At 63.3% G+C, this 109,425-nt stretch carries 114 protein-coding genes and 1 riboswitch (2 of these 115 only partly in view); of the genes, 62 read left to right on the forward strand and 52 right to left on the reverse strand.

Annotated elements, in window-relative coordinates:
* On the forward strand, positions 1–440 hold the 3' portion of the coding sequence (locus AC0NIL_RS06480) for a sulfite exporter TauE/SafE family protein (protein ID WP_013529133.1). 331 nt of this gene lie to the left of the window's left edge; the window shows 440 of its 771 coding nt (coding positions 332–771); its start codon lies beyond the left edge, outside the window; it ends in the stop codon at positions 438–440.
* 34 nt (positions 441–474) lie between these two features.
* Here the strand turns inward: AC0NIL_RS06480 and AC0NIL_RS06485 are convergent, their stop codons facing one another.
* Positions 475–1,026, reverse strand: coding sequence for a DUF2269 family protein (locus AC0NIL_RS06485; RefSeq protein ID WP_063173250.1), 552 nt, complete (start codon positions 1,024–1,026; stop codon positions 475–477).
* 332 nt (positions 1,027–1,358) lie between these two features.
* On the opposite strand from AC0NIL_RS06485, the gene AC0NIL_RS06490 reads away from it, so the two are divergent.
* The 8 genes from AC0NIL_RS06490 to AC0NIL_RS06525 all read left to right on the forward strand — a co-directional run bounded on the left by AC0NIL_RS06490 (position 1,359) and on the right by AC0NIL_RS06525 (position 6,810).
* Entirely contained in the window at positions 1,359–1,739 is a 381-nt protein-coding gene (locus AC0NIL_RS06490; RefSeq protein ID WP_013529135.1) for a hypothetical protein, read from the forward strand.
* 450 nt (positions 1,740–2,189) lie between these two features.
* Positions 2,190–2,723, forward strand: coding sequence for a protease adaptor protein RcdA (rcdA, locus tag AC0NIL_RS06495; protein WP_013529136.1), 534 nt, complete (start codon positions 2,190–2,192; stop codon positions 2,721–2,723).
* 75 nt (positions 2,724–2,798) lie between these two features.
* The gene (ruvC, locus tag AC0NIL_RS06500; protein ID WP_275954392.1) at positions 2,799–3,308 is read left to right on the forward strand and encodes a crossover junction endodeoxyribonuclease RuvC; all 510 of its coding nucleotides are present in this window, start codon (positions 2,799–2,801) and stop codon (positions 3,306–3,308) included.
* 61 nt (positions 3,309–3,369) lie between these two features.
* A complete protein-coding gene (locus AC0NIL_RS06505) occupies positions 3,370–3,621 on the forward strand; it encodes an AbrB/MazE/SpoVT family DNA-binding domain-containing protein (protein WP_013529138.1) in 252 nt (83 codons plus the stop codon).
* Positions 3,622–3,623: 2 nt separating this feature from the next.
* Positions 3,624–4,037 (forward strand): type II toxin-antitoxin system VapC family toxin, encoded by a 414-nt coding sequence (locus tag AC0NIL_RS06510; RefSeq protein WP_275954391.1) that lies wholly within the window; start codon positions 3,624–3,626, stop codon positions 4,035–4,037.
* A 15-nt stretch (positions 4,038–4,052) separates the two neighbouring features.
* Positions 4,053–4,673 (forward strand): Holliday junction branch migration protein RuvA, encoded by a 621-nt coding sequence (gene ruvA / locus AC0NIL_RS06515; RefSeq protein ID WP_013529140.1) that lies wholly within the window; start codon positions 4,053–4,055, stop codon positions 4,671–4,673.
* A 43-nt stretch (positions 4,674–4,716) separates the two neighbouring features.
* Complete coding sequence (gene ruvB, locus AC0NIL_RS06520; RefSeq protein WP_063170357.1) at positions 4,717–5,754, forward strand: Holliday junction branch migration DNA helicase RuvB; 1,038 nt, start codon at positions 4,717–4,719, stop codon at positions 5,752–5,754.
* A gap of 159 nt (positions 5,755–5,913) precedes the next feature.
* A complete protein-coding gene (locus AC0NIL_RS06525) occupies positions 5,914–6,810 on the forward strand; it encodes a metallophosphoesterase (protein WP_275954390.1) in 897 nt (298 codons plus the stop codon).
* 12 nt (positions 6,811–6,822) lie between these two features.
* On the opposite strand, the gene AC0NIL_RS06530 is transcribed toward AC0NIL_RS06525, so the two are convergent.
* A complete protein-coding gene (locus AC0NIL_RS06530) occupies positions 6,823–8,073 on the reverse strand; it encodes a glycoside hydrolase family 5 protein (RefSeq protein WP_275954389.1) in 1,251 nt (416 codons plus the stop codon).
* 57 nt (positions 8,074–8,130) lie between these two features.
* On the opposite strand from AC0NIL_RS06530, the gene ybgC reads away from it, so the two are divergent.
* The 10 genes from ybgC to ftsH all read left to right on the forward strand — a co-directional run bounded on the left by ybgC (position 8,131) and on the right by ftsH (position 18,664).
* Entirely contained in the window at positions 8,131–8,601 is a 471-nt protein-coding gene (gene ybgC, locus AC0NIL_RS06535) for a tol-pal system-associated acyl-CoA thioesterase (RefSeq protein ID WP_013529144.1), read from the forward strand.
* 399 nt (positions 8,602–9,000) lie between these two features.
* Entirely contained in the window at positions 9,001–9,711 is a 711-nt protein-coding gene (gene tolQ, locus AC0NIL_RS06540; protein WP_013529145.1) for a protein TolQ, read from the forward strand.
* Between the two features lie 10 nt (positions 9,712–9,721).
* Positions 9,722–10,174: a protein TolR gene (gene tolR / locus AC0NIL_RS06545; RefSeq protein WP_023811855.1), complete on the forward strand. Its 453-nt coding sequence runs from the start codon at positions 9,722–9,724 to the stop codon at positions 10,172–10,174.
* 7 nt (positions 10,175–10,181) lie between these two features.
* The gene (locus AC0NIL_RS06550) at positions 10,182–11,339 is read left to right on the forward strand and encodes a TonB family protein (protein ID WP_013529147.1); all 1,158 of its coding nucleotides are present in this window, start codon (positions 10,182–10,184) and stop codon (positions 11,337–11,339) included.
* A gap of 40 nt (positions 11,340–11,379) precedes the next feature.
* The gene (tolB, locus tag AC0NIL_RS06555; RefSeq protein ID WP_013529148.1) at positions 11,380–12,690 is read left to right on the forward strand and encodes a Tol-Pal system beta propeller repeat protein TolB; all 1,311 of its coding nucleotides are present in this window, start codon (positions 11,380–11,382) and stop codon (positions 12,688–12,690) included.
* A gap of 31 nt (positions 12,691–12,721) precedes the next feature.
* Positions 12,722–13,072 (forward strand): four helix bundle protein, encoded by a 351-nt coding sequence (locus tag AC0NIL_RS06560; RefSeq protein ID WP_473572955.1) that lies wholly within the window; start codon positions 12,722–12,724, stop codon positions 13,070–13,072.
* Positions 13,073–13,342: 270 nt separating this feature from the next.
* Positions 13,343–13,849 (forward strand): peptidoglycan-associated lipoprotein Pal, encoded by a 507-nt coding sequence (gene pal, locus AC0NIL_RS06565; RefSeq protein WP_013529149.1) that lies wholly within the window; start codon positions 13,343–13,345, stop codon positions 13,847–13,849.
* 220 nt (positions 13,850–14,069) lie between these two features.
* A complete protein-coding gene (gene ybgF, locus AC0NIL_RS06570; protein WP_473572956.1) occupies positions 14,070–15,179 on the forward strand; it encodes a tol-pal system protein YbgF in 1,110 nt (369 codons plus the stop codon).
* 57 nt (positions 15,180–15,236) lie between these two features.
* The gene (gene tilS / locus AC0NIL_RS06575; RefSeq protein ID WP_473572957.1) at positions 15,237–16,610 is read left to right on the forward strand and encodes a tRNA lysidine(34) synthetase TilS; all 1,374 of its coding nucleotides are present in this window, start codon (positions 15,237–15,239) and stop codon (positions 16,608–16,610) included.
* Positions 16,611–16,735: 125 nt separating this feature from the next.
* The gene (gene ftsH, locus AC0NIL_RS06580) at positions 16,736–18,664 is read left to right on the forward strand and encodes an ATP-dependent zinc metalloprotease FtsH (protein WP_013529152.1); all 1,929 of its coding nucleotides are present in this window, start codon (positions 16,736–16,738) and stop codon (positions 18,662–18,664) included.
* Between the two features lie 246 nt (positions 18,665–18,910).
* Here ftsH and AC0NIL_RS06585 read toward each other — a convergent pair whose 3' ends face one another.
* On the reverse strand, positions 18,911–19,363 hold the full coding sequence (locus AC0NIL_RS06585) for a hypothetical protein (RefSeq protein ID WP_127369729.1): 453 nt from the start codon (positions 19,361–19,363) through the stop codon (positions 18,911–18,913).
* A gap of 242 nt (positions 19,364–19,605) precedes the next feature.
* A complete protein-coding gene (locus AC0NIL_RS06590) occupies positions 19,606–20,439 on the reverse strand; it encodes a hypothetical protein (RefSeq protein WP_473542318.1) in 834 nt (277 codons plus the stop codon).
* 368 nt (positions 20,440–20,807) lie between these two features.
* On the opposite strand from AC0NIL_RS06590, the gene glmM reads away from it, so the two are divergent.
* From glmM to serA, 5 genes are all read left to right on the forward strand, one after another.
* On the forward strand, positions 20,808–22,160 hold the full coding sequence (glmM, locus tag AC0NIL_RS06595) for a phosphoglucosamine mutase (RefSeq protein WP_473542320.1): 1,353 nt from the start codon (positions 20,808–20,810) through the stop codon (positions 22,158–22,160).
* A gap of 249 nt (positions 22,161–22,409) precedes the next feature.
* On the forward strand, positions 22,410–23,246 hold the full coding sequence (locus AC0NIL_RS06600) for an outer membrane protein (protein ID WP_013529156.1): 837 nt from the start codon (positions 22,410–22,412) through the stop codon (positions 23,244–23,246).
* Positions 23,247–23,453: 207 nt separating this feature from the next.
* The gene (locus AC0NIL_RS06605) at positions 23,454–24,311 is read left to right on the forward strand and encodes an outer membrane protein (protein ID WP_013529157.1); all 858 of its coding nucleotides are present in this window, start codon (positions 23,454–23,456) and stop codon (positions 24,309–24,311) included.
* Positions 24,312–24,511: 200 nt separating this feature from the next.
* Positions 24,512–25,687, forward strand: coding sequence for a phosphoserine transaminase (locus AC0NIL_RS06610; RefSeq protein WP_473572958.1), 1,176 nt, complete (start codon positions 24,512–24,514; stop codon positions 25,685–25,687).
* A 67-nt stretch (positions 25,688–25,754) separates the two neighbouring features.
* Positions 25,755–27,356 (forward strand): phosphoglycerate dehydrogenase, encoded by a 1,602-nt coding sequence (gene serA / locus AC0NIL_RS06615; protein ID WP_024502929.1) that lies wholly within the window; start codon positions 25,755–25,757, stop codon positions 27,354–27,356.
* A gap of 57 nt (positions 27,357–27,413) precedes the next feature.
* Here serA and AC0NIL_RS06620 read toward each other — a convergent pair whose 3' ends face one another.
* Positions 27,414–27,878, reverse strand: a complete 465-nt coding sequence (locus tag AC0NIL_RS06620) for a DUF2231 domain-containing protein (RefSeq protein WP_473542360.1) — start codon at positions 27,876–27,878, stop codon at positions 27,414–27,416.
* A 152-nt stretch (positions 27,879–28,030) separates the two neighbouring features.
* Entirely contained in the window at positions 28,031–28,936 is a 906-nt protein-coding gene (locus AC0NIL_RS06625; RefSeq protein ID WP_473572959.1) for a DMT family transporter, read from the reverse strand.
* Positions 28,937–29,144: 208 nt separating this feature from the next.
* Between AC0NIL_RS06625 and AC0NIL_RS06630 the strand changes: the two genes are divergently transcribed.
* Together AC0NIL_RS06630 and AC0NIL_RS06635 are read left to right on the forward strand one after the other, a co-directional pair.
* Positions 29,145–30,443 (forward strand): adenylosuccinate synthase, encoded by a 1,299-nt coding sequence (locus tag AC0NIL_RS06630; protein ID WP_473572960.1) that lies wholly within the window; start codon positions 29,145–29,147, stop codon positions 30,441–30,443.
* A 74-nt stretch (positions 30,444–30,517) separates the two neighbouring features.
* Positions 30,518–32,176: a hypothetical protein gene (locus AC0NIL_RS06635; RefSeq protein WP_013529163.1), complete on the forward strand. Its 1,659-nt coding sequence runs from the start codon at positions 30,518–30,520 to the stop codon at positions 32,174–32,176.
* Between the two features lie 17 nt (positions 32,177–32,193).
* Here the strand turns inward: AC0NIL_RS06635 and AC0NIL_RS06640 are convergent, their stop codons facing one another.
* The 4 genes from AC0NIL_RS06640 to AC0NIL_RS06655 form a co-directional block, all read right to left on the reverse strand.
* The gene (locus AC0NIL_RS06640; protein ID WP_063169193.1) at positions 32,194–32,493 is read right to left on the reverse strand and encodes a CcdB family protein; all 300 of its coding nucleotides are present in this window, start codon (positions 32,491–32,493) and stop codon (positions 32,194–32,196) included.
* Positions 32,493–32,735: a type II toxin-antitoxin system CcdA family antitoxin gene (locus AC0NIL_RS06645; RefSeq protein ID WP_063170355.1), complete on the reverse strand. Its 243-nt coding sequence runs from the start codon at positions 32,733–32,735 to the stop codon at positions 32,493–32,495. The genes AC0NIL_RS06640 and AC0NIL_RS06645 overlap by 1 nt, the downstream gene beginning before the upstream one ends.
* 85 nt (positions 32,736–32,820) lie before the next feature.
* The gene (locus tag AC0NIL_RS06650) at positions 32,821–34,641 is read right to left on the reverse strand and encodes an ABC-F family ATP-binding cassette domain-containing protein (RefSeq protein WP_127371643.1); all 1,821 of its coding nucleotides are present in this window, start codon (positions 34,639–34,641) and stop codon (positions 32,821–32,823) included.
* Position 34,642: 1 nt separating this feature from the next.
* On the reverse strand, positions 34,643–35,302 hold the full coding sequence (locus tag AC0NIL_RS06655) for a thiamine diphosphokinase (protein WP_027162509.1): 660 nt from the start codon (positions 35,300–35,302) through the stop codon (positions 34,643–34,645).
* 87 nt (positions 35,303–35,389) lie between these two features.
* A riboswitch (TPP riboswitch) is annotated at positions 35,390–35,504 on the forward strand.
* 43 nt (positions 35,505–35,547) lie between these two features.
* On the opposite strand from AC0NIL_RS06655, the gene thiB reads away from it, so the two are divergent.
* The 4 genes from thiB to AC0NIL_RS06675 all read left to right on the forward strand — a co-directional run bounded on the left by thiB (position 35,548) and on the right by AC0NIL_RS06675 (position 40,701).
* Entirely contained in the window at positions 35,548–36,546 is a 999-nt protein-coding gene (thiB, locus tag AC0NIL_RS06660; protein ID WP_337123488.1) for a thiamine ABC transporter substrate binding subunit, read from the forward strand.
* A gap of 8 nt (positions 36,547–36,554) precedes the next feature.
* A complete protein-coding gene (gene thiP, locus AC0NIL_RS06665) occupies positions 36,555–38,180 on the forward strand; it encodes a thiamine/thiamine pyrophosphate ABC transporter permease (protein WP_473573016.1) in 1,626 nt (541 codons plus the stop codon).
* The gene (thiQ, locus tag AC0NIL_RS06670) at positions 38,173–38,973 is read left to right on the forward strand and encodes a thiamine ABC transporter ATP-binding protein (RefSeq protein ID WP_473572963.1); all 801 of its coding nucleotides are present in this window, start codon (positions 38,173–38,175) and stop codon (positions 38,971–38,973) included. Before thiP ends, thiQ begins: the two co-directional genes overlap by 8 nt.
* A 258-nt stretch (positions 38,974–39,231) precedes the next feature.
* The gene (locus AC0NIL_RS06675; RefSeq protein WP_024502938.1) at positions 39,232–40,701 is read left to right on the forward strand and encodes a M48 family metalloprotease; all 1,470 of its coding nucleotides are present in this window, start codon (positions 39,232–39,234) and stop codon (positions 40,699–40,701) included.
* Between the two features lie 24 nt (positions 40,702–40,725).
* Here AC0NIL_RS06675 and AC0NIL_RS06680 read toward each other — a convergent pair whose 3' ends face one another.
* A complete protein-coding gene (locus AC0NIL_RS06680) occupies positions 40,726–41,589 on the reverse strand; it encodes an RNA polymerase factor sigma-32 (RefSeq protein ID WP_027162506.1) in 864 nt (287 codons plus the stop codon).
* A gap of 322 nt (positions 41,590–41,911) precedes the next feature.
* Between AC0NIL_RS06680 and AC0NIL_RS06685 the strand changes: the two genes are divergently transcribed.
* The 3 genes from AC0NIL_RS06685 to AC0NIL_RS06695 all read left to right on the forward strand — a co-directional run bounded on the left by AC0NIL_RS06685 (position 41,912) and on the right by AC0NIL_RS06695 (position 44,259).
* Positions 41,912–42,685, forward strand: coding sequence for an amino acid ABC transporter substrate-binding protein (locus AC0NIL_RS06685; RefSeq protein ID WP_013529173.1), 774 nt, complete (start codon positions 41,912–41,914; stop codon positions 42,683–42,685).
* 126 nt (positions 42,686–42,811) lie between these two features.
* Positions 42,812–43,492 carry an amino acid ABC transporter permease gene (locus AC0NIL_RS06690; RefSeq protein WP_013529174.1) on the forward strand — a complete coding sequence of 227 codons (681 nt, stop codon included), beginning with the start codon at positions 42,812–42,814 and terminating at the stop codon, positions 43,490–43,492.
* On the forward strand, positions 43,489–44,259 hold the full coding sequence (locus tag AC0NIL_RS06695) for an amino acid ABC transporter ATP-binding protein (protein ID WP_013529175.1): 771 nt from the start codon (positions 43,489–43,491) through the stop codon (positions 44,257–44,259). Before AC0NIL_RS06690 ends, AC0NIL_RS06695 begins: the two co-directional genes overlap by 4 nt.
* A 181-nt stretch (positions 44,260–44,440) precedes the next feature.
* On the opposite strand, the gene AC0NIL_RS06700 is transcribed toward AC0NIL_RS06695, so the two are convergent.
* The 3 genes from AC0NIL_RS06700 to AC0NIL_RS06710 form a co-directional block, all read right to left on the reverse strand.
* A complete protein-coding gene (locus AC0NIL_RS06700; RefSeq protein ID WP_024502939.1) occupies positions 44,441–45,052 on the reverse strand; it encodes a LysE family translocator in 612 nt (203 codons plus the stop codon).
* Between the two features lie 155 nt (positions 45,053–45,207).
* Complete coding sequence (locus tag AC0NIL_RS06705; protein WP_024502940.1) at positions 45,208–45,867, reverse strand: response regulator; 660 nt, start codon at positions 45,865–45,867, stop codon at positions 45,208–45,210.
* A gap of 73 nt (positions 45,868–45,940) precedes the next feature.
* Positions 45,941–46,339 carry a hypothetical protein gene (locus AC0NIL_RS06710; protein ID WP_473572965.1) on the reverse strand — a complete coding sequence of 133 codons (399 nt, stop codon included), beginning with the start codon at positions 46,337–46,339 and terminating at the stop codon, positions 45,941–45,943.
* A gap of 28 nt (positions 46,340–46,367) precedes the next feature.
* Here AC0NIL_RS06710 and AC0NIL_RS06715 point away from each other — a divergent pair, with 28 nt between their 5' ends.
* Positions 46,368–47,765 carry a hybrid sensor histidine kinase/response regulator gene (locus AC0NIL_RS06715; RefSeq protein ID WP_473572967.1) on the forward strand — a complete coding sequence of 466 codons (1,398 nt, stop codon included), beginning with the start codon at positions 46,368–46,370 and terminating at the stop codon, positions 47,763–47,765.
* Between the two features lie 166 nt (positions 47,766–47,931).
* Here the strand turns inward: AC0NIL_RS06715 and AC0NIL_RS06720 are convergent, their stop codons facing one another.
* The 6 genes from AC0NIL_RS06720 to AC0NIL_RS06745 form a co-directional block, all read right to left on the reverse strand.
* Positions 47,932–48,513, reverse strand: a complete 582-nt coding sequence (locus AC0NIL_RS06720) for a CarD family transcriptional regulator (protein WP_013529179.1) — start codon at positions 48,511–48,513, stop codon at positions 47,932–47,934.
* A 367-nt stretch (positions 48,514–48,880) separates the two neighbouring features.
* Positions 48,881–49,219, reverse strand: a complete 339-nt coding sequence (fdxA, locus tag AC0NIL_RS06725; protein ID WP_013529180.1) for a ferredoxin FdxA — start codon at positions 49,217–49,219, stop codon at positions 48,881–48,883.
* 234 nt (positions 49,220–49,453) lie between these two features.
* Positions 49,454–49,840, reverse strand: a complete 387-nt coding sequence (locus tag AC0NIL_RS06730) for an RNA-binding S4 domain-containing protein (RefSeq protein ID WP_013529181.1) — start codon at positions 49,838–49,840, stop codon at positions 49,454–49,456.
* Positions 49,841–49,856: 16 nt separating this feature from the next.
* Complete coding sequence (locus AC0NIL_RS06735; RefSeq protein WP_275954375.1) at positions 49,857–53,249, reverse strand: helicase-related protein; 3,393 nt, start codon at positions 53,247–53,249, stop codon at positions 49,857–49,859.
* Between the two features lie 726 nt (positions 53,250–53,975).
* The gene (phbB, locus tag AC0NIL_RS06740) at positions 53,976–54,701 is read right to left on the reverse strand and encodes an acetoacetyl-CoA reductase (RefSeq protein ID WP_013529183.1); all 726 of its coding nucleotides are present in this window, start codon (positions 54,699–54,701) and stop codon (positions 53,976–53,978) included.
* A gap of 196 nt (positions 54,702–54,897) precedes the next feature.
* A complete protein-coding gene (locus AC0NIL_RS06745) occupies positions 54,898–56,076 on the reverse strand; it encodes an acetyl-CoA C-acetyltransferase (RefSeq protein ID WP_024502944.1) in 1,179 nt (392 codons plus the stop codon).
* Between the two features lie 86 nt (positions 56,077–56,162).
* On the opposite strand from AC0NIL_RS06745, the gene AC0NIL_RS06750 reads away from it, so the two are divergent.
* Together AC0NIL_RS06750 and phaR are read left to right on the forward strand one after the other, a co-directional pair.
* Complete coding sequence (locus tag AC0NIL_RS06750; RefSeq protein ID WP_255337222.1) at positions 56,163–56,291, forward strand: hypothetical protein; 129 nt, start codon at positions 56,163–56,165, stop codon at positions 56,289–56,291.
* Positions 56,292–56,375: 84 nt separating this feature from the next.
* Positions 56,376–56,987 (forward strand): polyhydroxyalkanoate synthesis repressor PhaR, encoded by a 612-nt coding sequence (phaR, locus tag AC0NIL_RS06755; RefSeq protein WP_013529185.1) that lies wholly within the window; start codon positions 56,376–56,378, stop codon positions 56,985–56,987.
* Positions 56,988–57,008: 21 nt separating this feature from the next.
* Here phaR and AC0NIL_RS06760 read toward each other — a convergent pair whose 3' ends face one another.
* Positions 57,009–58,148 (reverse strand): citrate synthase, encoded by a 1,140-nt coding sequence (locus AC0NIL_RS06760; protein WP_027162501.1) that lies wholly within the window; start codon positions 58,146–58,148, stop codon positions 57,009–57,011.
* Between the two features lie 92 nt (positions 58,149–58,240).
* On the opposite strand from AC0NIL_RS06760, the gene AC0NIL_RS06765 reads away from it, so the two are divergent.
* From AC0NIL_RS06765 to AC0NIL_RS06775, 3 genes are all read left to right on the forward strand, one after another.
* Entirely contained in the window at positions 58,241–59,329 is a 1,089-nt protein-coding gene (locus AC0NIL_RS06765) for a citrate synthase/methylcitrate synthase (protein ID WP_275954374.1), read from the forward strand.
* A gap of 187 nt (positions 59,330–59,516) precedes the next feature.
* Positions 59,517–60,299 carry a 3-hydroxybutyrate dehydrogenase gene (locus AC0NIL_RS06770; RefSeq protein WP_082827500.1) on the forward strand — a complete coding sequence of 261 codons (783 nt, stop codon included), beginning with the start codon at positions 59,517–59,519 and terminating at the stop codon, positions 60,297–60,299.
* A 49-nt stretch (positions 60,300–60,348) separates the two neighbouring features.
* Positions 60,349–61,479 carry a patatin-like phospholipase family protein gene (locus tag AC0NIL_RS06775; RefSeq protein ID WP_275954373.1) on the forward strand — a complete coding sequence of 377 codons (1,131 nt, stop codon included), beginning with the start codon at positions 60,349–60,351 and terminating at the stop codon, positions 61,477–61,479.
* Between the two features lie 33 nt (positions 61,480–61,512).
* Here the strand turns inward: AC0NIL_RS06775 and AC0NIL_RS06780 are convergent, their stop codons facing one another.
* A complete protein-coding gene (locus AC0NIL_RS06780) occupies positions 61,513–62,109 on the reverse strand; it encodes a TetR/AcrR family transcriptional regulator (RefSeq protein WP_063173230.1) in 597 nt (198 codons plus the stop codon).
* Positions 62,110–62,231: 122 nt separating this feature from the next.
* On the opposite strand from AC0NIL_RS06780, the gene AC0NIL_RS06785 reads away from it, so the two are divergent.
* From AC0NIL_RS06785 to AC0NIL_RS06810, 6 genes are all read left to right on the forward strand, one after another.
* Complete coding sequence (locus tag AC0NIL_RS06785; protein WP_013529191.1) at positions 62,232–62,693, forward strand: (2Fe-2S)-binding protein; 462 nt, start codon at positions 62,232–62,234, stop codon at positions 62,691–62,693.
* 2 nt (positions 62,694–62,695) lie between these two features.
* The gene (locus tag AC0NIL_RS06790; RefSeq protein WP_275954372.1) at positions 62,696–64,969 is read left to right on the forward strand and encodes a xanthine dehydrogenase family protein molybdopterin-binding subunit; all 2,274 of its coding nucleotides are present in this window, start codon (positions 62,696–62,698) and stop codon (positions 64,967–64,969) included.
* A complete protein-coding gene (locus AC0NIL_RS06795; protein ID WP_275954371.1) occupies positions 64,966–65,574 on the forward strand; it encodes a hypothetical protein in 609 nt (202 codons plus the stop codon). The genes AC0NIL_RS06790 and AC0NIL_RS06795 overlap by 4 nt, the downstream gene beginning before the upstream one ends.
* Before the next feature lie 155 nt (positions 65,575–65,729).
* Positions 65,730–66,905 carry an efflux RND transporter periplasmic adaptor subunit gene (locus AC0NIL_RS06800; protein WP_082827499.1) on the forward strand — a complete coding sequence of 392 codons (1,176 nt, stop codon included), beginning with the start codon at positions 65,730–65,732 and terminating at the stop codon, positions 66,903–66,905.
* Positions 66,906–66,985: 80 nt separating this feature from the next.
* Positions 66,986–70,159: an efflux RND transporter permease subunit gene (locus AC0NIL_RS06805; RefSeq protein ID WP_275954369.1), complete on the forward strand. Its 3,174-nt coding sequence runs from the start codon at positions 66,986–66,988 to the stop codon at positions 70,157–70,159.
* A gap of 92 nt (positions 70,160–70,251) precedes the next feature.
* Positions 70,252–70,410 (forward strand): DUF3309 family protein, encoded by a 159-nt coding sequence (locus AC0NIL_RS06810; RefSeq protein WP_013529196.1) that lies wholly within the window; start codon positions 70,252–70,254, stop codon positions 70,408–70,410.
* Between the two features lie 57 nt (positions 70,411–70,467).
* On the opposite strand, the gene AC0NIL_RS06815 is transcribed toward AC0NIL_RS06810, so the two are convergent.
* Together AC0NIL_RS06815 and AC0NIL_RS06820 are read right to left on the reverse strand one after the other, a co-directional pair.
* Positions 70,468–71,427, reverse strand: coding sequence for an SDR family oxidoreductase (locus AC0NIL_RS06815; RefSeq protein WP_473572971.1), 960 nt, complete (start codon positions 71,425–71,427; stop codon positions 70,468–70,470).
* A 70-nt stretch (positions 71,428–71,497) separates the two neighbouring features.
* Positions 71,498–71,707 (reverse strand): DUF680 domain-containing protein, encoded by a 210-nt coding sequence (locus AC0NIL_RS06820; RefSeq protein WP_063169177.1) that lies wholly within the window; start codon positions 71,705–71,707, stop codon positions 71,498–71,500.
* Positions 71,708–71,821: 114 nt separating this feature from the next.
* On the opposite strand from AC0NIL_RS06820, the gene AC0NIL_RS06825 reads away from it, so the two are divergent.
* Entirely contained in the window at positions 71,822–72,730 is a 909-nt protein-coding gene (locus AC0NIL_RS06825; protein WP_275954367.1) for a LysR family transcriptional regulator, read from the forward strand.
* Here AC0NIL_RS06825 and AC0NIL_RS06830 read toward each other — a convergent pair.
* From AC0NIL_RS06830 to AC0NIL_RS06840, 3 genes are all read right to left on the reverse strand, one after another.
* Complete coding sequence (locus AC0NIL_RS06830; protein WP_063170353.1) at positions 72,694–73,869, reverse strand: MFS transporter; 1,176 nt, start codon at positions 73,867–73,869, stop codon at positions 72,694–72,696. The genes AC0NIL_RS06825 and AC0NIL_RS06830 overlap by 37 nt on opposite strands.
* 117 nt (positions 73,870–73,986) lie before the next feature.
* Entirely contained in the window at positions 73,987–74,295 is a 309-nt protein-coding gene (locus AC0NIL_RS06835; RefSeq protein ID WP_013529201.1) for a DUF1244 domain-containing protein, read from the reverse strand.
* Between the two features lie 11 nt (positions 74,296–74,306).
* Positions 74,307–75,104: an N-formylglutamate amidohydrolase gene (locus AC0NIL_RS06840; RefSeq protein WP_024502956.1), complete on the reverse strand. Its 798-nt coding sequence runs from the start codon at positions 75,102–75,104 to the stop codon at positions 74,307–74,309.
* Between the two features lie 269 nt (positions 75,105–75,373).
* Between AC0NIL_RS06840 and AC0NIL_RS06845 the strand changes: the two genes are divergently transcribed.
* Both AC0NIL_RS06845 and pyk read left to right on the forward strand, forming a co-directional pair.
* Entirely contained in the window at positions 75,374–75,838 is a 465-nt protein-coding gene (locus AC0NIL_RS06845) for a DUF1036 domain-containing protein (protein WP_473573017.1), read from the forward strand.
* The gene (gene pyk / locus AC0NIL_RS06850) at positions 75,835–77,271 is read left to right on the forward strand and encodes a pyruvate kinase (RefSeq protein ID WP_013529204.1); all 1,437 of its coding nucleotides are present in this window, start codon (positions 75,835–75,837) and stop codon (positions 77,269–77,271) included. The genes AC0NIL_RS06845 and pyk overlap by 4 nt, the downstream gene beginning before the upstream one ends.
* Positions 77,272–77,314: 43 nt before the next feature.
* On the opposite strand, the gene AC0NIL_RS06855 is transcribed toward pyk, so the two are convergent.
* The 3 genes from AC0NIL_RS06855 to ykgO form a co-directional block, all read right to left on the reverse strand.
* Complete coding sequence (locus tag AC0NIL_RS06855) at positions 77,315–78,379, reverse strand: alpha/beta fold hydrolase (protein WP_275954366.1); 1,065 nt, start codon at positions 78,377–78,379, stop codon at positions 77,315–77,317.
* 121 nt (positions 78,380–78,500) lie between these two features.
* On the reverse strand, positions 78,501–79,106 hold the full coding sequence (locus AC0NIL_RS06860; RefSeq protein WP_473572972.1) for a tetratricopeptide repeat protein: 606 nt from the start codon (positions 79,104–79,106) through the stop codon (positions 78,501–78,503).
* A gap of 112 nt (positions 79,107–79,218) precedes the next feature.
* The gene (gene ykgO, locus AC0NIL_RS06865) at positions 79,219–79,344 is read right to left on the reverse strand and encodes a type B 50S ribosomal protein L36 (RefSeq protein WP_006203764.1); all 126 of its coding nucleotides are present in this window, start codon (positions 79,342–79,344) and stop codon (positions 79,219–79,221) included.
* 240 nt (positions 79,345–79,584) lie between these two features.
* Between ykgO and AC0NIL_RS06870 the strand changes: the two genes are divergently transcribed.
* The gene (locus AC0NIL_RS06870) at positions 79,585–80,007 is read left to right on the forward strand and encodes a lysozyme inhibitor LprI family protein (protein ID WP_024502960.1); all 423 of its coding nucleotides are present in this window, start codon (positions 79,585–79,587) and stop codon (positions 80,005–80,007) included.
* Positions 80,008–80,013: 6 nt separating this feature from the next.
* Here the strand turns inward: AC0NIL_RS06870 and AC0NIL_RS06875 are convergent, their stop codons facing one another.
* The 9 genes from AC0NIL_RS06875 to AC0NIL_RS06915 form a co-directional block, all read right to left on the reverse strand.
* Entirely contained in the window at positions 80,014–81,093 is a 1,080-nt protein-coding gene (locus AC0NIL_RS06875; RefSeq protein ID WP_024502961.1) for a 5-(carboxyamino)imidazole ribonucleotide synthase, read from the reverse strand.
* Positions 81,090–81,587, reverse strand: coding sequence for a 5-(carboxyamino)imidazole ribonucleotide mutase (gene purE, locus AC0NIL_RS06880; RefSeq protein ID WP_024502962.1), 498 nt, complete (start codon positions 81,585–81,587; stop codon positions 81,090–81,092). The genes AC0NIL_RS06875 and purE overlap by 4 nt, the downstream gene beginning before the upstream one ends.
* 102 nt (positions 81,588–81,689) lie before the next feature.
* Positions 81,690–82,583 carry a ribokinase gene (locus AC0NIL_RS06885; RefSeq protein WP_275954363.1) on the reverse strand — a complete coding sequence of 298 codons (894 nt, stop codon included), beginning with the start codon at positions 82,581–82,583 and terminating at the stop codon, positions 81,690–81,692.
* Positions 82,580–83,455: a MurR/RpiR family transcriptional regulator gene (locus tag AC0NIL_RS06890; protein WP_473572975.1), complete on the reverse strand. Its 876-nt coding sequence runs from the start codon at positions 83,453–83,455 to the stop codon at positions 82,580–82,582. The genes AC0NIL_RS06885 and AC0NIL_RS06890 overlap by 4 nt, the downstream gene beginning before the upstream one ends.
* A complete protein-coding gene (locus tag AC0NIL_RS06895; protein ID WP_032899090.1) occupies positions 83,452–84,420 on the reverse strand; it encodes an ABC transporter permease in 969 nt (322 codons plus the stop codon). The genes AC0NIL_RS06890 and AC0NIL_RS06895 overlap by 4 nt, the downstream gene beginning before the upstream one ends.
* Before the next feature lie 9 nt (positions 84,421–84,429).
* Positions 84,430–85,944 (reverse strand): sugar ABC transporter ATP-binding protein, encoded by a 1,515-nt coding sequence (locus AC0NIL_RS06900; protein WP_275954362.1) that lies wholly within the window; start codon positions 85,942–85,944, stop codon positions 84,430–84,432.
* 68 nt (positions 85,945–86,012) lie between these two features.
* Complete coding sequence (locus AC0NIL_RS06905; RefSeq protein WP_024502965.1) at positions 86,013–87,065, reverse strand: sugar ABC transporter substrate-binding protein; 1,053 nt, start codon at positions 87,063–87,065, stop codon at positions 86,013–86,015.
* Between the two features lie 41 nt (positions 87,066–87,106).
* The gene (locus AC0NIL_RS06910; protein WP_473572978.1) at positions 87,107–88,096 is read right to left on the reverse strand and encodes a TIM barrel protein; all 990 of its coding nucleotides are present in this window, start codon (positions 88,094–88,096) and stop codon (positions 87,107–87,109) included.
* A 364-nt stretch (positions 88,097–88,460) separates the two neighbouring features.
* Positions 88,461–88,664, reverse strand: coding sequence for a YdcH family protein (locus tag AC0NIL_RS06915; protein ID WP_013529216.1), 204 nt, complete (start codon positions 88,662–88,664; stop codon positions 88,461–88,463).
* 239 nt (positions 88,665–88,903) lie between these two features.
* Between AC0NIL_RS06915 and AC0NIL_RS06920 the strand changes: the two genes are divergently transcribed.
* The 5 genes from AC0NIL_RS06920 to AC0NIL_RS06940 all read left to right on the forward strand — a co-directional run bounded on the left by AC0NIL_RS06920 (position 88,904) and on the right by AC0NIL_RS06940 (position 93,221).
* Positions 88,904–89,083 carry a YdcH family protein gene (locus AC0NIL_RS06920; RefSeq protein ID WP_013529217.1) on the forward strand — a complete coding sequence of 60 codons (180 nt, stop codon included), beginning with the start codon at positions 88,904–88,906 and terminating at the stop codon, positions 89,081–89,083.
* 334 nt (positions 89,084–89,417) lie between these two features.
* Positions 89,418–90,671, forward strand: coding sequence for a flavodoxin-dependent (E)-4-hydroxy-3-methylbut-2-enyl-diphosphate synthase (gene ispG / locus AC0NIL_RS06925; RefSeq protein ID WP_024502967.1), 1,254 nt, complete (start codon positions 89,418–89,420; stop codon positions 90,669–90,671).
* A 5-nt stretch (positions 90,672–90,676) separates the two neighbouring features.
* Positions 90,677–91,531, forward strand: a complete 855-nt coding sequence (locus AC0NIL_RS06930) for a lytic transglycosylase domain-containing protein (protein WP_013529219.1) — start codon at positions 90,677–90,679, stop codon at positions 91,529–91,531.
* An 87-nt stretch (positions 91,532–91,618) separates the two neighbouring features.
* Positions 91,619–92,434: a Stf0 family sulfotransferase gene (locus AC0NIL_RS06935; protein WP_127368893.1), complete on the forward strand. Its 816-nt coding sequence runs from the start codon at positions 91,619–91,621 to the stop codon at positions 92,432–92,434.
* A 46-nt stretch (positions 92,435–92,480) separates the two neighbouring features.
* Complete coding sequence (locus tag AC0NIL_RS06940; RefSeq protein WP_063173214.1) at positions 92,481–93,221, forward strand: class I SAM-dependent methyltransferase; 741 nt, start codon at positions 92,481–92,483, stop codon at positions 93,219–93,221.
* A gap of 26 nt (positions 93,222–93,247) precedes the next feature.
* Here AC0NIL_RS06940 and AC0NIL_RS06945 read toward each other — a convergent pair whose 3' ends face one another.
* The 3 genes from AC0NIL_RS06945 to AC0NIL_RS06955 form a co-directional block, all read right to left on the reverse strand.
* Positions 93,248–95,587: a response regulator gene (locus AC0NIL_RS06945; RefSeq protein WP_275954361.1), complete on the reverse strand. Its 2,340-nt coding sequence runs from the start codon at positions 95,585–95,587 to the stop codon at positions 93,248–93,250.
* A 114-nt stretch (positions 95,588–95,701) separates the two neighbouring features.
* On the reverse strand, positions 95,702–96,508 hold the full coding sequence (locus tag AC0NIL_RS06950; protein WP_024502972.1) for a class I SAM-dependent methyltransferase: 807 nt from the start codon (positions 96,506–96,508) through the stop codon (positions 95,702–95,704).
* Between the two features lie 145 nt (positions 96,509–96,653).
* Complete coding sequence (locus AC0NIL_RS06955; protein WP_024502973.1) at positions 96,654–97,571, reverse strand: polyprenyl synthetase family protein; 918 nt, start codon at positions 97,569–97,571, stop codon at positions 96,654–96,656.
* A gap of 222 nt (positions 97,572–97,793) precedes the next feature.
* On the opposite strand from AC0NIL_RS06955, the gene AC0NIL_RS06960 reads away from it, so the two are divergent.
* The 3 genes from AC0NIL_RS06960 to AC0NIL_RS06970 all read left to right on the forward strand — a co-directional run bounded on the left by AC0NIL_RS06960 (position 97,794) and on the right by AC0NIL_RS06970 (position 99,513).
* On the forward strand, positions 97,794–98,555 hold the full coding sequence (locus AC0NIL_RS06960) for a transglycosylase domain-containing protein (RefSeq protein WP_013529225.1): 762 nt from the start codon (positions 97,794–97,796) through the stop codon (positions 98,553–98,555).
* A 140-nt stretch (positions 98,556–98,695) separates the two neighbouring features.
* Complete coding sequence (gene rpmF / locus AC0NIL_RS06965; RefSeq protein WP_008834724.1) at positions 98,696–98,878, forward strand: 50S ribosomal protein L32; 183 nt, start codon at positions 98,696–98,698, stop codon at positions 98,876–98,878.
* A 233-nt stretch (positions 98,879–99,111) separates the two neighbouring features.
* Complete coding sequence (locus tag AC0NIL_RS06970; RefSeq protein WP_013529226.1) at positions 99,112–99,513, forward strand: hypothetical protein; 402 nt, start codon at positions 99,112–99,114, stop codon at positions 99,511–99,513.
* 264 nt (positions 99,514–99,777) lie between these two features.
* Here the strand turns inward: AC0NIL_RS06970 and AC0NIL_RS06975 are convergent, their stop codons facing one another.
* The 3 genes from AC0NIL_RS06975 to AC0NIL_RS06985 all read right to left on the reverse strand — a co-directional run bounded on the left by AC0NIL_RS06975 (position 99,778) and on the right by AC0NIL_RS06985 (position 101,206).
* Positions 99,778–100,209: a GlcG/HbpS family heme-binding protein gene (locus AC0NIL_RS06975; RefSeq protein ID WP_473572980.1), complete on the reverse strand. Its 432-nt coding sequence runs from the start codon at positions 100,207–100,209 to the stop codon at positions 99,778–99,780.
* 164 nt (positions 100,210–100,373) lie between these two features.
* Complete coding sequence (locus AC0NIL_RS06980) at positions 100,374–100,607, reverse strand: hypothetical protein (RefSeq protein ID WP_013529228.1); 234 nt, start codon at positions 100,605–100,607, stop codon at positions 100,374–100,376.
* Positions 100,608–100,684: 77 nt separating this feature from the next.
* A complete protein-coding gene (locus AC0NIL_RS06985; RefSeq protein ID WP_127385308.1) occupies positions 100,685–101,206 on the reverse strand; it encodes a winged helix-turn-helix transcriptional regulator in 522 nt (173 codons plus the stop codon).
* Positions 101,207–101,304: 98 nt separating this feature from the next.
* Here AC0NIL_RS06985 and AC0NIL_RS06990 point away from each other — a divergent pair, with 98 nt between their 5' ends.
* Complete coding sequence (locus AC0NIL_RS06990) at positions 101,305–102,141, forward strand: alpha/beta fold hydrolase (protein ID WP_473572981.1); 837 nt, start codon at positions 101,305–101,307, stop codon at positions 102,139–102,141.
* 95 nt (positions 102,142–102,236) lie between these two features.
* Positions 102,237–102,893: a glutathione S-transferase family protein gene (locus tag AC0NIL_RS06995; RefSeq protein ID WP_127366584.1), complete on the forward strand. Its 657-nt coding sequence runs from the start codon at positions 102,237–102,239 to the stop codon at positions 102,891–102,893.
* A 5-nt stretch (positions 102,894–102,898) separates the two neighbouring features.
* On the opposite strand, the gene AC0NIL_RS07000 is transcribed toward AC0NIL_RS06995, so the two are convergent.
* The 3 genes from AC0NIL_RS07000 to AC0NIL_RS07010 form a co-directional block, all read right to left on the reverse strand.
* The gene (locus AC0NIL_RS07000; protein ID WP_013529232.1) at positions 102,899–103,162 is read right to left on the reverse strand and encodes an ArsR/SmtB family transcription factor; all 264 of its coding nucleotides are present in this window, start codon (positions 103,160–103,162) and stop codon (positions 102,899–102,901) included.
* A gap of 32 nt (positions 103,163–103,194) precedes the next feature.
* Positions 103,195–104,442 (reverse strand): MFS transporter, encoded by a 1,248-nt coding sequence (locus AC0NIL_RS07005; RefSeq protein WP_024502978.1) that lies wholly within the window; start codon positions 104,440–104,442, stop codon positions 103,195–103,197.
* Between the two features lie 89 nt (positions 104,443–104,531).
* Positions 104,532–104,723, reverse strand: a complete 192-nt coding sequence (locus tag AC0NIL_RS07010; RefSeq protein WP_063173211.1) for a DUF1192 domain-containing protein — start codon at positions 104,721–104,723, stop codon at positions 104,532–104,534.
* A gap of 123 nt (positions 104,724–104,846) precedes the next feature.
* Between AC0NIL_RS07010 and AC0NIL_RS07015 the strand changes: the two genes are divergently transcribed.
* From AC0NIL_RS07015 to AC0NIL_RS07025, 3 genes are all read left to right on the forward strand, one after another.
* Positions 104,847–105,857 (forward strand): NAD(P)H-quinone oxidoreductase, encoded by a 1,011-nt coding sequence (locus AC0NIL_RS07015; protein WP_032808842.1) that lies wholly within the window; start codon positions 104,847–104,849, stop codon positions 105,855–105,857.
* Between the two features lie 161 nt (positions 105,858–106,018).
* A complete protein-coding gene (locus AC0NIL_RS07020; protein WP_013529236.1) occupies positions 106,019–106,159 on the forward strand; it encodes a DUF1127 domain-containing protein in 141 nt (46 codons plus the stop codon).
* Between the two features lie 477 nt (positions 106,160–106,636).
* Positions 106,637–107,332 (forward strand): DUF1013 domain-containing protein, encoded by a 696-nt coding sequence (locus tag AC0NIL_RS07025; RefSeq protein WP_013529237.1) that lies wholly within the window; start codon positions 106,637–106,639, stop codon positions 107,330–107,332.
* 63 nt (positions 107,333–107,395) lie between these two features.
* On the opposite strand, the gene AC0NIL_RS07030 is transcribed toward AC0NIL_RS07025, so the two are convergent.
* The 4 genes from AC0NIL_RS07030 to AC0NIL_RS07045 form a co-directional block, all read right to left on the reverse strand.
* Entirely contained in the window at positions 107,396–108,115 is a 720-nt protein-coding gene (locus tag AC0NIL_RS07030) for a helix-turn-helix transcriptional regulator (RefSeq protein ID WP_013529238.1), read from the reverse strand.
* Between the two features lie 125 nt (positions 108,116–108,240).
* A complete protein-coding gene (locus AC0NIL_RS07035) occupies positions 108,241–108,648 on the reverse strand; it encodes a hypothetical protein (protein WP_473572983.1) in 408 nt (135 codons plus the stop codon).
* A 75-nt stretch (positions 108,649–108,723) separates the two neighbouring features.
* On the reverse strand, positions 108,724–109,314 hold the full coding sequence (locus AC0NIL_RS07040; protein ID WP_224620091.1) for a DJ-1/PfpI family protein: 591 nt from the start codon (positions 109,312–109,314) through the stop codon (positions 108,724–108,726).
* An 85-nt stretch (positions 109,315–109,399) separates the two neighbouring features.
* A protein-coding gene (locus AC0NIL_RS07045; protein WP_013529241.1) for a hypothetical protein crosses the window boundary here: on the reverse strand, positions 109,400–109,425 show its 3' portion. It continues 142 nt past the right edge of the window; the window shows 26 of its 168 coding nt (coding positions 143–168); its start codon lies off the right edge, out of view; it ends in the stop codon at positions 109,400–109,402.

Genomic DNA, 109,425 nt, shown 5'->3' on the forward strand with positions numbered 1-109,425 from the left:
CCATCATCTTCGTCCTGCGCTGGCTCTATCTGCAGTTCCGCCACGGCGCCGATCACGCGGCCGCGCCCAACCGCGTGGCCGCCGCCGTGTGGGGCACGGTCGCCGGCTTCACCAGCTTCGTTGCCCATGTCGGCGGCCCGCCCTTCCAGGTCTATGCCTTGCCGATCCGTCTCGATCCGAAAGTTCTGTCGGGCACCGCAGCGATCTTCTTTGCCGCCACCAACGCGCTGAAGCTGGTGCCCTATTTCGCGCTCGGCCAGTTCGACACCGCCAATCTGACGGCATCGGCGGTGCTGATGCCGCTGGCGCCGCTGTCGACCATCGCCGGAGCGTGGCTGGTGCGCCGCATGCGGCCGGAAACCTTCTATCCCTTTACCTACGCAACCGTCGCGGTCGTGGCGCTGAAGCTGCTGTGGGATGGCATTGTCGGCCTGATGTAGAAAGGACGCCGCGCAGCCGCCCCGTCATTAGGGGTCAGGCGGCGCTTGGCACCAGACGACGGTTGCCGCCAAAAGCCAGTGTCGCGCCGACCATAACGACCAGCACCATGCCGGCAAGGATGCCGATGTCATGCACGGTCGGTTTGAGCACCATGTCGGCAATGATCACCAGCATCACCGCATAGTCGAAACGTGCCGCGCTCATCATGCGCTGGCCGATGGCAAGAACCTCTGGCGTGACGCCCTCCTTGGCGATCATTGCGCCCATGCGCTCCCCGGTCGGCTTGAAGATGAACATGCCGATCGAAAAGGTCGTGGCGTATCCCGCCAGGCCGATGAGTACCCACAAATCGGAGAAGCCGACCCAGAACCAGCACATGATGAGGCCGAAGATCAGCGTCAGCATCGACATCGGCGCAAAGAACCTGCCGCCCAGCTGACCGCTGGCGCGCATTGCCTGCAGCTTTTCCTCGATGTTGCCCGCGCGCTCGGCAAGCATGCCCAGCAGGAACAGTACGAAGCCGCCGCCGACCCACAGAATGGCGGTAGTGACGTGGAGGAATTTGACGATCGAGTACCAGTCCATGGGTTGCTCCTGCAGTGTCCGGTCAGGTTTGCGGCGGCGTCGATTTGCGCCGGCCGTCAGAGGAGCGGGCGTTTAGCGTGGCGCCTGTTTCGGAACGATGTCGCGAAAAATCCGGCTCTGTTTCAGCTTACGGCCAACGCGCGAGGTCGCAGATTGTGAACGCATTATCTGATTTTCTGCTAATGTACGAATCGTCGGGAGGGGGTTGGCGCGACATCGTCTGGATACGCTGCCGATATTAGTGCGCCAATGCCGGGAGCCCGATGGCGACAACAATCGCCTGACGATCAACCCATTCCCGCAAGCGGGAAAAGGCAATTCGGGGGACCATTATGCAAGGGATAGCACGGAATTTCTTCACGCTGGCCATCATCTATTCGCTGTGCGGCATGGCGCTCGGCCTGTACATGGCGATCAGCCAGGATCACGGCCAGATGCCGACCCACGCCCACACGATGGTGGCCGGATGGCTGATGTCGGCGGTCTTCGCCTTCTTCTACCATTTGTTTCCGGCAATCGGGCAGAAGACGCTCGCCACAGTTCATTTCTGGCTGACGGCGGTCAGCGGCATCGGCCTGCTGATCGGCCTCTATTTCCTGCTTGCCGGCAATGCCGCGATCGAACCGCTGGTGGCGGCCTCCTCGATGGGCTTCTACGCAGCCATGCTGCTGTTCGCCTTCATCGCCTTGCCGGCGGTCTGGAAGACCGCTTGAGCCGAGCCTAAGGGAAGGTGAGGCTGTGCCGGCGGTCTGGAAGACCGCTTGAGCCGAGCCTGACGCAGGAGATGCTGTGCTGTTACGGCACAGTATGGCGGCGTTCGGTCAAAAAACATCTGCACCGTTAAGGCTTCATTAAGCTTTACAGGTGTTTACTATGTTCATCCAGTGATCTGGATTCTTACCGAGTGGTTGGAGCCACTTTGTTTGACGCCTCCCTGTTAAACTCCTGAGAGCCGCCTTATCCGCGGCTCTTTTTTTGTCTCGATTTCTCTTTTTTTGTCCGCACCCCAGCGGGGCCGCCCGACAGGGGTGCCGTTAACCTTCTGTTAAACATGTGCTTGCCTTCACCGGTGACGAAGCGCATTTTCAAGCTTCAGTCAGATAGGGTTCCGGGTGTATCGGCAGGGAGCCGAATCGGCCGGTTGCAAGTGCAGGGGCGTATCAATGAACGAGCCTTCGAAGGGCAGTGCGAAAACCGTCAAGCTGGCGGAACGCCGGGTTTTCTCGCAATCCTTCAAGCCGCTTTACCAGGAAGGCATGGGTCTGGTCGAACAGGCCGCCGAATATCTCGACGGCAAGGGCCGGGCCGAGGCGAAGAAGCTGTCGCGGCTGGCCGCCACGCTCTACGCGGCCGAATCGATGCGGCTGACCACCAGGCTGATGCAGGTTGCCTCCTGGCTGCTTTTGCAGCGCGCCGCCAATTCCGGCGAGATGACCCGTGACCAGGTGGCATCGGAAAAGTCCAAGGTGCGCCTCGACACCGCTTCCGCCCATGACGAAGCCGCCGGTTGGGCCGAACTGCCCGAGGATTTCCTCGACCTCGTCACCCGCTCGCTGCGCCTGCAAGCGTTGGTGCGCCGCATGGACGACGAGATCTATGGCTCCGGCGCCATGGTCGACATGCAACCGATGGCTCGCCGCCCCAACCCGGTTTCCGACCAGATCAGCCTGCTCAACACGGCTTTCGCTCGAGGTTAGACCGCGGTCCGCCTTCTGTTTCCGGTTTGTTCACATTTCGCTGGCATCGCTGTCCGCCGGAGGTAAACTCGGCAAATGGCGGAAGCGATTCGCATCATCGGTATCGATCCCGGGCTTCGGCGCACCGGCTGGGGCATCGTCGAAAGCCTCGGCAATTCGCTGCGCTTCATTGCTTCCGGCACTGTGAAATCAGACGATAAGGCCGCGCTGGCAACGCGGCTGTGCCAGCTGCATGACGGGCTTGCCGAAGTCCTGCACAGCGCGATGCCGCACGAGGCGGCGGTCGAACAGACCTTCGTCAACAAGGACGCCGTGGCGACGCTGAAGCTCGGCCAGGCACGCGGCATCGCCATGCTGGTGCCGGCGCGTGCCGGGCTTGTCGTTGCCGAATATGCGCCCAACGCCGTCAAGAAGGCGGTGATCGGCGTCGGCCATGGCGACAAGAAGCAGATCCACATGATGGTGAAGGTGCTGTTGCCGAAAGCCATTTTCGATACCGAGCATGCCGCCGACGCGCTCGCCATCGCCATCTGCCACGCGCATCACCGGCAAAGCGTGGCCTACCGGATGGCACTCGCTGGATAGAGATGTTCTTGACTTGTTCACCGGGTTGGAATAATCCTTACTTGTAAGAAAGGGGTGTTTCATGCGTGTGACGAGCAAAGGTCAAGTGACAATCCCACGGGATCTGCGGGAGACATTTGGGATTGGCGCCAACAGCGAAGTCATCTTCGGCATCGAAGGCGGCAAGATCACGATCACGCCGAAGCATGACAAGGGGCGGTTGGCCGACCGCGAAAGACTCGATCGTTTTCTTGCTGCGCTCGATCGGCTTGAGGGCAGCGGCGATCAGACAATGAATGCCGATGCCGTCATGGCTTTGACCCGGGATCGCTAATCTTGGCGACGCTTGTCGACACCAACGTGCTTGTCGATATCGCCGTTCGCGATCCCGTCTGGTCAAAGTGGTCGTGGTCCAAAATGGTGTCTGCCCTCAAGCAAGGCAGCCTGGTCATCAATCAGATTATCTACGCCGAGTTTTCGATGCGCTATGAGGCGATAGACGATGTCGATGATGCCTTGCCTGAAGACGAGTTCCGGCGCGAAAGTCTCCCGTTCGAGGCGGCCTTTGCTGCGTCGAGAGCGTTCTCGGTCTATCGGCGGTTGGGCGGACCTCGAGAGAAGGTGATGCCCGACTTCTTGATTGGGGCTCACGCTGCCATCCGAGGCTATCCCATTCTTACTCGCGATCCCGCAGGTTTCAGAAAGTACTTTCCAGATGTCGAGCTCATCACGCCCGATACTCATCCCTAACGGGGATTGCGTCCAATGATCGGCAAGCTCAAGGGCACGCTGGACGAGGTCGACGAGGATCATTGCCTCGTCGATATCCATGGCGTCGGCTACGTCGCCTATTGTTCAGCGCGCACGCTGGCGGCGCTGCCTTCGCCCGGCGAAGCGGTGGTGCTGTTCATCGAGACCTATGTCCGCGAGGACATGCTGCGGCTCTACGGCTTCCAGTCAGTGCTGGAACGCGAGTGGTTCCGGCTGCTGATGAACAATGTTCCGGGCGTCGGCGCCAAGGTGGCGCTGGCCATCTTGTCGACGCTGGCGCCGGCAGATCTCGCCAATGCGATTGCGCTGCGCGACATCGCCATGGTTTCTCGCGCACCCGGCGTCGGCAAGAAGGTGGCCGAGCGCATCGTCACCGAACTGAAGAACAAAGCGCCGGCCTATGCCGGAACCGCTTCGGGCACCATCGGCCTGAAACAGGAGCTCGGCGACGGCGTGGCATCCGCGCCGATCACCGACGCGGTCTCGGCGCTGGTCAATCTCGGCTATTCGCGCGACACGGCCGCCAATGCGGTGGCGGCGGCGCTGAAGACGGCGGGCGAGGATGCCGATGCGCCGAAGCTGATTCGCTTCGGGCTGAAGGAACTTGCGCGGTGAGCCGCCGCTTGTTCAGCCCCTTGCCGTGTGCAAGGAAGGCGGCATGAGCCTGTCGCCCCGCTTGATTGCACCGGAAAAACGCGGCGAGGATGCCGAGCAGACCTTGCGGCCGCAGACGCTCGACGATTTCGTCGGCCAGGCGGCGGCGCGGGCCAATCTCAAAGTGTTCATCGAGGCCGCCAAGAGCCGCAGCGAGGCGCTCGACCATGTGCTGTTCGTCGGGCCGCCTGGTCTCGGCAAGACGACGCTGGCGCAGATCATGGCGCGCGAGCTCGGCGTCAATTTCCGCTCGACCTCGGGTCCGGTCATCGCCAAGGCCGGCGATCTTGCCGCGCTGCTGACCAATCTCGAGGAAGGCGACGTGCTGTTCATCGACGAGATCCATCGGCTGAGCCCGGCGGTGGAGGAGATCCTTTATCCGGCGATGGAGGATTTTCAGCTCGACCTGATCATCGGCGAAGGCCCGGCGGCGCGCTCGGTCAAGATCGACCTCGCCCGCTTCACGCTCGTCGCCGCCACCACGCGGCTTGGCCTGCTCACCAATCCGTTGCGCGACCGTTTCGGCATTCCGGTACGGCTCAATTTCTACACGGTCGAGGAGCTGGAGCAGATCGTGCGGCGTGGCGCGCGTATCCTGCAAATGCCGCTCGGCAACGACGGCGCGCTGGAGATCGCGCGGCGCGCGCGGGGCACGCCACGCATCGCCGGCCGGTTGTTGCGCCGTGTGCGCGATTTCGCCTCGGTGGCCGGCGATGGCCACGTCGACCGCAAGATCGCCGACGAAGCGTTGACCCGGCTGGAAGTCGATGCGCTCGGCCTCGACTCGCTCGACCGCCGGTACCTCAGCATGATTGCGCGCAATTTCGGCGGCGGGCCGGTCGGCATCGAGACGATCGCCGCAGGCCTGTCCGAACCGCGCGATGCCATCGAGGACATCATCGAGCCTTATCTGATCCAGCAGGGTTTCATCCAGCGCACGCCGCGCGGCCGCATGCTGACGGCCAATGCCTGGCGCCATCTCGGCCTCGACGCGCCGAAGGATCTGGCGCAGCAGCAGATCAACCTGTTCCAGGAAGAATAGCGGCCGGGCGATCAGGCGCAGGTTCCGGGCCGACGAAGGATCTGTGAGCGGCCTGCGCAAAATATCCTCGGCTTCGCCGGTTTGCCGGCGTATTCGTCGGCTCTGGTGGCGGTGCCATCCCGGGGCAGTCTCGCTCCGATGGTTTGCCGGAGCCATGCAATGATCACCAGACGCGGATTCCTGCGCTTCATCGGCGGGTCGGTTCTGTCGGTTGCCGCGTTCAGCGCCTATGCGGCCGGCATAGAGCCGATGCTGCTGACGCATGTGAAACGCTATGCGCTAACGCCGCCGCATTGGCCTGATGGCCTGAAGCTGCGCATCGTCGCGCTTGCCGATATCCATGCCTGCCGGCCATGGATGACGCCGGAGCGGATCGCCTCACTTGTCGAAGACGCGAATGCCCTGCAGCCGGACGTGATCGTCCTGCTCGGCGACTATATCGCCGGCATGTCGTTGGTGACCGGCCCGGTGACGCCGTCGCAATGGGCCTCCGCCCTCTCAAACCTCAAGGCACCGCTCGGCGTGCTCTCGATTCTCGGCAACCATGACTGGTGGGCAGATGGCTTCGCGCAGCGCGCCGGGGCCGGCCCGACCGTAGCGCGCAAGGCCCTGGAGAAAGTCGGCATTCCGGTGCTGGAGAACGATGTCGTGCGCCTGGAAAAGGATGGGCATGGTGTGTGGATTGCCGGGCTCGCCGACCAGCTCGCTCTGCTGCCGACCAGGGACCGCGCCGGCTTCACGGGGCTGGACGATCTCGACGGCACGCTGGCCAAGGTCAGCGACACCTCGCCCATCATCCTGCTTGCGCACGAGCCGGATATTTTTCCGAAAGTGCCGTGGCGCGTCTCGCTGACCCTGTCCGGCCACACCCACGGCGGACAAATTCGGCTGTTCGGCTATTCGCCGGTCGTGCCATCGCGTTTCGGCAACCGCTACGCCTATGGCCACGTCGTCGAGAACGATCGCAATCTGATCGTCTCCGGCGGGCTCGGTTTCAGCATATTGCCGGTGCGTTTCGGGATGCGGCCGGAAATCCTGTCGATCGACCTTGGCTAAATCCAGATCGCCTCAGTGAAGCGATTTGATCGCGTCCATCACATCCGGCTCGGCCTTGTCGCCGTTGAAGGCATCGACGATGCCGAAGGCGCCGCCATAGCTCCACACCGACCATGAGAAGCCATGTGCTTCGGCACGCGCGATCATGTCCCTGACATAGGCGGCCCGATACCCAGCGGGCATCACATAGGAATTGCCGTATTCCTGGCGGATCATGCCGAACTCGCCCAGCGTGATGTTTCCAGGCTTGACGCCGTTGGCCCTCGCCCACGCCTCGACCTTTTCGAACGGCGCATCCATCAAGCCGAGCAGTCTGTCGGGGGTGTCCATGCTGGCGACCTGTTCGTCAAGATAGGCAAGCAGGCCGCTTTGCCGCGTCCATGGCGCCTCGGCCTTGATCCTGGCGCGGATGGTGTCGAGCGTCACGTCGAGCTGTGCCTTGGGCACCGCACTCAGCGGATAGGGCAGGCCAGTCACATAGGGGATGAAGTCTCCGGCCCAGGTTGCGCCCTGATGGGTGAGCAGAAACGGATCGTAGGAATGGAAGGTCCAGATGACGTTGTCGTCCGGAATCGTCTTCGGGTCGATCTTTTCCAACGAACTCGCGGCGGAATAGCAGGCGCCGGTCAGCACCAGGGTCAGTTTCGTCGCCGAGGATCGCGCCGCCGCGAACAGTTTGCGCTGGCGGTCCGGCCACAGGCTGGTGCCATCGCTGTCGCAGTCGACGATCGGTTCGTTCATGGGCTCGAAGGCGACCTGGGCGGGATCTTCGCTGGCCAGCGTGCGGGCCATCTTGCGGACCATCTCGACATAGGCGTCGAAGGTCCGTGGGTCGCCCATCACTTCAGCCATTCCGATCTTGCGGCTGCCGCCGGCCGGGATCAGGTGCATGTCGACGATCACCTTGAGTCCGGCGCGGTTGATCATGCGCACCGAGTCCAGCACGCTGGCATAGAGATCGTCACGCAAGGCCACGGTCTGGTCGGACAGAAAGGGCGATGGATCGACCGGCATGCGCAGGAAATCGAAGCCGGCATCCTTCAACGCCTTGAGGTCGTCCTCCCCAAGGAATTTCCGCCACTCCGGATAGGGCAGGATGGCCTTGGCGTCGCCCCACTGGTCCTCGCCGGGCCAGGTGACCCACTGGTCGAGATTGAGGCCGCGCTTCATCGAGAATGTCGCGGTCTGGCCAGGCAGCGCCAAAGCCACCAACACGAACAGCGCCGCCGTCAAACTCTTGATCATCGCCGTCAACAGTGCCATCCGATGTTATGTTCCGCGGGAAACTGGTGCCTCGCTGGGACTAAAAAAGGAAGCGCAATGGGCGATCATGGTGAATCGGCGACGCTGCTGGCCGGGCTTTCCGGTGCGCTGACGGCGTTCGGCCACCGGCTGATGGCGCGAGTCTACTATGCCGACACCGATTTCTCCGGCGTCGTCTACCATGCACGCTATCTCGAATTCTTCGAACGCGGCCGCTCCGACTATCTCAGGCTCACCGGCGTGCATCACACAGAGCTTGCCGACGGCAAGCATGGCGAAAGAATAGTCTGGGTGGTGCGTCGCATGGAGATCGACTTTCGCGGCCCGGCCCGCATCGACGACATCCTGACCGTCGACACCCGCACCGAGGAGATTTCCGGCGCGCGCATCTTCATGGCGCAACAGCTCAAGCGCGGCGACGAGGTGCTGGTCGAGGCCAAGGTCGAGGCGGCGATCATCGGCGAGAATGGCCGCCCAAGGCGCTTTCCCAAGGAATGGGTGGCGGCATTCATGCCCCGGATGGGATGATATTCAGGTGATGCCGGCCTGCAAACGGTGATTCCCTGCGCTTCCGGTGCTCGGGTACTTCAAGTACCCTCCGCTCCGGTTCTCGGAAACCACCGCTTTCGGCTCGGCCTGACCTGAATCTCAACCCATCCTGACTTCGCGCTTGGATGATGGCGTTACAACTGTGCGGGCGTGGCAATGCGCCGCGCCTTATATACTAACCCATCCTTAACCATAACGGTTCATGAAGAGATTGGTGAAGATTGGCGTTATCGAACGCCTTCCTTTCACCAATATTTGCCCTGAAAAGGCCGACAACGGCACAGTTTGGGGTTGTTCCGGTAGCTTCGTGCGAACCGACCACAAGGGATGCCAGGGGCCAGCCGCCAGCTTCGCCCGGAAAATCTTAAGGACGTAACGATGGAAAATATCGCACTCGCCGATCCGGGCGCGCAATTGTCGGTTTGGTCGCTGTTCGTTTCGGCCAGCTGGGTGGTCAAGCTGGTCATGATCGGCCTGCTCTGCGCCTCGGTCTGGACCTGGGCGATCATCGTCGACAAGCTGGTTTCCTATGCCCGCATGCGGCTGGCGCTCAACCGGTTCGAGCAGGTGTTCTGGTCGGGGCAGTCGCTGGAGGAGCTTTACCGCACGCTCGCCGATCGCAAGACCACCGGCATGGGCGCCATTTTCGTGGCGGCCATGCGCGAGTGGAAGAAGAGTTTCGAGAAGGGCGCCAAGTCGCCGCTCGGCCTGCAAACCCGCATCGACAAGGCGATGGACCTGGCGCTGACCCGCGAGATGGAAAAGCTGGAAGGCCGCCTCGGCTTCCTTGCCACCACCGGCTCGGCGGCACCCTTCATCGGCCTGTTCGGCACCGTCATCGGCATCATGACGTCGTTTCAGGCGATCGCCGGCTCCAAGAATACCAGTCTCGCCGTGGTTGCGCCGGGCATCGCCGAAGCGCTGTTGGCGACGGCCATCGGCCTGCTCGCCGCCATTCCCGCCGTCATCGCCTACAACAAGCTGTCGTCCGATGCGAGCAAGATAGCCGTGCGCATGGAAGGATTCTCCGACGAGTTCTCCGCCATACTCTCGCGCCAAATCGATGAAAAAGTGGCCCCCAAGGCCTGAGGAGTAGCAGATGGGTATGTCCATGGGCATGGGAGGACGCGGCGGGCGCGGCCACAGGCGGCGCGGCCGTCACCATGCACTGATGTCCGAGATCAACGTCACGCCGATGGTCGACGTGATGCTGGTGCTGCTGATCATCTTCATGGTCGCGGCGCCAATGCTGACGGTCGGCGTGCCGATCGACCTGCCGGATACGCAGGCTAAGGCGATGAATGCCGACACGCAGCCGATCACCGTCTCGATCAACGCCGCCGGCCAGATTTACCTGCAGGAAACCGAAATCCCGATCGAGGAACTGGTAGCCAAGCTGCAGGCAATTTCCAAGACCGGCTATGAGGAGCGCATCTTCATCCGCGGCGACAAGTCCACCGACTATGGTACGGCGATGAAGGTGATGGCCCGTATTTCGGCCGCCGGCTACAAGAACATCGGCCTGGTTTCACTGCAGGAACAGGACCAGTAGACGCGCGATGAAGACCGGCCTCACCACATCGGTGATCTTGCATACGGCGGCGCTGACCTTCGGCCTGTTCACGCTGACGGCGCCGGCGGCACTTCCGTCGTCCGACGTCGAGTCGGTCGCGGTCGATATCGTGCCGATGGAAGCCATTGCGCAGACGTTGCAGGGCGACAAAAAGGCCGTGATGCATGAAAAGCCGGCGCCTGTGCCGACGCAGCGCCCGGACATCGTTCCGGATGCGCAGAAGGTCGGCGAGAACAGCGTCGACACCGACAAGCCGATAACGCCGGAAGCCAAGCCGAAGCCCGTCGACATGACCTCGGCTCCGCCGCCCGCGCCGACCCCGATCGAAAAGCCGAAGCCCGAGGACGTGCCGAAGCCGCAGGAGAAGCCCAAGCCCACCCCGGCAACGGAAGTGGCGCCGGCGCCGACGCCCAAGGAAGAGGTCAAGCCCGAGCCGGTCAAGCAGGCCGATCCCAAGCCGACACCGGCCAAGCCGGCGCCGACCCCGCCGCCGCAGGACAAGACCGCGGCCATCGATCCGACGCCCGAGGTCAAGCCCGACGCCGTCGCTGAAGCCATAGCGCAGGAGCCGCCCGCCGAGGCGACGCAGCTGCCGGATTCCGCTCCCGCGCCGGAAGCGCGGCCGAAGCCGCAGCCGGCGCAGGCCGAAAGCGCCAAGGCGCCGGAGCGCAAGGACGCCGACAAGCCGGTCAAGGAAGCGTCGTCGAAGCCGAAATCCGATGACAAGCAATTCAACGCCGACGAGATCTCCGCGCTCCTCGACAAGCAGAAACCATCCGGCGGGGGCGCCAAGCGCTCGACCCAGCAGGCGTCGCTCGGCGGCGACAAGGACCAAGGTCAGAAGCTTTCCAGGTCCGAAATGGGTGCCCTGGAAAGCCAGCTCGGCGGCTGCTGGACCCTTCCTGTCGGCCTTGAAGGTTCCGAGAACTTCCTCGTCGTGGTGCGGTTCAACCTGGATGCATCCGGTAAGCTGGACGGGCGCCCGGCGGTCGAAAAGTCGAGCGGGAATCGCCAGTTCGACGAAAGTGCCGTTCGTGCGGTGCAAAAATGCGATGTCACCGGCCTGCAAGTTCCCGCCGGCAAGCAGGACATCTGGGCCGACGTCCGCGTCACCTTCGATCCAAGGGAGATGCTCGGCCTCTAAGGCCCTGTCATCCGAAAATCAGTACGAGAAGCGAGAAGACATGAAATCAATCCTCAAGCCGCTCCTGATGGTCGCAGCAATGGCGATGGGCATGACCGCGGCAGGCACGTTGCCGGCGCTGGCGCTCGTCGAGCTCAACGTCAACAAGGGCAACGTCGAGCCGCTGCCGATCGCCATCACGGATTTCCAGGGCGGCGACGCGCTTGGGGCGCAGATTTCGCAGATCGTCACCGCCGATTTGAAGCGTTCGGGTCTGTTCGCTCCGATCGACAAGAGCGCCTTTATCGAGAAAATCACCAACCCCGATGCAGCACCGCGCTTCGACGACTGGAAGGTGATCAACGCGCAGGCGCTGGTCACGGGCAGCGTCAGCAAGGAAGCCGACGGCCGCATCCGCGCCCAATACCGGTTGTGGGATACCTTTGCCGGCCAGCAGATGGCTGGCGAGCAGTTCTTCGCCAACGATGCCAATCAGCGGCGTGTCGCCCATATCATCGCCGACGCCATCTATGAGCGGCTGACCGGCGAAAAAGGCTATTTCGACACCCGCGTCGTCTTCATCGACGAATCCGGCGCCAAGAATGCGCGCAAGAAGCGCCTCGCGATCATGGACCAGGACGGCGCCAACGTCCGCTATCTTTCGGACGGCAGGTCGATCGTGCTGACGCCGCGTTTCTCGCCAAACCGGCAGGAAATCACCTACATGTCCTATGAAAGCGGCCAGCCGCGGGTGTACCTGCTGCAGATCGAGACCGGCCAACGCGAACTGGTCGGCAATTTCCCAGGCATGACCTTTGCGCCGCGCTTTTCGCCCGACGGCCAGAAGGTGATCATGAGCCTGCTGCGCGACGACGGCAATTCCAACATCTTCGCCATGGACCTGCGCAGCCGCTCGACGACGCGGCTGACCAACTCGACCGCCATCGACACCTCGCCGTCCTATTCGCCCGACGGCAGCAAGGTGGTGTTCACCTCCGACCGTGGCGGCCGCGCACAGATCTACGTGATGGGCGCCGACGGTTCGGGCCAGACCCGCATCTCCTTCGGCGACGGCGTCTATTCGACACCGGTCTGGTCGCCGCGCGGCGACCTGATTGCCTTCACCAAGCAGACCGGCGGCGAATTCCAGATCGGCGTCATGAAGACCGATGGATCGGGTGAGCGCATCCTCTCCTCCGGCTTCCAGCAGGAGGGACCGACCTGGGCGCCGAATGGCCGCGTGCTGATGTTCTTCCGCGATTCCGCCGGTGGCCCCAAACTGGTTTCGGTCGATCTGACCGGACGCAACGAGCAATCGATCCCGACGGCGAACTTCGCTTCGGACCCTGCCTGGTCGCCGCTGCTGGAGTAAGAGACGAACTGGGGAATTGAAGAACTGAAGAATGGAGAAGGCGGGCGGCTACATCAAGCGTGCGAAGGATCCAGAGGTTTATAAGCGCGCTTATGTGGTCTCCCTTGACGTGCATAAAGCTACGCTCGCTTTCCCGAAAATGGAGCAATACGCACTGGCTGATCAGTTGCGTCGCTCCAGCAAGGGAATCTGCGCCAATTTGGCTGAGGGATTTGCCAAGCAGACTCACTCCAAACCCAATTCGCGCGGTTCATTTCGATGGCAATGGGGTCATGCAGCGAAGTGGAGACGTGAATTTCCTATGCGTTCGACCTTGGATACATCAGCCAGGCACAACACGACGATTGGCTGCGATCCTATGACCATATCTACGGCATGCTGATCAATCTGAGAGAAAAGCTGAAGTGAATTCTCTCTTCAGTTCCTCAATTCCCCAACTCTTCAATTCCTCTTTTCCATCTCTTTGTCGCGTTTTGGCCGTATTTCCGCCTAGGGTCCGCGCCAACTGTGGCTCATGGCCAATGGCTGCGGACGGGCAGCTTAAACCAAAATTTAACCGTGTTTCTTGAATGCCGGTTAACCCAAACGTGGTTACTGGGTGATCAACGAAATCACTCAAATTAGACCACTCGAATTACGAAGGAGAGGCGGCATGGGCCGTATTGCAGCACTTACCAGAAACCCGGTCATGATCGCGCTGGTGGCGATGCTCGCCATCGCCGGTTGCGCCTCGAAAAAGACGCCGAACAACGCGGCCGATCTTGGCCTTAACGGCGCCGGCGCCGCAACACCCGGATCGGCGCAGGACTTCACCGTCAACATTGGCGACCGCATCTTCTTCGATACGGACTCGACCTCGATCCGTGCCGACGCGCAGACGACGCTCTCGCGCCAGGCACAGTGGCTGAACCAGTACAAGCAGTATGCCATCGTCGTCGAAGGCCATGCCGACGAACGCGGAACGCGCGAATACAATCTGGCGCTCGGCGCCCGCCGCGCAGCCGCTACCCGTGACTTCCTTGTCGCCAAGGGCGTCTCGGCCAGCCGTCTCAAGACCATTTCCTACGGCAAGGAACGTCCGGTCGCGGTTTGCGACGACATCTCTTGCTGGTCGCAGAATCGCCGCGCGGTCACTACGCTTAGCGGCGCTGGCTCCTGAGGCATCATGGACCGGCGCGTCAAAGGACGCGTGGCCGTCTAGCGGTAAAAATGCAACATACTTGTGCGAAAGGCGGCCTTGGGGCCGCCTTTTTCATATCCGGATGCCCGAAACAAAATTTGGCCGAAGTCTCGGCTCCTGCTATGAGCCGAGGGCGCTTGGCTGGTCCCATTCTGATTGGAAGGCGCGAACAAGCTAACGAAATCACTGCGAGAGGCACATGCATTTGAGATCGGTTCTGAGCGGCACGCTTGCGCTGCTGCTCCTATCAGGCGTCACCGCCCTGGCTAGCGGCACCGGGGCGAGCGGCACAGGGCAATCAACCGACAGCGGCTTTACCTTCCATCTTCCCAGTATCGAATTGCCCAGCTTTTTTGGTCAAAAGAAGAAACCGGACCAGGTTCAGCTGGTGCAGTCCGATCCTACCGCTGTCACCAGCCTGGAAGAGCAGCTGCGGCAGATGAACGGCAAGATCGAGGAACTCAATTTCCAGGTCCTGCAAATGCAGGAGCAGATCCGCAAGCAGCAGGAAGATAATGAATTCCGCTTCCAGCAGCTGGAAGGTGGCGGCACGCAAGGCGGACAGCCGCCGGCGCAGAAGAAATCGGACGCCACCACCGGCACCGACAACAACGTGGCGGCGGCCCCGGCAACACGGGCGCCGGCCGATGCCGGCGCCCAGCCCGCCAACGATCAATCGGCAGTCGGCAAGACGGTCGAGGACGTCATCGTCGAATCTCCGGATGGCGACCCCGGCAAGGTTATTCCCGGCACGGGAGCGCCGGAAAAGACCTTCGGCAGCATCACCGTCGACAAGAACGGCAATGTCATCGATGCCGGCGGCAACACACAATCGACCGCGCCGGCGCAGGATACCGCGCCAGTCGCCGGGGCGGCGCCCAAGGCCGGCAAATCCGATACGGTGGTCGCGGCGTTGCCCGCCACCAACAATCCGGAAGAGCTCTACCGCAACTCATACCAGTTCATCCTCTCGGGCGACTACGGCACCGCCGAGCAGGGTTTTCGCGACCACATCGCCCGCTTCCCCAAGGATGCGAAAGCAGCGGACGCGCATTACTGGCTGGGCGAGTCATTGCTCGGCCAGCAGAAATACCGCGATGCGGCCGAGACGTTCCTTGCCGCCAGCAAGGACTACCCCAAGGCCAAGAAAGCTCCCGACATGTTGCTGAAGCTCGGCGTGTCGCTGGTCGGCCTCAAGCAGCATGACGTTGCCTGCGCCACTTTCAGCGAGGTCGGCAAGCGCTACCCCGATATTTCCAGCGCGCTCAAGGAACGCGTCAAGCAGGAGAAGGCTCTGGCTGCCTGCTGATCCTTGTCATACATGTCGTTGTCCTGAAACCGGGATCACTTTTGGGCGACATGCATCATGCTCGACACCGAGCCGGACCTTTCGACTAACCCTTTTTCGCATATCGATTTTACCAGCGGCGCTGTTGCGGCCGTGTCCGGCGGCAGCGACTCGACCGCCCTGCTCCTTCTTCTCAAACACCATCTCGAACGTAGGGCGCCGGCAACCAGGCTGCTGGCGGTGACGATCGACCACGGTTTGCGGTCCGGTTCGGCTGCGGAAGCGCAAACAGTGGCGAAGCTGTGCGCCAGGCTCGGAATTTCACACCGCATCCTGACATGGTCGGGTCCAAAGCCATCGACCGGTCTGCCCGCCGCCGCTCGCGAGGCGCGCTACCGGCTGCTAGCCGAGGCGGCACAAGCGGAAGGCATCGGCATGATCCTCACCGGCCATACCGCCGACGACCAGGCGGAAACGGTGCTGATGCGGCACGCGCGGGACGAGGGCCAAGGCCACGCCGGCATGGCCGGCCGGGGACTTGCCGGCATGGCGCCGGCCACCCTCTATGACTGGCGCATCTGGATCGTGCGGCCGCTCCTCGGCGTGCGGCGCGCGGTATTGCGCGACGTCCTGCGCCGTCAAAATGTCGGCTGGGCTGACGATCCGACCAATGTCGACGCGGCTTTCGAGCGGCCGCGTGTGCGGGCCGCACTTGCCGGCGAGAGTGTCGAGCATGTGAAGGGCATGTTGATGCTCGCGGGCCAGGCCGCCCTCGAGCGCAGGCAGCTTGGCGCCAGCGCAGCCGGTTTGATCGATGGCTTGGCCAGCCAGCCAGCCATCGGCCTCATCCGCCTCGACCCGTGCCTGCTCTCCTCCGGTGACGAGCAGGCGGCCATCTATGCGTTGCGCATCCTTCTGGCCACGACCGGCGGGATTGCCTTCGTGCCGGATCAGGCCCGCAGCGAGGCTCTGTTCGGTCGGCTGAGGGCTGGATTTCTTTGCGCCACATTGTCGCGGACGGTTGTCGATTCCCGGCGCTCCGGCATATTCCTGCGCCGCGAGGCGCGCGGACTGCCCGCCGCCGCTGCCGCCACCGGCAGCACCCTGTGGGACGGCCGCCGGCACATCACATTGAACGACAGCAGCAGCGCATTGTTGATTGCCCCGTTAGGCACGGCAGCGGCGAAACGGCTGGCGACGGGTGAAGGAAAAACCCCGTCGAGCCTGATGCGCGCCGCGCTCGCGGCCGAACCGGCGGTGTGGCAGGCCGGTGAATGCCTTGGTTTGCCTGGATATGGACTGAAGTCCGCGACGGTGGAAGCGCGGCCGGTCGTTGCCCCCTTCGGCCGCTTCCTGCCATCCTTCGACCTAGCGCCGGCGCTAGCCGTCGCCGGGCTGATTGGCGCGGCCCCGGTCCCGCCCTTGCCTTTCAGCGGCCACAGTGCCGGCTGAGGGTTGCGCGAAAGCTTAACCCAGACGTGCTGTTCTGCTTGGCAAGGGGGGACGCTCTCCCTATGTTAGGCGCAAGTTTCCTCTCATGACGCGTGTCCGCCTCGCGGACGCCAACGGGACAATTGATGAATCCGAACTATCGCAACCTCGCGCTCTGGGCGATCATAGCGGTCCTGCTCATAGCCCTGTTCAATCTGTTCCAGACGCCGCAGACGCGAGGGGCTTCCAGCGATGTGCCTTATTCGCAGTTCCTGCAGGATGTCGCGGCGGGGCGGGTCAAGACGGTGACCATTGCTGGCGCTCGTATCAGCGGCACCTACACCGACAATTCCAGCGGTTTCCAGACCTATTCGCCCGGCGATCCTTCGCTGGTCTCGCGGCTGCAGGACAAGAACGTCACCATCAATGCACGGCCTGAAACGGACGGTTCCAATTCGCTGTTCGGCTATTTGATCTCCTGGCTGCCGATGATCCTCATCCTCGGCGTCTGGATATTCTTCATGCGCCAGATGCAGTCCGGCTCCGGCCGCGCGATGGGCTTCGGCAAATCGAAGGCCAAGCTGCTCACCGAAGCGCATGGCCGCGTCACTTTCCAGGACGTTGCCGGCGTCGACGAAGCCAAGGAAGATCTGGAAGAGATCGTCGAGTTCCTGCGCGATCCGCAGAAGTTCCAGCGGCTCGGCGGCAAGATTCCGCGCGGCGTGCTGCTCGTCGGCCCTCCGGGAACCGGCAAGACGCTGCTCGCGCGCTCGGTTGCCGGCGAAGCCAATGTGCCGTTCTTCACCATTTCCGGTTCTGACTTCGTCGAGATGTTCGTCGGCGTCGGTGCAAGCCGCGTCCGCGACATGTTCGACCAGGCCAAGAAGAACGCGCCCTGCATCATCTTCATCGACGAAATCGACGCAGTCGGCCGTCATCGCGGCGCCGGCCTCGGCGGCGGCAATGACGAACGCGAGCAGACGCTGAACCAGCTGCTGGTCGAGATGGACGGTTTCGAATCCAACGAAAGCATCATCCTGATCGCAGCCACCAACCGGCCTGACGTGCTCGATCCGGCGCTGCTCCGGCCAGGCCGCTTCGACCGCCAGGTCGTGGTGCCGAACCCTGACATCGTCGGCCGCGAGAAGATCCTCAAGGTGCATGTGCGCAACGTGCCGCTGGCGCCCAATGTCGACCTCAAGGTGATCGCGCGCGGCACGCCTGGCTTCTCCGGCGCCGACCTGATGAACCTCGTCAACGAATCCGCGCTGATGGCGGCACGACGCAACAAGCGCCTCGTCACCATGGCTGAATTCGAGGACGCCAAGGACAAGATCATGATGGGCGCCGAGCGCCGCTCGTCGGCCATGACGCAGGCCGAGAAGGAGCTGACCGCCTACCATGAGGCCGGCCACGCCATTCTCGCGCTTAACGTGCCGTCGGCCGATCCGCTGCACAAGGCCACCATCATCCCGCGCGGCCGCGCGCTCGGCATGGTCATGCAGTTGCCCGAAGGCGACCGCTATTCGATGAGCTACAAATACATGATCTCGCGGCTCGCCATCATGATGGGCGGCCGTGTCGCCGAGGAGTTCAAGTTCGGCAAGGAGAACATCACCTCCGGAGCTTCTTCGGATATCGAGCAGGCGACCAAGCTGGCGCGTGCCATGGTCACGCGCTGGGGCTTTTCCGACAAGCTCGGCCATGTCGCCTATGGCGACAACCAGGAAGAAGTGTTCCTTGGCCATTCGGTGGCACGCACGCAGAACGTCTCGGAAGAAACGGCGCAGATCATCGACGCCGAAGTGCGCCGCCTGATCGATGAGGCCTATTCGTCGGCGAAGTCCATCCTGACCAAGAAGAAGAAGGAATGGATCGCGCTGGCGCAGGGCCTGCTGGAATACGAGACGCTGTCCGGCGAGGAGATCAAGCAGTTGATCGCCGGCCACAAGCCCGCACGCGACCTCGGCGACGATACGCCGCCAAGTCGTGGCTCGGCCGTGCCGAAGTCCGGCGGCCGCCGCAAGAAGGGTCCTGAGCCCGAAGGCGGTATGGAACCACAGCCGTCGAGCTGAGTTCGGCCACCGATTTCATCGAACGCCGCGGCTTGCTCCGCGGCGTTTTTTGTTTTTGGCGTTGGGGAGGAGTTGTCCGCGACCTCGCATCTGCGACGGTGACGATTGGCGAAAGCCTAGGTGATAGCCAATCTCCCCCACAAGGGGGAGATTGGCAACGTCGCCGCTGGCGTGCCCTCGAAGGCAACAAAAAGGCCCGCGAACCCTGCGGTTCGCAGGCCTTCTCTTCTTCAGATGTCTTGTCGCTCAGCTCTTCAGCTTGGCATTGCACAGGCTGTAATAACCGCCGCCCTTCTGGATCCAGCGAAGGCCGTTCAACGTGCCCGCGTCCTTGTTGCCATGGTAGCCCTGGAGACAGGTCTTCATGCGCGCCTTCGCGGGCTTTTCGGTCTTGAACTCGGCGGCCAGCGTGGTCGGAAATGTCACGCCCGCGGGCGCTGCAGTGGGGGCGACCGCCGCGCTGGTTTCCTTTTTCGTCTGCGGCTCGGTTTTGACCGTATCCTCGCTGACACTGTCCGCTGCTGATGTCGCGCACTTCTCCTTGCGAAAAGCCGTCCAGTCCATGCCGTTCAGAGTGCCGCCTTCCTTGGCTGTTCGATAGGTCTCGCCGCATTCCTTCATCGTCAGTGCGCTTGCGGGGGCGACGCTCCAAGCGACAAATGCGGTCGCAGCCAATACCGCCAATTTCAAACCGTGCATAAGACCCTCCTGGTTGATAATAAGTTTGACGTCTTTTTGTATATGGTTTGTTCTCTATATGTTCAACCAAAATCTTTACGGACTACCGATGAGCTTGGCGGTGGGCAGTGTAGGCGAATTGATGATGCCGGCAGCCCGGCGACATGCAGATTCGAGCAAGGCAGTGTGCGTCTTCGCGCAACAACAAAGGCCCGCGCATCTTGCGATGCGCGGGCCTTTGTTTGGAGACTATGGCTAAGCGATCAGCCCTTCAGCTTGGCATTGCACAGGCTGTAGAAGCCGCCGCCCTTCTGGATCCACTTCAGGCCGCCGAGCGCGTTGGCGTCCTTGAGGACATAGTACTGGTCGAGGCAGGTGTGCATGCGGCCCTTTCCGGGGGTCTCGCTGGCATATTTCGCCGAGATCGCGGACGGGAACTTGACGCCCTTGGGCGCAGCCGTCGTCGGCTTCGCCGGCTCCTTGGTGTAGCTCGCCTCGTCGGCGGCCGGCACGGTGTCGTCATCCGAGGCGGCTGCGCCGCACTCGGTCTTGCGGAAGTCGTTCCACTTCATGCCGTTCAGCGTGTTGGCCGTCTTGGCGGCCTGATACTTGGTGCTGCATTCGGCCATGCTCAGACCCTTGCCGCCATTGTCTGCGGGAGCGGCGGGAGCCGCGGCGGCCTTGGTGGTCGCCGGCTTGGCGGCGGCAGCGGCGGATGCACCGGCGGCGCATTCGGATTTGCGGAAGTCGTTCCACTTCATGCCGTTCAGCGTGCCGGCAGCCTTCGCCGCCTGATACTTGGTGCTGCATTCCTTCGCCGTCAGGCCCTTGGCCGTGCTGTCGTCCGGCGCGGCAGCCTTCGTGGTGTTGGTCGCTTTCTTGGCATCGGCCGGCTTGGCGTCGGTCGTCGCTGTGGCGTCGGTGCCGCACTGAGCCTTGCGGAACTGGTTCCAGGTCGCTCCGGCCAGTGTCCCCGCATCCTTGGCGGCGTTATACTTCGTGCTGCACTCGGCCATCGTCAGTGCGTTGGCTGGCGCGGCCAGGAACAAGGTCGCGACGGCGAGGCCGGTCAAAGTGGCAAGTCGGTGGATGAGCATAGCGTTTCTCCGTTGCAGCAGCCCATGATACGTCCCTGCAAATCAATAACGCTCAACGGTCGGTTGCGCCAGATGCTAAGTCGCGTATATATCGCCGAAAATCGGCTTCTCCCGATAAGGTGATGAAATCGTTGTCCGTTGCCTGGTTCAGAGCAAGATTTTCCTGGTGCATCCGCGCTGAAAGGCTCGAATGACTTGTATATTGCAGCATGGCAGTCTGGGCATGTCAGGTTGCGGCCACGTTGTGTGCAGTGCACAACAATGGTTTTCTAAGGATTGGTAACGTATAATCACACAATGTGATCATAGCGCCCTGGCCACTTGTGGCATGACGTGCCGGGGAAGAAACGTCGAGGAAGCTGACTGGCATGGCAGGGAATTATTTCGGCACGGACGGCATTCGCGGACGCGCCAACAAGTTTCCGATGACCGCTGAAATCGCGATGCGGGTCGGCATGGCCGCCGGCCTTTCTTTCCAGCGCGGCAGCCATCGACATCGTGTCGTGCTCGGCAAGGACACCAGGCTTTCCGGTTATATGATCGAGAATGCCATGGTCGCCGGTCTTTGTGCCGCCGGCATGGACGTGTTCCTGCTCGGCCCGATCCCGACGCCGGCTGTCGCCATGCTGGTGCGTTCGCTGCGCGCCGATATCGGCGTCATGATCTCGGCCTCGCACAACCCCTATTACGACAACGGCATCAAGCTGTTCGGACCCGACGGCTACAAGCTCTCCGACGAGATCGAGGAGCGCATCGAGAGCATGCTCGACAGGGATATCGAACTGGCGCTCGCCGATTCCGACGGGCTTGGCCGCGCCAAGCGCGTCGACGGCGTGCATGACCGCTACATCGAATTCGCCAAGCGCACCTTGCCGCGCTCGATGTCGCTCGCGGGCTTGAGGATCGTCGTCGATTGCGCCAATGGCGCGGCCTACAAGGTGGCGCCCGAGGCGCTGTGGGAACTGGGCGCCGAGGTCGTCGCCATCAATGTCGAGCCCAACGGCTTCAACATCAACAAGGAATGCGGCTCGACCCACCCGGCCGGCCTGCAAAAGAAGGTGCACGAAGTGCGCGCCGATATCGGCATCGCGCTCGACGGCGACGCCGATCGCGTCGTCATCGTCGATGAAAACGGCGCGATCGTCGATGGTGACCAGATCATGGCGCTGATCGCCGAATCCTGGCACCAGAGCGGGCGGCTTGCCGGCGGCGGTGTCGTCTCAACCGTCATGTCCAATCTGGGCCTCGAACGCTTCCTCGGCGACATGAAGCTGCAATTGCACCGGACCAAGGTCGGCGACCGTTATGTCGTCGAGCATATGCGCGCGCACGGGCTGAATGTCGGCGGCGAACAGTCGGGCCATATCGTGCTGTCCGACTTTTCGACCACCGGCGACGGCCTGGTTTCGGCGCTGCAGGTGCTGGCCTGCATCAAGCGGCAGGGCCGGCCGGTCAGCGAACTGTCGAAGAAATTCGAACCCGTGCCGCAACTCCTGAAGAACGTTCACATTTCCGGCGGCAAGCCGCTCGAGGAGGCGCCGGTCAAGGCCGCCATCGAAGACGCGCGTAACCGGCTCGGCAAGACCGGACGGCTGGTTATCCGGCCATCCGGGACAGAGCCGCTGATCCGCGTGATGGCCGAGGGCGACGACCCGCAACTGGTCGAGTCCGTGGTGAATGGCATCGTGGACATCATCTCGGAAACGCGCAGCGCCGCCTGAGCCCCACAGCGCCCGGCAGGACGTCGTCGCCTGAACCTGTCCAAGGCCCGCCTTTCGGCGGGCTTTTTCTTGTCGGCTCCCAGTCTGTTCGCTGTTCGGAAATCTCGCGCCGGTTCCCAGAAGTTTCGAGATTCGTGGTTAAGCAACAGGGTTAAACGCCTTTTAACCTTTGCAATTCATTATCCACGACTGAAAGCCAATCGCATTTCGGGCGGGTTTGCCGTTCCGAGCTTCTCAGGGGTGACAAGCATGTTCAAGACAGCAAGAAAGGCCCTGCTCGCCTTACTGTTCGCAGGCCTGGCGGGGCCGTTGTTCGCGGCCGACCTGCCGGAACCGATCGTCGAAGAGGCTCCGCCTCAGGCCGTCTACGAGCAGCCGGTAGAAGTCGGCGGCTGGTATATCCGTGGCGACATCGACTATCACAAGTCGACCGTGCGCGGCATCGACTATATGACCTACACCGTCGATCCCTGTAACTGTACGGTTACGCCCGGCACCAGAAGCTTCGATTTCGGCAAGCTCAAGGGCGGTTTCTCGCTCGGCGCCGGCGTCGGCTACAAGATCAACGATCACTTCCGGACCGATTTGACCGCCGACTATTGGTTCAAGTCGAACTTCAACGGCGGCACCTCGGATATCAACGGTACTTCGACCGAAGTATCGAAGATGAGCGCCCTGCTACTGCTTGCCAACGCCTATGTCGATCTCGGCACCTACCATGGCATCACGCCTTACGTTGGCGCCGGCATCGGCGGCGCCCGCGTCAAGTGGGATGATGTCTACGACCCGAACACCACCGAGTTCAATCCCGGCAGATCAAGCTGGCGTTTCGCCTACGGTCTGATGGCCGGCGCTTCGTACTGCTTGACCGACAAGATCATTCTCGATGCCGGCTACCGCTTCTCCCATATCCAGGGCGGCCGCATGTTCGACTGGAACATCACCAGCTCCGGTCCCGGCTTCGATCGTGGCATCAACACACACGAAGTGCGCGGTGGCCTGCGTTACCAGTTCGGTGGCAACAACGGTTGCGCCGCGCCGGTCGTTGCCTACCAGCCCGAACCCGAGCCGATCTACACCAAGTAACAGCATCTACATTACTTGAATTCTTCACAAACCGCCCGGCCTCAGCCGGGCGGTTTTTCGTTGGCCGCCTGGAATCGACAGGGGAAATGAATTCGCTAACGCTCTGTTAGCCTTAACCGCCACTTAACCACTATGGTTAACAATGCTCCTTGAAACGATGGCTGCCGCTGCGATTGCGGGCTGCGCCAAATTCGGGAGTCGGGGACCATGAAACTTACATCGCGTATGGCGCTGGCGCTCGGTGCACTAGCCCTCCTGCCGCTGACGCCGGTGCACGCGGCCGACTACGATCCGCCGATCTATGTCGACCAGGCGCCCGACTACGTCCCGGTCGAGGTCGGCTCCGGCTGGTATCTGCGCGGTGATCTCGGCTATGCCTTCAACAAGCCCTATGAATTTTCGGAAACTCCGGCCGGTCTGGTTACGGATACCAGCCCGCTGTCTGGTTCGATAGGTATGGGCTACCATTTCAACGATTACTTCCGTGGTGAATTGAATTTCGGTCTGCTGCCGACAAGCAAATTCGCCAGCAAATTCGACAGTACTTGCGATGGAACGCAGACGGTGACTGTCACCAGCGGTGGCAGCACAAGCGCGTTCGCCGGCCCAAGCACCCGTGGATGCGAAGGCTCCAACGACGGCAACAACAAGGCCTACGATGTGATGGCCAGCGCCTTTGTCGACCTGGGCACTTATGTCGGCTTCACGCCCTATGTCGGAGGCGGTGTCGGCATAGCGTACAGCACCTACAAGTACGCTCAAGGCGCTCGCAACTGTCAGAATTCATCGACAACATCAGGTACAACCACGACCATCTTTGAATGCGACGATCCAAACGGCTATGATGGGACGACGCAGTCGGAGAAGCAGTTCAGCTTCGCCTATACGCTCGGCGCCGGCTTTGCTTATCAGGTCAGCAAGAATGTTGCAGTCGATGTCGGCTATCAATACACGGCTCTGCCTTCCGCGAAATACGTGACAGCAGACGCTGTCGGCAACCCTGAGTTCAAAAAGGGCCTCGATTATCATCAGGTCAAGGTCGGGCTGCGCTACGATCTCTGGTAGGCGCGGCGAGTACGAGGACCAGCACGGCGGATCATGGGGTCCGTCGTTTGCGTTTGAAGTCACGACATCCTGATCGGGGATCGCCGGTATCCCGGCAACGACAAAAACTTTCCTCTTGACGCCTGAAGCCCGAACGAATATCGCCGTCCGTGGGCCACCCCTCCCCAACGAGGGGCCACTATCTGGAAGGATAGACCACGATGACGACGCATACGAAGCCCGGACTCCGTCCGGCAAACCCCAATTTCTCCTCAGGTCCCTGCGCAAAGCGCCCCGGCTGGTCGGTCGAGGCGCTAAGAAATGCTGCGCTCGGCCGTTCCCACCGCGCCAAGATCGGCAAGACCAAGCTCGAACAGGCGATCGAGCTGACGCGCGAGATTCTCCAGGTCCCGGCGGGTTACCGCATCGGCATCGTGCCGGCGTCGGACACCGGTGCGGTCGAGATGGCGCTGTGGTCGCTGCTCGGCGAGCGCGGCGTCGACATGGTTGCCTGGGAGAGCTTTGGCTCCGGCTGGGTCACCGACGTGGTCAAGCAATTGAAGCTCGCCGACGTGCGCAAGATCGAAGCCGGCTACGGCGAGCTGCCTGATCTCACCAAGATCGATTTCGGCCGCGATGTGGTGTTCACCTGGAACGGCACCACGTCGGGCGTTCGCGTGCCGAACGGCGATTTCATTCCCGCGGACCGCAAGGGCCTGACCGTCTGCGATGCGACTTCCGCCGCATTCGCGCAGAGGCTCGACTTCGAAAAACTCGATGTCGTCACTTTCTCCTGGCAGAAGGTGCTGGGCGGCGAGGGCGCTCACGGCATGCTGATCCTGTCGCCTCGCGCTGTCGAGCGGCTGGAAACCTACAAGCCCTCATGGCCGCTGCCGAAAATTTTCCGCCTGACCTCAGGCGGCAAGCTGATCGAAGGTATCTTCAAGGGCGAGACCATCAACACGCCCTCGATGCTGTGCGTCGAGGATTACCTCGATGCGCTCAACTGGGCGAAGTCGACCGGTGGCCTCGACGCGCTGATCGCCAGGGCGGATGCCAATGCGGCCGTCCTCGATCGCTTTGTAGGCAAGTCCTCCTGGCTCGGTCATCTCGCCGTCCAGCCGGCGACACGGTCGAACACGTCCGTCTGCCTGTCCTTCACCGATCCGGACGTGTCCGCGCTCGACGCCGACGGGCAGGCGGCCTTCGCCAAGGGGCTGGTGTCGGTGCTCGACAAGGAAGGCGTCGCCTATGATATCGGTGCCTATCGCGACGCACCGCCCGGCCTGCGCATCTGGTGCGGCGCGACGGTCGAGGCGTCGGATCTCGAAGCGCTGCTGCCCTGGCTCGACTGGGCATTCGCCGCACAGAAGGCGTCGCTCAAAGCGGCGGCCTGAGATCGTTCGCGGCGGCCTTCGGGCCGCCCACTCCCATCAGGATCAAATCCATTTCAAGGAGGCCGCCATGGCGCCCCGCGTTCTCGTCTCAGACAAACTCTCCCCCACCGCCGTGCAAATCTTCAAGGATCGTGGCGTCGAGGTCGACTATCTGCCCGATCTCGGCAAGGACAAGGATAAGCTCGCCGAAGTGATCGGCCAGTATGATGGCCTCGCCATCCGCTCGGCGACCAAGGTCACCGAAAAGCTGATCAACGCCGCTACCAATCTCAAAGTCATCGGCCGCGCCGGCATCGGCGTCGACAATGTCGATATCCCGGCGGCAAGCCGCAAGGGCATCATCGTGATGAACACGCCCTTCGGCAACTCGATCACCACAGCCGAACATGCGGTGGCGATGATCTTTGCGCTGGCGCGCCAGATCCCTGAAGCCAACGCCTCGACCCATGCCGGCAAATGGGAAAAGAACCGCTTCATGGGCGTCGAGATAACCGGCAAGACGCTGGGCGTCATCGGTTGCGGCAACATCGGTTCGATCGTCGCGACGCGCGGCGTTGGCCTCAAGATGCACGTCATCGCCTTCGATCCGTTCCTGTCGGACAGCCGTGCCGAGGAGCTTGGCGTCGACAAGGTCGAGCTCGACGAGCTATTCGCCCGCGCCGATTTCATCACCCTGCACACGCCGCTGACCGACAAGACGCGCAACATCATCGATGCCGCGGCGATCGCCAAGATGAAGAAGGGCGTGCGCATCATCAATTGCGCACGCGGCGGTCTGATCGTCGAGGCCGATCTGGTCGCAGCGCTGAAGAGCGGCAAGGTGGCCGGCGCTGGCGTCGACGTCTTCGAGGTCGAACCGGCCGAGAACAACGAACTGTTCGGCATGGAGAATGTGGTGGCGACGCCGCATCTCGGCGCCTCGACGACGGAGGCCCAGGAGAATGTCGCGCTGCAGGTTGCCGAGCAGATGGCCGACTATCTGATCAAGGGCGCCGTCTCCAACGCCATCAACATGCCGTCGATCACCGCCGAGGAGGCGCCGCGGCTGAAGCCGTTCGTCAAGCTCGCCGAGGTGCTCGGCGCCTTTGTCGGCCAGGTCACCGAGGATCCGATCAAGGAGGTGGAGATCCTGTTCGACGGCTCGACCGCGACGATGAACACGCGCGCGCTGATCAGTGCAGCACTCGCCGGGCTGATCCGGCCTCAGGTCTCGGACGTCAACATGGTGTCGGCGCCGATCATGGTGAAGGAGCGTGGCATCATCGTGGCCGAGGTCAAGCGCGACAAGTCGGGCGTGTTCGACGGCTATATCAAGCTGACGGTGAAGACCGAGCACATGACGCGCTCGATCGCCGGCACATGCTTCTCGGATGGCAAGCCACGCTTCATCCAGATCAAGGGCATCAACCTCGATGCCGAGGTCGGCCAGCACATGCTCTACACCACCAATGCGGACGCGCCGGGCATCATCGGCCTGCTCGGCACCGTCTGCGGCGAGAATGGCGTCAACATCGCCAACTTCCAGCTCGGCCGCAACCGGCCGGGCGGCGATGCCATAGCGCTGCTCTATCTCGACGCGCCGTTCCCGGAAGCCGTGCTGGAAAAGGTCAAGGCGCACAAGTCGATCGACTCGGCCAAGCGGCTGCAGTTCGACGTCAACGCGATGTGATTGAGGACAGGCGGTCGCCGACCCACCTCGTTGACGCCGGCCGCCGCGGCGGCCGGTTCATGTCAACTCATCCGAGCCATCGGAGACACCCACGCGATGTCGGTAGACCAGTTCCCAGCCCTTCCAGCCCGTAAACAGCAGGATGAGAACCACGATCAGCGATAGGACGATGCCGGTTGGCATCACGGCCGCCACTCCGCCGGCATACCGCGAGTACCAGTTGTAAAGCTCGATCAACACGACGAGTACATTGCCGCCGGCATGGAGCCATGCCGTCGTGAGATTGCGGACCTGAACATCGCCGAGAACATCCGTCAAGCCAGCAAGCGCGGCCAGGGCAGCCATGATCAGGCCTGCGCCGAGAAGCCAAAGCGACCCGGTGACCCATCCGGGATCGGCTGTTCGCCAGAAGATAAGGTCGCAAACGAAGGTGCCGACAAAAAAGGCAATCGGAAACGGAATCAGCATCGGGTGGATAGGGTGACCAGCAATGCTTGCCGTGCTGCGAGGGTTGTGGCTCATCATGTCGCCTCCCTGGCGTTCAAACTCCGCTGGAGGTGAAATGTTCCAAGTAGGGGACGCGGCAGGATTCATGCCGCTGTTTCCGCGCCATTGGCGAAGTCCAGGCCGTTCGCGTGATTACCGCGACGGCGGAGGGCCTCAGCCGCCAAATGTCATCCGCGGTGGTCCGCCACCGCCATCTTGCGCCCGCTGTATTCGGCAAGCCCGATGCCGCCCAGCACGAGCACCAAGGCCAGCGCCTGATAGAGCTGGAACGTCTCGCCGACGATCAGCACCGACAGCAGCGTGCCGAAGATCGGCACCAGATTGATGAACAGGCCGGCGCGGTTGGCGCCGATCAGCTCGTTGCCCCTGATGTAGAAGATTTGCGAAACGACCGAGGCGCCGATCGCCGTATAGACGATGACGGTCCAGCCGCGCGCGTCGGGCATGACGACCTTGCCGGCGAGGACCTCCCACAGGAAGAACGGCAACGAGGTGACGAGTGCCGAAACCGACAGGGCCAGCATCAGGCTCTGCCAGTGCATCACCGGCTTCAGCCGCAACCCGACCGAATAGCCGCTGTAGAGAAAGACGGCGACCAGCATGATGGCGTCACCGAAATTGAGTTCCAGCGTCAACAGCCGGCGCGGGTCGCCATGGCAGGCGGTGAGGATCACGCCGGCGATGGTCAGCACGACGCCGACAATCTGCGCCCAGTTCACGCGCAGGCGGAAGAAGACGAAATTGGCAGTCATGATCAGGATCGGCATAGCCGCCTGTTCGATCGAGACATTGATCGCTGTCGTGTAGTTGAGCGCCGTGTAGAAGATGGTGTTGAACAGGGTGAAGCCGCTGGCGCCGAGGGCGACCAGCACGAACCAGTGCTTGCGGACCATCGGCCAGTCCTTCTGGATGGTCTTCCAGCCGATGGGCAGCATGATCGCCACGGCCAGCACCCAGCGCAGGAAGACCAGCGTCATCGGCGAGACGTGATCGACCGCCAGCTTGCCGGCCACCGAATTTCCACCCCAAAGCAAGGTGGTGAGCAGCAGGAATATGTAGGCGCTTCGATGCATCGCGGGATTCCAGTCGCCGGAGCTGCGGTGTTTGCCGGCCTATTGCCCTCGCTCGCCCAAGTAAATGATGTCAAAGCCGAAAATTGTTGTGCCTCAGGGCATTTTCGACGGCAAAGAAAGGTCGCGCTCGCGAGGTCTTGACGTTATAGAGGCCTGTCGTTTCGAACCATATTCAAGCCGCTTGGCGGCGTCTCAAGGGAAAAGAAACATGGCCAATGTGGTGGTCGTCGGCTCGCAGTGGGGTGACGAAGGCAAGGGCAAGATCGTCGACTGGCTGTCGGAGCGCGCCGATGTCGTGGTGCGTTTCCAGGGCGGCCACAATGCCGGCCATACGCTGGTCGTCGACGGCAAGGTCTACAAGCTGTCGTTGCTTCCGTCGGGCGTCGTGCGCCAGGGCAAGCTGTCCATCATCGGCAATGGCGTCGTGTTCGACCCGCACGCTTTCGTCGCCGAGGTGGCAAAACTCAAGGCGCAAGGTGTCGAAGTAGCGCCGGATCGCCTGAAAATAGCCGAAAACACAGCGCTTATCCTGTCCCTGCATCGAGAGCTGGACGGATTTCGTGAGGACGCCGCATCCAATTCCGGGACGAAGATTGGCACGACCCGTCGCGGCATCGGCCCCGCCTATGAGGACAAGGTGGGCCGGCGCGCGGTCAGGGTGATGGATTTGGCGGATTTGGAAACACTGCCCTTGAAAGTCAACAGGCTGCTGACGCACCACAATGCGCTGCGTCGCGGGCTTGGTCATGCGGAAGTCACGCATGACGCGATCATGCAGGAACTAACCTCGGTCGCCGACGACATCCTGCCCTATATGGACCGGGTCTGGAAGATCCTCGACGACAAGCGCCGGGCTGGCGAGCGCATCCTGTTCGAGGGCGCGCAGGGCACACTGCTCGATATCGACCACGGCACCTATCCGTTCGTGACCTCGTCGAACACGGTTGCCGGACAGGCTGCCGCCGGCTCCGGCGTTGGCCCGGGCGCCATCGGCTATGTGCTCGGCATCACCAAGGCCTATACGACACGCGTCGGCGAGGGTCCGTTCCCGACCGAGCAGAAGAACGAGGTCGGCGAATTCCTCGGCACGCGCGGCCATGAATTCGGCGTCGTCACCGGTCGCAAGCGCCGCTGCGGCTGGTTCGACGCGGTGCTGGTGCGCCAGGCCGTCGCGGTCAACGGCATCAAGGGCATCGCGCTGACCAAGCTCGACGTGCTTGACGGGCTGGACGAGATCAAGGTCTGCACCGGTTACCGTCTCGACGGCGAGATGATCGATTATCTGCCGGCCAGCCAGGGCGCGCAGGCACGTGTCGAACCGGTCTACGAGACGCTCGAGGGCTGGAAAGGCACCACTGCCGGCGCGCGCAGCTGGAATGATCTGCCGGCCCAGGCGGTCAAGTATGTCCGCTACATCGAGGAGCTCATCGGCGCACCGGTCGCGCTCCTTTCCACCAGCCCGGAACGCGACGACACGATACTTGTGACCGATCCGTTTCAAGACTAGTTTCTGAGCCTTTCCGGGCATCGCGGCTGATTTGCGGGGGCCGACGCGGAAGCAAAATACAGGTCGACTGAAGCATGGCAGATTTCGTTGCTATTCTGAAAAACGCGCTCGACAAGCATGGCGACGAGACGCCGGAAAAGCGTACGCGCATCTATGCCAGCGTTCGCACCATGCTGGCGAAGAAGCTTGGTGAACGTTCGCCGCCGTGGGCTCCCGAAGCCATAGCCACGCAGATGCGTTCGCTGGAAGACGCCATTACAAGCGTCGAGCGCGATTATGCCAAGAGCGTGCCGGAGACCGACCCGCTCGCGGAGCTGGAACACATCTTTTCGTCGATCGATCGCAACAAGAACCAGCCAAGCCATACGAGGCAGCCGGCGAAGGCGGAATCGGCCTGGCCGGCACCGCCCGTCGCCAAGCCCGAGCCCTATCAACCCGCGCCGCCGCCTGCCGCCAAGGTCGAGCCAAGCTGGCAAAGATCGACGCCGGCGCCTGCCCAGCCGGCTCGCGCCGACACGCCTCTTCCAGGCATGAACGCCGAGGAGGCGGACGACGAGGCCGATGTCTTTTCCAGCAACGAAGACAATGAAGAGCCGGTACAGGACACCTTCCAGCGCCTGCGTCCCGCCGAGCGCAAGCGCAGCTATGGCGGGCTGATCGCGGCCGTCGTCGCACTGCTGGTCGTTGCCGGCGGCGGCTATGGCATCTGGCTGAACAAGGACGCCTTCGGCAAGATGCTGGGGCTTGGCGGCAATCAGGTAGCGAAAACCGAACCCGTGAAGCCGGCGCCGGCCAAGCCGGCAACCGATGCCGCGGCAGCGCCGCCGGCGCCCGCGGCTGGCGGCACGGAAGCCGAAAGCACGAAATTCACCCAGCGGCTGACACCGCAGGGTGGTGAAGTCGACCCGGGTCCGGCCGGTGGCCAAAGCGGCATCGGCGAAGGCGAATCGGTCGCGGCGCTGACCACCCCGCCCTCGGCCACGAACGCACCGGCGATTTCCGCACCGGCCGCCGGTACGCCTGCCGCGACTACGCCTCCGGCGACAGATGCCGCCCCCGCAACGCCGCCTGCCAACGGAGCAGCGCCTGCAGCGCCGGCCGGTGCTGCCGGCACGCCGCCAGCACCGGCAGGTGCCGCGCCGCCCGCGCCGGCGGCTGCGCCTGCGGAAGCCGCCCTGCCTGTCGGCCAGAAGGCGATCTTCTATGAGGAGCGCACCAGCACCGCCCAGGGCTCCGCCGAGCCCGGCAACATCGTCTGGTCGCTGGTGCAGGAATCGCCCGGTGGCGACCTGCCGCCGGAGCCGGCGATCCGCGCCGAGGCGACCATTCCCGGCAAGGACATCCAGTTGCGCATGACCATCCGCCGCAACACCGACCAGACGCTGCCGGCCAGCCATATCATCGAGATGATCTTCCTGACGCCCGACGGCTTCGAGGGCGGCGGTGTCGACAACATCCTGCGCGTTGCCATGAAGGCTTCGGAGCAGGATGCCGGCAGCCCGCTGATCGGCATTCCGGCCAAGATTGCCGACGGCTTCTTCCTCGTCGCGCTCAACGACACCAAGGCCGACGAAGACGCCAACATGACCTTGTTGCGCGGCCAGGACTGGATCGACGTGCCGGTGGTCTACAAGACCGGACGGCGGGCGTTGCTGACCATGGAAAAGGGCATTCCCGGAGAGAAGGTGTTCGACGAGGCAATCAAGGCCTGGCAGGCCAAGACGGCAGGCTGAGACGCTGTAGCCGCCGTTCAGAAGCCCTGGAACAGCATGTCGAGCGCAGCGACGATGTCGTCGTGGTGCTTGATCAGGTTCAGCCGACTTTCGCCCAATTCGCTGGCCGAAACGGTGGCAACCAGGTGTGTTGCCATAACGAGCTTTCGACCGTTGATCTCAAAAATCGGATGAAGCTTTCGCATCGGCGGTGGCACCATTGCGACCGGCAGAAGCGGCACGACCACCCGCGTCTTGAAATTGTCGAGCAGCTCTGACTGAACGTCGAGCACATAGCTGCCTTCGATGCGACCGGCGAAGACATCATAGCGGGGCATCAGAACTGCCGGTACTCTTCCAGCGGGATGCCGTGTTTCTCGATATAGTCGTTCCACGCGTCCATCGTGGCGCGGTTCTCAAGCTTCCACAGCCGCGTTTTTTCGGCAGCTACCGCCTCCGCGATGCCGGCCTCCGCAGCGCGCGAGACATTCACGTCAAGTCCCTTGGCTTCCCTCATGAGGTTCGAATCGATCGACAGATTTGCTGGCTGACGGGTCGCACTCAAGGCAATTTTGCGCATAATAGCCTCCGCAACATGCGTATAATATATGCGCATTTCGGCGTCGGAGCAATAATCAAGCGACGCTAATTGGAGGTGTGCGAGCCTACCCTTCCATCTCCTCGCGCAACATCTCCAGTTCCAGCCATTCTTCCTCGAGCGCGGCCAGCGTCGCGCGCTCCTTGTCGAGGGCGGCGATGGTTTTCTGGAACGAGGCCGGATCGCGCTCGTAATAGGCCGGATCGGCGATGTTGTTCTCCAGCCGCGAGATCGAGGCCATCACAGCTTCGATTTTCTTCGGCAGGGATTCCAGTGCGAATTTCTGCTTGAACGACAGTTTCTTCGCCGGCCCTTTTGGCGCGGCGGCTTCGCTCTTGCCTGACGCGGGCGCCTCGCCATTTTCGGCTCTCGCCCGCGCCTTGCGGTCGTCCAGCTTCGTGCCGCCGCGCTGCGCCAGCATGTCGGAGTAGCCGCCGGCATATTCGATCCAGCGGCCTTCACCATCCGGCGCGATCAGGCTGGTCACGGTGCGGTCGAGGAAATCGCGGTCGTGGCTGACCAGGATGACGGTGCCGGCGAAACCGGCGACCAGTTCCTGCAGCAATTCCAGCGTCTCCATGTCGAGATCGTTGGTCGGCTCATCGAGCACCAGAAGGTTTGCGGGACGGGCCAACACGCGCGCCAGCAGGAGCCGCGCCCGCTCGCCGCCGGACAACTCGCGCACCGGCGTGCGCGCCTGCTCCGGCTTGAACAGGAAATCCTTCATGTAGGAGACCACGTGGCGCTGCTCGCCATTGATGACGAGGTTCTCGCCGCGCCCATCGGTGAGATATTGTGCCAGCGTCTCCTGCGGGTCGACCGCCTCGCGCTTCTGGTCGAGCGTGGCGATCTCCAGATTGGTGCCGAGCCGCACCGAACCGGCGTCCGGCTTCATCTCGCCGGTCAGCATCTTCAAGAGCGTGGTCTTGCCGGCGCCGTTCGGCCCGACCAGGCCAACGCGATCGCCACGCTGGATGCGGGTCGAAAACGCCTTGACCACGGTGAGATCGCCAAAGCTCTTTTCGATGTTTTTCGCCTCGATCACCAGCTTGCCGGACTCGGTGGCGTCGCTCGCCACCATGGTCGCCGACCCTTCGGCCCCGCGATGACCGCGAAAACGCTGGCGCATGGTCTGCAACTCGCCGAGCCGGCGCATGTTGCGCTTGCGCCGCGCCGTCACGCCGTAGCGCAGCCAATGCTCTTCGCGAACGATCTGGCGACCGAGCTTGTGCTGCTCGCGTTCTTCTTCCTCCAGAACCAGGTCGCGCCATTCCTCGAAATGGCCGAAGCCCTTGTCCAACCTGCGGGTCTGGCCGCGATCGAGCCAGACCGTGGCGCGCGACACGCGTTCGAGGAAGCGGCGGTCGTGCGAGATGACGATCAGCGCCGAGGAGGTGCGGATGAGTTCTTCTTCCAGCCATTCGATGACCGAGAGGTCGAGATGGTTGGTCGGCTCATCAAGCAGCAGGATATCGGGCTCCGGCGCCATGACGCGGGCAAGGGCGGCGCGCCTCGCCTCGCCGCCCGACAGGTCGTTCGGACGTTCCTCACCCGACAGGCCGAGATGCTCCATCAGATAGCTGGCGCGGTAGGGATCGTCGGCGGGGCCAAGCCCGGCCTCGACATAGGCGCGGACAGTGGCAAAACCTTCCATGTCGGGCATCTGCGGCAAATAGCGGACGGTCGCCGAAGGCTGGCGGAACACTTCGCCGTCCTGCGGCTCGATCAGGCCGGCGGCGATCTTCAGCAGGGTCGACTTGCCGGACCCGTTGCGGCCGACCAGCGCGATCTTGTCGCCGGCCGAAGCCGTCAAGGCGGCGCCATCGAGCAGCGGCGTGCCGCCGAAGGTCAGTTTTATCCCGTCGAGGTTGAGAAGGGGCGGGGCCATGTCAGCTTTCAGGTAAGGGATAGGGATGAGCGAGCAGCATCGCGCGGCCATGGCCGAGCGCGATTTCGAGGCGGCCCCCGGTCTTGTCGGACTTGACCTCGTTGGAAATGGTCAGCGACGAACCGAACGCCACCTTGACGTGAGCGAGCGGCCATTTGGCGCCGGTGACGGTCAGGCCGTCGAGCTCGGAAAAGCCGAGCACCGAAAACAGCGTGCCGTCGGCATAGTCGAAGCCGGCCGTTCCGCGCAGCAGGGGGATGCCTTCCTGAGCGCCGCTGGTCAAAAGCACGTCCGTTCCCGCCTCCGCCAGCCGCAGGGCGAGCGACAGATGCAGAAAAGCGTGGTCGGCGCGCTTGCCGCCAAAGGCGCCGGCCAGCACCAGGCGGGTCGCGCCGCGCTCCAGTGCCGCGGCGACGGCAAGTTCGCCATCGGTCTGGTCCTTTTCCGCCGGGAAGGTCCGGCGCGGCACGGAAGCGAGATCGTCCGGCAGGTTCGCCGGCACCGAATCGAAATCACCCACCCACAGCTCCGGCACGAGACCCAGCAACCGCGCATGACCGATGCCGGCGTCGGCGGCGATGACGCGGGAGCCTTTGACCTGACGGTCGAGCCGTGGCGTACGGATGAGATCGCCGCCAAGCAGGATGGTGAATGTGCTCATATCGTGTGGCCCTTACCAGCCCGGCACGGGAAACGGAAGGCGGCAAACTCCCGCTTGCATGGCGGATCGGCCCGGCCTATGTGTCGAAACGCTCTAACGGGGTGCCGGACGCGATCTTCGCGGACCGGCTGAGAGGCAGTCTCGCCAACCCGCTGAACCTGATCCGGTTTGTACCGGCGGAGGGATTAGACGTTTCGGACAGTCCGACGCCTCAATTCCTTTCAATTCGAACGAAGGAGGCGCCGATGCGCACGCTTTTATACGCTCTTGTTTCAGCAACGGTCGTGGCCTTGTCCGGGCCCGCCTTGGCCAAGGACAAGCTCACCGTCTACACCTATGAGAGTTTCACCGCCGACTGGGGGCCGGGTCCCGTGGTGAAGAAGGAGTTCGAGGCCGAATGCGGCTGCGACGTCGACTTCGTCTCGGTCGCCGATGGCGTCGCGCTGCTCAACCGCGTCAGATTGGAAGGCGCATCGACCAAGGCCGATATCGTGCTTGGCCTGGATACCAATCTCACCGCCGATGCCAAGGCGTCAGGCTTGTTCGCGCCGCATGGCGCGGTGACGGATGTCAATGTGCCGGGCGGCTGGAGCGACGACACGTTTGTCCCCTTCGACTACGGCTATTTCGCTGTCGTCTACGACACGCAGAAGATGAAGACGCCGCCGAAGAGCCTGAAGGAGCTGATCGAAGGCAGTGCCAACGACAAGATCGTCATCCAGGACCCGCGCACCTCGACGCCAGGCCTCGGCCTGCTTCTTTGGGTCAAGTCGGTCTATGGCGACAAGGCACCCGAGGCCTGGGCCAAGCTCAAGGCCAAGGTGCTGACCGTGACGCCGGGCTGGAGCGAGGCCTATGGGCTGTTCACCAAGGGCGAGGCGCCGATGGTGCTGTCCTACACGACGTCGCCAGCCTACCACATGGTCGCCGAGAACACGGAGCGCTACCAGGCGGCCTCCTTCGAGGAGGGCGAGTATCTGCAGATCGAGGTGGCGGGTATCACCACGACAGGAGCCAAGAATCCGCTGGCGGCCAAGTTCATGGCCTTCATGACCGGGCCGAAATTCCAGGATGCCATCCCCGAGACCAACTGGATGTTCCCGGCAGGCAAGACCGACAAGCCGCTCAATTCGGCCTTCGACAAACTGGTCAAGCCAACGAAGACCTTGCTGTTCAGCCCGCAAGAGGTCTCTGCCAACCGCAAGGCCTGGGTCGATGAATGGCTGGCGGCGATGAGCAAGTAGGCAGCGCGATGGCGCCGGCGCATTCCACGGATTCCCGCGTCAGTGCCGGCATTGTCGCGCTCGCTGCAATCGCGCTGCTGATCGGCGGCGCGTTTGCCGGCCTGCTTTTCGAGGGCGCCCATGATTTCTCGGGCGCCTGGGCAGCCTTCGATCCCTATCTGCTTCGCGTCATTCGCTTCACGCTCTGGCAAGCGGTCCTGTCGACGCTGCTTTCGGTCATCCCGGGGCTGTTTGTGGCGCGCGCTCTGTCGCGGCATCCACGTTTCTTCGGCCGCGCCTTCATCCTGCAGATCTTCGCCGTGCCGTTGGCGCTGCCGGCCATCGTTGCAGCGCTCGGCATCCTGGCGCTTTATGGCCGTGCCGGCTACTTCGCCGGCGTGCTTGCCGTTATCGGCGGCGGAAGCTGGCCGGGCATCTATGGCCTGTCCGGCATTCTCGTCGCCCATGTCTTCTTCAACCTGCCGCTGGCGACGCGGCTGTTCCTCGAGGCGCTGCAGACCATACCGGCCGACCAATGGCGGCTGGCGAGCCAACTCGGCATGGCGGCCCGGCCGGCGTTCCGGCTGATCGAATGGCCAACGCTGCGCGCCGCACTGCCCGGCGTCGCCGGGCTTGTGTTCATGCTCTGCATCACATCCTTCACGATCGTGCTGACGCTCGGCGGCGGGCCGGCCGCGACGACGCTTGAGGTCGGCATCTACCAGGCGCTGCGCTTCGATTTCGATCCCGCGCGGGCCGTTGCACTGACGCTGCTGCAGATCGCCTTGACCTTTATCGTGGTGCTGGCACTGACGCGGCTAGGCGCCAATGTGGCCGGCGACACCAATTTGCCGGTCGCGCCACGCCGCTATCTCTCGGTCAATCGGAGCGAGACCTGGTTGAACGCGCTACTCATCGTCCTGGCGCTGCTGTTCGTTGTCGGGCCGATGGCGGCAACCGTGATGGCCGGATTGAGTGCCGATCTCGCCCGCTTGGCCGGCGAGGCCACTGTCCGGCAGGCAACGCTGACCAGCGCGGCGCTCGCCTTCCTGTCGGCGCTGCTTTCGGTGATGCTGTCGCTGGCGCTGACCATGGCGCGGCGGGCGCTGGCGCTGACCCGCCGTGCCGGCGCAAAGACACTGCTCGAACACGCGACCGATACAGGCGCCGGTTTTGTCCTGGTCGTGCCGCCGATCGTCGTCGGCGCCGGCTGGTTCCTGTTGTTGCGCCATGTCGGCGATGTCTTCGCCATCGCTCCGGTCATGGTCGTCACCGTCAACGCGGTGATGGCGATGCCGTTTGCGCTCCGCGCCGTGCGTCCCGCCTATGATGCAGCGAGCGAGCGTCACGAACGGCTCTGTGCACAGTTCGGCATTGCGGGCTGGAACCGGCTGATGCTGGTCGACTGGCCGTCGCTGCGGCGACCGCTCGCCACGGCCTTCGCTTTCGCCATGGCGCTGTCGCTCGGCGATCTCGGTGTCATTGCCTTGTTCGGCAGTGATTCCGTGCAGACATTGCCCTACCTTCTTCTGGCTCGGATGGGCAGCTACCGCACCGAGGATGCCGCCGGCCTCGCACTGCTGCTCGGCCTCGTCTGTCTCGCGTTGATCGTGGCGGCGCACTGGCTGGGAAGGGAGGAGGTCCGTGATGCGTGAAAAGGCGGCCAACGGGCTCGCGAAGGGCGCGCCGGTGCGGCTGGACAAAGTGTCGTTCAGCTACGGCAGTTATGGCAGCTATGGCGAGGCGCCGCTTGTTTTCGATGTCGAGTTTGCCGCGGCGACGATCACCGCCATCATGGGGCCGAGCGGTTCGGGCAAGTCGACGCTGCTCAATCTGGTCGCCGGCTTCGAGACCCCACGGTCGGGCCGCGTGCTGATCGGCGGTGTCGATGTCAGCGCCGAGCCGGCCTCGGCGCGGCCAGTGTCGATGGTGTTCCAGGAGAACAATCTCTTCGCGCATCTTTCCGTCGAGCAGAATGTCGGGCTCGGCCGTTCGCCATCCCTGCGGCTGACCGAGGCGGACCGCGCCGCGGTCGCCGAGGCGCTTGCGCGCACCGGTCTTGCGGGCAAGGAGAAACGCCTGCCGCGCGAGCTCTCGGGGGGCGAACGCCAGCGCGTCGCACTGACCCGCGTGCTGGTGCGCGACCGACCGGTGTTGCTGCTCGACGAGCCCTTCGCTTCGCTCGGACCGGCTTTGCGCGACGAGATGCTGGACCTGGTTGCCGCCGTTCATGCCGAACGCGCCATGACAGTGCTGTTCGTCACGCACCAGCCGGAGGATGCACGCCGCATCGGCGAGCATATGGTGTTTGTCGACAATGGGTTGGTCGCTGCGACCGGCAAGGCTGATGATTTCTTTGCCGGGGCTGGTCCGGAGGCGTTCCGGCGCTATATCGGCGCGGGTGCCGGATATTCCACATCACGCGATGTTGCCCGGAAGCGGACATAATTTACGGTCAAACCGGCTCCAGGCGATGTGGCGTTTGCTTGCCATGACCGGGGGAGTGTGGCTAGGTCCGCCCTACCGGTCCGGCACAGGCCGTGATTTGCCTGCAGTATCCGGCGCCCGCCCCTGGGACGGGCCGCGGATACTGCAGCAGTTTGAGATGTGGCACGTGAGCATTCTGAAGATCGTCCCCGATTTTCAATGTCATGTGCCGGGACCCGAAAGGAAGCCGTTCTGGCGATCGGCGCTAACACATTGGGAATGAAACCGCTGGCGCGCTTTCTCGCGCTGGCCGGCTTTGCCGTGGCGTTGGCAAGCTGCCAGATGTTCACGCCGCCGGAAGTTCAGGAATCCGGCTTCCAGCCTTCCGACAAGCCGATCACGGTGGACAATGTCGGCGCCAACAACAAGCTCGCCGAATTGGCCAGGGCGCAGCATCCGCGCATCCTGGCGACCTATGGCGGCGAATATTCCGATCCCAAGCTCGAGCGCATGGTCGCCAAGGTGGTCGGTAGTTTGACGGTGGTGTCCGCCAACCCGACACAGACCTATCGCATCACCATTTTGAATTCGCCCAATGTCAATGCCTTCGCGCTGCCGGGCGGCTATCTCTACATCACGCGCGGCCTCCTGGCGCTGGCCAATGATTCGGCCGAGCTTGCCGCTGTCATCGCGCATGAGATGGGCCACGTCACCGCCAATCACGGCTTGCAGCGCCAGCAACTCGAGGCAGAGGAAGGCCTGGCGACCAAGGTGGTTTCCGATGTGCTCGGCGACAGCCCGACCGCCAAGGCGGCGTTGATCCGCGGCAAGCTGAGGCTCGCGCAATTCTCGCGCAACCAGGAGCTGGAAGCCGACGCCATCGGCATCAAGTCGATCGGCGAGGCCGGCTACGATCCTTTCGCCGCCGGCCGCTTCCTGCAATCAATGTCGGCCTACACGGATTTCCGCTCGATCAGCGGCGCCACCGACGCCAGCCTCGACTTCCTGGCCACGCACCCCAATACGCCGCAGCGCATCGATCTGGCGCAGCGCCATGCCCGCCAGTTCGGCGCGCCGGGCGTCGGCACGCGCGACCGCGATTCCTTCCTCGCCGGCATAGACGGCCTGCTCTATGGCGACACGCCGGAAGAAGGCTATGTGCGCGGCGAAACCTTCCTGCATCCGGGCCTTGGCGTTTCGTTCACGGTACCGGACGGCTTCATCATCGACAATTCGGCGGCAGCGGTGACGGCCACCGGCCCCGGCGACATAGCGATCCGTTTCGATGGCGTGTCGATCGACAAGAACCGGGCGCTGACGGACTATATCCGCAGCGGCTGGGTGGCTGGTCTCGTCGACAGCAGCGTCAGGCAGGAAACCATCAACGGCAACGAGGCAGCGACCGCGCATGCCGGCGCCGAAGGCTGGCAGTTCGACATTGCGGTGATCCGCGCCGGCGGCCAGGTCTACCGGCTGCTGACCGCGGCCCCTTCGGCCAGCACGTCGCTGGACACAATCGCCCGCTCGGTCAGCGGCTCGTTCCGGATCTTGAGTGCCGCCGAAAAGGCGGCGCTGAAGCCGCTGCGCATCCGCGTCGTCACTGTCCAGCCTGGGCAGACGATGGGTTCGCTTTCGGCGCAGATGGTCGGCGTCGACCGTAAGCTCGACCTGTTCCGCGTCCTCAACGCACTGTCGCCTGGTGCGGCGGTTTCGGCCGGCGACAAGGTCAAGATCGTCACGGACAAGTAGGCACCTCCGGACGCCTGCCGCCGTTCAGGCGGCAGTCGCCATGAACTCCGGATTCTGCTTCACCAATGCGACCTTCAGCTTTTCCATGGCGCGGGCCTCGATCTGGCGGACGCGTTCCTTGGAGATGCCGAGGGTTTCGCCGAGCGCTTCCAGCGTCGCGCCCTCGTCGTTAAGCCGGCGTTCCTCGATGATCCTCAACTCCCGTGCGTTGAGCGCGCGAAGCGCCTCCCTCAGCCAGAGCGAGCGGCGCGCGACATCGATCTTGTCGCCGACGATCTCGTCGGGCAGCGGATCGTCCGAGACCAGGAAATCCATGCGCTCGGTCGAACCCGCATCGTCGGCAACCGGCATGTTGAGTGAGGAGTCGGGAGCCGACAGCCGCGAATCCATCATCGCCACGTCGGCTTCGGAGACGCCGAGTGCTTCCGATACTTCGCGATAGAGCGTTGCGTTTGACAGTGGCTCGGCGCCATTCGCCAGCCGCGCGCGCAGGCGTCGCAGGTTGAAGAACAGCGCCTTCTGCGCCGAGCTGGTGCCGCCACGCACGATCGACCAGTTGCGCAGGATGTAGTCCTGCATCGAGGCCCGGATCCACCATGTCGCATAGGTCGAGAACCGCACCTCGCGCTCCGGCTCGAAGCGGGCGGCGGCCTCGAGCAGTCCGACATGACCTTCCTGGACCAGGTCGCCGAGCGGCAGGCCGTAATGGCGGAATTTGGAGGCCATGGAAATGACCAGCCGCATATGCGCGACTGTGATGCTGTGCAGCGCGTTCTGGTCGTTGTCCTCTTTCCAGAGCAATGCAAGCCGATGCTCTTCGTCACGCTCGAGGTAGGGAGCCTTCATCGCCGCGCGGACCATGATCCGTCCTGCCGTGTCTTCCATCATGAGGCGCTCCCTGGGTGGTGCGGATGACTTTGCAAACTTGGCTGGCGCCCGGGTTGAAATGGCGGCGTCGTGCCCTAGAACAGCCAGAACTGCCATGCGCGGGAAAGGTTCCGCGACCGTGGCTGCGGGATTGTGTTGCCCGACGGACTCCGGGGATGATCCGCGACAGTTCTGGTGTCGGCTGGAAAGCGCCAGTTTGAGTATCCGATTTCAGAAACTGGTTGTTTTTGGAATTCTGTTCCTTATTTTTTCGGCTTGCATCTGCCAGTTTCCAGCGCTCACAATATGCCGGTCGGCCGGCCAAGGACGGGATCACAGAAAAATGAAATGGCTCAAGTCGCTCATCATCGCCGGAACGCTGCAGGCCTTGGCTGTCACCGCAGGCCATGCCGGCGCCAATCTCGACCAGATCAAGCAGGCCGGGGTCATCAAGGTCGGCACGGAAGGCACTTATGCGCCATTCACCTATCATGACACTTCGGGCGCACTGGTCGGCTTCGACGTCGAAATCGCCAAGGCGATCGCCGACAAGCTCGGCGTCAAGGTCGAATTCCTCGAAGGCAAGTGGGACGGGCTGATCGCCGGCCTCGACGCCAATCGCTATGACGCCGTCATCAACGAGGTCGGCATCACCGATGCCCGCAAGGCCAAGTACGACTTCTCCGATCCTTACATCGCCTCCAAGGCGGTGCTAATCGTGCGCGGCGACAACACAGACATCAAGACCTTTGCCGATCTCAAGGGCAAGAAGTCGGCGCAGTCGCTGACCTCGAATTTCGGCAAGCTGGCCGAAACGAACGGCGCCGAGCTGGTCGGCACCGATGGCTTCGACCAATCGATCCAGCTGCTTCTGACAGGCCGTGCCGACGCCACGATCAATGACAGCCTGTCGTTCCTCGACTTCAAGAAGCACAAGCCCGACGCCAATGTGAAGATCGCCGCGCAAGAGGAAAACGCCGACTATTCCGGCGTCATCGTGCGCAAGGGCGATCCGGAGCTGGTCGCGGCGATCAACAAGGCGCTGGCCGACATCAAGGCCGACGGCACCTATAAGAAAATCTCCGACACCTATTTCGGCCAGGACGTTTCGAAGTAATCTATGAGGCGGGCCGCTCCGCGGCCCACAGGACATATCGAGCGGCGAGTCGTCTTTGACGGTCCGCCGCTTTTGTCGTGATATGTCGCGCCTCGACGAAGCCTCGACTTATTTGGAGGGTCTTACGTGCCGCACTGGCTGCAACTGATGCTGGAGTCGCTGCCTTCGCTGTTGTGGGCGGCGCTGATCTTCACCGTGCCGCTGACGCTGTTGTCCTTCGTCCTTGGGCTGACCGTTGGGTTGGGTGCGGCGCTTGCCCGGCTGTTTGGTCCGAAACCGCTGGTCGCGCTGGTGCGCTTCTATGTCTGGATCTTCCGCGGCACGCCGCTGCTGGTGCAGCTGTTCCTTATCTTCTACGGCCTGCCGTCGGTCGGTATCCTGCTCGACGCCTTCACGGCGGCGTTGATCGGCTTCACGCTCAACATCGGCGCCTACACGTCGGAAATCATCCGCGCGGCCATAGGCTCGGTGCCGAAGGGCCAATGGGAAGCGGCCTATTCGATCGGCATGACCTGGAGCCAGGCGATGCGGCGCACCATCCTGCCGCAAGCCGGCCGGGTCGCGGTGCCGCCGCTTTCCAACACCTTCATCTCATTGGTCAAGGATACGTCGCTGGCCGCCGCCATCACCGTGCCGGAGATGTTCCAGGCGGCGCAGCGCATCGTCGCCACCACCTATGAGCCGCTGATCCTCTATGTCGAGGCGGCGATCCTCTATCTGGCGCTGAGTTCGGTGCTGTCGGCCTTGCAGACGCGGCTGGAGACCCGGCTCAACCGCTATGGCGGCTTCCTGGAGGCACGCTCATGATCGGCCTCAGCAACATCGAAAAGCGCTTTGGCGACAATCTCGTGTTGAAGGGCGTGACGGTCACCATTGCCGAAGGCAGCGTCACTGCGCTGGTCGGCCCGTCGGGCGGGGGAAAGAGCACCCTGCTGCGCTGCATCAACCTCCTGGAGATCCCGACCTCGGGCACGGTGCGCATCGGCGACGAGACGCTCGAATTCCATCCTGGTGGCAGGGTTCCGGCCAGGGATATCCAGCGCCTGCGGCTGCAGACCGGCATGGTGTTCCAGAACTTCCAGCTGTTTCCGCATCGCACCGCGATCGAGAACGTCATGGAAGGGCTGGTGACGGTGCTGAAATGGGCGCCTGAGAGGGCACGCGAGCGGGCGCTGGCTCTGCTGGAGAAGGTGGGGATGGCGCACAAGGCCGACGCCTGGCCGGCGACGCTGTCGGGCGGCCAGCAGCAGCGCGTGGCGATCGCCCGCGCCTTGGCGCCGTCGCCGAAAGTGCTGCTCTGCGACGAGCCGACCTCGGCACTCGACCCGGAACTGGCGCAAGAGGTGGTCGACGTGCTTGGCAAGCTCGCCAGTGAAGGCACGACCATGGTGATGGCGACGCATGATCTGCGCCTCGCCTCCAAGATCGCCAAGGAAGTGGTGTTCCTCGATGCCGGCGTCGTCGTCGAGAAGGGACCGGCCGCGGTGCTGTTCAACAATCCGGAGCAGCAACGGACGAAGCGGTTCATTGCGACGCTGAAGCAGGAGGCTGAGAAGGAAGGCGGCGGCGGGTAGGCGCGGCCTAGGGTCTGTAGAATTCGGGCGATGGCCCCGAAGGCGCGCCGGTTCCGGTATATCTTGCCGGATGCGCGAGCAGGCCGTCAGCCATCCTTCGGCATATCGGGCCTTGCCGCCAGCAGCCGCTGAAATTTCACCGTCAGATCTCCCCCGAAATCGCGGCTCTTCATTTGCAGGTTCAGATATGATGGCTGACGAGCGCCACGCCAAGTCCGATGAGGATCGAACCGCATGTCTTGGGGATCACCCATCCGGCGCCAGTGAACCGGCCAACGGCGAGCGAGGCGATGCCGACCGCCGCAAGGTCGGCCATCGAGAAGATGAGATTGACGATGATGCCGAGGATGAGGAACTGCAACCCGACGGCCATGCCGGCTGACGGATCCACGAACTGCGGCAGGAAGGTCAGGAAGAACAGTGCCGTCTTGGGATTGAGGATCTCGACGACCATGCTGTCGCGAAATGTATTCGGGGCCGGCCTGGCACCATCCTCACCCATCCGGTTCCAGCCCAGGAACATGGCAAGGCCCAGCGAAATGAGATATGCGGCGCCCGCCCATCGGATCACCAAGAAAGCGACCGGCGCGTGTTCCATCAGTGCGGCGAGCCCGACCGCCGCGGCCAGGATGTGCACGTAACAACCAAGATGGACACCCAGTGCCGCCATCAATCCGGCCTGACGGCCATGGGCCAGCGTCTGCGCTGTCATGTAGAGAATCGCCGGTCCTGGCATGCAGGCGAAGGCGAGCGTTGCGAGGGCGAACGGAATCCAGAGATCCAGCGATGGCATGACAGCTCCTCCCATGATCAAGCCGTGGGAGGAGTAGGCCGGGGGGCAGGCCGAAAACATACGACGGATGCCGTATTTGGGTGATGATCGGGTTTGGCTAATCTGCCGATGGTTAAGGGGACGTTGCCGGGTTGCCCATTGTAGCGGCTGCGATATCAGCCGGTGGGCAATCCCAGACGAACCGCGTAGGCGGTCAGTTCGGCGGTGTTGTGGAGACTGAGCTTGCCCATCAGATTTTCGCGATGTTTGCGAGCGGTCGGCAGGCTGATGCCCAGTCGTTCGGCGATGTCGCGCGTGATCATGCCTTGCGCCACCAGTTGAAGGATCTGCCGTTCGCGTCGCGTCAGCGGTACCGGGGACAGGATTTCCTGCGCGGCTATCGGCTCGCTGTCCCTGCCTATATCGCTGACCGCGAAGCGAACGGTTTTCGCCAGATAGGTGCCTCCGTTCTTGACCGCTTCGATGGCAGCGCCGAGTTCCTCGGGATCGCCATCCTTGGTCAGGTAGGCGTTGGCGCCGGCGCTGAGCGCGGCGCGTACTGTCCTCGGCTCGACATTGGCCGTCAGCACCACGATCCGCAGGCGTGGCGCCAAGGTCCTGATGGTGGCGATAAACTGCATCCCGGCCACACCCGGCATGCCGAGGTCGAGGATCAAAAGGTCGGCGCGCGTGCTTCGCAGCTGGCCAAGCAGCGCCTCGCCATCCGCAGCCTCGGCGACGACCGAGACATTGTCCATAGCCGAGATAAGCAGCTTCAGCCCCTCGCGCACGATGGCATGGTCGTCGGCGAGTATGGCGGTGAGCGAGCGGTTCATCGGGGCACCATCCAGGGCTGCAGCGGCGTATATGGACCGATCGCCAACTTATGCGAAACAGGTTGCCGGTAGATCAACGGTACCGGGGAAGACCGGCCGGAGAATTACTTGGGACAATTGGAGGGATTCGATGCAGGAAGACAAGATACGCCAGGCCCTGGTTGAACTCCTGTATCGCAATTCCTACGGCGTGGTCATCTCCAACATCGTGATCTCGATGGCGGCGGTCTATGTTCTGAGAACGGCCGTTTCCGCCAATTGGCTGATCGGCTGGCTGGCGGCGCTGTATCTGCTGACGTTTCCGGGTGCTGGCGTCGCGCCGTTTTTTCAGCCGCTCAAGGGATCGCGGCTCGATCTTGCGCTGGGCATGGCTGGCCACGGCGTTTTCCTGTATGTCGGGCCTTCTGTGGGGGGTGCTTGGCTGGGTCGGCTTTATGCCCGAGGCGCCGATCGTGCTGTCCTTCACGGTCATCGTCCTGACTGGTCTCGTCTGCGGTACGGTGCCGTCGCTGTCGGCCTTTCCGCCGGCGCTGGTCGGTTCCATCCTGGCCACGGTGGTTCCGGTCGCCTTGCGCTGCTTGACCACCCAAAGCGATATTTCCGGCGCCTTCCTGTTCCTGCTCGCATCGCTGGTGGCGATCAATTTCTACTACTGCCGTATCACCTACCGCATGCTGCGCGAAACCGTCAGCCTGCGACTGGAGAACGAAACGCTGGTCGAGCACCTGCAAGAGGAACGCGACAGGGCGCAGACCGCCGACCGTGCCAAGACGCGTTTTCTGGCGGCGGCGAGTCACGATCTGCGCCAACCGATCCATGCCCTGAGCCTGCTGGTCTCGACGCTTGCCATATTGGGGCAGCGCGGCGACGTACCCTCCGGCGAGGCGCGCGATCTGGCCAGCCGGGCGAAATCGGTTGTCAGCAACTTTAGTGGGCTGCTCAACGCTTTGCTCGATATCTCGCGGCTCGATGCGGGCATCGTCACGGTCGCGAGCGAGGCGGTGCCGCTGCGCGACCTCTTTGGTGATCTTCGCAATGAATTCGCCGCCGAGGCAAAACAACGCGGACTTACGTGGCGCGTGGTAGACAGCAGTCTCTACGTCGACAGCGACCCGATGATGTTGAAGCGCATCCTCAACAACCTGGTCTCGAATGCCCTTCGCTACACCAAGCAAGGTGGTGTCCTGCTGGGCTGTCGCCGGCGCGGCGCATGTGTGGAGATACAGGTCCTCGACAGCGGCCCCGGCATCCCCGCCGATCAGCAGGGGATGGTCTTCGAGGAGTTCGTGCAGTTGCAGAACCCGGCGCGGGACCGCACGCAAGGCTTGGGACTCGGGCTCGCCATCGTTCGCCGCACCGCCGAGCTGTTGGGGCACCCCCTGAAATTGGCTTCGACGTCCGGGCGCGGTTCCCTGTTTTCCATCACCGTCGCGAAGGCCGGCGCGGTGCAAGCTCGCTTGGAGGTCGACACGACATCGCCGGCCAGCAGTGCCGCCGGCATCATGGTGGTCGAGGACGAGGGCGACGTTCTCGATGCCATGGTGCGCTTGCTCAGCCTGGAGGGACATCGTGTCTATCCCGGCCGCTCCGCCGCAGAGGCGCAGGAGGCCCATACGGCGGCGCTGGCTGCCGGCGATGCGCCGGTCGACCTGATCATCGCAGACTACCGTCTCGAGAATGACACCACCGGCACCGACGCGATCCGTGCGCTTCACGCCCATATCGGCCGGCTTGTCCCGACCATCATCATTACTGGCGATACGTCGCCGGCGCGCCTCAAGGAGATCAGCGCCAGCGGCAGCCGCATCCTGCACAAGCCGATCGCCGACGAGGAATTGCGCGAGACCATTGCCGCGGTCTGCTTTGGCGGCAAGGCGATAAGTGGCGACACACGTTAAAACGAAAACGCGCGCTCGACGGCTCGGCGCGCCGGCAAGCCGCGATGCAGCACGCTGGTGCGCAGGGCCTACCAACATCGAAGCTGCCGCCCGAAAGCAAAAGAGGCCCCGGTCAAACCGGAGCCTCCAATCGTTTCTGGCAGGATTTCTCGAAAGGTGAGAAAGATCAGGCAGCTTCTTCCTGCTCGGCCTCTTCATTGTCGGCCTTGGCGCCACGCTTAGGGCCCTTGTTGAGGTTGACCTCGATCAGGCGCACGGCTTCGGTTTCCGACATGCGGTTGACGGCCGCGATCTCGCGGGCCATGCGGTCGAGCGCCGCCTCGTAGAGCTGACGCTCGGAATAGGACTGCTCCGGCTGGTTGTCGGCGCGGTAGAGGTCACGCACGACTTCCGAGATCGAGATCAGGTCGCCCGAATTGATCTTCGCATCATATTCCTGGGCGCGGCGCGACCACATGGTGCGCTTGACGCGGGCGCGGCCCTGCACGACCTTCAGCGCGCGTTCGACATAATCCTCTTCCGACAGCTTGCGCATGCCGATGGAGGTCGCCTTGGCGACCGGCACCTTCAGGCGCATCTTGTCCTTCGAGAAGTCGATGACGAACAGTTCCAGCTTGTGTCCAGCAACTTCCTGCTCGTCGATCGAGACGATCTGGCCGACGCCATGCGCCGGGTAGACGATGTACTCGCCGGTCTTGAAACCGTGACGCGCAGCGGTGGACTTCTTCTGCGGGGTGATCGTTGCCATTGCGCACTGAACTCCTTGTTGTGGTACCGGCGTCCTGCCGGCCCGAACTCGCGCGATCGGAGAAACCGACCGTTAGCCGCACAACAGATGAACCCATCGGAAAAGCCGGACCGGCAAACCGCAACATCGCGACCGCCTGGCCCAGATCGCTCTGGTCCGAATGGGATTTTCACCTTTCAGTGATTTGGGGCGTCTGCGCCATAAATCGACGTTGTGTCACCGGCATGTTTCGCTGATGTAACACAAAAAGTCGGAAGAATCAAGGTTTTGCTGCATACGCGAAGGCCACAACCCGGCGCCGGCTGTCAAGCCGGTTAATGTGACGTGCCTCTTACCCTGCGTAATACCGGCCTTTGCGGCCGTATTGTCAATCGCCTTCGCCGGGCTCGGCGGAGAAGTATTTCTCGAACTTGCCGGCCTCGCCGTCGAAGGATTTCGCGTCTGCCGGCGGTTCCTTCTTGGCGGTGATGTTGGGCCATTTCTCGGCGTATTCAGTGTTGACCTGCAGCCATTTGTCGAGGCCGGGCTCGGTGTCGGGCTTGATCGCGTCGGCCGGGCATTCCGGCTCGCAAACACCGCAGTCGATGCACTCGTCGGGATGGATGACGAGCATGTTCTCGCCTTCGTAGAAACAATCGACCGGACAGACCTCGATGCAGTCCATGTATTTGCATTTGATGCAATTGTCGGTCACGACATAGGTCATCGGTCGGCTCCGGGACGTCCCATTTTGTTGGGCTTTTTCCGTCAGGTAACGCCTTTGGCCGCTGCTTGCAAGGGCAGCCATTCCTGTCGGCATCAGCGTTTCGAAATGGAATTCCAGGCAGCCGGCGCCCCAGAGGCCGGCGACCTCATGCAGGGCTTCCTGTTTGCCGGGTTCAGTTTTGCTTCAAACACGTGGTTATCCTGGCAAGCGCCGCCTGTTTTTGGACGCCAGGCATCAATCTTCGCCGAGCAATCGGTCGGTCTGGCGACGTTCCTTCTTGGTCGGGCGGCCGCTGCCGGCCTCGCGCAGCCCCGGAATTGCATCGGGAGGGGCTTCGCCCTTCGGTGCGGGCGGTGGCGACATATCCTCGTAGAGCGTACGGGCTTCCTCGGCCGGGCCGCGTCGCGCGCCCGCGCCGAGGACCTTCCAGATGAAGATGCGCCGCTCGAGCGTGATGGTCAGGACGTCGCCTGGCTTGACCTGATCGGAAGCCTGCGCTGCTTTGTCGCGATTGATGCGGACCCGGCCGGCGACGACCAACTTCGCCGCCAGCGAGCGCGATTTCACGACGCGGGAGAAGAACAGCCATTTGTCGATGCGCTGGCGGCCTTCGGCAACCATCGAAGCGAGCCGGGTTCTACTTCTTCAATTGGTCGCGCAGAGCGGCGAGCTTGGCGAAGGGCGAATCCGGATCGAAACGCACCGGGCGCTCCTCGCGCGGCTTTGGCTGGAAGGCGGGCTTGCCGCCTTGCGGACCACCCTTGCCATCCGGCCTGCCACCCTTCCAGTCGGGACGGCCTTCGCGGCGGTCGGGACGCTCGCCCTGCGGCCTGTCACGTCGCTGTTCGCCTTCGGCCTGCGGCTTGGGTTTGAACTTCGAGCGGTCGAAGCGCGGCTTGCCGGCTCCATCGCGCCGTCCTTCATGGGCCGGACGCTCTCCGGGTGCAGCGGCGTTCGGTGCGCCGGCGTCCGCAGGCGCATCGCTTCGGCCGCGCGCTTGTCCGTTGCGTGGGCGATTGTTCCTGCGGTTCTCGTCGCGGTTGCGCGGGCGCTGTTCGAAACGACCCTGACGCCACAACAGGATGGGTTTTGGCGCTTCGGCTTCCGGAGCGGGTTCCCCGGTGGCTGCTTCAGTCACCGTCACGGGTTCGTCCGGCGCGGCGTCCGTTGCCGGCGCGGCATTTGACACCAGCTCGGCCGGTGCAACTTCTTCTGCCGCTGCGGCTTCAGTCTCGGCAGCTTCAGCCTCTGCCTGCGGTTCAACCGGTTCCGGTTCAGCAGCAGCCTCGGCAACAGGCGCTTCGTCTTGCACGGTTTCGACCGGAGCGTCCGCCTGTTCTTCCACGGCAGGCGCAGCAGGTTCCGCCGCGGCGTCGGAGGTGATTTCGGTCGCCGTTTCCGAAACGGCCACTGCGTCCGATGCCGGCTCCGACCCTTCGACTGCTGCCTCTGCTGCGGCGTCCGCCGCCTTGGTCTGCTCGGCTCGTGCAGCCTCTTCCGCCGCAAGCTTCGCCATCGCTGCTTCGCGCGCGGCATTGTCCTGTGCTTCGAGCCGCGCCTTTACCTCGACGGCCGGCTTCGGCTCGGCACGGTAGCCGAGACCTTTGAGGATCTCTTCCATGTCGTCCGCGGTGGCGCCGAGGATCGACATCATCGGCGGCGTCACCATGAAGGACTGGCCGTCATAGGCGCCGTCCGGGCGCTGGCCGAGACCGGGCTTCCAGTTGGTCGCCGGGCGGATCAGATCCGCCAGCCGTTCCAGGATGTCGATGCGCACGGCGCGACGGCCGAGATTGCGGTAGCCGGCAAGCTTGTAGAAGGTCTTGTCGAAGGCCGGGTCGATGACCACCGAGGTGCGACCCGAGGCGAGCGCATGGACCACGTCGCCAAAACCTGGCTTGTCCTTGCCGTCGTTCTTCAGCGCCCACAGCAGCGTCACCAGCCCGGCAGGCGCCGGCTTGATCAGCGCCGGCACGAAGACATGGTAGGCGCCGAAGCGCACGCCAAGCCGGCGAAGGGCTGCGCGACCTTCCTGGTCGAGCGACTTCATCTCCTCGGCGATGTCGCGGCGGTTGATGAGGCCGAAATTCTCGACCAGCTGGAAGGCGATGCCACGGCCGATGCCGGAAATCTGGTCGGCGTTTTTCAAGTCGACCAGCGGCTTCAGCAGCGACTCGATCTGGAAATTGACGAAACGCTCGGCACGTGCGGCGACCTTGTCGCGCGCCGGGCCGGTCAGTTGTTCGTCGGCCAGCAGCACCAGCCGCGGCTTCAGCGCGTCTTCGCCTGATACAAGCGTGCCGATCGGCGCACCGATCCAGCGCAGCGTGCCATCTGACCCGAGCGCGATATCGCCATTGGCCGAGGCGCCGAAGCGTTCGGCGCGCGCCTCGAACTCGGCGGCCAGCGCCTTCTGGGCAGCGGTGCGCACCGCCTTGGCGTCTTCGCCGCCGGCGGTCTGGTCGGCGGTGAAGCGGAACCCTTGCAGCTCGCCGACATGGTGGCCTTCGACAAGGACGGTTCCGGTAGAACTAATTTCGGCTTCAGGCATGGTATTTTCTCTAAGGCGCCGCATGAGGACGGAAGTCCTGCGGTCTACGAAGCGTTTCGTCAACCGCTCATGCAGCGCATCCGACAATCTGTCTTCGATTTCGCGCGTCTTTTCCTGCCAGTGTGCCTGATCGGCCAGCCAGCCGGGCCGGTTCGACACGAATGTCCAGGTGCGGATCTGGGCAATGCGATGCGAGAGCGTATCAATGTCGCCCTCTGTTGTGTCGGCGCGGCGCACCTGCTCGGCCATGTAATTCTCGTCGACATGGCCGTGGCGTGCGAGGTCCGTGTAGATCGAGGCAATGAGGTCGGCATGCTGGGCCGGCGCGATCCTGCGGTAGTCGGGCAGCGCGCAGGCTTCCCACAGCAGCGCCACGCGCTTGGCATTGGTGGTGAGTGCGCGGATGTCCTCGTCGCGCGACAGATGCTCGAGCGCCTGTGCATCGACGGCAGGCAATGCCCGTGTCAGTCCCTCGACCGGGGCGTTGGTTTCGATCGAGCGCTTCAGCGCGTCGAGGCTGGCAAAGTCGAAATGTGCGGTGCGCCATTGCAGCACCTTCACCGGGTCGAAGTCGTGGCCTTCGATCTTCTTGATCAGATCCTCGTCCAGCGGGTCGACCTGGCCGGTGACACCGAACGTGCCGTCGCGCAGATGCCGGCCGGCGCGGCCGGCGATCTGGCCAAGCTCGGCCGCCGTCAGATTGCGGTACTGGAAGCCGTCGAACTTGCGATTCTGGGCGAAGGCGACGTGGTCGAGATCGAGGTTGAGACCCATGCCGATGGCATCGGTGGCGATGAGGTAGTCGACATCGCCGGACTGGAACAGCGCCACCTGGGCGTTGCGGGTGCGCGGCGAGAGCGCGCCGAGCACGACGGCGGCACCGCCCTGCTGGCGGCGGATCAACTCGGCGATGGCGTAGACCTCGTCGGCGGAAAAGGCGACGATCGCCGTGCGCCGCGGCAGGCGGGTCAGCTTCTTGGAGCCGGCATAGGCAAGATGCGACAGCCTCGGCCGCGTCACCACCGAGACACCCCTCAGCAGGCGCTGCAGGATACTTTGCATGGTGGCGGCGCCCAGCAGCAGCGTTTCCTGGCGGCCGCGCAGGTGCAGGATGCGATCGGTGAAGATGTGGCCGCGCTCGAGGTCGCCGGCGAGCTGCACCTCGTCGATGGCGACGAAGGCGGCGTCGGTCTCGCGCGGCATGGCCTCGACGGTGCAGACCGAATATTTGGCGCCCGGTGGCTGGATCTTTTCCTCGCCGGTAATCAGCGCAACCTTGTGGGCGCCGACCTTCTCGCAGACGCGGGCGTAGACCTCGCGCGCCAGAAGCCTGAGCGGCAGGCCGATGATTCCACTCTCATGCGCCACCATGCGCTCGATGGCGAGATGGGTCTTGCCGGTGTTGGTCGGCCCGAGAACGGCGGTCACGTCGCGGCCCGACAGGATCAGCGGCTCAGTGTGTTTGGGCTGGATGTTCATCAACCTAGAATAAGGCTTCCGGGACCTGGAGATAAGGCTTCTGGCCTCTGGTTGTCGGGAGCGTGCCTCAAATGGCGCGTATGACAGGCGACACATAGGGATTTCGGGCGCGAAGCGAAAGCGGAATGTTCCGTCGGCAGCCAGAAGGTGGTTCTGTCAAGCTCTCAATCAGATGCGGATTAACGGATAGAACGAGTCTGGAACGAATCGGCGACGAATCAGTGACTCCTGCAGATTCAGCTTTTGTTCACGGCTATATGTGGATTTCACGGCCGCGACACGCACCACATGCTGAATCGCTGAACTGGCCCGTTTCGTGCTAAGAGGGCATTGCCATTAACCTTTGTCGATAAACGATCACAGTGGCTTGGCATGCCTCGACCAAGGCTATGAAATTGTTGATCTTTCTTAATCCGCGTTAAGCAATTGGCAGGGGATTCAGGCTGTCGTCGTTAACGTTCAGCTCAAAGCCGGAACGAATCGGCGACGAATCAGCGATAGCGGAATTTTCCCGTTTTGTTCACCCCAATATCTTGTGTTGTGAACAGCTTATCCACCGAGAATCCACAGGCTTGGAAGCAGGTTTCGCACAGGCCGGCCGGGCCGCTGTTAACCTCTGCGTGCCGGATTGGGTCAGCAGCCGTGCTGTCACTTCGAAGGACCATGGCGCCAACGAAAACGGGCCGGCGCGCCGGCCCGTCGATCTCTGCGCCTACATCGCCGTCGTCAGGCGAAATACTGGCCGCCATTGGCCGTGATGGTCGAGCCGGTGATGAAGCCGGCATCTTCGGATGCGAGGAAGACGACGCAGCGCGCGATTTCCTCGGGCTCACCGAGGCGGCCGACAGGAATCTGGGGAATGATGCGCTCGTTGAGCACCTTCTCGTCGATCGCCTTGACCATCTCGGTGGCGATATAGCCGGGACAGATGACGTTGACCGTGATGCCGGCGCGCGCCCCCTCTTGGGCGAGAGCCTTGCTGAAACCGATATCGCCGGCCTTGGCGGCGGAATAGTTGACCTGGCCGGCCTGGCCCTTCTGGCCGTTGATCGAGGAGATGGTGATGATGCGGCCGAACTTGCGGTCGCGCATCCCGCTCCACAGCGGATGCGTCATGTTGAAGACGCCGGACAGGTTGGTGTCGATGACCTCTTTCCACTGCTCGCGCGTGATCTTGTGGAACATGGCGTCGCGGGTGATGCCGGCATTGTTGACCAGCACCGAGACCGGGCCGAGATCGGCCTCGACCTGCTTGATGCCGGCGGCGCAGGCATCATAGTCGGCGACCGACCATTTGTAGACCGGAATGCCGGTCTCAGCCTTGAATTTCGCCGCTGCGGCGTCATTGCCGGCATAGTTCGCCGCAACCGAATAGCCGACGGTCTTCAATGCGATCGAGATCGCCGCGCCGATGCCGCGCGATCCGCCTGTGACGATTGCTACCTTGGTCATGCATTTCCCCTTTTTTGATATCGCCCTGTTGTCGGGCTTGGCAGGCACTGGATACAGAACGGGCGGCTAAAGCGCGTCGCGCTGAAGTAGATTCAGGCGATGCGCTTCAGATGTTTGGTTTTATGCATGTCGGTGTTCCCAAAACCGCTGCGCACTTTTGGGCGACATGCATGCACCGCCCGTTTAGTGACTTTCTTCAGAGTGCTTCGACACACATGGCGACGCCCATGCCGCCGCCGATGCACAGGGTAGCGAGACCCTTCTTGGCGCCGCGCCGGCGCATTTCGAAGACCAGCGTGTTGAAGACGCGAGCGCCGGACGCACCGATCGGATGGCCGATGGCGATGGCGCCGCCATTGACGTTGACGATCGAGGGATCCCAGCCCATGTCCTTGTTGACGGCGCAGGCCTGCGCCGCAAAGGCTTCGTTGGCCTCGACCAGGTCGAGATCGCCGACCGACCAGCCGGCCTTTTCCAAGGCCTTGCGCGAGGCGGGAATGGGTCCGGTGCCCATGATCTGCGGATCGACGCCGGCGGTTGCCCAGGACACGATGCGCGCCAGCGGGGTGATGCCGCGCCTCACCGCTTCCGCTTCGCTCATCAGCAGCGCGCCGGCGGCGCCGTCATTGATGCCGGAGGCATTGGCGGCGGTTACCGTGCCGTCCTTGTCGAAAGCCGGTTTCAGCTTGGTCATGGCGTCGATCGTGGCGCCGTGGCGGATGTATTCGTCCTGGTCGACGATGGTGTCGCCCTTCTTGCCCTTGATGGTGACGGCGACGATCTCGTCCTTGAACTTGCCGGCCTTCTGCGCGGCCTCGGCCTTGTTTTGCGAGGCGAGCGCGAACTGGTCCTGGTCTTCGCGGGTGATCTGGAACTGACGCGCGACGTTTTCGGCTGTGTTGCCCATGTGGTAACCGTTGAAGGCGTCCCACAGCCCGTCCTTGATCATGGTGTCGATCAGCTTGAAGTCGCCCATCTTGACGCCGGCGCGCAGGTGCTGGGCATGCGTCGAAAGCGACATCGATTCCTGGCCTCCGGCGACGATCACCTTGGCATCGCCGATGGCGATCTGCTGCATGCCGAGCGCGATGGCGCGCAGGCCCGAGCCGCAAACCTGATTGAGGCCCCAGGCGGTGGTTTCCTTGGGCAGGCCGGCATTGATCGACGCCTGGCGGGCCGGGTTCTGGCCTTGCGCGGCGGTCAGCACCTGGCCGAGGATGACCTCGTCGACCTCGCCTGGTTCGACGCCGGCACGCGACAGCAATTCCGTGATGACGACGGCGCCGAGCTCATGCGCCGGGGTGGCGGCGAAAGCGCCGTTGAAGGAGCCGACCGGCGTGCGCGCCGCACTGGCAATGACGATGGAAGCGGACATTTTCTTCTCCAGACTTCAACGGTGTTGCTCTGTCGTTGGGGACTTTTCTTGCCCTTTCCCAACCCCAAGTCAAACCGGAAATGGGCATGGCGCCCATGCGCCGCAAGCAGGCCATGCCTTGCCATGGCGGCCATTCGTCCATTGCTGCGCAGCATATTTTGCCTGCCATGCAGCATTTAGTGATCCCGCACTGCACAAACTGCTTGGAATTGTGAGGCTTTTGCGCATATCCTCAAAAAAGGCACAATCGTTATCGGCGGCTTACTCAGAGGCGCGCCGGTGTCCCCGGGAGGATGTAGATGGCCGCTAAAGACGATCCGATCATCATCAAGAAATACGCCAATCGCCGCCTCTACAACACCGGCACCAGCACCTATGTGACGCTCGAGGACCTCGCCGAGATGGTCAAGAAGGGCGAGGAGTTCACCGTCCAGGACGCCAAGACCGGCGACGACATCACGCATCCGGTGTTGACCCAGATCATCTTCGAACTGGAGAACAAGGACGGGCAGAACATGCTGCCGATCCCGTTCCTGCGCCAGCTCATCGCTTATTACGGTGACCAGATGCAGATGATCGTCCCGAGCTTCCTCGAACAGTCGATGCTTGCCTTTTCCAAGGAGCAGGAGCGTTTTCGCGAGCAGATGAAGGGGGCGCTCGGCAAGTCGCCGCTCGACATGATGAAGATCACCACGCCGATCAAGGCGCTGGAGGAACAGACACGCCGCAACATGGAAATGTTCCAGAATGCGATGCGGCTGTTCACGCCGTTCCCGCCTGCGGGCTCCACGCCAGCCGCTGCGACGTCGCCCGAGCCGGCCAGGAAGGAAACGCCTGACAAGCCCGACGATCTTCAGGAACTTAAGGACCAGATCGCGGCCATGCAGCGCAAGCTCGACACGATGTCCTGAGCGCCTGGCGTTCTTGCGACCTTACACCAGCACGCCCTCATAGCGGCCGCGCGGCCGGATGACACTTCCGCTTGTTATCTGTTCGACCGTGTGCGCGGCCCAGCCGACGCTGCGTGCGAGCGCGAACAGGCGGAACGGTGCATCGCGCGGCAAGCCTAGGCTGCGCGTCAGCGCGGCCAGCCCAAAGTCGATGTTGGGAAGCGCGCCGGTCGCCGCAAAGGCAGCGTCGCGCAGCGACGATAGTGTGCCGTCAACCTCGATCACCGACAGCAGCGCCGCCCCGCGGGGGTCGCCGTCAGGATAGAGCTGATGACCGAACCCCGGCAGCGGCCGGTCATGGCTGAGCCAGCGCCGGATCGTCGCATCGGCGCCATGCCGCGCCGCATCCTCGGCCAGTTGCATCACCGCCTCGCCGGCGCCGCCATGGCGCGGGCCTGACAGCGTCGCGAGCCCTGCCAGCAGGCAAGCGGCCAGCGGCGCGCCGGTCGAGGCTGCGACACGCGCGGCGAAGGTCGACGCATTCAGTTCATGATCGGCAAGCAGGACAAGCGCACGGCGGATCGCATCGGCGCGGCCGGCATCCACCGACCAGTCCTGCGCAAGCCGCTGATGGACGGGATTTGATCCCGCCGGTGCGCCCAGCGCGGCGGCCAGCACGCCGACCGCGTGCGCGGCATCGGCATGCAGCGAGGCGGCGCTGCGCCCGAGCGACGGGCGCCCCTGGCCGGCAAGCACGGCAAGTTGCGCAAAGGCCGAGGCTCGGCCAGCTTGATGGGGTGCGTCCGGCGACGCTGCTTCGAAAGCCACCGGTTTCGGCAGAGCCCACAGAACGGCGGCGGCTTCTTCCAGTGTGGCGTGCCCGGAGAGCACTGCGGCGTCCTGCCCGCGATAGATGAGCCGACCGTGCGAGACGGTCGAAATCGCCGTTACGATCGAGGGCTCGCCCCAGGCGATGGCGCTTTCGGCGATGACTGACGGGCTGCGGCCGCGCGCCCGGCGGGTCGCCAGTGCGGCAATATCGTCAGCGCGGTACTGGCTGCGGCGCGGATCGGCGCGGTCGGGCCGCATGCCGATGCGCCCACGGCTGACATAGGCGTACAGCGTCTGCGCCCGCACCTTGAGCCTCTCCAGCGCCTCTTCCCGGGACAACCACTCGGACATATCGAGTCCTGATATTGATTCTATTGATCAAGATTGATGGAAACGTTGCCCATCTCTATCTCCGATCCGGAAATGCTTCAAGGAGACAGGCTATGGCGAATGGGCTCGATGATGTGGTGGCGGCGGAAACCGTGCTTTCCGATGTGGATGGTCTTGGCGGCCGTCTGACGATCCGAGGTCATTCGCTGCCGGAACTGGCCGGCCGTTGGAACTATGCCCAGGTGGTTAGGCTGCTGCTCGACGGCTTCTTCAACGACCTTCCCGATGATGCGCAACTGACGCGGGCGCTGGGACAGGCGCGTGCGGACGTGTTCGAACGGCTCTTGCCCTCGCTGCCTTTGCTGGCGCCGCTCGATGTCTACAGCGCCATGCGCGCCGGCATCGCGCAGCTGCCGGATGGCGAGACCTTGACCGACGCCTTGCTGCTGATCGCGGCGCCCGCCGCGCTGACGCCGGCGCTGCTGCGCCTGCGGCGCGGCGAGCAGCCGATCGCGCCGGACAGCCGCACCGATCATGCCGCCGACATGCTGAGGATGCTGAGCGGCCGCGTCGCCTCGCCGGCGCTCACAAAAGCGCTCGACACCTATCTGGTGACCGTCTGCGACCATGGCCTCAACGCATCGACCTTTGCGACGCGCGTGGTCGCCTCCACGCAGGCCGGCCTGACATCGTCCCTGCTGGCCGGGCTTGGCGCGCTCAAAGGGCCGCTGCATGGTGGCGCGCCTGGCCCCGTCATCGAGATGCTGGATGCGATCCAGGCGCATGGCGATGCCGCCGGCTGGCTGCGCAACGAGATCGCGCAGGGCAGGCGCATCATGGGGTTCGGCCATCGCATCTACCGTGTGCGCGATCCGCGCGCCGATGTGCTGAAGGCCGTGGTGCGGCAACTCGGCGGCGAGGGCGAAACCGGTCGCCGGCTGGCCTTTGCGGAGACCGTCGAGCAAACGGCGCTGGAGGTGCTTAGGATCGCAAAGCCGCAGCGTTCGCTGCAGACCAATGTCGAGTTCTACACCGCGCTGGTGCTGCAAGCGGCGGGCTTTCCGCCGCAAGCTTTCAGCAATGTCTTTGCCGCCGGGCGCGTGGCCGGCTGGATCGCGCATGCGCGTGAACAGCAGACGACTGGACGGCTGATCCGACCGCAGTCGCGCTATATCGGGCCGGTGCCGGACCTGGTCGCCTGAGGTTCTTTCGGCGCCTGGCGAGCGACACCGATCCGATCAGGATCCTCCTGGTGAGCGGCCGTGTGGCCGCTCATGACGAAAATTTCATCTCGTCGAAAAATTCTGGCCGCTGTTATTGCGTCGCATTGAGCATATATGCTGCACTGCAACATAAGATCGCTCTTGCCGCAACCAGAGGATTTCGACCTTGGCCGCCAGAAAAACCGCAGTCATCACCGGCTCCACATCGGGCATTGGCCTGGCCATCGCCCAGGCGCTGGCGGCCGAAGGCCATAATGTCGTCGTCAACTCCTTCTCCGACACGGCTGCCGACCACGCCGTCGCGGACGCGATCGCCAGACAGCACAAGGCGAAGACGGCCTATATCAAGGCCGACATGTCGAAGCCGGCCGAATGCCGGGCGCTGATCGCCAAGGCGGCCGAGACATTCGGTTCGGTCGATATTCTCGTCAACAATGCAGGCATCCAGCATGTCGCGCCGGTGGAAGAGTTTCCGATCGAGAAATGGGACGCCATCATTGCCATCAACCTGTCGTCGGCGTTCCACACCATCGCGGCCGCCATCCCGCTGATGAAAAAGGCCGGCGGCGGCCGGATCGTCAACATCGCCTCGGCGCATGGCCTGGTCGCGTCACCGTTCAAATCGGCCTATGTCTCGGCCAAGCACGGCATCATGGGATTGACCAAAACCGTTGCGCTCGAACTGGCGCGCGAAAAAATCACCTGCAACGCCATCTGTCCCGGCTATGTGCTGACGCCGCTGGTCGAGGCGCAGATCCCCGACCAGATGAAAGCCCATCAGATGGACCGCGAGACCGTCATCCGTGAGGTCATGCTGGACAAGCAGCCGACCAAGGAATTCGTCACGGTGGAGCAGATCGCGGCAGCGGCGGTGTTCCTGTGCTCGGACGCGGCGGCGCAGGTCAACGGCACGCAACTGTCGGTCGACGGCGGCTGGACCGCCGCGTGAGGCGCAAAACTCTCTCATCCACCCAAAGGGATAGATCAAGGACGACGCCATGACCAAGAACGGCAAGGCGGAGGAGACGAAGAAGATCAACGTAGCGCTTCAGGGCGGCGGCTCACACGGGGCCTTTTCCTGGGGTGTGCTCGACCGGCTGCTGGAGGACGGACGGCTGGAGATATCAGCAGTGTCCGGCACCAGCGCCGGCGCCATGAACGCGGTGGCGCTGGCCGATGGATATGTGCGCGGCGGTGTCGAAGGCGCGCGGCAAAAACTTGACGATTTCTGGCGCGCGGTGGCGGCCAAGGGGCGGTTCAGCCCGGTGCAGCGCATGCCGTGGGACGTCGCCTGGGGCAACTGGTCGATCGAGAACACGCCCGGCTATCTCTTCTTCGACACCATGTCGCGGGTGTTCTCGCCCTATGTCGCCAACCCACTCGGCCTCAATCCGCTGCGCGACGTGGTGCAGCAGGAGATCGATTTCGAGAACGTCCGCGCCTGCAAGTCGATGGAACTGTTCATCTCGGCGACCAATGTCGAGACCGGACAGTTGCGCGTGTTTTCCGACGGCGAGATCGACCTCGATACGGTGATGGCCTCGGCCTGCCTGCCGCAATTGTTCCGCGCCGTCGAGATCAAGGGCGTGCCCTATTGGGATGGCGGCTATGGCGGCAATCCGGCGCTTTATCCGTTCTTCAAGACGGCTGCGACCGAGGACGTGCTTCTGGTGCAGATCAATCCGGTGGTGCGCGAGGGAACACCAAGAAGCGCCAACGAGATCCAGAACCGCATCGACGAGATCACCTTCAACGCCGGGCTGCTGCGCGAATTCCGCTCGATTGCCTTCGTCAAGGAGCTGATCGCCGCCGGCCGTCTGCCGCATGGCGAGTACCGCGACATCCGCATGCACCGCATCGATGCCGACGAGGCGTTCAAGGACCTGTCGGCGTCCTCGAAGGCCAATGCCGAATGGGCGTTCCTGACCTATCTCAGAGATCTCGGCCGCACCGCCGCCAGCGACTGGCTGGAAGAGAATTACGACGCCGTCGGCAAGCGACCGACGCTCGATCTCTCCGGCGAACTGGATGACGGCTACAAGCCGGTGCGCGGTCCGGCACCCGGCCGGCGGGTCAAGGAATTTCTTGCGGCGCGCAAGAACCCGGAGGCGGAGCGCCGGCGCGCCTGAGCGACCAATCGATGTGCATCGATTGGTCCGCAATCATGCTTTCAAGGTCAGGTCGATCACCCTGATCAGGGCAGCGGCTGCCTGCCGCTGCCCTTCCGGATCTCTGATCCGCGCCTTCATGCCTTCCAGCCCGTCGAGCAGCATGTCGGCAAGCAGTTGCGCCGACAGGCCCCTGGCCGCCAGATCGACGCCGTTCCTGGCTGCCTCGCCCTCTATCGCGGCGCCGATGTGTTGGCCAAGCCCGCCGCGCCAGCAGCCCACCAGATCGCCAAGGCTCGATTTCATGTCCAGCAATTCGGCGCCGTGCGGCGAGGCAACGACCGCGCTCATCATCGAGATAAAGGCCTCATCGATGGCTCGCATCATGCGCTCGGTGAAAGGGCCGTCGCCGGATAGGGCAAACCTTGCCGCCTCGACCGAGCGCGACAGGATCATCATGGCGATGGCGCGGAAAATGTCGGTCTTGTTCTTGAACAGGAGATAGAGCGCCGGGCGCGACATGTCGGCGGCACGGGCGATGTCGTCCATGGTGGTGCGCGAGAAGCCATAGGCCAAAAACACCTTCATCGCGCCATCCAGAATACGGGCGCGTTTGGGATCGGCGGTGGCGATGTCTTCGATCTGGTTCATCGAGCAATTCTATCCTGCAAAATCCTAATTGACAAAATGACGAAATTTGTCAATCTGTATCGGAGCGAAACGGCCGGGAGGCCGCTTCGCCCTTGGCAGTGGACGACAACAAAGGGTATCCCATGCGCCTCACCGTCGACGGTCAGTCATTCGATATCGACGCCGATCCGGACATGCCGCTGCTGTGGGCACTGCGCGATCTCATTGGCAAGACAGGGCCAAAATTCGGCTGCGGCATCGCCGCGTGCGGCGCCTGCACCGTGCATGTCGACGGTCAGCCGGTGCGTTCCTGCTCACTCCCAGTTGGGCAGGTCAGCGGCGCTGTCACGACTATTGAAGGCATCGGCACGGCAGGCGGACTGCATCCGGTGCAGCAGGCATGGCTGGAGGAACAGGTCGCGCAATGCGGCTACTGCCAGGCCGGCCAGATCATGAGCGCGGTGGCGCTGCTCGATGAAGTCGCCGACCCAAGCGATGCCGACATCGACAACGCCATGGGCGGCAATCTCTGCCGCTGCGGCACCTATCCCAAAATCCGCTCGGCCATCAAAAAGGCCGCGGCGCTCAAGACGGCGGGGCTCTGACCATGGCCAGTGTCGGAAAGATCGCCCGCCGCACGTTTCTGATCGGCGCTGCCGCTGTCGCTGGCGGCGTTGCCGTCGGCTATTACTACTATCGCAAGCCGTTCCCGAACCCGCTCGAGGCCGAGCTTGGCAAGGGCGAGGCGACGTTCAACCCTTATGTGAAAATCGGCGCCGACAACACCATCACCATCGTCGCGCCGCGCGCCGAGATGGGGCAAGGCATTTCGACGACGCTTGCGGCCATGGTCGCAGAGGAACTCGACGTCGGGCTCGACCGGGTCATGGTCGAGCATGGACCGGCATCCCATGCCTACTACAACGCCGCGATCCTCGAGGAGGGCGGTCCGTTCGCCTTCTTCGATGAAAGCATGACCGCGCAGGCGGTGCGTTCCGGTCTCGGTGTGGTCGGCAAATTCCTTGCCCTGCAGGGCACCGGCGGTTCGGCTTCGACACGCGACGGTTTTGACAAGATGCGGCAAGCGGGTGCCGCTGCCCGGCAGATGCTGGTCGCAGCGGCAGCGCAAAAACTGGGTGTCGCGGCGGCCGATCTGGAAACGGCCGACGGTTCGATCCTGCACAAGGCGTCCGGCAAATCGCTGACCTACGGCGCGGTCGCCGCGGCTGCCGCCGCGATGGCGCCGCCGGCCGAAGTCAGGCTCAAGGACCGGGCCGACTGGAAGCTGCTGGGAAAGCCGCAGAAGCGCATCGACATGCTGGCAAAGCTCACCGGGGCGCCGATCTTCGGCATCGATGTCCGGCTGCCGGAGATGGTCTACGGCACGGTCAAGATGAGCCCGCGCTTCTGGTCGAAGCCGGTCAAGACGGACCTCTCCAAAGCCGAGAAAATGCCTGGGGTGATCAAGATCGTGCCGCTCGAGACGAATTACGGCCATGGCTTCGGTATCATCGCGAATAATACATGGGCAGCATTCAAGGCGGCCGAGGCGATCGACGCCCAGTGGTCCGATCCTGAATATCCGCTCAGCAGCGCCGCCATTTCAGATGTGCTGAAGCAGGCGCTTGCCACCAAGGGGTCGGCGATGCGCGACAATGGCGACGTCGATACCGCCTTTGCCGACGCGCCGCGCGAAAGCATCATCGAGGCAGACTATGCCGTGCCCTATCTGGCGCATGCGACGATGGAGCCGATGAACGCCACGGCACAGTTCAGGGACGGTGCGCTCGACATCTGGTGCGGCAACCAGGCGCCGACCCTAGTGCGGCAGCTTTGCGCCAACGCGGTCGGCATCGAGCAGGATAAGGTCAATGTGCACACCACCTTCATGGGCGGCGGTTTCGGCCGGCGCGTCGAGATGGACTACGCGCTGTGTGCCGCGCTGATGGCGAAGGAGACGGGCGGACGCCCGATCAAGGTGACCTGGACGCGTGAAGAAGACATGCGCCACGACGCCTACCGGCCGGCTGCTATCGGCAAGTTCCAGGCGCGGCTCGGTGACGGTGGCATGCCGATCGCGGTCGACATGAAGATGGCCTCGCCATCGGTGATCGCCGGCACGTTGCGCCGGCTGTTTCCCTCGATATCGCCGCTCGGTCCCGACAAGACCATTTTCGACGGCGCCTATGACCAGCCCTACACGATCCCGAATTACCGGGTCAGGGGTATCGCGGCGCCGGTCTCCATCCCTGTCGGCTCCTGGCGTTCGGTCGGCAGTTCGGTCAACGGCTTCTTCCATGAGGGCTTCATGGACGAGATCGCGGTCGCCGGAAAAATCGATCCGGTCGAGATGCGCAAGAGACTGATGGCCGCCTATCCCTCGGCGGTGAAGGTGGTCGAGAAAGTCGCCGCGATGGCGAAATGGGGCGAGGCGCTGCCCGCCGGCAAGGCCAAGGGCATGGCCTTCACGCTGTCCTTCGGCAGTTGGGTCGGCGAGATCGTTCAGGTGGCGGACACGCCGGCCGGCATCCGCATCGAGAAGGTGTGGATCGCCGCCGATGTCGGCACCGCGCTCGATCCCGGCATCATCGAGGCGCAGTTGATTTCCGCCGCCATCTACGGCCTTTCGGCGGCGATGGGTCAGGAAATCACCTTCGCCGACGGCATGGTCGAACAGTCGAACTTCCACGATTTCGATGCCATGCGGATCTTCCAGTGCCCGGTCTTCGAAGTCGCCATCCTGGAAAATTTTCACAAGATGGGCGGCGTCGGCGAGATCGGCACACCGCCGGCGGCTCCAGCACTCGCCAACGCCATCTTCGCGCTCACCGGAAAGCGCATCCGCACGCTGCCGCTGTCGAAAACGGTGGCCTTCGCATGAAGAAGCTCCTCATCATGCTGACGCCTGCTGCCATGCTCGTGCTCGCAGCGCCGTTTGCAATTGCGCAAGAGAGCCAGACGCCGGCGCCGGCGACCGTCGACGCGGCGAAAGGCCTGTCCGAATGGGACAAGGTCTATGCGGTGTTCTCGCATCCGCGCTGCGCCGACTGTCATGTCGCGGACGACCGGCCGCGATGGTCGGGTGCGCACTATCGCGGTACGCGCGTTCACGCCTTCAATGTCCAGCGCGGTGCTGACGGGTCGGGCTTCGGCAATCCGGGCCTGCGCTGCACGACTTGCCATTTCTCCAGCAATTCCAAGGCATTGCACGGGCCGCCCGGGGCCGAGAACTGGCATCTGGCGCCGGCCGAGATGGCCTGGTACGGCAAATCCTCGGCCGAAATCTGCGCCCAGATCAAGGATCCCCTGCGCAATGGCAACCGCAGCTTGAAGGACATCGCGCTGCATGTTCGCGACGACAGATTGGTCGCCTGGGGCTGGGCGCCGGGGCCGGATCGTGAACCGGCTCCGGGCTCTGCCGAAGCGACCTATCAAGCGATCGAAGACTGGGCCGCGGCGGGCGCATCTTGTCCGCCGGGGCAATGATCTTGCAACTTTCAGACTATATTGCGGTGCAACTTTGATGTAGAAGCGCGCTTCGCCGATCACGGCAAATTGAACACGGCTTGGCGCGCACCCATATCGGCGACGCGCCCGCGTTATGAGGACGCTGGCCGAACCCGCAGTGGAAAACAACGACGATGCCGAGAATCAGGTTTCACAAGCTTGCAGCCATTGTTGTGCTCATTGGTTTCGCGGCGTGGATGGCGACAGGCGAGTTTTCGTCGGTCGGCAGCGTAGCCGCCAACAAAGCCAAGGCAGCCGAAGCCGAACAGGCCAAGGCGCCGGACGCGGCCAAGCCGAAGACGGCTGAAGCCGAGCCGAAGGCACCGCTGCGCACCGTTGCGGTGGTGACGCCGCCACGCAAGACCTATGCACGCGCCATCCGCATTTCCGGGCTGACCGAAGCCGACAAGCGGGCGGTGCTGGCGACGCGCGTCGCCGGTGTCATCGACAAGCTGCCTGTCAAGCAAGGCGATCACGTCAAGACGGGGGATCTGGTGCTGATGCTTGCGGCGGAAGAAAAGATCTCGATGGTCGACAACGCCAAGCAGTTGGTGGTGCAGCGCCAGGCCGAGTTGGACGCAGCCTTGCGGCTGATGAAGACCGGCAATCTGCCGAAGCTGCAGCTCGACACTGCGCGCTCGAACCTGACCTCGGCGCAGTCGCAACTGGAAACGGCACAGGCCGAACTCGACCGCAACGAGGTGAAGGCGCCTTTCGACGGCGTCATCGACCGGGTGCCGGTGGAACTTGGCAGTTCCATCATGCAGGGCGGCGAGGTGGCAACCATCCTCAAGCTCGATCCGGTGATTGCCCGCGGCGAAGTCAGCGAGCGCGATCTCGGCTACCTAAAACTCGGGGATAAGGCCACCATACGGCTGGTCAGCGGCCAGACCGTCGAAGGCACCGTGCGCTACATCAGCCGCGACGCCTCTTCGGCGACCCGCACCTTCCGCGTCGAGGTTGCCGTCCCCAATGCCGACGGCTCCGTGCCGGCCGGCATGACGGCGGAAATCGCACTCAGCGCGCTGCCGACCGATGCGGTGCTGCTGCCGCGCTCGGTGGTGACGCTCGGCGACAAGGGCGACCTCGGCATCCGTGCCGTCGGCAAGGACAACAAGGTTGCGTTCTTCCCCATCGACCTCGTCGACGACACGCCGACCGGCCTGGTGCTTGGCGGCATCCCTGCCGATGCGCGCATCATCGTTGCCGGCCAGGAACTGGTGAAGGAAGGCGATGAGGTCAAGCCGGTCGAAGCCGACCAGGCAACCATCCAGAAACTGCTGGGCGAAGCGACCGCCGGCACGCAGTAGCATGGGGTACGGCGGACAGACCCCGGGCAGGGACACTTGGCTGCGACGCAGCTCGTGAAATTCAAGAACAGGCGTTAGCCATGGATATCGTCAGACTCGCAATCAACAATGCCCGCCTGACCATCTCGGTGCTGGTCTTCCTGCTGCTCGCCGGCTGGGTCGCCTATCAGTCGACGCCGAAGGAAGCCGAGCCCGACGTTCCGATTCCGATGATGTATATCAGCCTGATCTATCAGGGCATTTCGCCTGAGGATTCGGAGCGCCTTCTGCTGCGGCCGATGGAAAGCAAGCTGAAGAGCCTGAAAGGCCTCAAGGAAATGCGCTCGGCCGCCTTCCAGGGCGGCGGCTATGTGCTGGTCGAGTTCCAGCCGCAGACAAATCTGGCGACGGCCTTGCAGGACACGCGCTCCAAGGTCCAGGACGGCAAGGCCGACCTGCCGCAGGCGGCCGAAGAGCCGGTCGTTACCGAAGTCAACATCTCCGAATTCCCCGTCCTCGTCGTCACCCTGTCGGGCGAATTGCCCGAACGCGTGCTGACCGCCGCCGCGCGCGAACTGCGCGACCGTATCGAGGAAGTGCCAGGCGTCCTGGAGGGCTCGTTGCAGGGTTCGCGCGACGATCTTGTCGAAGTCGTCATCGATCCGATGAAACTGTCGTCCTACGGGTTGCAACTCGATCAGCTGATCGGCGCTGTCGGTGCCTCCAACAGCCTGGTCGCCGCCGGCAATATCGAAGGCTCGGAAGGCAAATACGCCGTCAAGGTGCCGTCACTGATCGAGACGCCCGAGGACGTGGCGGCCTTGCCCGTGGTCGCCGGCCCCAATGCCGTGGTGCAGGCCAAGGACATCGCGACGATCCGCTCGACCTTCGCCGATGCCACGACGATCACGCGCCTCAATGGCAAGCCGGCCATCGCCATCGAAGTCAAGAAGCGCATCGGCGCCAATCTGATCGACACGCTCGCCAAGGTGAGGGAGGTGTCCGACGCCTACGTCAAGACGATGCCGCAAGGCATGAACGTCACCTACACGCAGGACAAGTCGGTCTTCGTCAACCAGTTGCTCGGCGATCTGCAGAACCACGTCATGATCGCCGTCATCCTGGTGTTCATCGTCATCCTCTACGCGCTGTCGGGTCGTGCCTCGCTGCTGATCGGCCTGGCCATTCCGTCGTCTTTCCTGATCGGCATCCTGCTGCTGGCGATGATGGGCTACACGATCAACATGATCGTGCTGTTCAGCCTGATCCTGGCTGTCGGCATGCTGGTCGACGATGCCATCATCGTCACCGAGTTCGCCGAACGGCGGATGAGCGAAGGCATGCCGAAGGCGGAAGCCTTCGCATTGGCCGCCAAGCGCATGGCCGGTCCGGTCATTGCCGCGACGATGACGCGCATAGCCGCCTTCTCGCCACTGCTGTTCTGGCCGGGCATCATCGGCGACTTCATGAAGTACATGCCGATCACCCTGATCGTCACGCTATCGGCCTCGATGCTCTATGCGCTGGTGTTCGCGCCGACGCTGGGGGCGATCTTCGCCAAGGCGCCGGAGCATCATGAGGATGATAATCGCGACGGCTGGTACATGGCGATCGTCAAGCAGGCGGTGCGGTTTCCGATTACGGTGGTTTTGCTGACGGTCGCTCTGCTGTTCGGCGTCGGCTTTGCCTATTCGAAATATGGCGCCGGTGTCGAATTCTTCCCCAGTGTCGAGCCCGACTACGGCCTGCTCTACGTGCACGCGCGCGGCAACCTTTCGCTGGCCGAAATGGATACGGCGACCAAGATTGCCGAAAACAGGATGCTCGGCTGGCCCGGCATCAAGTCGGTCTACACCCGCGTCGGCAAGACACAAGGCGGCGGCCAGGATGTCCCTGAAGACGTCGTCGGCGTCATCCAGTACGAATTCATAGATTGGCGCGAGCGCAAGTCGGCGAACCAGATCCTGAACGATTTGCGGGGCGTCATGGCCGGCATTCCCGGCGTCGATGTCGAGGTGCGCGTGCCGGAGGCCGGTCCGCCGACCGGCAAGCCGATCCAGATCAGGCTTTCGGCCGTCGACCCCAAGGGGCTCGACGACAAAGCGCGCGCGGTTGCGGCACGCATCGGCAAGGTGCCTGGCGTCATCGACATTTCCGACGGCCTCCCGCCGCCCGGCGTCGACTGGGCGCTCGAGGTCGACCGTGCCAAGGCAGCGCAATATGGCATCAGCCCAACCGCTGTCGGCACAGTGGTGCAACTGGTGACCAACGGGCTGAAGCTTTCGGAATACCGGCCTGCCGGCGCCGACGACGCCGTCGACATCAGGCTGCGTCTGCCGGAAGACCGGCGCACGCTGTCGACGCTCGACGAGCTCAGGGTGCAGACCTCGCAAGGCTCGGTGCCGATCTCGAATTTCGTCGTGCGCAAGCCGGAGCCGACGGTTGGTATCCTCAACCGTATCGACGGCGCGCGCACGGTGGTCGTCCAGGCAAACGTTGCCGCAAGCGCCCAAGTCGCGGCCGTGCAGGCGGAGGTCACCAAGGCCGTCTCCGGGATGGATCTCGGCAGCGGCATACGTTGGAAGCTGGCCGGCTCGAACGAAGACAGCGCCGAGGCCAGCGCCTTCCTTGGCAAGGCCTTCGGGGCGGCGATCTTCCTGATCTTCCTGGTGCTGCTGATGCAGTTCAACAAATTCACCAGCGTGCTGATGGTGCTGTCCTGCGTGGTCATGGCGACGGTTGGCGTGTTCCTGGGGCTGCTGATCACAGGCGAGACCTTCGGCATCGTCATGTCGGGCATTGGCGTCATCGCTCTGGCCGGCGTGGTGGTGAACAACAACATCGTGCTGATCGACACCTATGACCGGCTGCGCGAAGAAGGCTGGGACAAGATGGACGCGGTGCTGCAGACCTGCCGCGAGCGCGCCCGGCCGGTGGTGCTGACGGCGGTGTCGGCGATCCTCGGCGTGTTGCCGATCGCCTTCGGCCTTGGGCTGGAAATCTTCCATCACGAGACGACGATCAACGCGCCGTCGACGCAATGGTGGATTTCGCTGTCCTCGGCGATCGTCTTCGGCCTGTCCTTCGCCACCTTGCTGACGCTGGTGGTGACGCCGTCGATGCTGATGATTTTCACGCGCAGCAAGAACAGCCGCTTCTATGCGTTTTTCCGCCGGCTGTTCCGGCGCGGCAAGGGAACGGTTTCGCCGACCGACAGGCCTGGCCAGGAAGCAGGCGACGAACCGGAAATCGCCTTTCCGAAAGCCGCCGAATAGACCCCATCGCCGATTTGACCGCAGAGGCCGCCCGGAACAACCGGGCGGCCTCTGCATTGTCTCTGAGCGAAACGTCGAAGCGAGGGCTTCTCATGCCGATCACCACCATCGTCATCATCGTCCTGATCCTTGTCCTCATCGGCGCGGTGCCGGCCTGGCCGCATTCGCGCTCCTGGGGTTATGGGCCGTCGGGTATTGTCGGCGTCGTGCTGGTGGTGCTCATGGTGTTGCTGTTGATGGGACGGCTCTGAGGCGCCCTCTCGTGGATTGTTCAGTGTGCAGAGGGGCGGCGCCCGTGATCGCGGGAGTCAGGCAGCTTTCGCAACGCCATCCACGGTGGCAATGCCGATATCGCCAAGAGCTTCAGCAACCGCCTGATCCAACGGCGTGTGCGGGATCTCGCCGACGATGCCTTCCAGGCGTATCGAAGCCAGCTGATGCGGCTCGAAGCGCAGGTAGGACATGGAGACGATCTCGCGCCACATCGCCACGAACGGGCTGCCAGCGCGCAGCACCCACCAGGGCATCGAAGTCATCTTGAGCGGACGACCAATAGCCTTCTCGGCAGCGGCCTTGATCTGCAGATCGGTGACCGCGTGGCCCGGAAAGTTCAGCGCTTCATAGAAGCCGAGCTTGTCCAGATTGCGCGCCAGCGCGACGAAGCCCACAGCGAAGTCAGGCAGATAGGCCCATTCATGCACGAGCTCGACCGGGCCAGGCGCGGTGTAGATACCCTTGTTGATCTTGGCGGCGACGATCAGGTCGAACCATGATCCGCTGCCGGTGCCGCCGAAGAAATCGCCGGCCCGCAGAAGAATGGTGCGGACGCGGCCTGCGTCGGCCTCGCGATGAAACAATTCCTCCATGGCGCAGCGGATGCGGCCCTTTTGCGTGGTCGGGTGGAAGGGTGTGTCTTCCGATATCACCGCCGGCATCGGCGAGCCGTAATTGTAAACGGTACCGGGGAAGAGGTGCAGTGAGCCGTTCGCATGGCAGGCGGCCATGACATTCTGCGCCATCGGCAGGCACTTGCCCCAGTCGGTGTAGATCGGGTTGAGGCCGTTGAAGACGATATCGACACCTTGCGTGGCGCGGATGAGGGCCTCGCGGTCGAGAGCGTCACCGGCAACGGCCGTGGCGCCTTTGAGTTCGGCCGGTACCTTGCCGTTGCGGGTGACGGCGCGGACCTCGTAGCCCGCGTCGATGAAGGCCTTGGCGACCACGCGGCCGAGCCGGCCACCGGCACCGAGAATTGCGATCTTGGTCATTGGAAGCACTCCTGGTTGGGATTTAGGTGGTCGGTCGGGCGATCGGTACCAGCGACAAGCGCGATCGGGATCAGCGGCTGCCGAAGAGATCGCGGTTGCTGCCCTGTGTGACCGGCTTCCGGATGGCCGCATCGGGGTTGTGAATCGAAGCGGTGGTCGTGTCGTCGGTGCTGGTGGCGGCCGGCTGGCTGGCGTCGTTCGAACCAAACTTGTCGCTGCCGGCAAAAGCGGCGCTGACGGAAATGAGGATGGCGGCGGTGGTGAGAGCGATCTTGGTCATCTGAGTTCTCCTGGTTGGTGTTTGCAGTCCGTGTTGGTGTCTGCAGCTGGAATATGGTCGCTCCGAATGCGAATGGAAATTGACTACAGATGGCGTTCTGATATTCATAAATGAATGGCAGAAATCGACTGGAACCTGATCAAGAGCTTTGTCACCGTGGCGGAATCCGGCAGCCTGTCGGCTGCCGCGCGGAAGCTTTCGGCCAGCCAGCCGACGCTTGGCCGTCACATCGGCGAGTTGGAACAGGCGCTGGGCGTCACGCTGTTCCGTCGAGGACGGCACGGCTACGAACTGACGGAGGCCGGCAGCACGCTGTTGGAACGCGGCAAGGCGGTCAGCGAGCAGGCAAGCGCCTTCTCACTCCTGGCACTGGGTTCGGTCGAGGCTATCGAAGGCACGGTGCGTATCGCCGCCAGCGAGGTCGTGGCGGCCTATGTCCTGCCTGAGATGACGATGCGGCTGGGGATCGAGGAGCCCGGCATCGAGGTCGAGATCGTCGCCTCCAATCAGGTTGAGAACCTGCTGCGTCGAGATGCCGACATCGCCATCCGCATGGTCAAGCCGGCGCAGAACGAGCTGATGGCACGCAAGGTCTGCGACATCGAGCTCTGCGCCTGCGCGGCCAAATCCTATCTCGACAGGCGCGGCCGTCCGCTGAAGCCTGCCGATCTTGTCGACCACGATCTGGTCGGCTTCGACCGCGGCGACGAGATCATCAGGGGTTTTACCCGGCACGGCATCCCCGTCACCCGGAGCAGCTTCCGCTTCAGGACCGACAACCAGATCGTTTTGTGGGAAGCGGTGCGGGCGGGAAACGGCATTGGTCTTGGCCAGGAGCCGCTGGCCGACAGGGATCCTTTGATTGAGAAGGTGCTGCCTGACCTGCCGCTGCCAGTTCTGCCGGTGTGGCTGGCGATGCATCGCGACGTGCGTACCAGCGTGCGCATCCGCCGTGTGGTGGATTTCCTTCACGAGGAGCTGAAACGCTATTCGGCGGGTGCTGGCGCGAATTCGGCGCGGTGAGCGAGCCCGGCCATCAGCAACACGATGATCAGCAGTCCCGACATGGTGATGAAGATCGGGCCGAAGCTGGAATGCTCGGCAACGAAGCCGATCGCCGACGGCGCCACCAGTATGCCGCAGTATCCGATCGTTGTGACCACGCTCATGCCGGTGCCGGAAGACATGCCTTCCTGGTTGCCGCCGGCCGAAAAGATGATCGGCACCATATTGGCGATGCCGAAGCCGCAAAAGGCAAAGGCTGCAATGGCGAGCCAGGGCGAGGGCGCCAGGCCAGCCACCAGCATGCCGACCGCGGCTACGAGGGCCGACGCGCGTAGCGTCGTCACCGCGCCGAAGCGATTGCGTATGCCGTCGCCGAAGAACCGCGTAACCGCCATGACGCCTGAAAATCCGGCGTAGGCGAGGCCGGCGACGGCGAGATCGGCGCCGAGCTCCTGGCGCAGATACAGGGCTGCCCAGTCGAGCACCGCGCCCTCGGAGATCATCGCCAGTAACGCCATCAGCCCGATCAGATAAACCAGCGGGTTTGCCGGCAGTGCGAATTTGTGGTGCTCGGCCGCCTGCGGTCTGTCTTCGGCGAGGAGATAGCGAACGGCCACCGCGATCACCGCGAAGGCAAACGCCGTTACTGCCGCCGCGTGGACGAGGTGGCCGTAATGCTGGATGGCAAAGCCGCCGAGGCCGCCACCGGCAAAACCGCCGAGACTCCAGAAGCCGTGCGAAGACGACATGACGGCGCGGGAGAGCCGCCGTTCGACCACCACGGCGTTGGCATTCATCGCAACGTCCATGCCACCGATCGAGCCGCCGAAGATGATCATGGCAACGGCCGCCAAGGGTACGTCGGGCGCCAGCGCCACGACCATGAGACCGAGGCTGCCGCACAGGGCGAACCAACGCAGTACGGTGCGCGAACCATGTCTGGAGATCAAATGGCCACACCAGGTCATCGCGACGACGGCGCCGACCCCAAACAAGAGAATCAGCAGACCGAGCGTGAACTTCGAAATCTCCAGCCGGGTCAGGAACACCGGAATCTGCGGCGCCCAGCTGCCCGTCAGGAAGCCGTTGGCGAGGAAAATGGCCGCGAGCGCCCATCGGCCGCGAATGGCAGTCAGCTTGGCAGTTGACGCGTTCATGAGGCGAATCCCGCAAGAAATGGCTTCGCGCGGCAAATTAGATCGATTCAATTTTCAGTCAAGGCTCTTTCGGGAAGCATTTTTTGAGCCAAACACAGCCTTGAGTGATCGCCGGCCTTAATGGTCCTTGGGGCGCCTTGCCTCGAATTCGGCCTTCTTGGCGTCGGAGGCCTCGGTCTGGTTGAGCGCCTGCCATTGCGCATAAGGCATGCCGTAGACGATCTCGCGCGACTGATCCTTGGTGAGATCGACGCCCTCGGCATTGGCTGCCTCGCGATACCAGTTCGACAGGCAGTTGCGGCAGAAGCCGGCGAGGTTCATCAGGTCGATGTTCTGCACGTCGTTGCGTTCGCGCAGATGCTCGACCAGCCGGCGGAAGGCGGCCGCCTCGAAATCGCGTTGCTGCTCGTCGCTGAGTTCGGTCATCGAAACCTCCGTCATAGCGGCCCGGTGCGCGAGCCGAACATCTTCACCACATGTATATCGGGACGGCGGTCGATGGCGTCAACGATCGGCGCCAGCCGTTCGGCCCAGGCGAGCGCGCCCTTCTGGTCCGATATCAAATCCTGTCGGATCTCAATCAGCGCATGGGCGAAGCCGTTGACGATGGCGTGCTTGTACATGGTGTCGCCGCGCAGCGCGCCGTCATAGGGTTCGTTGTCGCCGACGACGAGGTTTCTGTCCTGCGCCAGCATGTCTATCAACGGCCGCGCCACGCGGTCGTCGAGGTCCCACAGGATGCCGACGTGCCAAGGACGCTGGATTCCTTGCATGGCCGGGGTGAAGGAATGCACCGAGAAGATGAAGGGCGCCTGGGCGGAAGCCTGTGCGACCGAGGCGATCATGGCGCTGACGGCGTCGTGATAGGGCCGGTAGAACCCGTCGAGCCGCCTCTCGCGCTCCTCGGCAGCGATGGGGTAGTTCCCAGGTACGACCGTGCCATCATAAAGCTGGCGAATGAGCGTCGGGTCGTCTTCGCCGCGATTGGGATCGATCAGCAGCCGCGAAAAATTGGCGAGCACCGCTGGCACGCCCAGCAGGGCAGCCAGTTCGCGCGTCACGCCCTCGACGCCGATGTCATAGGCGATGTGGCGGTCGAACTCCGCTGAGGGCAGGCCGAGGCTGCCATAGTCGTCGGGCAGGTCGCGACGGGCATGATCGCCCAACAGCACGATGCCTCGCTTGCGGTCGCCCTCGATGATGTCGAAAGGCGCGAAAACTGTGGATCGGGTCATTGACGGGAAATGGTCTGTTCGCTGGCTTCCGGGGAGGATGCTATCGTCATTCCACGAAGACGACGCTTGCGCAATGCCGTTGTTTGGCCAAGGTTTCCCGGGAAATCTGGCACAAGTCGGCGAATTGTGCGCCGGAGCCTTTCTAAATCGATTGGAACTGGACAAAACGGCGCGTTGACATGCGCCCGGACTTTTCCGAAAAGGGGCGCAGAGAGATGCTGATGTGGTTTTTGAGGGGTTTTCGGATAAGTTCCGCCGGCGGGCAGCGCATGCGCTCTGCCTTTGCCATGCCGCTCCTCACTCTTGCCATCGGCCTGCCGGCCATGGTCGTGGCTTCGCCGGCGCGTGCCGATTTCCGCGTCTGCAACGCCACGCAGAACCTGGTTGGTGTCGGCATCGGCTATCGCGCCAAGGCCGGCTGGATCACCGAAGGCTGGTGGCACATCGAGGGATCGAGCTGCAAGACGCTGATCGAAGGGCCGCTGTCATCACGGTTTTACTATCTTTATGCAGAAGACGCCGAACGCGGTGGACGCTGGGACGGCCCGATCAACATGTGCGTGGCTGAAAAAGAGTTCAAGATCGCAGGCGTAACCGACTGCGTCGCCCGGGGCTTTCAGCGCGCCGGATTCCAGGAATATGACACGGGCGAACAGGCAAGCTGGATGGTCCAGCTGACCGATGAGTCCACAACGGGAGGCGCTCCAGCCACCCCGGGAACAAACAGTCAATGAGACGTAGCCGCAAGGTCAAGATCCTAGCCACCATCGGTCCTGCCTCCTCCTCGGAGGAGATGCTGAAGAAACTGTTCGAAGCGGGCGCCGATGTGTTCCGCATCAATATGAGCCATACCGACCATGAACTGATGCGCACGCTGGTCGGACGCATCCGCGCTGTCGAGGAAGCCGTTGGCAGGCCGATCGGCATCCTCGCCGATCTGCAAGGGCCAAAGCTGCGCGTCGGCAAGTTCGCCAACGGCAAGGAAGTGCTGACGCAAGGCCAGACCTTCACGCTCGACGACAATCCCGAGCCCGGCACCTCGACCAGGGTCTATCTGCCGCATCCGGAAATCCTGAGCTCGGTCGAAGCCGGCCATCGCCTGCTGATCGACGATGGCAAGCTCGAGCTGAAGGCGGTGAAGAGCGACGGCAAGTCGATCGTCTGCACCGTCGTCGCCGGCACCACGATTTCCGACAAGAAAGGCGTCAGCCTGCCTGACACCGACCTTCCGGTCGGCGCGTTGACCGAGAAGGACCGCAAGGACCTCGATGCCGTGCTGGCCACAGGCGTCGACTGGGTGGCGCTGTCCTTCGTGCAGCGGCCGGAAGATCTGGCCGAAGCGCGCAAGATCGCACGCGGCCGGGCGCTGATCATGGCCAAGATCGAGAAGCCGCAGGCTGTCGCCCGGCTGGCCGAAATCATCGAACTGTCCGACGCGCTGATGGTCGCCCGCGGCGATCTCGGCGTCGAGATGCCGCTCGAGGCGGTGCCCGGTATCCAGAAGCAGATCACGCGCGCCGCACGCCGCGCCGGCAAGCCGGTGGTGGTTGCAACGCAGATGCTGGAATCGATGATCACGGCACCGGTGCCGACCCGCGCCGAGGTGTCCGATGTTTCGATCGCCGTCTTCGAAGGCGCCGATGCCATCATGCTGTCGGCGGAATCGGCGGCGGGTGCCTATCCCGTCGAGGCCGTGGCAATGATGAACCGTATCGCCACCAAGGTCGAGACCGATCCGACCTATGCCGGCATCATCAACGCCCAGCGCTCCGAGCCGGAAGCGACCGGCGCCGACGCCATTTCGCTGGCCGCGCGCGAGATCGCCGAAACGCTGAAGCTGTCGGCGATCATCACCTACACCGCATCAGGCACCACGGGCCTGCGCGCCGCCCGCGAGCGGCCGCAAGTGCCTGTTATCGCGCTGTCGCCGATCCTCAACACGGCGCGGCGGCTGTCGCTTTTGTGGGGCACGCATTGCGTTGTCTCGCCCGACGCCGTCGACCTCGACGACATGGTCAACCGCGCCTGCCGCATCGCCTTCGACGAAGGCTTCGGCAAGCCAGGCGACCGCGTCATCATCACCGCGGGCGTACCGCTGCGGACGCCGGGTTCGACCAACATGCTGCGCATCGCCTATATCGGGTCGGACACACAAGTCAGCCGCTAGATTCCTAAAGCGTGTCGCTTCTGAACGGTTCGGGCGACCGGCTTTAGGTCGGCGCGAGTTCGGCCTGCGGTACCTTGATATCGGCGCATCTGCCGGCGCCGTAGGCGTCGCCGGCGATGCGCGCCTCCACGGTCCTGGCCATCGCCTGCAGGTCTATATTCTTGCCGGCGACCTTCTCGATGGCGCCGACGGTCAGGTCGGGCGCGATCCAGTCTGGCTTGTGACCGAGATTGTGCACCCAGACGAGTTCGGCACCGGCAATGTCGCGCGCCAGACCGACCGAATGGATATGTGCATAGACCACCTTGTCGCGATCGCCTGAAATGACCACGGTTGGCGCCTTGATCTCGTTGTGGCGCGGTGCGGCGTCGAGGGCATAGCGATAGAGCCCGGCGACATCGGTGGCGTTGGCGCGAAAGGCTTTTGGTCGCAGCACCAGCGGGATAGAGGCCATTCCGAGATAATTGTCCGGCACCTTGTTGGGCGAGAAAACGCAGGTGGTGGCGTCGGCCATCTGCAGTGTACCGGCCGGATAGGTCAGCGTTTCGGAAAAGAGCCAGCCGAGCACGGGAATGGTGGTCAGATCGTAGTACCAGGCGGTTGCGCCGCCCGGCCATGGATGGGTCGCCGGTGCGAGGAAGACCAGTCCAAGTGTCTTGTCTGGATGCTCGCGGCCAAAGGCCGATGTCACCACGCCGCCGAAGGAATGGCCGACGATGACAGCCTTCCTGATGCCGAGATGGTCCATCAGTGCGGCAATGGTGTTGGCCTGCGCCGACGGGTTCTCGTTGTTGGTGCCGCGACCCGACCAGCCATGGCCTGGCCGGTCGAAGAACAGCATTTCGGCGCGGCCTTCGAGCAAGGGACGCAGCGGCATCATCTGGTCCCTGAGATTGGCGCTGGCGCCGTGGATGAAGACGATCGGCGGCAGCTCGGCGTTGGCGGGTGCCGGAACATGGACATAGTGGATGCGGGCGCGATCGATGTCGGCGAACTCGCCGAGCGGCGGATCGCGGCGCTCGATCAGCCATGAGCCGACGCGGGTGACGCCGACAAAGCCGAAGACAAGCGCCATCAGGAAGGCAAGGGCGGCGTAGATCAGGTTCATGGGGAAGATACGGAAGTGGAGGGGGTAAGTTGTAGGGGAGTAGGGGAGTAGGGTATGTGTTCCGCAGGTGCGATCTGCCCCTACTGTCTTACTGCCCTATTCCCTTACTCCCCTAGAGCAATCAAATGCCTTCACCGGCAAGTTCCTCCGAAATCGTGCCGACCTGGTCCTGGGCGCTGCGCATCATCGGATAGATGGCCAGCACCTTTTGCCAGGCCTCGAGCGCCGATTGCTTGTGGCCGGTCAACGCCATGATCTGCGCCAGGCCGGACAGCGCACCGAAATGGCGCGGCTCGAGCTGCAGCGTATGCTCGATGTCGGACATCGACTTGCCGTAGTTCTTCATCATGAAATGGACGGTGGCGCGCCGGTTCCAGCCCTCGGCATAAGTAGGCTGCAAAGTCACCACCTGGTCGAGGAAATCGAGCGCGACGTCGAACTTCTGGCCCTCGACGGCTTTTTGCGACCATTGCATCATCAGGTCGATCGAGGCGCTGCCGGATTGCGACCACTCGCTCCAGATGTTGCCGGCGATGCGCTCAGCCGCCTTTTCGTTGCGTTCGCGTTTCAAGTCGCTGAACAGCTGATCGAGGCGGGCTTGTTTCGTCGTTGCGGCGGGCGGCGCATCCTGAGTGGACGGCGGCGCGACAGCACCATCCGCCCATGCCGGGCCATAAATGACGCCGGAAACAAGCAGAGATGTCAAAAATGCAAAAGGAATCCGCATCGCCGGACTCTAGTCCCGGGCGAGAGAACGTCAAACTGAATTTGGCGTGAAAAGGCCGGCAGACGGCGACAAGCATCAAATGGGCGGAGGCGACAGCCTCCTGCCCGAAAACTCAGCCCTGACGTGCCTTGTAGCGCGGGGCGGTCTTGTTGATGATGTAGATGCGGCCCTTGCGGCGAACCAGCTGGTTGTCGCGGTGACGCGCCTTCAGCGCCTTGAGCGAATTCTTGATCTTCATGGTCTTGCCTGTCGGTGTGGACCCGGTTGGGTCGAAATTTTAAGGCGCGCCAGAAGACGCGCCTTTGAACTGTGGGTGGCTCATAAACGAGGAGCCTTGTCCCTGTCAACCGCAAGCGTGCTCCATAGCGGCTGTGAATCATCCCTGTCATCAATTATCCGCCATGTCTGCCTTGCGGCATTGCGCGGCCCTGGACCGGCTGGGATGATGCGGTCGCCGTGAAATGATTTGGAGACGACTATGCGCCGGATGTTCCTGGCCGCCTGCCTTGTCCTGCTGGCGGCAGCTTCGGTTGCGCGCGCGCAGGAATGCGACCGCAGCGACGACAGCCAGCAAATGATGAACATCTGTGCCGGCGAGGACTACCAGGCGGCCGACGCCAGGCTCAACACGGCCTATCAGAACCTCATCAGCTCGGACGATGCCAACGGCAAGAGATTGCTGCAGGTGGCGCAACGCGCCTGGATCACTTTTCGCGATGCCGAGTGCGCGCATTCCACCGCCGCCAGCGAAGGCGGATCGATCCATTCGATGGAAGTTTCGCAATGCCTGACCAGATTGACCAATGACCGCGTCAAGCAGCTCGCTGCCGCGGCCAATTGCGAGGAAGGCGATGGGAGTTGCGCCAATCCAGGGCAGGACGAGAGCGACGACGCGCAGTAGGCAACCTTATGAGGCGCGACGTCTGATCCGAGTGAAATGACCCATCTTGCGGCCGGGCCGCGCTTCGGCCTTGCCGTAGAGATGCAGCATCAGATCGGGCTCGGCGAGAAGCTCCGGGACGCGCAGCACATCGTCGCCGATCAGGTTTTCCATCACGCAGTCGGAATGGCGGTCCGGGCCGCCGAGCGGCAGGCCGGCGATGGCGCGGATATGCTGCTCGAACTGCGAAACGACACAGGCGGCTTCCGTCCAATGGCCGGAATTGTGCACGCGCGGCGCGATCTCGTTGGCCAGCAGCGAGCCATCGGCCAGCACGAAGAACTCGACGCCGATGACACCGACATAGTCGAGCGCCGCAAGGATCTTCGATGCGGCCGTTCGGGCTGCTTGCGCCGTCTCCGGCATAATGGCGGCCGGCAAGGTCGATGTGTGGAGAATGCCGTTGCGATGGATATTCTCGGCTGGATCGTAGGCGACAACCGCACCGTCCAGCCCACGCGCCGCGATCACCGATATCTCGCACTCGAACGGCACGAAGGACTCCAGAATCAGCGGCACATTGCCCATCGCCTCGCATGTGCCGGCAAAACCGCCGGCTTCCATGTTGCGGAAGACGCGCTGGCCCTTGCCGTCATATCCCATGCGCCGGGTCTTCAGGATGCCGCTGCCGTCGGATGCTTTCAGCGCCGCCGCCAGCTCGTCATCATTGTCGACGGCGTGGAAATCGGCGGTGGCAATGCCGATGCCGTTGAGGAATGTTTTTTCGTCCACCCGGTCCTGCGCCACTTCCAGCGCACGCGCCGGCGGATAGACCGGAACCTTGGCCGCCAGCGCGCTGGCCGCCGCGACCGGGACGTTCTCGAACTCGTAGGTGATGACGGAACTCGACGCTGCCAGGTCGGCAAGGGCGGCCGGGTCGTCATAGGCGGCTGTTATCTGCCGGTTGGCGACCTGTGCGGCCGGGCAATCCGCTTGCGGCTCCAGCACCACGGTGCGGTAGCCGAGACGGGCGGCAGCAACAGCCAGCATGCGGCCGAGCTGGCCGCCGCCAATGATGCCGATGGTCGATCCGGCGGGCAGGCTCACGGCGTATCCGTCGGTTCAGCCGCGACCTTGGCAGTCTGCGCGGCGCGCCAGGCATCCAGACGGACGGCAAGGCTGTCATCGTTCAGGGCCAGCACGGCGGCGGCCAAAAGGGCTGCGTTGGTGGCGCCGGCCTTGCCGATGGCCAGCGTTCCAACGGGAATGCCGGCTGGCATCTGGACGATGGACAGCAGCGAATCCTGCCCGGAAAGCGCTTTCGATTCCACCGGCACGCCGAACACCGGCAATGGCGTCATCGCCGCCGTCATGCCGGGCAGGTGTGCTGCACCGCCGGCGCCGGCGATGATCACCTGGTAACCGGCCGCCTTGGCGCCCTTGGCGAAATCATAGAGCCGGTCCGGTGTGCGGTGCGCGGAGATGATGAGCCGCTTGTGCGGGATGCCAAGTGCTTCCAGCGTTTCGGCGGCATGGCGCATCGTCGCCCAGTCGGACTGGCTGCCCATGATGATGGCGACGTCGGCGCGTTGATCGTCCAAGTTCGTGTTCCCCGGCGACAAAGGCGCGCCTTAGCGGAATTCGCGCGAGGCCGCAAGGATAGGCGGCCGCTGCTGCGGTCTGGCAAGACGGAAACCAGCCGGTCAGATGCCGTCGCGCTCGGCCTCTGGCGTCGAGACCAGCAAGGCCGAAGCCGCGTTGGCGGCGGTGATGGCCGCCCGCATGGTCTGCCCACGGGCAAGTCCCGCGGCCAGCGCGCCAACGAATTCATCGCCGGCGCCATGCGTGCTGGCGACCTTGACCGGGATGGCGGACAGCGCAAAGGCCTCGCCGCTCCGACCGCAACAGGCGACGCCCTCGCCGCCCGCCGTGACGATTGCCATCGGATAGAGATCGGCCAATAGCCGTGCGGCTTGCGCGGCCCCGTCGAGTGTCTCGACCACTGCTGTGCCAGCCAGGAATTCCGCCTCGATCGCGTTGACCACCAATATGTCGACCAGGGCGATCAACGCCTCGGAGAGTTTGCGCGCGGGGGCCGCGTTGAGCACGACGCGACCGCCCCGTGCCTTGACTGCGCGTGCGGCGGCAATGTTGGCGGCTTCCGGCACTTCGTTCTGCAGCAGGAGCACCGCCGTCTGTCCCACCACATCGGAAGCAGAGGCACTGTCGGCATGGCCCAGTGTCAGATTGCTGCCCGAGACGATCACCGCGCCATAGTCGCCGCCTTGGTCGAAGATCGCCACGCTCATGCCGGAGCCGGCGCCAGCGGCCACCCGCACGAAGCGGCGGTCGACCTTGGCGCGATCGAGATTGGCCAGCAACGCCCGCCCGAAATCATCGTCGCCGACGGCGCCGATCATCGCCGCATACACACCGGCCCGCGCCGCCGAGACGGCCTGGTTGCCGCCCTTGCCACCGCATTTGGGGTGCCAGGCATGGCCGGTCACCGTCTCGCCCTTGCGCGGGCGGTCGGGGGCGTCGACCATAATGTCGTAATGCAGGCTGCCGAACACGGTCACCAGCGGCGTTGTCGTCATGAGCCCCGGTCTTTTCGTTTCGATGTCACCGCCGACATGGTGCGGCCGAGATTGCGCTCCGCCGCCTGATAGTCGCGCTGCGCCACCGCGACGAACAACGCGTCGAGAATGTTGAGCTGGGCAATGCGGGCCGCTGCGTTCTCGCCCATCAGCGGCGAGCCCTGCGCGGTCGAGCACAGAACGATATCGGCGACGGCGGCCAGGGGCGAGTTGTCGTAATTGGTGACGGCCAGCGTGCGGGCACCGTTCTTGCGGGCCAACTGGATGGCGTCGATAACGGCCGACGTGTTGCCCGAATGCGAGAAGCCGACGGCGATGTCGTCGCCGCCGAGCAGCGAGGCCGACATCAGCATCATGTGCGAATCGTCGTAGACGGATGCGCGGATGCCGATGCGCAGGAATTTGTGCGAAACGTCGCGCGCGATCTGCGCCGAGCCGCCGACGCCATAGAAATCCCGGTTCTTGGCACGGAAGAGCAGCTCGGCGGCGCGGTCGAAATCCTCGATGTCGAGGATCGCCAGCGTCTCCTCCAGCGCCTGGATGGAGGTGCGGAACACTTTTTGCACGATCTCGGCCGAACTGTCGTCGGATGACAGTTCCTGGTGCATCTCGGCGGTCGGCAGGCGACTGTACTCATAGACGGCGGTGCGGAAGTCGCGATAGCCGGAAAAGCCGAGCTTCTTGGCGATCTTGACCACCATCGCCTCGGACACGCCGGATTCCTCGGCGATCTGCTTCAGCGGAATGCTCTCGTCGAAGCCGCGCCGGCCGAAGACGGTTTCCACCACCTTCGCCTCCAGCGGAGTGAGATGCGGCATCATCATGCGGATGCGCGGTCCTACCGCTTTCAGGTCCAGCCCGCTCAAGGTCATCCACGCCCCCTCGTCACGCGATCGATAAGCATCGCGGCGAGGATTATAAGACCAGTTGCCAGAAGCTGATAGAAGGACTGGACGTTCATCAGCGTCAAACCGTTGCGCATGGCGCCGAGGATGACGGCGCCCAGGATGGTGCCGACGACGCTGCCCTTGCCGCCCATCAGCGAGGCGCCGCCGATGGCGGCAGCCGCGATGGCGTCGAGCTCCCAGAGATTGCCGAGGATGGGTTCGGCGGCGCCCAACCGGCCGATCAGGATCTGCGCGGCAAGCGCCGCCAGCAGGCCTGAGATCATGTAGGCGGCGATCTTGGTGCGGGCAATCGGCACGCCGGCGATGTAGGCCGCCTCCTCGTTGCCGCCGACGGCGAGCAGATATTCGCCGAAGGGCGTCTTCTTCAAAACGACCCAGGCGACGACAGCCACGCAGGCGACGATGACGACCGCCAGAGGCAGTCCGAACAGCGAACCGTTGAAGACGGCGCGAAAGCCTGGGGGCAGGCCGAGGACCGGATTGCCGCCGGTGTAGATCAGCGCCAGTGCCCGATAGGTGCTGAGCGTTCCCAACGTGACGATGAAGGGCTGCAGCCCAACATGGGCGACGAGCACGCCGTTGACGAGGCCGCAGGCAAGACCAATGGCGAAGCCGGCGGCGATGGCCAGCGGAAACGGCACGCCGGCGACCATCATAGAGGCCGAGATGACGGCCGAGAGTGCTGCCGTCGGCCCGACCGACAGGTCGATGCCGCCGGAGATGATGACCAGCGTCATGCCCAGCGCCAGACAGGCATTGATGCTCGACTGCTGCAGGATGTTGATCAGGTTGCGCTCGGCGAAAAAGCCGGGCACCAGCGCGCCGAACACGGCCAGGATCACGACAAGCCCGATCAGCGTGCCGGCGTCGCGCATGGAAACACCGCGCAGGAATTCGGCCTGGGACCGCACCAGAGTGGCATCCGACATATCCGTCACCTACTGCCTTGCCGGCTGTGCGGCCGGCGTTTGCGTTTGCGGGATGGCGTGCGCCGCGATCGCCTGTTCTGAGAGATTTGCCCTATCGAGTTCGGCGGCGATGGTGCCGTCGCGCATGACCAACACGCGGTCGGCAAGCCGGATCACCTCGGGCAGTTCGGAGGAGACGACGACCACCGCATGGCCCTCGGCGGCGAGTTCCTCGATCAGATGATAGATCTCCGCCTTGGCGCCGACATCGATGCCGCGCGTCGGCTCGTCGAACAAGAGGATGCGTGTTCCCGCCGCCAGCCAGCGGCCGATGATCGCCTTCTGCTGGTTGCCGCCGCTGAACAGGCGGATCGGCCGGTCGAGCAGGAATGGGCGCAGATTGACGCGGCTCATCTTCTCGGCCGCCACCTGTTTCAACCTGGCGTGATCGATGAGGCCGCGCGGCGCGAACACGGCCATCGAGGCCAGCGCCATATTGCTGGTGATCGGGCGCAGCGGCACGATGCCTTCGCGTTTGCGCTCCTCCGGCACCAGTCCGACGCCGGCGGCAATCGCGTCACGCGGGCTGAAGAACCGTGCCGCCTTGCCGTCGATTGCAATCGTCCCGGCCGTGGCGCGATCGGCGCCGGCCAAGAGCCGCAGCAGTTCAGTGCGGCCGGAACCGACCAGGCCGGCAATGCCCAGCACCTCGCCGCGATGCAGATCGAACGACACGTTGCGCACCTTCGTCGCCGAGGAGAGGCCACGCGCGCTCAGCATGACCTTGTTCGTGGCATGGGAATTATGCTGCTCCTGCGCCAGTTCGCGGCCGACCATCATCGCCACGACCGCTTTCTCCGACAGGTCGTTCAGATCGACGGAATCGACGACGACGCCATCGCGCATGATGGTGGCGCGCCGGCAGATGCCGAACACCTCGTCCAGCTTGTGCGAGACATAGACGACGGCGACGCCGTCGCGGGCGAGGCCGGTGATGACTTGCGCCAGCCGTTCGAATTCGCTCGGCGTCAGGCTCGATGTCGGCTCGTCCATGGCAACGATGCGGGCGCGATCGAGCAGCGCGCGGGCGATCTCGACAATCTGCCGCTGCGCCACCTTCAGGGTACCGAGGGGTGCAGCCGGATCGATGGAGGGATCGATGGCCGCAAGAGCCTCCGCAGCACGGCGCTCCTGTTCGCGCCGAGCGACGAAGATGGCGCCGCGCGTCAGCGGATGGCCTAGGAACATGTTCTGGGCGACGCTAAGGCGTGGTACCTGCTGCAATTCCTGATGGATCATGGCGACGCCCGCAGCGCGTGCGGCGACCGGGTTGGCGAGTGTAACCGGCTTGCCGTCGATGAGGACGCTTCCCGCTGTCGGCGTGTGGACGCCAGACAGGATGCGCAGCAGCGTCGACTTGCCGGCGCCATTTTCCCCGAGCAGGCCGTGGATTTCACCGGCACCTACCGAGAACGACACGCCGTCAAGCGCCCGCACGGCCGGAAACAGCTTGGAAATGCCCTGGAATTGCAGCCGGGGTGACATTGGGTTCTATCTCCGGGCAACGGTGCCGGCGGGAGCGAATTGCTCTGGCCGGCACTCGCCGATTGGCCTTACTGGCCCGCAGCCGCGTCCTCGAGCAGTGCCTTGCGCGCGCCGGCGCCGGAATAGCGGTCGGCATTGTCCTTGGTGATCAGTGCCTGGGGCGTGGCGACGACGCGGGGCAGCTTCTGTCCCGCGACGAGACGCAGAGCAGTTTCCAACGCCACTTCGCCGGTCAGCACCGGGAAACTGTCGACCGTGCCGGTCAGTTCGCCGGCCCGTATGGAGGCATAGGCGTCGGAAATGCCGTCGGTGCCGAAGACCGCAACCTTGTCCTGCAGGCCGGCGGCCTTGACTGCCTCGACGATGCCGAGCGCCATGCCGTCATTGTTGGCATAAAAGCCGATCAGGTCGGGGTGCTGCTGCAGGATGTTGGTGGCCGCATCATAGGAGGTCTGGCGGTCCCAGTTGCCGGGAACGCTGGCGACGACCTCGAACTTGCCTGCCTCGGTGATGGTCGACTTGAAGCCGTCGGTGCGCTGCACGGCGGCATAGACGCCAGCCTGGCCTTCGACGATGGCGACCTTGCCGCCATCCGGACGGTTCTTGATGAACCATTTGGCGACGCGCACGCCATTGTCGCGCTGGACATTGCCGACATAATGTTCGGCCTGCGGGATGACGGCGTCATTGACGTTGACCACCGGCACGTTGGCGGCCTTGGCTTGCTCCATGATCGGCTGCAGATTGGCATCCGTTTGCGGCGAGACGAGCAGCACGTTGTAGCCCTGGGTCACCAGGCCTTCGGCAATGGTGAGCTGGCCGAGCTGGTCGCCCTCGCTTTGCGCTGCCTGATAGACGACGGGAACGCCGACCTTGGCGCCGAATGCCGTGTAGCCCTCGCCCAGCGAGCGCCAGTATTCATTGGTCAGCGTCTTGGAGACGGCGCCTGCCTTGGTGCCTTCGGGCAGCTTGGGGAACGCGCCGAATTTGGCCTCGACCTGCGACCAGTCGATGCGGTCCTTTTCCGTGTCGGAATTGAGCGGCGCGAGGTCGGCCGAAAAGGCAGAGCCGATCGACAGCGCCATCAGTGCGGCGGTAGCAGTGGCAAGCAGAAGTTTCATTGTATTCCTCCCTTGTTGAAAACGATAATGGTGCGGATGCCTCAGCTATCCGGCCCGAGCATGATTTCCTGGATGATGGCCTGCGACGTCACCGCATCCTGGCTGTCCATGGCGGCGGACAGGCGATTGTCCTGCTCCAGCCGGTCGACGACGCGCAGCATGCGCTTGACGGTGGCGATGTTGACTTCGCACTCGCGCACCGGATCGAGCCCGGTCATGTCGGGGAACGTGTCGAAATAGATGGCGCCGGCGTAACCGTCGCGGCGAATCTGCCTGAGCAGCTCGATGGTCTGCAGCGTGTGCACCGCGCCGACCATCAGGCCGTCGTCGCGCTTGGCGTAGCCGTCGTTCAGATGCACGCCGAGCAGCTTGCTGTGGCGCGCCACCAGGGCCGCGGCAAAGGCCGGCTGTTCGTCAGCATAGAGCACATGGGCGAAATCGAGGGTGACGCCCAGATTGGGCAGGCCGACATCGCGGATCGCCAGCAAGGTCGTCGCCGCATCCGGCATCAGGCTGTAGGAGCGTGGTTCGTTCGGTTTGTACTCAAGGCTGATCTGACAGTCGGGATCATGCGCGGCTACTTCACGAATCCCCTCGATTTCGTGTTGCCAAAGCGTCACATAGTCGGCCTGGAAGGCGTAGTCGAAGCCATCCTGGCCGAGCCACAGCGTCATCAGGCTGGCGCCGGCCTCACGCACGGCATCGATGCCGGCTTTGGTCAGGTCGATGGCCTCGCGGCGCACCGCCGGATCCGGATTGGTGAAGGCGCCGAGCTTGAAGGCGGGGTTGGAGTAGTAGCGCATGGCAAAGCCATTGAGAGAAAGCCCGAGATCGCTCAGTTTGAGGGCGATTTCCGCAGGCTTTTCAGTGACATGGTCGGGAAAGTTGAGGTCGAGATCGGTAAGCCCGCCGACCTTGGCGGCGCGCGCCGCCATCTGCAGCAGCGACGGCTTGCCGGTAAGATCAGGCCATTCGGCCTGCGGCCGCGAGGCAAAGGAATTTAGGCGCGTGGCGAAACGAGTGGCTGTCATGGTCGATCCTTCAATCGTCATGACTTCACATAAATACAAATATTTGTAAAGTTATTGTTTTGAGGGGCGGGCGGTGATCTGTGTCGACGGCCGGGGCTGAGCCGCGCGAAGGCGCAGGTTTCCCAGCGGCGTCGCCGGACAATCCGTCAGAACGGTGGGATCACTGACCGAGAGCGTGCGACGAAGCCGTCGAGTTCGAGGTGCTCCATGTGCGAGATCGCCCGGCAGGACGCGCCGTCGCGGCTAGTGCACCGGCGAAAAAGAGCCCAACGATTGACCGGCCAAAGGCACCGTCACACGACCGCGCAGGGAGATGCAGATCGCCGCTGCCTGGCGCTCGATCAGCGTCAGCACTTCACATCGTTCAAGCAATGATGTCGGGAATGATCTTGTCTTCCAGCGCCATCAGCCGGTCCTTGAGGAACAGCTTCTTCTTCTTCATGCGCTGGATCTGCAGCGGATCGCAGGCCATGGCGATCATCGCGTTGATGGCTGCATCGAAATCGGCGTGTTCCTGCTTCAGGCGGGAAAATTCGAGGCGAATATCGGCCTGTTCCTGATCGGACATTCTCTACCGTCTGCACGTCTGCGGCGCCCAAAGCTGGGCCTGATTGGGCGGGGCCGGGTGTTTTGTCACCGGCGTGCAGCCCATATCACATTTCACAGTGTCGTGGAATGCTACCACGGATCATTCGACATCGCCCGCGGAAGGTGACACACTGTCACCGTGCCGTCACAGAAGCGAACCTGCGGTGGACGCGCCGTGACGGTTGCAATCGAGGAAAACCATGAAAGGGAGAACCAATCATGTCTCTTGCATCCCATCTTGATGAGTTGCAGCGGAAACACGGCGACATCGAACGTGAAATCGATGACGCGATGAATCATCCATCGGTCGACGACCTCGAAATCGTGAATCTTAAGCGACGCAAGCTGGCACTCAAGGACGAGATTGAAAAACTAAGAGGAAAACCGACCACGCATTGATGCCCTCCTGACATAGCCGCCCGGTATCCGCGGCCTCTTTTCCCGGCGGCTCCCCGCCGCCGGCGTGGAGGGGTTTGATTTCCCAGCACCGGTCTGTCAGCCGAAGCTGGACTTGCACCGGCTTAATATCCGCTTCGGCCGTCGCCCGTTTCGCCAGATCCTCGATTGTTTTTGGTCGTTGGCGGCGTGCCGATTCCGGCCAGTGGCGACCTGTCGCCATTGACAAGCCATCTTTGCTCCTCCACCTCATGCCCGGACCTCAGCGCATCGGCCCGGGGCGTCGTTGTGCGCCCATGCAGGACACAAGATGCTCCAGAGACAAAAGGCTGCCGGCATGACCGGATATTTTTCCTCTCCTTTCCCCCGCCGCACCTCGGTCGGCGTCGATGTGGGCGGCGTGGTCGTCGGCGGCGGCGCGCCCGTTGTCGTCCAATCGATGACCAACACCGACACGGCCGATATCGACCAGACCGTCGCGCAGGTCGCAGCACTGCACCGGGCCGGCTCCGAGATCGTGCGCATCACCGTCGATCGCGACGAGAGTGCCGCCGCCGTACCGCGCATTCATGAGCGGCTTCAGCGGCTTGGCATCAACGTGCCGCTGGTCGGCGACTTCCACTATATCGGCCACAAGCTCTTGGCCGATCACCCGGCCTGCGCCGAGGCGCTGGCCAAATATCGGATCAACCCCGGCAATGTCGGCTTCAAGGACAAGAAGGACCGGCAGTTCGCCGACATCGTCGAGATGGCGATCAGGCATGACAAGCCGGTGCGCATCGGTGTCAACTGGGGCTCGCTCGACCAGGAGCTTTTGACCCGGCTGATGGACGACAACCAGGACAAGGGTTTTCCGCTGACGGCGCAAGAGGTGATGCGCGAGGCGATCGTGCAGTCGGCCATTCTCTCGGCCGAGATGGCGGAAGAGATCGGCCTTGGCCGCGAGAAAATCATCCTGTCGGCCAAGGTCAGCGGCGTGCAGGACCTGATTGCCGTCTATGCCGAGCTCGCCACCCGCTCCAACCATGCGCTGCATCTCGGCCTGACCGAAGCCGGCATGGGCTCGAAAGGCATCGTCGCTTCGTCGGCCGCCATGGGCATCCTGCTGCAGCAAGGCATCGGCGACACCATCCGCATCTCGCTGACGCCGGAGCCGAATGGCGACCGCACGCGCGAGGTGCAGGTTTCGCAGGAATTGCTGCAGACGATGGGGTTCAGGCAGTTCGTGCCGATCGTCGCCGCGTGTCCCGGCTGCGGCCGCACGACCTCGACCGTGTTCCAGGAGCTCGCTCAGAACATCCAGGCAGATCTCAGGAAGAACATGCCGGTGTGGCGCGACAAATATCCCGGCGTCGAGAACCTCAAGGTCGCGGTGATGGGTTGCATCGTCAACGGCCCGGGCGAGTCCAAGCATGCCGATATCGGCATTTCGCTGCCCGGCACCGGCGAGACGCCGACGGCGCCTGTCTTCGTCGACGGCAAGAAGGCGGCGACGCTGCGCGGACCGTCGATCGCGGCGGATTTCGAGAAAATGGTCGCCGACTATATCGAACAGCGGTTCGGTCGCGGCGGCAAGGCCGCGGCAGAGTAGGTCAAATGCAGCGTTTCCTGTGGGCGACGCTGGTCCTGCTGTGTGGGCTAGTCTGGTCGACACTGGCTCAGGCCGATCCGCCGCAATCCGCCAAGCAACGGCTTATCGACAAGGTCTGCAACCTGATCCAGGCGCATGCCGACCAGAATGGTTTGCCCAGGGATTTCTTCGCCCGGCTGATCTGGAAGGAGAGCCGTTTCGATCCCAACGCCGTCAGTCCCGTCGGCGCCGAAGGCATTGCCCAGTTCATGCCGGGAACCGCCAAGATGCGCGGGCTTGCCAATTCCTTCGACATCAATCAGGCGATCCCGGCTTCGGCGAAATATCTCGCCGAAATGAAAACCGGCTACGGCAATCTCGGCCTGGCGGCCGCCGCCTACAATGCCGGCGAGAGCCGGGTGTCGCGCTGGCTCAGTTCCGGCGGTTTCCTGCCGATGGAAACCGAAAGCTATGTCTTCGACATCATGGGCGAACCAGCCGACAAGTTCACCGACCGAGCCTATGCCGGAAGGGTCGAACCGCTCGACGCTAAGGCGGATTTTGCCGTCGCTTGCCGAAAACTGCCGGTGATCATGTCGCGGACCGTGGCGATGGCCTCGATCAACGTAAAGCCGTGGGGCATCCAGGTGGCCGGCAATTTCCGCCGCAGTGCCGCGATCAACCAGTGGCTCAGGGTAAGGAGCCGGTTCCCGGCCCTGCTCAATGGGCACGATCCAGTGGTCAGCCGGGTGCGCACGCCGATCGGCCGGCGGGGTATCTATGCGGTCAGGATCGGTGTCGACCACCGCGCCGATGCAAACGTCATCTGCCAGAAATTGCAAAGCATCGGTGGGGCATGCGTGGTGGTGCGCAACCGGTAATTTGACCCCTGCCGGCAGGGTATTTTGTCTGAGAGAGGCATTTAAAAAGCGACAGCCGTGGCGTCGCATCCAGCAAGGATTTCAGCTATGGCGGCGGCCATGTTACCAGGAGCGACAGCCCCTGCCTTTGACAAGCCGCGTGGGCACAACATGTTCGATGGATACATTATCTGCGGTACGCCGAGGACGGGGAGCACTTTGCTGTGCAAGCTTCTGGCGTCCACGAAGACGGCCGGTGATCCGCACTCATTCTATCGGCGCCAGGACGTGGTGGAGTGGGCCGAAGAGTGGAAGTTGCCCGATCGCGCCGCGATGAGCGAGCTCGAATTCGATGCCGCGTATCTCGATGCCGCGATCGCCGCCGGCAAGGGTGGGACCGGCCTCTTCGGCCTCCGCTTGATGCGCGAAAATCTGGATGAGCTTTCGGCGATCCTCGACCGGATTTTCCCAAAACTGCCATCCGACAGAGCACGGTTCGAAAGAGCATTCGGCAATGTTCTCTACATACACCTCTCGCGGGAAGACAAGCTTGCGCAGGCTGTCTCCCTGATCAAGGCAGAGCAGACCGGTCTTTGGCATATCGCTCCCGACGGCACCGAGATCGAAAGGGTCGCACCGCCGAAAGAGCCCCAATATGATTTCGAGCGGATCAGGCGTGAGGTCGAGGTACTCGAGACCTATGATGCGGCATGGAACATCTGGTTCGCTGAGCAAGGCATAACTCCGCTTCGGGTTGGCTACGAGCGCCTTTCGAGCAATCCGGCGGCGACATTGCTAGGCATCTGCGAAGTCTTGGGCGTTCAAGCGCCGAATGCCGATGACGTGAGGCCCGGCGTTGCAAAGCTCTCCGACGACACGAGCCTCGACTGGATGCGCCGCTATCGCCTCGACGCAGCCGCCTGATGCATTGATGGGCTGCAGCTGGAAATTTGGAGTATGGGCAGCGACTATGACCGACCCTATCTACAGCGATCCCGACTTCGTCCAGTTCTATGATATCGAGAATCAAAGCGGCCGTGCCGATTTTGATTACTGTATCGGTCTTGCCGTAAATCGCGGCTCGGTCCTCGATCTCGGCTGTGGCACTGGCCAACTGGCTGCCGAACTTGCCGAGGGGCATAATGTCACTGGCGTTGATCCGGCATCGGCGATGCTCGACGTGGCGCGGCGCAGGGCCGGCGGCGACAGGGTCGACTGGGTCGAGGCCGACGCGCGAACTGTTCGGCTCGGGCGGCGTTTCGACCTGGTCCTGCTCACCGGGCATGCGTTCCAGGTTTTCCTGACAGGCGAGGATCAGATGGCGGTGCTGGGCACCATCGCCGAGCATCTCGCTCCCGGCGGGCTCTTCATTTTCGACACACGAAATCCCGCCGAGGAGGAATGGCTGGAATGGACACCGCAGCGCTCCGAACGGGCAGTTACGCATCCCGGCCTCGGCACGGTCAAAGCCTGGTATGATGCCGAACACGATGCCGCTACCGGCATCGTCACCTACTCGACCTTCTATGACATTCCGGGCGGTAGACCTGTTCTGGGCGCCGAATCCAAGATCGCGTTCCCCAAGAAGGAAGATCTTGCGGGGATGCTGGACGAGACTGGCCTGTTGGTCGAGCAGTGGCTGGGTGACTGGCAGGGCACACCTTATGGTGTGACCTCGCCGGAAATCATCCCGATCGGCCGGTTGCGCTGATCCGGCCTGACCAATAGGGCCGGCTTTTACGCCGTCTTGGCCACCACGGTCTCGCTGAGCCAGGTGCCGATCTTGGTGCCCAGTCGGTCGGGCGAAACGGGCTTCGGCAGATAGTCGTCCATGCCGGCTTCGATGCACTTGTCGCGATCGCCCTTCAGCGCATGCGCGGTGACGCCGATGATCGGAATGTGGGTGCCCGTCGAGGTCTCCATGGCCCGGATCGCGCGGGTCGCTTCGTAGCCATTCATCTCCGGCATCGAGACGTCCATCAGGATCAGCTTGGGGCGCAGCGCCCGGTACATCTCGACCGCCGTGCGGCCGTTGCCGGCGATGCGGTAGCTCAAGCCCAAGCCATTGAGGATCTGGCCGAAGACCAGCTGGTTCACGTCGTTGTCCTCGGCAATCAGGATGTCGATCGGTCCGTTCGGCGTGGTTGTCGATTCCGGTGCTGCCGCGACTGGCAGCGCCGGGCCGCGGATGACGGTAAAGGCGGGCGGCGCTGCCGGGGGAGCCTGGACGATCGGTTCGCGGACAAACTGCGCCTTGCCGACCTGCGAACGGGCCTTCTGCACGACCGAGATAACGGTGCCGAGCAGGACCGCGGAGCGCGCCGGCTTCGTCAAATGCGCGGCAATGCCGAAGTCGATGATCATCTTGCCGAAATCGACCTGGTCGACCGAGGTCAGCAACACCACCGGGATGGAGGACAGCCGGCTGTCGGAAGCAATGGCCCTGGCAACGTCGGCGCCGTTCATGCCGGGCATCTGGTAGTCGAGGATGATGCAGTCGACGGCGGCGCCCAACTGAAAGGCGCGGTCGAGGAAGGCCAGGCCGACGGCGCCGCTTTCGGCGGCGGCACAGTCGAAGCTCCAGCTTCTGAGCTGCTCGAGCAGGATTTCGCGGTTGACCGGATTGTCATCGATGACCAGCACGCGCGCGCCGGTGACGTCGACCGGCACGATCTCGTCGCGCGCCGCGGCCTGATGCGCGGGCAGCGGCACCGCGAACCAGAACACCGAGCCGCGGCCGATCTCGCTCTCGACGCCGATCTTGCCTGCCATCAGGTCGACGAGGCGTGCTGCGATGGCCAAGCCCAGCCCCGTGCCCTCGTGACGGCGGGTGGACGAGCCGTCGACCTGCGCGAATTTTTCGAACACGTTCTGCAGTTTCTCGGCCGGTATGCCGATGCCGGTGTCCTCGACGCGGATCTTGAGCTGGACCACGTCGTTGACGATCTCGCCGCCGACATCGATCAGCACGTGACCCTTCTCGGTGAACTTCACTGCGTTGCCGAGCAGGTTGGTGATGATCTGCCGGAACCGGCCGGCGTCGCCGACGACATGGGCCGGCAGGCGCGGATCGACGCGCACGATCAGTTCGAGGTTCTTTTCGGCGACGCGAGCAGAGACCAGCGTCGCCACGTCCTCGACCGCCTCGGAAAGGCGGAAGGGAGCAGGGTCGAGGGTGAGCTGGCCAGCATTGATCTTGGAGAAATCGAGGATGTCATTGATGATGGTGAGCAGCGCGTTGCCGGACTTCACGATAACGTCGGTGAAGGTCTTTTGGCGTGGGGTCAGATCGGTCTTGGCCAGCAGTTCGGCCATACCGAGCACACCGTTCATCGGCGTGCGGATCTCGTGGCTCATATTGGCCAGGAATTCCGATTTGGCGCGGTCGGCGGCCTCGGCCTTGAACAGGGATTCGGCGGATTCGGCAAAGGCGCGGCGGATCGCCACTTCCATCGGGCGGAAGATCCAGAAGGCGACGATGGCAAGGGCCGCGAACAGAATGCCGCTGGCCCACAACAACAGCCTGTCGCTGGAGGCATCGGCCAGATGGCGCTCATCATCCATGGCGGTGCGGACGTGAACCAGCATGGGTTGGGCGAACAGGTCATTCTGGTTGCGGATTTCGCGATAGCTCCACTCGTCGACCTTCTGCGCCACCGACATCAGGTTGAAATTGCGCACCATGTCGCGCGGCGACCAGAACAGATCGCCGTTAACTGAAGCGGATTGGAGTTCGTCGACGGTCTTGATCGACAGCCGCGGCTTGATCGCCGCAAGCTGGGCGGTCAGCGTCTCGATCTCGCCGGTCAGGCGCTCCGAATGGCCGCGCGCCGATGTGGTCAGGGCCTCGCGTGTCTCCGCCCGCCAGGCGGTGCCGGTCGTCTCGGCAAAGCTGGTCGCGTTGCGCAGGTCTCGGGTGAAGATGACGAGATTGCTGCTCAGCGCATCGATGTCGCGGCGAAAGGAATTGACGCGATCAAGCGCAATCACGATGCCGGCGGAAGCCAGCGCGAAGATCAGCAACCCTGAAATATAGCGGATCCGGACCGACCGGATGAAGGACGAATATTCAGGCATGCGCAACCCCAACACATACGCACCATTTTAATGGCCGGGATTACGCTTCATTTACATTAAAATTTCGTTCGTTCGGGCAGGCGAGCCGTGCGAGCCGCCGGATGGACAGCGCGCCTAGGCCGCGTCCACGACGAGGGCGCGGATGCGGCCACTCACCGGGCCTTCCCCGAACCGTTTCCCAAGGGCATTCGCCACGTATCGCGTCACCTCCTCCAGCGAGCCACCGCGCGCCTCGATCTCGGCCCGCAGGGGCGTGCCCTGGCAATAGGCCGTGGCCGCCTCATATGGCGAGGAAGCGGCGCTGACGGCATCCAGCGGCTCTATGGTAATGTTACGGAAGCCGGCGGCATGCAGGTCGGCGCGGATGACGTCCGCATCGTGATAGCCATGCGGTGTCCTTGCCATGAAGCGAGGCGGATCGGCCGGGAAAAAATGGCCGAGCGCCCGCGTCACCTCATCGGCAAACTCGTTCTCTTCGATGGCACCCCAGACGTTGAACAGGAAGTGTCCGCCCAGCCGCATCACGCGCCGAACTTGCCCGTAGGCGCCCACCCGATCGGGGAAGAACATCGCGCCAAACTGGCAGGCCACGGCGTCGAACTGTGCGTCCTCGAAGGGCAGCGCCTGAGCATCGGCCTGCTGCCAGGTGATGCGAGGATCGTCCACCATCCGCGTGCGTGCGTGGTCGAGCATGGGCTGGTTGAGGTCGGTGACCACGATGCGCGCTTGCGCCGGCAGCTTTGCTGCGAGCGCACGTGTCACCACACCGGTGCCCGCCGCCACTTCGAGCACCGATTGCGGCCCGAGCTTCGACACCCGCTCCGCCAGATCCCGCGCATATGGCTCGAAGATCAGCGGCACCATCGCCCGGTCGTAGATCTCGGGAATGGAACCGCTGAACAGCTTGTCGGTGGTCGACATGGCATCCTCCAACTCTTATCCGCACCGCGTGCTTGCCGTGCGGATGTCAATCCTCTGCCTCGGCAGGCTTCCGCTCAAGTTCTATTTCAGAACCGGCCGGCGGGACGTGCGTGCAATCAGCTCGATGTTCCGGCTGGCACCAACCTTAGCTGTTACGCGCCGCCACGAATGTCGCCGCTTCTTTCAGCAACTGGGCATCGTCACCATAGGGCTCAAGCAGCGCATGCGCCTGTTGGACGAGGCCGTGAAGCTGGCCACGTGCCCAATTCGCACCATGCAAGGCCACCAGCGTCGCCTTGCCGGCGGCGGCGTCCTTGCCGGTCGCCTTGCCCATCTGGCTGGCGTCGGCGGTCAAATCGAGCAGGTCGTCGGCAAGCTGGAAGGCAAGACCGATCGCCGAGCCGAATTCGGCCAGCCGCTCGCGGTCATCGGCCGGGGCGCCGGCGATGAGGGCGCCTGCCTCGCAGGCGAAACGGATCAGCGCGCCGGTCTTCATCGCCTGCAGCCGGATGATGCCGGCCTCGTCCGGCGGCGTCTGTTCGGCTTCGAGATCGAGCTTCTGGCCGCCGACCATGCCGCCTGCTCCGGCGGCGCGGGCAAGCGCCAGCACCAGGGCTGCCCGCCGCTCCGCCGGCAGCGCAGTCGACTCGCCGGCAATGATGTCGAAGGCCAGCGTCAGCAGGGCGTCGCCGGCCAGGATCGCGGTTGCCTCGTCGAAGGCCTTGTGCACGGTCGGCTGGCCGCGACGCAGGTCGTCGTCGTCCATGGCGGGCAGATCGTCGTGGATCAGCGAATAGCAATGCACGCATTCAAGTGCGGCGGCGACACGCAGTGCCGCCTCGCCGTCGGCGGAAAAAAGGGCGGCACTTTCCATGACCAGGAAGGGCCGCAGGCGCTTGCCGCCGTTCAGCACGCCATGGCGCATCGCCGCCATCAGCCGGTCCGGCCGGGCGATCTCGCCCGAAAGCGCGCGGTCGTCGAGCAGTCGCCGCAGCAGCACCTCGACGGCGGCTGCCCGCCTGATCAGCGCCATTTCGAACGCCATTTGGTCGTCATTCGTCATGGCCGGGACCGGTAGCCGACACTCAGACGTTGCGCAAGAAGGCAAGCGCCATTATGCCGGAGCAGTATGAGCCCGTTCGGAAACTCTACTCCTGCGGTCATCTGAGGGCGTTTTCTGCGCTTCCGGTGCTTGCGTACTCTAATGTACGCTCCGCTCCGGTTCTCGAAAACACCGTCACATGACTCACAGGAGCGCGTTTCAAAACGAGCTCTCTGGCACGGGTTGGGCGGCTTGGCGGAACCGATCGTCGATCATGAAACCGAAAAGCTGGACATGGCGACGAGATCGCGGGGCGTAAACCGCCGTGGTCTCAAGCGCTGGGTCCGGCGCGGCATCGTCGTGGCCGCGGTGCTGGCTTTGATTCCGGTCGTGCTGACGTTTCTGTACCTGCCGTTCTTCGTGCATCCTGTCTCGACGCTGATGCTGAAGGACCTGGCGACCTTCTCCGGTTACGACCGCCGCTGGGTGTCGATCGATGACGTGTCGCCGGTGCTGGCCAATTCCGTCATCATGTCGGAGGACGGGCAGTTCTGCTTTCATCGTGGCGTCGATCTCGGCGAGCTGAGAGGCGTCGTCGACGATGCGCTGGCCGGCGAAGCGACGCGCGGCGCCTCGACCATCACCATGCAGACGGTCAAGAACCTGTATCTCTGGTCGCGGCCGCTGGGCTCGGTGCGCAAGGTGGTCGAATTGCCGCTGGCCGTCTATTTCGATGCGGTGATGTCGAAACGGCGCATCATGGAAATCTATCTCAACATCGCCGAGTGGGGGCCGGGCATCTACGGCATCGAGGCCGCGGCACAGCACCATTTCGGCGTCTCGGCAAAACAGCTGTCGCGACGGCAGGCCGCCCTGCTTGCGGTCTCTTTGCCAAATCCGATCGCCCGCAATCCGGCCAAGCCCGGGCCTGGCCTGAGGCGGCTTGCCAATCTGATCGAGCGGCGAGCCGGCCGCTCGGGCGCCTATGTCGGTTGTCTCCGCTAGCCGATCCAAAAAAATTCGCGCCAGCGCTGGCCAAAACGGCACAGGGCGTGTATAGGCACCCGACTTTCTCAGATTTAGGCCCCGACATGGCCCTTTCACGAGGGCGGGCGGGGCTTTTGACCATGTAGTGGAGCATATCCATGGCCGTTCCGAAACGTAAAACATCTCCGTCCAAGCGCGGCATGCGCCGCTCGGCCGACGCCCTCAAGGCCCCGACCTATGTCGAGGACAAGAATTCCGGCGAAATGCGCCGTCCGCACCATATCGACCTGAAGACCGGCATGTATCGCGGTCGCCAGGTGTTGACGCCCAAGGAAAGCTGAGACCAGCCTTCCAAAGGTTTGAATTCCAAAAGGACCGGCCAGTGGCCGGTCCTTTTGCGTTTGGGGGGCGGGGTAGCGCGCATCTCGACGCGTGGGCGGCAATCGTTGCAGGCAACCGGCTGACATTGTTGTTGCGTGCGGTCTTCGACCGTGTTCAACGCTGCCATCGAAACATCTTGACGGCGTGCCTGTGGCGCATTCTACAAAGGATTGCCCCCACATGGAGACGCCAGATGTTCGGTGCCATTCCGCTGCTGATCGTGCCTTTCGTGCTCTACAATCTCGGACTGCTGGGAATATTCGGCAGCGGTGACGATCCGTGGGCAAGCGAGGTCTTCTCATTCAGCATGATGTCGGGTGGCGTGTTCTCGATGACGCTTGGCGATCTGATGGTGCTGATCGGGCTGATCTTCCTGTTCCTCGAAATGGCGAAGTCGGTGCGCACCACCAACGCCTCGATCATGGACCATCTTCTGTCGACGCTGGTCTTCGTGGCCTTCCTGGTCGAATTCCTGCTGGTGAAGGGTGCGGCCCATTCCGTCTTCTTCACGCTGATGGTCATCGCGCTGTTCGACGTGCTGGCCGGATTCGCGGTGTCGATGCGGTCGGCCAGCCGGGACATCAATTTGAATTAGGTCCCCCGGCGCGGAAGGCGGAAGTTTCACGGGCACTTGCGCTGACAGTTGGCGCAAACGCCCCTAACGTCGTCATCCCAGGGCGTAGCAAGGAGCGTAGCGACGCGGCGCAGACCCCAGGGTCCAAGCCGCGACACGTGAGCGTTTCAGCGGTCCAGAATTCTGCTCCGCTGCACTCTACGGCTGATGTTACGGAATGGATCCTCGGGTCTGCGCGACGGAGCCTCGCTCCTGCTCCGCCCGTGGATGACGAAGTTCCCGACCTCACCCCGGATCGGCGGTGAAACCGGCGGCCTCGATGCCGGCGATTGCCGCGGCTTCGTCATTGTCCGACGTGTCGCCTGAAATGCCGACGGCGCCGATGATGGCACCGGCCTTGTCGCGGATCAGCACGCCGCCGACGACCGGCAGCACGCGCCCGCCCGAGACGTCCGAGATGCCGGCGACGAGATGCGGGCGCTCCTTGGCGAAGGCCTCGACTTTGCGCGAGCCCATGCCGATGGCGAGCGCACCATAGGCCTTGCCGGCCGACATTTGCGGACGCAGAAACGAGGCGCCGTCCTGGCGCTGGAAGGCGACCAGATGCCCGCCGGCGTTGAGCACCGAGACGCCGAGCGGCTTGAGCTTGAGATCGGAGCCCTTGGCAAAGGCGGTTTCGATGATTTGCCTGGCTTTTTCGAGCGGCAGTGCGGTCATGGCGGTCTCCTGTTTGAAACGCGTCGATCATCGATCGTCGGCGGGCGAGATAACATCCCCGTTCCGGTTGAAATTGCTTCGCGTGAAAAGGCAGGATGGAAAGCAGCCTTCGCCCGCTCATCCGGATAAGCGTTGCCGCTTGTATGGCTCCAGACGTGGCTGGGCTACTTCTTCTTGGCGCGGGCCGGTTTCTTGGCGGGTTCCGCCGGCGCGTTGGCGAGGTCTTCCGCTTCCTTGGCGAGACGCAGTGCCCGCAGCTTGTTGGTCTTGGCCTGGCGGGCATCGCTCTCGGCGGCGTATTCGGCCATCGCCTTCTGGCGGACGGTTGCCGCCTCTTCCTGCTTCTTGAAGCGCAGGTCGGCGCGTGCGCGCGCAGCATCCCGAGAGTTCTCAACCAAGACCTTATCCAATCCCGTGAATTGTGATTTTCCGCTTCTTCTAGCAGAGCCGGCCCCAAAACGGGAAAATAAGTTGGTTACGCGGCCGGGCTGGCGGCGAGGGCCTTGCTGGCAACCACCGCCTCGTAGGCGGCCTGCAAGGTCGCGCGGACAGAAAGGCCAGACATTGTATCGAGCGGCATGCCGAGATGCTCGTGCCGCAACTCGTCCATGAATTTGTCCCACATAGGCTGTCCGCCCTTTTCCAGCAGTTCGGCGCGGATCGACAATTCGTCGCTGACCGGCAGCCAGACGCGGCCCCAGGCGCCGAGATGGGCCAGGATCGGAACCAGCGTGATCGCCATCTCGGTCAGGCTGTAAATCGCCTTCTGCTTGTGCGAGGGATCGTTGGCCTTGGTCAGCATGCCCAGCTCCATCAGGCGCTTCAGCCGGTCGGCGAGGATGTTTGAGGCGATGCCTTCCATCGATCCGTTGAGCAGCTCGCGAAAATGGCGCCTGCCGCCGAAGATCATGTCGCGAAGGATGATCAGGCTCCAGCGGTCGCCGAAGACTTCCAGCGACAGATTGATCGGGCACCCGGACCGGCGATCCATGCTCATGAGATTTTTCTCCAAAACCGGTTGCATTATCGTATCAGTTTTATTATCGTGCAACCGATTGCAAAATGCAATCAGTTTTGCAGAGAGGAGACTGCGTGATGAGGACCACCGAACGCCCTGAGATTATATCCGAAGTCTTTGGCGATCCGGCGAACCCGCCGCTGTTGCTGATCATGGGAGCGATGGCCTCGATGCTGTGGTGGCCGGAGGCGTTCTGCCGGAAACTGGCCGGTGCCGGCCTGTTCGTGATCCGCTACGACAATCGCGATACCGGCCGTTCGACGAAATCCAAACCGGGAGAGCCGCCCTACACGTTCGATGATATGGCCGACGATGCAATGCATGTTCTGGACGACCACGGCATCGGCAAGGCGCATGTCGTCGGGATGTCGATGGGCGGCATGATCGCGCAGCTTGTGGCGTTGAAACATCCCTCGCGTGTCGTATCTCTGACTGTGATCAGCAGTTCGCCGGTGGGAATCGACACATCCGGCCTTCCCGGGACGACCGAAGCCTACATGGAACACTCGGCCGAGGGCGCCAAAGTCGATTGGTCGGACCGTGGTCAAATGGTCGATTTCATCGTCAGGGATGCGCGGGCGATCGCCAGCACCACGCATTCATTCGATGCGGCGGGGATACGGGCCTTTGTCGAGCAGGATTACGACCGCTCCGGCGGCTTCCTGAGCGCGACCAACCATTTCATGCTCAAGGGCGGCGCCGCCTGGAAGGGCCGCCTGCACGAGATCGCGGCGCCGCTGCTGGTCATTCACGGCACGGCGGATCCGATCTTTCCGGTCGAACACGGCGAGGCGCTGGCCGAGACGGTCACCGGCGCAAGACTCATTCGCATCGAAGGTGGCGGCCACGAGCTGCATCCGGACGACTGGGCCGAGATGTCCGCAGCGATCATCGCGCATGTCCAAGCCGGTTGAAGCAGCATAGGCTGGTTTGACGGACAAGGCTAACCGCAACAGGCGTGCCGCATGGTAGCGGCCACCGACAATCCAGGAAACAGACGAGCAAAAAAATGTCCCTGACACTTCATTTCCATCCGCTGGCCTCCTTCTGCTGGAAGCCGTTGATCGCGCTGTACGAGAACGCCACGCCGTTCACGCCTGTCATCGTCGACCTTGGCGATGCTGAATCGCGCGCGGCCTTCCTGAAGATCTCGCCGGCCGGCAAGATGCCGGCGCTGCGCGACGATGCGCGTGGCCGTACGGTGCTGGAATCGAGCATCCTCGTCGAATATCTGGCCGCGCACTATCCGGGGCCGGTCGACCTCGTTCCCGCCGAGATCGACATGGCGTTGGCCGTCCGCCAAGCTGACCGTTTCTATGATTTCTATGTGCAGGAGCCGATGCAGAAGATTGTCGGCGACCGGTTGCGTCCCGGCGACAAGACCGACCCGTTCGGCGTCGAGCAGGCTCGCGACCGGTTGCGCAATTCCTACGCCATCATCGAACACGACATGCAGTCGAAGATCTGGGCGATGGGCGACAGCTTCACCATGGCCGATTGCGCAGCCTCCCCCGCGCTGTTCTATGCCAACAAGGTCGAGCCGTTGGGCGACAGGTACCCGGCTGTGAAGCGCTATCACGACCGCCTGCTGCAGCGCCCCGCCTTCGCTCGGGTGATCGGGGAGGCGCAGCCCTACTTCAAGTTCTTCCCCTACAACAACGGTTGATCGGGTCAGGCTTCCCAGAACTGATCGAGCCAGATGTTGAGTTTGAGGAAGCCAGTGCCGCTCACCGTATAGACGCGCCTTGTTCCTTCCGGCTTGGCGTGGACCAGGCCGGCATCGAGCAGCACTTTCAGATGTTGCGACACGGCTGGGCGCGAGACCGGCAAGCCGGCGGCCAGTTCGGTGACGGTTTTCGGGCCGCGGCGAAGTTCTTCCAGAAGATGGCGCCGGTTGGGATCGGCAATCGCCATGAAGGCGTCGGAAAACATCATGCCTGTATTAGTGAGGCAAAGCCTTTCGAATCTCAACCGTCTGCTTCTGCTTTTCTTCTGGGATCAAGCCGCAATGCTTCCGGGGTGACCGAACGGTCGGCCGGCTGCGTCTTGAAGGCGTCACGATCCCCGATCGGCACCGGCGCGCGGCGGCTGATGCGCAGCAGCGTGTAGCCCGCCAGGCAGAGATGCGCGAAGGCGGTCGCCAGGAACAGACCTTCCGGGCGCATCCAGCCCATCAGGGCAGCCGCAAGCAAAGGTCCGATCATCGTGCCGAAGCCATAGAGCAGCAACAGCCCGCCAGATACCTTGACGAAATCCTCCGAGCGCGCGTGGTCGTTGGCATGCGCCACGGCGATGGAATAGAGCGTATAGGCGAAGGCGCCATAAGCGGCGGTGAAGACGATGACGAAGACGCCGGAGCGTGGCTCGAACAGGAAGATCATGAGCGCGAAGAAGGCCCCGCCGAAAGCCGCCCCCGCCAGCACGAAGCGCCGGTCGGTCTTGTCGGACAGGCGCCCGGCCGGAAGCTGCATGGCGGCACCGGCAACGACCACAAGACTCATCATCAGGGCGATCTCGGCCGTGGAAATGCCGATGCGTGCACCATAGACCGCGCCAAGCGTGCCCCAGGCGCCGTTGGCGATGCCGATCAACACGCAAGCGACCGCCGACACCGGCGAATTGGCATAAAGGCCCCTGACATCAAGTGAGACATCCTGCAGCGGCTTGGGGTGGGAGGCGGTCGAGACCGCCGTCGGAATGAGCGACAGGCAAAACAGGATGCCGGTGATCATGAACAGCGACGCGGACTTCACGTCGCCGCCGGCGACGATCATCTGCCCGCCCATGATCGAGGCATAAGTCACCATCATGTAGAGGCCGAAGACGGTGCCACGGTTCTCGTTGGTGGCCTTCTCGTTCAACCAGCTTTCGATGACCATGAAGGCGCCGGCCATGGTGAAGCCGGTGAAGGCGCGCAGCAGGATCCAGACATACTCGTCGATAATCAGCCCGGTGAGCAGCGCCACGATGGCGCCGGATGCGGCAAAGGCGCCAAAGGCGCGCACGTGGCCGGCGCGGCGCACGATGCGCGGTGCGAAGAAGCAGCCGGTGACGAAGCCGCCGGCCCAGGCCGTGCCCATCAGGCCGAGCGATGCGGTCGAGAAGCCTTCCAGCTGACCGCGCAGGGGCAGAAGCAGCCCATGCAAACCAGATGCCGCGAGCAGGAAAGCGGTGCCGCGAAGCAGCGAGAGGATCGGTCGGTAGGTTGCGAACATTGGTTGATCCGGCTCAGGTTTGGCGGGGACGCTGGGTCTGAAGACAGTCGCATTCGGGCTTTTCGGCGGCGGGCTTTACGCCCGAGCGCCTATCCGCGGCGGAACAGTGCTTCGGCCGCGGATTTGGTGGTGTCCTTGGCCTTGAGTTCGGCTTCCAGGCGGGCGATTTCGTCGCGCAGGATGCCGATCCGCTCAGTCAAGTCGCTGACGGAAAGCAATGACAGGTCCTGCCCGATCTCGTGCGGGCGGGCCTTCTTGGGTTCGTCGTCGAAGATCGCCATCGTCGCTCCTCCTCCGCCAAGACCAGATTGGCCATTTGCCTGATTTGGCAATCAGCATACATAGGGCAGGGGCGTCGATGCAAACAGCCGGTCGGATAACGGCGAGGAAAGACGGGAAATCTCATGGCGAGCGGACAGAAAATTCCGGCAAGGATGACGGCCATCGCGATCTCGGAGCCAGGTGGCCCTCGGGTGCTGAAGCCGGAAACACGCGACGTGCCGCAGCCCGGCCCCGGCGAGATCCTGATCAAGGTGCATGCCGCCGGCGTCAACCGGCCCGACGTCCAGCAGCGCAAAGGCGCCTATCCGCCACCGCCCGGCGCATCCGACCTGCCGGGCCTCGAGGCATCGGGTGAAGTGGCGGCCCTTGGCGACGACATATCGCGCTGGCGCATTGGCGACCGCGTCTGTGCGCTGACGCCCGGCGGCGGCTATGCCGAATATGTCAAGGTCCATGCAGGGAGCGTGCTGCCGTTGCCCGCCGGCTTCACCCACACCGAAGCCGCGGCGGTGCCGGAGAATTACTTCACCGTCTGGCACAATGTGTTCGAGCGTGGCGGCCTCAAGAAAGGCGAGACGCTGCTCGTCCATGGCGGCTCGTCCGGCATCGGCACGACAGCAATCCAGCTTGCCTCCGCCTTCGGCGCCTATGTCATCACCACTGCCGGCAGCAAGGAGAAATGCGACGCCTGCCTGAAGCTCGGCGCCGACCGGGCGATCAATTATCGCGAGGCGGATTTCGTCGCCGCGGTGAAGGAGGCAACGGGTGGCAAAGGCGCCAATGTCATCCTCGACATGGTCGGCGGCGACTATGTGGCGCGCAACTACGAAGCCGCGGCGGTCGAAGGCCGCATCGTCCAGATCGCCGTTCAGGCCGGCGCTGTCGCAAGCGCGGACTTTTCGAAGATCATGGTCAAGCGGCTTACCCACACAGGTTCGACGCTGAGGCCGCGAACCGTCGAGTTCAAGGCGGCGATCGCGGCGGCGCTGGAAGCGCAGGTGTGGCCCCTGCTCGGCACGCGCAAGGTTGCCCCTGTGATGGACATGATCTTCCCGCTCAGCGAAGCCTGGCGGGCTCATGAGCGCATGGAAGAGGGTGAGCATATCGGCAAGATCGTGCTCGACATAGGCTGACAGCGCGCGAGGTCAGCGCCTCGCTGCCCACAAGATGAACAGAAGCTTAATGCTGCAATGCAGCATTTGCATCATTGCTATGCAAAATCAGCCATTCAAGTCCTCATCAATGACGCCTATTTGAGCACCATCGAAACGAACATCATTCTGGAGGGACTACCATGAACCCGATCCGCGCTTTCCGTAACTGGCGTATGTACACCGAGACCGTCCGCGAACTGAACCGTCTCAACGCACGTCAGCTCAGCGATCTCGGCATCAACCGCGCCGACATCGAAAAGATCGCCCGCAGGGCTATCTAAAGCCACGTCCTGGTCCGCTCCGGCGGACCCAAGCCGTGGAAGCCAGAGCCGCACCAGACGAACTTTGTCGCGGTTCCGAGCCCGCTGGACCCAGTCCGGCGGGTTTTGTCGTTTTGGGGCCGGCAACAACCGAATATGGTTCGGCGGCAATCAGGGGTTCACCTCAGCTTTCCACATGGCATTTTGGCTCGGCGCTTTCACAAGGGCGAACCCTGATGGAAGCAGCGGCTCCGGCATGACCGGGGTGCCCCTATCTCAACCGATCTTTGCCAAGACCGGAACTCGCCAGCAAAGCCAGCTTGTCGTTCTGCTCAAGAGCGCGGAACGTTTTCGGTAAGTACCCACGGCTTCCGGTCTTTGCTCCAAAAACGTTGCGAAACGCCCCGAGAGCGGTTATACAGACCGCGAATTTCCCATTTTGGTGGCTCTAAACCACCGCCCGCGCGGGAACGCGGGCGAACGAGAAGGATTTGTAAAATGGCCAATACGCTGCTGATGCCCAAGGCGACCGCCGTCTGGCTGGTCGACAATACCGCACTTTCCTTCGAGCAGATCGCGCAGTTCTGCGGGCTGCATCCGCTCGAGGTCAAGGCAATCGCCGACGGCGAAGCGGCGCAAGGCATCAAGGGCATGGACCCGATCATGACCGGACAGCTGACCCGTGACGAGATCGCCCGTGCCGAGAAGGATCCGAACCAGCGCCTGAAGCTTTCGGACCCCAAGGTGCGGGTGCCCGAATCCAAGCGCAAGGGTCCGCGCTACACGCCGCTGTCGAAGCGTCAGGACCGGCCGAACGCAATTCTGTGGCTGGTGCGCAACCATCCCGAGCTCAAGGACGCGCAGATCTCGCGCCTCGTCGGCACCACCAAGTCGACGATCGAACAGATTCGCGAGCGCAAGCACTGGAACTCAGCCAATCTGCAGCCGATGGACCCGGTGACGCTGGGTCTCGCCTCGCAGATCGACCTCGACATGGAAGTCAACCGCGCCTCGCGCGGCCGCGAACAGGCGCAGCCGGTCGGCGACACGCTGCTGCCGGCGGCCCTGACCGAGCGGCTGGTGCCGGCTCCCGAGAAGCCGAAGGACGAGGACGCCGAACTCGACGCCAACGCCGTGTTCGCCAAGCTTTCGGCCTTGAAGTCGAAGAACACGGACAATGACGACGACGAGTGAGGTTGTCTGATATTCTAAGAAAAAGCCCGCTTCGAGCGGGCTTTTTTGTAGCTGCGCCAGGTCTCAGCTTCGCGCGGCGCGGTCCGGCGCCATGCCATAGTCCTCGCTGCGCTCCACCGCGCGGTAGAAGTCGGCAAGCTGCTTGCCTCGCTCCGGCTTGAAGATGCGGCCGGCGATGACCACCGAGGCGATGCGATCGATGCGGAAGGCGCGGAAATCGTCGCGCATCTCGCACCAGGCGACCAGCGTCCACACCTTGCCCCAGAACCACAGGCCGAGCGGGCGGATATCGCGGGCGGTGCCGCGGCCGGCCTCGTCGGAATAGTCGATGGTCAGCACCTGGCGCTTTTCGACCGCGCGCTCGATCAGGTCGATCGCCTCGCGGGCGGCGTCGCTGACCACCCACATCGGTGTGTGGATCTCGGTGCGGGCGATGCGGTCTTTCTCCGCATCGGGCAATACGGCGCCGATCTTGACCAGCGCTTCGTCGGCGGCCCGCGCCATGGCGGCACCGCCAAAGGCACGCACCATGCGGGCGCCGGCGACCAGCGCGACGATTTCGTCACGCGTGAACATCAGCGGCGGAAGGTCGAAACCCTCCCTCATCATGTAGCCAACGCCGGCCTCGCCGTCGATCGGCACTCCGGTCGACTGCAAATCGGCAATGTCGCGATAGATGGTTCGCTCGGAAACTTCGAGCCATGTGCCGAGCTTCTGGGCGGTGACCAATCGGCCACCGCGCAGATGCTGCACGATCTGGAAGAGCCTGTCGGCGCGGCGCATCGTATGGTCCCTCGGCGTTGTCTCTATGCATGCCGCCCGAAACCGGTCCACCTCTGGGTGGCATGCATCGTGTTTTCGCGCATGCCGTTATCCCAAAACCGCAGAACACTTTTGGGCGGCATGCCTCATGGTTTCAGCCCTTCGCGCTTGCGCTGCGCGGCGACGAACTCCGCGCCGAAGGACAATTTCTTCGTCGTCGGCGTTTTCGCATCGAGCACGCGCCAGAACGGTGCCACGTCACTCGGCGTCATGCCGCGGTGGAGGTCCTCGTTGGCGGCTTCGGCAACAGTGCGCAGATGATAGCCTATGGTGACCGGGCATGTCACTTCGGCGCCATGCTCGACGGCAAGTGCTGTACGCAGCGCACGCACATCCATCTCGACGCCTTCGGGAATCGAGCGGATGAAATCATCGACCTGGCGCGCTGTCGGCACCAGCATAGGCTGGCCTTCGACGACATCGGCCATCGTGCGCGGCGTCGGCTTGACGCCGTTGATGCCTGGTGTGCTCAGTCTGTCGTTCCAACTCTTCATCGATCGTCCTTTCGACCGCCGATGCACGGGTGCCCGAAGCTGGCACCATTGCACGGCCCTCCTGACAGCATACTGTCAGGAGGCTTCAGCATACTCCTTGGCAAACAGCGTCCGCATCCGAGCGAGATCGCTGCCTCTTTCGGGGTAGAGCGTCTTCAGAAAGGCGAGCGCGAATGTGCCCGGCGCCGAGCCTGGCGCGGAAACAATTTTGCCGTCGGCCATGGCATGCGGCACATCCTGATAGAGGTTGTCGCCGGCATAGCCGGCCTCATGACCATTGATCCAGTCGCGGCCATTGCTCGTATGCCTGGCCTTCTCGAACAGGCCGGCGCGGGCTAGCGCCAGCGTGCCGGCGCAGATGCCGCCGACCACGCCGCCGCGCGATGCAACAGCATTGAGCAGATCGGCAACATCGGGCGGTGCCTTGCCGGCCCACTCATCGGAGCCGATGACGGCGATGGCGTCGAGATCGTCATTCTCATCCGCCCCGGCCGATCGATCGGGCGTCAGCCGAAAGCCGCTGATCCCGGCCACTGGGTTGCCATCAGGCGTCAGCGACACGGCACGGGCGCCGAACCATTCGACCGCCGAGGCCGCCAGCAGCCCATACTCCCAGTCGGCAAAACCTTCGATGAAAAGGAAACCGATCGTCTTCTGTTCGGGCATAAGCTCGCTCCCATTCCTCACGCACCGGACCTGTTATCTGGGCGTTGACGCGCCCACATCCAATCGCCGGGTCGAAAAATTGGCTTCAATTGCCGCGAGGGCCACGGTCCG

Source organism: Mesorhizobium sp. WSM1343 (genome assembly GCF_055901535.1).

Excerpts from the sequence above, each read along its gene's own strand:
- AC0NIL_RS06485 (WP_063173250.1), bottom strand. The coding sequence starts at position 1,026 with ATGGACTGGTACTCGATCGTCAAATTCCTCCACGTCACTACCGCCATT.
- AC0NIL_RS06490 (WP_013529135.1), top strand. The coding sequence starts at position 1,359 with ATGCAAGGGATAGCACGGAATTTCTTCACGCTGGCCATCATCTATTCG.
- rcdA (WP_013529136.1), top strand. The coding sequence starts at position 2,190 with ATGAACGAGCCTTCGAAGGGCAGTGCGAAAACCGTCAAGCTGGCGGAA.
- ruvC (WP_275954392.1), top strand. The coding sequence starts at position 2,799 with ATGGCGGAAGCGATTCGCATCATCGGTATCGATCCCGGGCTTCGGCGC.
- AC0NIL_RS06505 (WP_013529138.1), top strand. The coding sequence starts at position 3,370 with ATGCGTGTGACGAGCAAAGGTCAAGTGACAATCCCACGGGATCTGCGG.
- ruvA (WP_013529140.1), top strand. The coding sequence starts at position 4,053 with ATGATCGGCAAGCTCAAGGGCACGCTGGACGAGGTCGACGAGGATCAT.
- ruvB (WP_063170357.1), top strand. The coding sequence starts at position 4,717 with ATGAGCCTGTCGCCCCGCTTGATTGCACCGGAAAAACGCGGCGAGGAT.
- AC0NIL_RS06525 (WP_275954390.1), top strand. The coding sequence starts at position 5,914 with ATGATCACCAGACGCGGATTCCTGCGCTTCATCGGCGGGTCGGTTCTG.
- AC0NIL_RS06530 (WP_275954389.1), bottom strand. The coding sequence starts at position 8,073 with ATGGCACTGTTGACGGCGATGATCAAGAGTTTGACGGCGGCGCTGTTC.
- ybgC (WP_013529144.1), top strand. The coding sequence starts at position 8,131 with ATGGGCGATCATGGTGAATCGGCGACGCTGCTGGCCGGGCTTTCCGGT.
- tolQ (WP_013529145.1), top strand. The coding sequence starts at position 9,001 with ATGGAAAATATCGCACTCGCCGATCCGGGCGCGCAATTGTCGGTTTGG.
- tolR (WP_023811855.1), top strand. The coding sequence starts at position 9,722 with ATGGGTATGTCCATGGGCATGGGAGGACGCGGCGGGCGCGGCCACAGG.
- AC0NIL_RS06550 (WP_013529147.1), top strand. The coding sequence starts at position 10,182 with ATGAAGACCGGCCTCACCACATCGGTGATCTTGCATACGGCGGCGCTG.
- tolB (WP_013529148.1), top strand. The coding sequence starts at position 11,380 with ATGAAATCAATCCTCAAGCCGCTCCTGATGGTCGCAGCAATGGCGATG.
- AC0NIL_RS06560 (WP_473572955.1), top strand. The coding sequence starts at position 12,722 with ATGGAGAAGGCGGGCGGCTACATCAAGCGTGCGAAGGATCCAGAGGTT.
- pal (WP_013529149.1), top strand. The coding sequence starts at position 13,343 with ATGGGCCGTATTGCAGCACTTACCAGAAACCCGGTCATGATCGCGCTG.
- ybgF (WP_473572956.1), top strand. The coding sequence starts at position 14,070 with ATGCATTTGAGATCGGTTCTGAGCGGCACGCTTGCGCTGCTGCTCCTA.
- tilS (WP_473572957.1), top strand. The coding sequence starts at position 15,237 with ATGCTCGACACCGAGCCGGACCTTTCGACTAACCCTTTTTCGCATATC.
- ftsH (WP_013529152.1), top strand. The coding sequence starts at position 16,736 with ATGAATCCGAACTATCGCAACCTCGCGCTCTGGGCGATCATAGCGGTC.
- AC0NIL_RS06585 (WP_127369729.1), bottom strand. The coding sequence starts at position 19,363 with ATGCACGGTTTGAAATTGGCGGTATTGGCTGCGACCGCATTTGTCGCT.
- AC0NIL_RS06590 (WP_473542318.1), bottom strand. The coding sequence starts at position 20,439 with ATGCTCATCCACCGACTTGCCACTTTGACCGGCCTCGCCGTCGCGACC.
- glmM (WP_473542320.1), top strand. The coding sequence starts at position 20,808 with ATGGCAGGGAATTATTTCGGCACGGACGGCATTCGCGGACGCGCCAAC.
- AC0NIL_RS06600 (WP_013529156.1), top strand. The coding sequence starts at position 22,410 with ATGTTCAAGACAGCAAGAAAGGCCCTGCTCGCCTTACTGTTCGCAGGC.
- AC0NIL_RS06605 (WP_013529157.1), top strand. The coding sequence starts at position 23,454 with ATGAAACTTACATCGCGTATGGCGCTGGCGCTCGGTGCACTAGCCCTC.
- AC0NIL_RS06610 (WP_473572958.1), top strand. The coding sequence starts at position 24,512 with ATGACGACGCATACGAAGCCCGGACTCCGTCCGGCAAACCCCAATTTC.
- serA (WP_024502929.1), top strand. The coding sequence starts at position 25,755 with ATGGCGCCCCGCGTTCTCGTCTCAGACAAACTCTCCCCCACCGCCGTG.
- AC0NIL_RS06620 (WP_473542360.1), bottom strand. The coding sequence starts at position 27,878 with ATGAGCCACAACCCTCGCAGCACGGCAAGCATTGCTGGTCACCCTATC.
- AC0NIL_RS06625 (WP_473572959.1), bottom strand. The coding sequence starts at position 28,936 with ATGCATCGAAGCGCCTACATATTCCTGCTGCTCACCACCTTGCTTTGG.
- AC0NIL_RS06630 (WP_473572960.1), top strand. The coding sequence starts at position 29,145 with ATGGCCAATGTGGTGGTCGTCGGCTCGCAGTGGGGTGACGAAGGCAAG.
- AC0NIL_RS06635 (WP_013529163.1), top strand. The coding sequence starts at position 30,518 with ATGGCAGATTTCGTTGCTATTCTGAAAAACGCGCTCGACAAGCATGGC.
- AC0NIL_RS06640 (WP_063169193.1), bottom strand. The coding sequence starts at position 32,493 with ATGCCCCGCTATGATGTCTTCGCCGGTCGCATCGAAGGCAGCTATGTG.
- AC0NIL_RS06645 (WP_063170355.1), bottom strand. The coding sequence starts at position 32,735 with ATGCGCAAAATTGCCTTGAGTGCGACCCGTCAGCCAGCAAATCTGTCG.
- AC0NIL_RS06650 (WP_127371643.1), bottom strand. The coding sequence starts at position 34,641 with ATGGCCCCGCCCCTTCTCAACCTCGACGGGATAAAACTGACCTTCGGC.
- AC0NIL_RS06655 (WP_027162509.1), bottom strand. The coding sequence starts at position 35,302 with ATGAGCACATTCACCATCCTGCTTGGCGGCGATCTCATCCGTACGCCA.
- thiB (WP_337123488.1), top strand. The coding sequence starts at position 35,548 with ATGCGCACGCTTTTATACGCTCTTGTTTCAGCAACGGTCGTGGCCTTG.
- thiP (WP_473573016.1), top strand. The coding sequence starts at position 36,555 with ATGGCGCCGGCGCATTCCACGGATTCCCGCGTCAGTGCCGGCATTGTC.
- thiQ (WP_473572963.1), top strand. The coding sequence starts at position 38,173 with ATGCGTGAAAAGGCGGCCAACGGGCTCGCGAAGGGCGCGCCGGTGCGG.
- AC0NIL_RS06675 (WP_024502938.1), top strand. The coding sequence starts at position 39,232 with ATGAAACCGCTGGCGCGCTTTCTCGCGCTGGCCGGCTTTGCCGTGGCG.
- AC0NIL_RS06680 (WP_027162506.1), bottom strand. The coding sequence starts at position 41,589 with ATGATGGAAGACACGGCAGGACGGATCATGGTCCGCGCGGCGATGAAG.
- AC0NIL_RS06685 (WP_013529173.1), top strand. The coding sequence starts at position 41,912 with ATGAAATGGCTCAAGTCGCTCATCATCGCCGGAACGCTGCAGGCCTTG.
- AC0NIL_RS06695 (WP_013529175.1), top strand. The coding sequence starts at position 43,489 with ATGATCGGCCTCAGCAACATCGAAAAGCGCTTTGGCGACAATCTCGTG.
- AC0NIL_RS06700 (WP_024502939.1), bottom strand. The coding sequence starts at position 45,052 with ATGCCATCGCTGGATCTCTGGATTCCGTTCGCCCTCGCAACGCTCGCC.
- AC0NIL_RS06705 (WP_024502940.1), bottom strand. The coding sequence starts at position 45,867 with ATGAACCGCTCGCTCACCGCCATACTCGCCGACGACCATGCCATCGTG.
- AC0NIL_RS06710 (WP_473572965.1), bottom strand. The coding sequence starts at position 46,339 with ATGACCGTGAAGGACAGCACGATCGGCGCCTCGGGCATAAAGCCGACC.
- AC0NIL_RS06720 (WP_013529179.1), bottom strand. The coding sequence starts at position 48,513 with ATGGCAACGATCACCCCGCAGAAGAAGTCCACCGCTGCGCGTCACGGT.
- fdxA (WP_013529180.1), bottom strand. The coding sequence starts at position 49,219 with ATGACCTATGTCGTGACCGACAATTGCATCAAATGCAAATACATGGAC.
- AC0NIL_RS06730 (WP_013529181.1), bottom strand. The coding sequence starts at position 49,840 with ATGGTTGCCGAAGGCCGCCAGCGCATCGACAAATGGCTGTTCTTCTCC.
- AC0NIL_RS06735 (WP_275954375.1), bottom strand. The coding sequence starts at position 53,249 with ATGAACATCCAGCCCAAACACACTGAGCCGCTGATCCTGTCGGGCCGC.
- phbB (WP_013529183.1), bottom strand. The coding sequence starts at position 54,701 with ATGACCAAGGTAGCAATCGTCACAGGCGGATCGCGCGGCATCGGCGCG.
- AC0NIL_RS06745 (WP_024502944.1), bottom strand. The coding sequence starts at position 56,076 with ATGTCCGCTTCCATCGTCATTGCCAGTGCGGCGCGCACGCCGGTCGGC.
- AC0NIL_RS06750 (WP_255337222.1), top strand. The coding sequence starts at position 56,163 with ATGGCGCCCATGCGCCGCAAGCAGGCCATGCCTTGCCATGGCGGCCAT.
- phaR (WP_013529185.1), top strand. The coding sequence starts at position 56,376 with ATGGCCGCTAAAGACGATCCGATCATCATCAAGAAATACGCCAATCGC.
- AC0NIL_RS06760 (WP_027162501.1), bottom strand. The coding sequence starts at position 58,148 with ATGTCCGAGTGGTTGTCCCGGGAAGAGGCGCTGGAGAGGCTCAAGGTG.
- AC0NIL_RS06765 (WP_275954374.1), top strand. The coding sequence starts at position 58,241 with ATGGCGAATGGGCTCGATGATGTGGTGGCGGCGGAAACCGTGCTTTCC.
- AC0NIL_RS06775 (WP_275954373.1), top strand. The coding sequence starts at position 60,349 with ATGACCAAGAACGGCAAGGCGGAGGAGACGAAGAAGATCAACGTAGCG.
- AC0NIL_RS06780 (WP_063173230.1), bottom strand. The coding sequence starts at position 62,109 with ATGAACCAGATCGAAGACATCGCCACCGCCGATCCCAAACGCGCCCGT.
- AC0NIL_RS06785 (WP_013529191.1), top strand. The coding sequence starts at position 62,232 with ATGCGCCTCACCGTCGACGGTCAGTCATTCGATATCGACGCCGATCCG.
- AC0NIL_RS06790 (WP_275954372.1), top strand. The coding sequence starts at position 62,696 with ATGGCCAGTGTCGGAAAGATCGCCCGCCGCACGTTTCTGATCGGCGCT.
- AC0NIL_RS06795 (WP_275954371.1), top strand. The coding sequence starts at position 64,966 with ATGAAGAAGCTCCTCATCATGCTGACGCCTGCTGCCATGCTCGTGCTC.
- AC0NIL_RS06800 (WP_082827499.1), top strand. The coding sequence starts at position 65,730 with ATGCCGAGAATCAGGTTTCACAAGCTTGCAGCCATTGTTGTGCTCATT.
- AC0NIL_RS06805 (WP_275954369.1), top strand. The coding sequence starts at position 66,986 with ATGGATATCGTCAGACTCGCAATCAACAATGCCCGCCTGACCATCTCG.
- AC0NIL_RS06810 (WP_013529196.1), top strand. The coding sequence starts at position 70,252 with ATGCCGATCACCACCATCGTCATCATCGTCCTGATCCTTGTCCTCATC.
- AC0NIL_RS06815 (WP_473572971.1), bottom strand. The coding sequence starts at position 71,427 with ATGACCAAGATCGCAATTCTCGGTGCCGGTGGCCGGCTCGGCCGCGTG.
- AC0NIL_RS06820 (WP_063169177.1), bottom strand. The coding sequence starts at position 71,707 with ATGACCAAGATCGCTCTCACCACCGCCGCCATCCTCATTTCCGTCAGC.
- AC0NIL_RS06825 (WP_275954367.1), top strand. The coding sequence starts at position 71,822 with ATGGCAGAAATCGACTGGAACCTGATCAAGAGCTTTGTCACCGTGGCG.
- AC0NIL_RS06830 (WP_063170353.1), bottom strand. The coding sequence starts at position 73,869 with ATGAACGCGTCAACTGCCAAGCTGACTGCCATTCGCGGCCGATGGGCG.
- AC0NIL_RS06835 (WP_013529201.1), bottom strand. The coding sequence starts at position 74,295 with ATGACCGAACTCAGCGACGAGCAGCAACGCGATTTCGAGGCGGCCGCC.
- AC0NIL_RS06840 (WP_024502956.1), bottom strand. The coding sequence starts at position 75,104 with ATGACCCGATCCACAGTTTTCGCGCCTTTCGACATCATCGAGGGCGAC.
- AC0NIL_RS06845 (WP_473573017.1), top strand. The coding sequence starts at position 75,374 with ATGCGCTCTGCCTTTGCCATGCCGCTCCTCACTCTTGCCATCGGCCTG.
- pyk (WP_013529204.1), top strand. The coding sequence starts at position 75,835 with ATGAGACGTAGCCGCAAGGTCAAGATCCTAGCCACCATCGGTCCTGCC.
- AC0NIL_RS06855 (WP_275954366.1), bottom strand. The coding sequence starts at position 78,379 with ATGAACCTGATCTACGCCGCCCTTGCCTTCCTGATGGCGCTTGTCTTC.
- AC0NIL_RS06860 (WP_473572972.1), bottom strand. The coding sequence starts at position 79,106 with ATGCGGATTCCTTTTGCATTTTTGACATCTCTGCTTGTTTCCGGCGTC.
- ykgO (WP_006203764.1), bottom strand. The coding sequence starts at position 79,344 with ATGAAGATCAAGAATTCGCTCAAGGCGCTGAAGGCGCGTCACCGCGAC.
- AC0NIL_RS06870 (WP_024502960.1), top strand. The coding sequence starts at position 79,585 with ATGCGCCGGATGTTCCTGGCCGCCTGCCTTGTCCTGCTGGCGGCAGCT.
- AC0NIL_RS06885 (WP_275954363.1), bottom strand. The coding sequence starts at position 82,583 with ATGACGACAACGCCGCTGGTGACCGTGTTCGGCAGCCTGCATTACGAC.
- AC0NIL_RS06890 (WP_473572975.1), bottom strand. The coding sequence starts at position 83,455 with ATGACCTTGAGCGGGCTGGACCTGAAAGCGGTAGGACCGCGCATCCGC.
- AC0NIL_RS06895 (WP_032899090.1), bottom strand. The coding sequence starts at position 84,420 with ATGTCGGATGCCACTCTGGTGCGGTCCCAGGCCGAATTCCTGCGCGGT.
- AC0NIL_RS06900 (WP_275954362.1), bottom strand. The coding sequence starts at position 85,944 with ATGTCACCCCGGCTGCAATTCCAGGGCATTTCCAAGCTGTTTCCGGCC.
- AC0NIL_RS06905 (WP_024502965.1), bottom strand. The coding sequence starts at position 87,065 with ATGAAACTTCTGCTTGCCACTGCTACCGCCGCACTGATGGCGCTGTCG.
- AC0NIL_RS06910 (WP_473572978.1), bottom strand. The coding sequence starts at position 88,096 with ATGACAGCCACTCGTTTCGCCACGCGCCTAAATTCCTTTGCCTCGCGG.
- AC0NIL_RS06915 (WP_013529216.1), bottom strand. The coding sequence starts at position 88,664 with ATGTCCGATCAGGAACAGGCCGATATTCGCCTCGAATTTTCCCGCCTG.
- AC0NIL_RS06920 (WP_013529217.1), top strand. The coding sequence starts at position 88,904 with ATGTCTCTTGCATCCCATCTTGATGAGTTGCAGCGGAAACACGGCGAC.
- ispG (WP_024502967.1), top strand. The coding sequence starts at position 89,418 with ATGACCGGATATTTTTCCTCTCCTTTCCCCCGCCGCACCTCGGTCGGC.
- AC0NIL_RS06930 (WP_013529219.1), top strand. The coding sequence starts at position 90,677 with ATGCAGCGTTTCCTGTGGGCGACGCTGGTCCTGCTGTGTGGGCTAGTC.
- AC0NIL_RS06935 (WP_127368893.1), top strand. The coding sequence starts at position 91,619 with ATGGCGGCGGCCATGTTACCAGGAGCGACAGCCCCTGCCTTTGACAAG.
- AC0NIL_RS06940 (WP_063173214.1), top strand. The coding sequence starts at position 92,481 with ATGACCGACCCTATCTACAGCGATCCCGACTTCGTCCAGTTCTATGAT.
- AC0NIL_RS06945 (WP_275954361.1), bottom strand. The coding sequence starts at position 95,587 with ATGCCTGAATATTCGTCCTTCATCCGGTCGGTCCGGATCCGCTATATT.
- AC0NIL_RS06950 (WP_024502972.1), bottom strand. The coding sequence starts at position 96,508 with ATGTCGACCACCGACAAGCTGTTCAGCGGTTCCATTCCCGAGATCTAC.
- AC0NIL_RS06955 (WP_024502973.1), bottom strand. The coding sequence starts at position 97,571 with ATGACGAATGACGACCAAATGGCGTTCGAAATGGCGCTGATCAGGCGG.
- rpmF (WP_008834724.1), top strand. The coding sequence starts at position 98,696 with ATGGCCGTTCCGAAACGTAAAACATCTCCGTCCAAGCGCGGCATGCGC.
- AC0NIL_RS06970 (WP_013529226.1), top strand. The coding sequence starts at position 99,112 with ATGTTCGGTGCCATTCCGCTGCTGATCGTGCCTTTCGTGCTCTACAAT.
- AC0NIL_RS06975 (WP_473572980.1), bottom strand. The coding sequence starts at position 100,209 with ATGACCGCACTGCCGCTCGAAAAAGCCAGGCAAATCATCGAAACCGCC.
- AC0NIL_RS06985 (WP_127385308.1), bottom strand. The coding sequence starts at position 101,206 with ATGAGCATGGATCGCCGGTCCGGGTGCCCGATCAATCTGTCGCTGGAA.
- AC0NIL_RS06990 (WP_473572981.1), top strand. The coding sequence starts at position 101,305 with ATGAGGACCACCGAACGCCCTGAGATTATATCCGAAGTCTTTGGCGAT.
- AC0NIL_RS06995 (WP_127366584.1), top strand. The coding sequence starts at position 102,237 with ATGTCCCTGACACTTCATTTCCATCCGCTGGCCTCCTTCTGCTGGAAG.
- AC0NIL_RS07000 (WP_013529232.1), bottom strand. The coding sequence starts at position 103,162 with ATGATGTTTTCCGACGCCTTCATGGCGATTGCCGATCCCAACCGGCGC.
- AC0NIL_RS07005 (WP_024502978.1), bottom strand. The coding sequence starts at position 104,442 with ATGTTCGCAACCTACCGACCGATCCTCTCGCTGCTTCGCGGCACCGCT.
- AC0NIL_RS07010 (WP_063173211.1), bottom strand. The coding sequence starts at position 104,723 with ATGGCGATCTTCGACGACGAACCCAAGAAGGCCCGCCCGCACGAGATC.
- AC0NIL_RS07015 (WP_032808842.1), top strand. The coding sequence starts at position 104,847 with ATGGCGAGCGGACAGAAAATTCCGGCAAGGATGACGGCCATCGCGATC.
- AC0NIL_RS07020 (WP_013529236.1), top strand. The coding sequence starts at position 106,019 with ATGAACCCGATCCGCGCTTTCCGTAACTGGCGTATGTACACCGAGACC.
- AC0NIL_RS07025 (WP_013529237.1), top strand. The coding sequence starts at position 106,637 with ATGGCCAATACGCTGCTGATGCCCAAGGCGACCGCCGTCTGGCTGGTC.
- AC0NIL_RS07030 (WP_013529238.1), bottom strand. The coding sequence starts at position 108,115 with ATGCGCCGCGCCGACAGGCTCTTCCAGATCGTGCAGCATCTGCGCGGT.
- AC0NIL_RS07035 (WP_473572983.1), bottom strand. The coding sequence starts at position 108,648 with ATGAAGAGTTGGAACGACAGACTGAGCACACCAGGCATCAACGGCGTC.
- AC0NIL_RS07040 (WP_224620091.1), bottom strand. The coding sequence starts at position 109,314 with ATGCCCGAACAGAAGACGATCGGTTTCCTTTTCATCGAAGGTTTTGCC.